Below are 108,978 nucleotides of genomic sequence, written 5' to 3'. Positions count from 1 at the left end.
GCGCAGACGAAGGCCCACCGCGGCGAGCCACTGTCGGAGAACCTGGCCCACCTCGCCGCCGAAGGACCCGCCGCCCAAGAAGCCAGCTCATTGCTGGCCAGATAGGAAGGAGGGCAGATCAATGGCGATCAGCGTCTTCGACCTGTTTTCGATCGGCATAGGCCCCTCCAGCTCCCATACGGTGGGCCCGATGCGCGCCGCGCTGACCTTTGTGGACGGTCTGGCCGCCGACGGTGACCTGACGGCCACGACCCGGGTCCAGAGCGAGCTTTTCGGCTCGCTCGGCGCGACCGGATTCGGGCACGGCAGCGACAAGGCCGTGCTGCTCGGGCTGTCCGGGGAGCGTCCGGAGGAGATCGACACCGACACGGTCCCCGGAAAGATCGCCGACATCCGGGAATCCTGTCTGCTGAAGGTGCGCGGTGAGCACGAGATCGTGTTCACCGAGGACACCGATCTGACGATGCACCGGCGGAAGTCGTTGCCCGCGCATCCGAACGGGATGATCTTCCGCGCGTTCGACGCCGACGGGAAGGTGCTGCGCGAGCGGACCTACTACTCGGTCGGCGGCGGGTTCGTGCGCGATGAGTCCTACGAGACCGACACTGTCGTCGTCGAGGATTCGACTCGGCTAGAATTCCCGTTCCGCACCGGCGCGGATCTGCTGAAGCACTGCGAGGACACCGGGCTGCCGGTCAGCGAGATCATGCTGCGCAACGAACTCTCCTGGCGCACGCGCGAGGAGGTCCGCGAGGGTCTGCTGGAGATCTGGCAGGTCATGGTGGAATGCGTGCGCAACGGCTGCGAGCACGAGGGTGTCCTGCCGGGCGGGCTGAAGGTGCCGCGCCGCGCGAAGGCGTTGCACGAGAAGCTGCTCGCGGAAGACGGCGTCGGCGACCCGCTGTACGCGATGGACTGGGTGAGCCTGTACGCGCTGGCGGTCAACGAGGAGAACGCCGCGGGCGGTCGCGTCGTCACCGCGCCGACCAACGGCGCGGCGGGGATCATCCCGGCTGTCCTGCACTACTACCAGCGGTTCATCCGGGGCTCGTCGGACGACGGCATCGTGACGTTCATGCTCACCGCGGGCGCGATCGGCTCGATCCTCAAACAGACGGGTTCGATCTCGGGTGCCGAGGTCGGCTGTCAGGGCGAGGTCGGCTCGGCCAGCGCCATGGCCGCCGCCGGGCTCACCGAGGTCCTCGGCGGCTCGCCCGCGCAGGTGGAGAACGCCGCCGAGATCGGCGTCGAACACCATCTGGGGCTGACCTGCGACCCGGTCGGCGGGCTGGTGCAGATCCCGTGCATCGAACGCAACGCCGTCGGCGCGTCCAAGGCGATCCACGCCGCGCGGATGGCGATGCGCGGCGACGGTTCGCACGTCGTGACCCTGGACAAGGCGATCAAGACGATGCGTGAGACCGGCGCCGACATGAGCGTCAAGTACAAGGAGACCGCGCGCGGCGGTCTCGCCGTGAACGTCATCGAGTGCTGACCCCCTCTCGCATTTAGTCCTCTGGATGCGGTACTTGCACACGCAAGTACCGCATCCAGAGGACGAATCGCGGGCGGCCTAAACTCGAAGGGTGGAGTCGAGCACGGTCGCGAACGCGGGTGACGCGCTGTTCCGCCCGGTGCGCGCGGGCAACGCCTTCGAGGAGACCGTCGAAAGGCTGCTTCAGGCGATCCGGCTCGGGGTGGTGGGCGCGGGGGAGCGGCTGCCCTCGGAACGTGAGCTCGCCGAGCGGCTCGGGGTCAGCCGGGTGACGCTGCGCGAGGCCATCCGAGCGCTGTCCGACGCGGGCTACGTCGAGTCGCGGCGTGGCCGTTACGGCGGCACGTTCGTCAACGACGTCCTGCCCGACCCGCCCGCCGCCGACGGGCGGAAGGTCGACAACGCCACCCTGGAAGACGCGCTCGGCCTGCGGCACGTCCTCGAAACCGGGGCCGCCGAGATGGCGGCGTCACGTTCCCTCAGCCCGGCCGACCGGCAGCACCTGACCAGCACCCTCGCCGAAGCCGCGGCGGCCGACGTCGGCGACTACCGGCGTAAGGATTCACGGCTGCACCTGGCGATCGCCGAGGTCACCGCGTCCGGCTCGCTGACCACGGCGATGGCCGACGCGCGGATGCGGGTCAACCAGCTGCTCGACATGATCCCGCTGCTGGAGCCGAATCTGGAGCACTCCAATGCCCAGCACGAGGCCATCGTCGACGCGATCCTCGCCGGCGACTCCGAGGCGGCCCGCCGGGCGATGACGGAGCACGTCGAAGGGACGGCTTCACTGCTTCGCGCCTTCCTCGCTTGAGGGTGACGTGCGGTGGTTCGCGATGCCAACTACCGCATTCAGAGGACGAAATGCCGGAGTCCGAAGCACGATCCGGTGATTTTCCCACAACCTTTTCACTCGTTCGGGCGTCTTACCTGGCGTGGAAAACCCGGATGAGGCAGTCGCACCCGAGTCGGAGACCACGGCCATCCCCGAGCCGAAAGGGAAGAAGAGCAGGTGGCGCCGGATCGCCGCCTGGACGCTCGGCCTGCTCATCGGCATCCCGGTGGTCACGTTCGGGATCGCGTACGTCCTGCTCGACGTCCGCAGCCCGGAGGAGGTGCTCGCCGGGCTCGACAAGACCGTCATCCTGCAGCACACGGACGGTTCCGAACTGCTCAAGGTGATCCCGCCCGGCGGCGACCGGCTGTTCGTGCCCTACGACGCCGTCCCCGCGAAGCTGCGCGACGCGATCGTCGCGACCGAGGACCCGACCTTCTGGGACAACGAGGGCTTCGATCTCACCGGCCTCGGCCGCGCGCTGGTGACCGGCGTCGGCGGCGGCTCGGGGATCACCCAGCAGTACATCAAGAAATCCACCGGCAACGAGGACGCCACCCTCACCCGCAAGTTCTCCGAACTGGTGCTCGCCACGAAGATCACCCAGCAGCAGACCAAGAAGGAGATCTTCGAGAGCTACATCAACATCATCTCGTTCGGCCGCGGCACCTACGGCCCGGCGTCGGCGATGAACGCCTACTTCGGCCGCAAACTCGACGACTCGATGACCTGGAGCGAGGCTGCCTTCCTCGCCGGCATGATCCAGTCGCCGTCGGTGCACGACCCGTACGCCTCCACCCACGAGCACGCCATGAAGCGTTGGTCCTACGTGGTGAACAAGCTGGTCGCGCGGGGTTACGTCAGCCAGGCCGAGGCGGTCGGCCTGACCTATCCGGAGGACGCGATCCAGGCGCCGTCGGAGACCCGCGCCGGTCGCGTCACCTACGAGAAGTACCACATCAAACAGCAGGTCCTGGCCGAGCTGGAGCAAGTCGGCTACCCGCTGGACCGGCTCCGCGGCGGTGCGATGAAGGTCGAGACGACCATCGATCCGCGCGCCCAGGCCGAAGCCGAGAAGGCGGTCAAGGAACGGCTGCAGGGGCAGCCGGAGCACTTCCGGGCGTCGCTGGTCGCCGTCGAACCGGGGACCGGCGCCATCCGCGCCTACAACGGTGGCGGCTGGAGCGTGCACGACTACGCGGGCACCCCGTACGGCACCGGCTCGGCCTTCCAGCCGTTCACCCTCGCCGCCGGACTCGAACAGGGTGTCGACGTGGACGAACCGCTGAAGGCGCCCGCGCAGATCGACTTCCTCGGCGAGACCTTCAAGTTCCGAGACCAGTGCGGCGAGACCGGCAAATGCACACTTCGCCAGGCGATGGGCCGGGACGCGCCGGGCCCGTTCGTCGACCTGGCGAAGAAACTCGGTGCGGAAACGGTCCGGAACGGCGCTCGCGCGGCCGGGATCCCCGAGGCCGTCGACGGTGCCGTCACCCTGCGCGAGAAGGACGGGTTCCTGATCGGACCCGGGATCGCGGTCGGCCGGTATCCCTTGCGCCCCGGTGACATCGCCGGCGCCTACGCGACTTTCGCCGCGGACGGCATGCGCGCCGCCCCGCATCTGGTATCGAAGATCCGGGACGAGACCGGGGAAGTCGTCTGGGAACGGCCTTCGGACAAGACGCCCGCGTTCCAGGGCGACGAGGCGCTGAGCCGCCGGATCGCGGGCACGATCAGCCAGGTGCTGGCCACCGGGCTGAAAGACCGGCCGGCGGCGCTGAAGACCGGCGACTTCCAGTACAACGAGACGGACGACAACGCCGGCGGCTGGGCGGTCGGGTACACGCCCCAGCTCGCGACCGCGGTCTGGGTCGGCTCCGACGAACCACGCCGGATGCGGGACGCCGCCGGCGAGAAGCTGACCGGCAGGACGATCCCTGCCGGGATGTGGCAGCGCTTCATGAACGGCTTCCACCAGGGACTGCCGGTGCGGTGGCCCGCCCCCGCCGCGACCACGGCGGCACCCCGCCCGCGCTGACGCAAGGTGGTCGTGAGTGGCGATTCGGGTTCTAACCCGAATAGCCACTCACGACCCCGGTGACCCAGGGTGCCCCCGTTGTCGTGCTGGGTGGCGTGTGAGCGGGGAGGGTTCCGGTCGACGATGTAGGAATCGGGACACTCAACGTCCCGATTCCTCCATCGTCGACACCCGGCACACGCTGAGCGGTCAACCCTCGTGCCGCGTCGGTCGGGTGGGTCGTGAGTGGCGTTCCGGGTTCGGGCGGGCCCTCTCGTAGGTACCTACTGTGTGACCTGCGGGGTTGCAGTACATGAAGGACCCCTTCTTGTACCTAGGCGCAAGGATGGGGGCCTTCATGTACTGGGGAGGGGTGTGGCTAGTGACGCTACTGAGGCTCGAGGTGTCGTTCCGGACCACCCGCAGTAGGTACCTACCCTTGGCCCTAGTCCGAATCGCCACTCACGACCCCCGCGCCGAACCGCGCATACCGGCATCTATCGGACATCCAGCTGCAAGGGGCCGTCCTCTGTGGACACTCAGGACCCTGCAGGTGCCCCCTCCGCGGTCAGGACCACGCCACATCGGCCACCCCATGGTCTCGGCGCCTCCGCTTGACGCGGGACTGAATTCGGCCCGCGAACTCCGACTCAGGGCACTAGCGCACCGGGTGTTCGGCCAATGCCTTCTTGACCGCTTCGAGGAAACCGGGGTCGATGAACGCGAGCTGACCGCCGGCCACACTGCGCTCCACGGCCTCGATGACCACGACGTTCGCGTTCACGAAAGCGTCGACGGCTTCGGCCCGCGACGTCTTCTGGGTGAAGTGCGCCAGCATCGTCAGGTTCGTGAACGCGCCCGACAGATACCGCGAAGACGCCTTCGTGAACGAGTCACCGTAGACCAGGATCTTGTCGTCCACGGTCCCGATCAACGGGCTCGCCGTGCGGTAGACCGGCCGGTCGATGTCGCCGTTCGGCTCGCCCGCGCGCTCGACGACGCCGTCCGGGCGGAGGCTGTACAGCGTGTTCGTCTTCGTGCCCTGCTTGCTGATCAGCGGCGGCAGATCGGCCACGGTGTCGTACTGGCCGACGGGAACGCTGACCCAGGTCTGCGTGACGCCCGGTTTGATCGCGTTCGCGATGGCGCGCGTCATCACCAGCGCGCCCTCGTCGGCCCAGTGCGTGTCGTTCGACGGGTACACCGGCCGCTGCACCCGGCTTTCGGACGCGCGCAGCTCGGGCCGCAGGTCGATCGCGCGCGCGTCCTTGAGCATCCGGTGCCAGGTGGCCGCCTCGGCCGACCGCGAGCAGTCCTTGCCGGGATAGGTGTCGGGCAGGAACTGCGGGACCATCGTCGACTTGTCCGGCGCGACGACGAGCTCGAACCGCCTCCCGGACTGCTCGACCGCGCGCCGCAGCTCGTTGATCTTGGCGATCGTCTCGGTCAGCGGACGGGACGGATCGCATTTCGCGTCCGCGTCGTAGCCGTAGTACAGCCAGCCGTCGCGGCCCTGCACCACGCGGCGGTAGCCGGACGCGACGTTCGGCGTCGGCCCCTGCATGGGCGCGGCCTTGGACGGCGTCGGTGCCGGCGGCGCGGGGATCGGGCCCGCCTGCTGCTGTGGCGGTGGCTGGTCGAGCGGGGCGCCCTCGCCGAAGACGCCGCGGCTGATCGCGTCGGCGGCGGCGATCGCGCCCGGCCGGAACGACAGCTGGTCGATGGCCCAGGTCGGCAGGTCGGTGAAGAACCCCCAGCCCTTGTCCAGGCCGGGGAAACTCGCGAGCTTGTGGTTCTCGATCTCGCCCGGCCGTACGCCGGACACCCAGAGCAGCGCGGGGGTCGTGAAGAACAGGAGCGCGCTGATCAGCGCGGTCAGCTGCCTGCCACCGTGGCGGGGACGGTGCAACGCGTGCTCACGCGGAAGCCACGCCTCGTGGACGGCTGGCAGTTGCTGGGATTCGGACGCCACCCCACCACCGTAATCATCCCGTGTCTCCCGCACGTGAGAACCGCCCCCAAAGCGCGTTTAGCAGGCTGAACGCGACCAGTCCACCCGCCCGCGTCCCCCGCCCCGGATCGCGTTTAGCGGGCTGAACGCGATCCGGCGTCAGTGGAGCATCAGGAGAACCTGCAGCTCACCGACCAGGAAGCCGATGAGCCCGCCGACCGCGATGAGCTTCCACTCGTCCTGCCGGAACGCCGGCCTCAGCAGCCCCTCGAATTCCAGCGGCGTCAGTCCGAGCATCCGTCGCTCGACGATCTTCGCGACGTCCATCGCCTCGGTCAGGTAACCCTCGGCGTGCCGGATCGTCGGCGGCAGCCGCTCCAGCGCCTTCCGCGCGGCCGCCTGTTTGATCTCGCTCAGCCGCTGCCCGCCGACGGCCATCGCGACCATCGGTTTCGCGACGCTCACCTGCTTGTCGACGGCCCGCGACACGAGCCGTTCGACCAGCGCGTACAGCCGGTCCGACCGCGGCCCGCGCAGGACGGCGTCGAGCAGGTTCGGCACGGTGAGGATCTCGTTCGCGATCAGTTCGCCGTACTGATGCGCGACCTCGGCCCGCCGCCGCTGGAACTTGCCCTGCAGGGTCACCCGGCCGACGCGCACCGGCTCGCGCGGTACGAAGATCAGCTTGATCGCCAGCCAGTCGGTGAACAGCCCGATGCAGCCGCCGAAGATCGGCAGCACCCACGGCTCTTTCGTCAGCGCCCAGACGAACGCCTGCACGACGCCGAGCCCGAAGCCGAAGTAGATCCCGGTGCGCGCGATGAACGCCATCTCCGGCCGCGAAGTCTCGCGGATCAGCCGGACGAGCAGCTTCTTGTCCCTGGTGAGCCGCCGCACGGTCATATGCTGGAAGTCGAGCACCTCGTCGAGGTTCGCGGTCAGCTCTTCCATGAACTCGCGCACCAGCCGCGGCGTCGCCGACTGGACCTGCTTGATCAGCAGTTCCTGCGCCATCGTCGGCATGACCTCCCAGAGCCTGGGATGGTGCTTTTCGAGCACTTCGCGGGCGACCTCGTCCACGGCCCGCAGCAGCGGCTGCTCGATTTCGCGCGTGATGATCGCCGGGTCGATCCGGCGAAAGACCTCTTTGACGTCCAGCAGGTTCGACGTCAGCAACTCGGTCGCGACGGCGGCCATCCGCCCGCCGTGTTTGGGCACCACGCCCTGCCAGCCGAGGAACGGCTTGATCCCGACGAACTCCAGCGGTTTGAACATCATCTCGATGGCGACGCGTTTGGTGACGTAGCCGATCAGCGCGGCGACGAACGGGATCGCGGCGTACAGCCACCAGTGCCGCGCGAGGTCGTCGAGGACCGCGTCCATCGGACCTCCTCGCTCGTACTCCGGGGATGGGGAACGGTATCGGGTACCCGTCAGTGAAGCAGCAGAAGCACCTGAAGCTCACCGACGAGCCCGCCGATCACCGCACCGACGGCGATCAGCTTCCACTCGTCCTGCCGGAACGCCGGGCGCAGCAGCTGCTCGAATTCGAGCGGGCTCAGCCGTCGCATTCTGTCCACAATGGTGTTCCGGACGTCGAGCGCGTTGACCGCGTAACTCTCGGCGTACCGGATCGTCTCCGGGATCCGTGCCGCCGCCTTCGCCGCCGCCGTCTGCTTCATCTCCTGGAAGCGCCTGCTCCCGACGGCCATCGCGACGAACGGCTTCACGACACTCGCCTGCGCGTCGATGGTCCGCTGCACCTCGCGGGTGATCATCGTGAACAGCTTGTCCGACTTCGGCCCGCTCAACACGGCTTCGAGCAGGTTCGGGATGGTGATGATCTCGCGCGCGATCATGTCGCCGTAGTCGGCGGCGACCTGGTCCTTGCGTTTCTGGAACACGCCTTGCCAGGTGTAGAAGCCGAAGAACCGTTTCGGCTCACGCGGCAGGAAGATCATCTTCAGGGCGATCCAGTCGGTGAACCAGCCGATGCCGATACCGAACAGCGGCAGCACGATCGGCGACTTCGTGAGCGCCCAGACGAGTAGTTGGACGCAGCCGAGGGAGAACCCGAACACGATCCCCGACCGCGCGATGAACCGCATCTCCGGCCGCGAGATGTCGCGGATCAGCCGGTTGAGCAAGGCCTTGTCACGCGCCAGGTTCGTCACGACCATGTGCTTGAGGTCGAGCACGTCCTCGATGTTCTCCGCGATCTCGCCCATGATCTTCGTGATCGCGCGCGGCGCCTCGGCCTGCACGCGTTTGAGCAGCAGGTGCTGAGCGGAGTTCGGCAGCACTTCCCACAGCCGCGGCTGGTACTGCTCCATGACCTCGCGGGTGACGTCCTCGACGACACGGAGCAGCGGCTGTTCGATCTCCTTCGCCACCTGGGCCGGGTCGAGTCTGGCGAAGATCTCCTTCGGATCGACGAGGTTGCTCGTCAGCATCTCGGTGGCGGTGGCCGCCATCCGCTCGGCGTTCGCCGGCAGCACCCCCTGCCAGCCGAGGAACGGCTTGATCCCGACGAACTCCACCGGTTTGAACATCATCTCGATGGCGACGCGTTTGGTGACGTAACCGATCAGCGCCGCGATGAACGGCATGGTGACGTACACCGGCCAGTGGTCGCCGATGTCGGCGATGACGGCGTCCACTCGAAACCCTCCCGCGTCTCGCTTGAAGGGAACCTAGCCGCCGGTCCTCAATGGAGGAGTAGCAGGACCTGAAGTTCACCCACGAGCCCGCCGATCACCGCGCCGACCGCGATCAGCTTCCATTCGTCCTGCTGGAAGGCGGGGCGGAGGATCCCTTCGAACTCGAGCGGGGTCAGCTGCCGCATCTTCGTGACGATGATGTTGCGGACGTCGAGCGCGTCAGTGGCGTAGCTCTCCACGTGTTTCACCGTTTCGGGGAGATACGCGATCGCCTTCGCCGCCGCCTTCTTCATCTCCTGGTACCGCACGCCGCCGACGGTCAGCGCCACCAGCGGTTTCGCGATGCTCGCCTGCGCGTCGACGGTCCGTTGCACCTCGCGGGTGATCATCGCGAACAGCTTGTCCGACTTGGGCCCGGTGAGCACGGCCTCCATCACGTTCCGCACGGTGAGGACCTCGTCCGCGATCAGCGCGCCGTAGTCCTTGGCGACCGCCTGGCGGCGTTTCTGGAACATGCCCTGCCAGCCGAAGAACAGGAACCGGCGCGGCTCACGCGGATAGAAGATCATCTTCAGGGCCAGCCAGTCCGTGACGAAGCCGGTGACGAAGCCGAAGATCGGCATGATCAACGGCTGCTTCGTCAGCGCCCACGCGACGAACTGGATCAGGCCGATGGCGAAGCCGAACCAGATACCGGACCGGGCGATGAAGCGGAGTTCCGGGGTCGCGACCTCCTTGATCAGGCGGCAGGTCAGCGATTTGTCGCGGACCATCGCGTTGATCAGCATCTCGTCGACGTCGAGGACCTCGTCGATGTTCGTCGACACCTCGCGCATCAGCCGCGCGACGACCTTCGGCGCCTGCGCCCGGACCTGGTCGATCAGCATGCGCTGCGCCCTGGCCGGCAGCAGTTCCCACAGTCTGGGCTGGTACTGCTCCATCACCTCGCGGGTGACGTCCTCGACGGCCTTGAGGAGCGGCTCTTCCAGTTCCTTCACGACCTTGTCCGGATCGAGCCGGGAGAAGATCTCCTGCGGATCGACGAGGTTCTTGGTCAGCAGGTCGACGGCGGTGGTCGCCATCCGGCGCGAGTTGGCGGGAATGACCCCCTGCCAGCCGAGGAAGGGTTTGATCCCGACGAACTCCAGCGGCCGGAACATCATCTCGATGGCGACGCGTTTCGTGATGTAGCCGATGAGCGCGGCGATGAAGGGCATCGTGGCGTAGACGTGCCAGTGCTCACGGATGTCTTCGAGGATCGCCGAGATGTCCAACCGGGCCTCCCCTGCTTACGACCTGTCAACAACGCAGGATGCCATGTGATCGACCTGTCGTACGGCGAGTGCAGCCGTTTGGCGGTACTGCCCGACGGGCCCTCGCTCATTAAGGTGGCCGCCATGGTCGCTCCTGAGAAGACGGCGCCTCAGGCGCCCTCGGCGAAATCGCCCCACTTCGCGGGCTCCGTGCGTGGCTACGACAAGCGTCAGGTCGACGAGCGGCTCGCCGAACTGTCGACCGAACTCAAGCAGCTCTCGCGCAACCGCGACGAGGCCGTGGCGACCGCCGCCGAACTCACCAAGGCGCTCGGCCACGCCCAGAAGGAACTGGACGAGACCAAGGCCGCGCTCGTGCGGATGAGCTCGAGCCCGTCCGGTGCCGGCGCGATGGCCGAACGCGTCCGCATGATGATGCAGCTCGCCGAGGAGGAGATCGCCGACCTCAAGGCCGCCGCGGAAGCCGACGCCAAGTCGACTCGGGCCGAAGCGGACAAGTACGCCCACGAGACGCAGCGCGCGAGCGACAAGGTGGCCAAGGACGCGCAGGCGGAACGCGAGAAGCTGCTCGCGGACGCCAAGGCCGAGATCGAGCGGCTGAACTCCGAGGCGGCGCAGAAGCGCAAGGAGCTGGACCTGGAGAGCGTCCGGACTCGCGCCGCGGCGGACAAGAAGGCCGAGGAGGCTTCGGCGGCTCGTCGCGGGGAGGCGGAGAAGGCGTCCGCGGACAAGATCGCGGAAGCCGACCGGGTGTCGGCGGAGAAGCGTGCCGAAGCTGAGCGGGTCTCGGCGGAGAAGATCAGCAAGGCGGAGAAGTCTTCGGCGGAGGACATCGCCGCGAAGCAGGAGCAGGTGGCGGAGGCCCTCACCGACGCGAAGACCCAGCAGGCCGAGGCTCAGCAGGCTCGGAAGCTGTCACTGGAACTCCGGTCGAAGGTCGCCGAGCGGCTTTCCGCCACGGACGTCGCCGTCCAAGAGGCCATCCGGCTGCTGTCGCCTGCCCCCGACGCCGAAGCCGCCAAACCGGAAGTGACCAAGCCGGAAGCGACCAAGCCGGAGGCCACGCAGAAGCCGGCCCCCACCAAGACCAACGGCCCTGGCCCTGGTCGTGCGACGCCGTAGGACGGTCACCTTGGTCGTGGGGGGGGGGGGGGGGGTGTGTCCCCCCACCCCCCCCCCCCCCCCCCCCCCCCCCCCCCACAGCCCCACGGAGACGGTGGCTTGCCACCGCCCCCACCCCCCCCCCCCCCCCCCCCCCCCCCCCCCCCCCCTCCTCTCGCCCCCCCCCCCCCCCCCCTCCCCCCTCCCTCCCCCCCCCCCCCTCCCCCCCCCCCCCCCCCCCCCCCCCCCCCCCCGACCCGCTGTACCGACGCCTCACCCTTGCCGATGATCCTCGCCGAAGAACGCGCGGCGGTCTGCGAATTCGCCCGCCGGATGACCGCCGACGGACTCGTGGTCGGCACCTCCGGGAACGTCTCCGCGAGGCAGGGCGAGCTGATCGCGGTGACCCCGACAGGCGTCGATTACGCCGGGCTGCGGCCGGAAGACGTGCCGGTGGTCCGCCTCGACGGCGAGATCGTCGACGGCTCGCTCGAACCGACCAGCGAACTCCCGATGCACCTCACCGTGTACCGGCGGGCCGCTGATCCGGACGGCAAACCGGTGTCCGCCGTGGTGCACACGCATTCCGTGCACGCCACGGCCGTCTCCACCCTCGTCGCCGAGGTGCCGCCGATCCACTACCTGCTCGCCGCGATCGGCCCGACGGCCCGCGTCGCGCCTTACGCGACGTACGGTACGGAGGAACTCGCCAAGGCCATGCTGGAAGCCTTGGACGGCCGCCGAGGCTGTCTGCTGGCGAACCACGGCACCACCACCTTCGGCGACAGTCTCGGTTCCGCGTACAGCCGGGCGCAGCAGCTCGAGTGGGTCTGCCAGGTCTGGCTGACCGCACGATCGGCGGGAACGCCGAATCTGCTCCCCCCCGCCGAGATCGAGCAAGTCGTGGAGAAACTCCGCGGCTACGGCCAGCGCTGACGGCACGCAAGCAGGCTCACGCGCCCCTAGGAAGCGGCGGGTTCGGCCTCGAAGTCCGTGACGGCCGTGACGTCTACGGCGTGCACCGCGTCGAGGAGCTCGGCGACCGTCGGGTCGTCGACGGCTTCCTTGATGCACTGCCACAACTGAAGATTCGCCAACGCCCATCGGGAGTAGTTCTCCGCGGCCTTGGGGTTGTAGAAGTAGTAGCCGCTGTCGTGGACGTCGCGTTGTTCGCCGACGATCTTGTGCGCCAGCTCGCGGAGGCTCAACCCGTTCTCCCGCAGATAGCGGTGGGCGAGGACGACGGGCGTCACCGGCAGCGCCTTGAACAGGGTGTCGGCGTCGCTCAACGCCTGTGCCTCGAGCGAGATGTGCCGTCCCCTGGTCGCCATCTCGGCTTCGTCGACGATCTCGTCGACCCATCGGGCCACGGTCTCCTCGACACCGCATTCCCGCAGGATGTCCATCCGAAGGTCTCGCCCGGCGGCCGCGGGGGAGTTGCGGAGCACGATGTAGTTCACATCGTGCACCAGCGCCGCCACCTCGACGACGGTGCGATCCGCCCCGTTGTGCTCGGCGAACCCCGCGGCCTTGGCCCGGACGAAACTCACGTGATGCCAGCCGTGGAACTGCAGTTTGTCCGCATAACGCCAGCACAATCGCCGGACGCGATGCTCGACGGCGTCGATGGTCTGGGAAGGAATCGTGTTCTTTCGCGCGCGCATACACCTCTCCGATCCCGTTTACGGACGGGTGGAGTAAGGGTATGCGCCATCGACGGCGGTGTGTAGTTAGATGCGGTCGGCGAGGTCCCCCAATCGGACCTCAACCGGAACGTGACGATGCCCTATACCGGTCTTCGGGTCATAGGAAAGACTGAACTCGCTTACGGGGCGTGATTTCACCAAAAACGTCATAGTCCCTTCGGTGGCCTCGGGAATCCGATGGAACTCGTCCGCGTACATGACGCCTACCGACCCCGTCTGACACAGCGTGCTACGTCGTAACCGAACCGATGTGATCAATCCGGAAAGTTGGTCGCGCAGGGTCGAATACCGTTCGTGGACATAGTTGCCACGGAGGAGCGTGGTGCAGAAGTGATATCTGTGATTGTGCACGGAATCGGCGTACCCCTCACGCCAGTCCTCCGGCGCCTTGTACTCGTGCAGCCAGACCGAAAACGGGTCGGTCGGGCAATCGAGCAGGCACCAGGCGAAATGGGTGGTGGTCTCCCGCGATCGCGCGAGTACCGCGCTCGCCTCGTCCGGACTCAGCGAAGCCAAGTGCCGCCGGAGATCGTCGCGCAGCTCTGGTCTCGACGTCCAGTCGCGGAAGATCTCGTCGACGATCTGCCAGTGCTGCGCCAGCGGCAGATCAGTGGTTCGGAGCAGCGCGGAGAGCTGGATGAGGGGGGACAAGCGAGTGAGCAACTTCAGCTCCTCAAATCTAGTGCTGCGACGCCGAGCGGTCAGGGGTTCAACTCGGCGAGTGTGGTGAACTCCTTCCGGAAGGCGTGGAATTTCCCTTCCAGTTCGAGGAAGTTCTCTTCGGACAGGGGAGAGCCGGTGATCTTTTCGTACAGGGCGAGGAAATCCGCCCTCGTCGTCGTGGTGGAGATGCGGAAGTGCCGCCCGGACCGGGATTGGGACACGCGCAGGAACTCCGAGCGTTCCTTGTTGTACAGGAAAGAACCTTCGCTGAACCGCAGTGTTCGCGGATAAAGCGTGGTCGCGCCGCGGATATCGCTGTACAAGGTCACCCAAACGCTTTCGTCGAAGACCTCCAGCCGGTCCAGCGGCGGGTCGGCGACGACGGTGATGTCCACCAGTGAGCATCGGCTGCGGGCCAGGAACAGCCCGACCAGGCCGATGCTGATCTCGTCGTTGAGCCGCGTTTGGATCGTCTCGTAGTCCATGCCCGCTTCTTCGCTGCGGAGGAGATAGCGCGCCCTGCCACTGATCGCTCCCTCGTCACGCGGGTCGGCGATGACCACGCGCAGCTCCCTTTCGGTGCGGGACAACAACAATCGGGCCGCCGCGTGCCTGCCGGAGAACCCGCGGAAGAAGTAGTGCCTGGTCACGTCGAGGTCCTCGGTCATGACCCGGTTGAACAACGGATCCGGATCCGTGGTCGCCTCGAAGACGTGGGTGGGGAAGAATTCCTTGTTGAGCGAACGGTATTCGGCGCTGAGCGCTTCCAGCGCGCGGCGGCTCTCCTCGATCACCGGGGTCACCATCGCGCGCTGTGACGCGGTGGCGGTGATCAGGGTCTGGCCGAAGCCGACCACCGCGGAGATCAGGGTGCCGGTGCCCAGCGAAGTGAGCAGCGTCTTGCCGGCGCCGGGATCCATCATGCTGGAGATCCACAGGCTGAGGCCCGCGACGACGACCAGTACGGTGAGCAGCAGGCTTGTCCTGGTCCAGAAGATCTCTTGCAATGGGGCACGGCGGAGCCGGCCGGCTTCCGCGGGCACGAGGGTCACCTCCTTGATCAGCACTCGAACGGACGAACGCATTGCGTATCTGTTCGAGTGCGGGGAGTTACTCTACGCGCCTGGTGACAATGTCGAAATAAGAAATTCGGGGGAAAGACACCAACAGCGAATGTGACGCACGGCGATACCGGTTTCGCATCGGAGGTTTCGCCGGATCGCGGAAAAACCACTCACGGAGCGTGCGGAAGGATTCCTTCGTACCACGCGGGTCCGGGCTTCGCCGACGACAAGGTTTCGACGACGGCCGAAGACGGTGTGGGGTGGACCGTGGGGAAGTCGATCTCGCCCCTGCCGGGGTCCAGTGTCCACGCGAGCCGCTCTTCTTCCAGCAGAAATTGCGCGTCCGCACCATTTTTGTTGCCTCTGGGGTCGAGCCGGATCCACCGGTCCGGACCGGCGAGATACACGCCGTTGAGCCCGTGCAGGACGCCGATCCGCTGATAACAGAACCCGGCCGGGATGCCTTGGCTGCGAAGCAAAGCGGCCAGCAGATGAGCCTTCGCGTAGCAGAGCCCGACCCGCTCGCGCAGAACCTCGGAGGCCATAAGAGTGATCCTGGAATCGGCCGCGTCCACCGTATGGGCGATCTCGTCGCGCACGAAGTGAAACATCGAACGAATCACGTCGACTTCGGTGCCGCCGGTCGGTGACAGCCTGTCAGCCGTTTCGCGGATCAGCGGATGATCGTGATCGACGACCTCGTCGGCGACGAGATAGTCCTCGAGCCGCTCGGATTCGATCTTCAGCGTGATTTTCACGTGGCACCGCCCAGTACTGTGTCGACAGCCTTTTCGAGAAATTTCGGACCGGCTTCGCCGCCGCGCAGCAGCAGCCGGAACCAGATCGCCCCCGCGAGCAGATCCATCACCAGGACCGGATCGACGCCGGCACGCAGTTCCCGTCTCCTGGTGGCGCGTTCGAAGATCGGTTCTTCGCGGGCCATGCGGTCGGCGAAGAAACTCCGTGACACGTCACCGAGTTCCGGACGCCGAGGCCCCGCCGTCAGTGCCGCCGTGACGACCGGCGCGGTGTGCTCCGAAGTCAGCAACCGGTGGATCTGTGTCGCCACGGCGAGGAGGTCGCCGCGGAGGTTGCCGGTGTCGGGTACGTCGACGGCGAACAGTCCCGAATCGCGCAGCGCGGCGGCCAGGAGCGCGTCCTTCGACGGCCACCATCGGTACAGCGTCGTCTTGTTGACGCCGGACCGGGCGGCGACCGCCTCGATGGCGAGCTTGTCGTAACCGTGCTCGGCCAGCAGTTCGAGGGTGGCGGCGAAGATCGCCTCGGCCTTGCGGGGGCCGTTCCGGGTGCGCACCGGAGAAGAATACAACGCACCGTTGCGTTGCATTCTGCTCACCCGTACTTTGCAACGCAACGGTGCGTTGCATTCAGGAGGTACGTCATGGTTCCCCTCGTCTTCGTCCACGGCATCCGGCTCAGCGGGGCCGCCTGGTCCGAACAGCTGGAACGTTCCACGCGTCCCGCGAGAGCGGTCGACCTGCCGGGGCACGGCACCCGCCGGGCCGAGCGGTTCTCCTTGGCCGCGGCGGCGGACGCGGTCGTCGAAGGCATCGACGAACCCGCACTGGTCGTCGGGCATTCCCTCGGTGGTTTCGTCGCGATCGCCGCGGCGGCGAGGCATCCGGAGCGTGTCGCCGGGCTGGTCGTCGCGAGCTCGACCTACCTGCCCGGCCGGACACTGGAGACACCGTTCCGCGTGGCGCACCGCTTGCTCATGCGGCTGCCGGACCAGGGCGAACGGCTGAGCCGTCGGCAGTTCCGGAGCGTGCTGCCGCCGAAACTCGCCGAAGCCGTGATCGACGGCGGCATCGCGACCGAAGTGATCCCGGACGTCGCCGAGGCTCTCGCCGACTTCGACGTGCTCGCGGAACTCAGGACGTATCCGGGGCCGACATGGCTGATCAACGGCTCACGCGACCACTTCCGCCGCCACGAACACCGCTTCCTGGACGCCTGCGCCGACGGCAGGTTGATCAACGTCCCCAAGGCGGGGCACTACCTGCCGATGGTGCGTGGCAAGGAATTCGCTCAGCTGGTGCACGACGCGGCCCGAAGCCTGTCGATCTCCGCCGTCAGCTCGGAACGCGGCGAGCCGCGCTCAGGGCCTGACGAAGCCGCCCAGTTCTCCACCGGATGGAGCCAGACCGGACGCCCGACCAGGTCGGCCGGTTCCCAGTCGTAACGCGGCCAGACGTGCGCGTGCAGGAACGGATCCGTGTTGCCGAGAATCTCTAGATTCACCCTGCGGAAGCCGGAATCCCTTCGCGTGCAGACGTTTTCGACGGCCTCGCCGAGCAACTCCATATCCGCCAGGAACTTCAGCCGTCGTGGTCGCGGCAGATCGGTCAGCCTGCCGACGGCCGGGGAATCGGTCAGCAGGACGCAGTAGCCCGGGAGGAACTGCGTATCACCGATCACCGCGAAGCCCGCGTCGAGCCGCCGCAACACGGTCGGGTTCTCCCCGCGCAGCGCCGAGCCGATCCGGTCCCGCTTCCAGTCGTCGGTCATGAGGCCAAGCTAACCGACCGGGAAGATCGAACCACCCTTGCCGGTGAACTGGGTGGTCAGCCGGACAGGCTCCGGATGCGGAGCCAAGACGATCGAGGCGAACGGGGTCGCGGCGGCCTGCGACCCGTAATTGGTGTGCAGATGCGCGCTGACGTGGACGTTCCGGTCGGCCGGGATCTCGAAGGTGACCGCACCCCAGGAGACCACGAACTGTCTGCCGTCGATGCTCACGAGAGGCACGTACGGCACGGAGGAGGAAGGGAACGGGCGTAGCTCGATGGTGAGCAGCCGGCGAGGGCCGTCGTGGTTGTCGACGTACGGGATCACACCCGGCAGCTTCGCCAGATCGGTCGGTTCGGTCATCCTCGGGCTCCCTCAGAACTGGTAGTAGAGGAACGGGCTGAACGTGCCGGTCGCGATCAGGATGGCCGCGTACACCAGCCCCACGGTCATCACGCCGATCCGCAGGGCGGTGGCCGGACGGCTTCGCGAGGACTCCAGCAGCGGCCCGGTCACCGGATGCGCCGGCAGGAACACGATCGCGAGCGCGCACAGCAGGATCAGCAGCCGCTGGTTGGTCACCGCGCTCTCGACGACGTCGGTGAGGCCCGTGAAGTCCGGCAGCACCATGTGCCCGATCATGCCGAGCGCGTGCGGCAGGTCCTCGGCGCGGAAGAACACCCAGCCGAAGACCACGAGCACGAGCGTCAGCGCGCGGCGGCCGATGCGGGCGGCCTGGGTCTTCGGGGTGACGTCGTAGCCGAAAGCGCGTTCCACGATCAGCAGGGCGCCGTGGTAGATGCCCCAGATCAGGAAGGTCCACTGCGCGCCGTGCCAGAAGCCGGTCAGCACGAACACGACGCACAGGTTCCGGTACGTATGCCCGGCGCCGGTGCGGTTGCCGCCCAGCGGGATGTAGACGTAGTCGCGGAACCAGCGGGACAGCGACATGTGCCACCGCCGCCAGAACTCGGTGATGGTCACCGACGAGTACGGTCTCGCGAAGTTCTCCGGGAGCCGGAAGCCGAGCATGCGGCCGAGCCCGATCGCCATGTCGGAGTACCCGGAGAAGTCGAAGAACAGCTGGAGCGTGTACCCGATCGCGCCGAGCCAGGCGATCGCGAAGGTCATCTGGTCCGCTGGCGTGTCGAAACACGCGTCGACCATCGGGCTGAGCGAGTCCGCGATGATCGTCTTCTTGCACAGTCCGAGCGCGAAACGCGGGAAACCGGCGGCGATGTCGTCGAGGCGGTGCGACCGCTGCTGCGGCAGCTGGTCGGCGATCTCGCGGTACCGCACGATCGGTCCGGCCACCAGCTGCGGGAACATCGCGATGTACGCGGCGAACGACACCGGGTTGCGCAGGGCGCGGCGTTCCCCGCGATAGATGTCCACCACGTACGAGATGTGGTGGAACGTGTAGAACGAGATGCCGATCGGGATGACCAGGTCGGCCACCGGGAAACCGCCGCCGAACCAGTGCGTCACGGCCGCGATCTGCTGCGTCGCGAAACCCGCGTACTTCCAGATCAGCAGCATGCCGACGTTGAGGCCGATGACCCCGAGCAGCAGCCGCTTGCGCCGTTGGTTCTGCAGATCCCACGCGTTCGGCTCCAGCGCGGGCCCGGCCAGGAAGTTGACTACCATGCAGCCGATCAGCACCAGCGTGTACGGCCCGGCGCCGGTGGCGTAGAAGAGCAGGCTGCCGACCGCGACGATGCCGTTCCGCCAGCTGCGCGGGCACACCAGCACGGCGAACAGTACCGCCGGCATGAAGTACCACAGGAACAGCGGTGAAATGAACGACATCGGTGCGGGGTCCCCCAGGGCGGTTACGCGTTATCCGCTGGTGACCTTAGCCTGAGAGCCCCGCCCGGTGTGACGAAGTGCGGGGTCAGACACGTCCCGCGAGACGACGACGGCGCGCCACCTCGGCCAGCAGCACACCGGCCGCGACGGACGCGTTGAGTGACTCGACACCGGCCGCCATCGGGATCGACACGGTCGCGTCGCAGGTTTCGCGCACCAGCCGGGAGAGGCCGCGGCCTTCCGACCCGAGCACGATGACCAGCGGGTCCGACGCGACGTCCAGTTCGTCGATGTCGACCGAGCCGTCCGCGTCGAGGCCGACGACCATCAGTCCGTCGTCCTTCCACGCCTTCAGCTGACGGGTCAGGTTGGTCGCGACGGCGATCGGCAGCTTGGCGGCGGTGCCCGCGGAGGTCCGCCACGCGACCGCGGTCATCCCCGCGCTGCGCCGCTCCGGCAGGAGGACGCCCTGCGCGCCGAACGCGGCGGCCGAGCGGATCACCGCGCCGAGGTTGCGCGGGTCGGTGACGCCGTCGAGCGCGACGAACAGCGGGGTCTGCCCCGAGTCCTTCGCGACCGCCATCAGGTCACGCGGGTCGGCGTACACGAACGGTGGGACCTGCAGGCCGAGGCCCTGGTGCATGGCCCGGTTCGTCTTGCGGTCGAGTTCCTCGCGCGGGATCTCCAAAATCGAGATTCCCTTGTCGCCGGCGAGCCGGACGGCCTCGTTGACGCGGTCGTCGATCTCGATGTTGATCGCGACGTACAGCGCGGTGGCGGGCACGTCGGCGCGCAGCGCCTCGACGACCGGGTTGCGCCCGGCGATCAGTTCCGGCTTGTCGGCCTTCTTCTGCCGCGCCTGGTCCTTGCGGTCACGCGCGTTGGCCATCCGGTACGCCTTGTGCCCTGGCCGGTCCTCGGCCTTGGGCGTCGGGCCCTTGCCTTCGAGGCCCTTCCGGCGCTGGCCGCCGGAGCCGACGACCTGACCCTTCTTCGTGCCGGGCTTGCGAATAGCGCCCTGGCGCCGGGAGTTGCCTGCCATCAGTGAGAATCCTTGAGCTAGAAACCGAGTAAGTGTCAGACGTCCTTGACGGTCCACTGTGGACCGTTCGGGGTGTCTTCCACCACGATGCCCGCCTGTTGGAGGCGGTCACGCGCGGCGTCCGCACGGGCGAAGTCCTTCTCGGCGCGGGCCTGCTGCCGTTCGGCGAGCAGCCCCTCCACGAGTTCGGACAGCGCCTGCCGAGTGGGCGTTTCGTTGCCGCCCGCCTCGGACCAGCGCGCGGAGAGCGGGTCGAGGCCGAGCACGTCGGTCATCGCGCGCACGGAGGCGGCGATTTCGAGTGCCTTGGAATTGTCGGCCGCGTCGAGCGCGGCGTTACCGTCGCGGACCGTGTTGTGCAGCACTGCGAACGCCTGCGGAGTGGCCAGGTCGTCGTCGAGCGCGGCGGCGAACCCGTCCGGGACCTCGCCGAGGTGGACCGCGCCGGCGATACCCGCCGTGCGGCGGAGGAACTGCTCGATCCGCCGGTAGCCCTGCGCGGCTTCGGTGACCGCCCCGTCGGAGTACTCGATCGTCGACCGGTAATGCGGCTGGACCAGGTAATACCGCAGTTCGGGCGCCCGGTAGTCCTCGAGCATCGCCGGGATCGAGACCGTGTTGCCCAGCGACTTGGACATCTTCTCGCCGGACATGGTCACCCAGGCGTTGTGCAGCCAGAACCGCGCGAACCCGTCGCCCGCCGCGTTGGACTGCGCGCGCTCGTTCTCGTGGTGCGGGAACACCAGGTCGACGCCGCCGCCGTGGATGTCGAACTCCGCGCCGAGGTACGCCGTCGCCATCGCCGAGCATTCGAGGTGCCAGCCTGGACGGCCGGAACCCCACGGCGTCGGCCATGACGGCTCGCCCGGCTTCGCGGCCTTCCACAGCGTGAAGTCGCGCGGGTCGCGCTTGCCCTCGCCGAGGCTCTCGCCCTGCTGGACCTCGTCGAGCTTCTGGCCGGAGAGATCGCCGTAACCGTCGAACGCCTTGACCGAGAAGTACACGTCGCCGCCCGAGGCGTAGGCATGCCCGCCGTCGATCAGCCGCCGCATCAGTTCGACCATCTGCGTGACGTGCCCTGTCGCCCGAGGGGCGATCGAAGGCGGCAGGCAGCCCAGCGACTCGTACGCCGATTCGAAGGCGCGCTCATGCGTGGCCGCCCACTCCCACCAGGGACGATCCGCGTCCGCGGCCTTGGTGAGGATCTTGTCGTCGATGTCGGTGACGTTGCGGACCATCAGCACGTCGAGTCCACTGTGGACGAGCCAGCGGCGCAGGACGTCGTAGTTGAGCGCGCCGCGGACGTGACCGATATGGGGAACGCCCTGCACAGTGGCACCACACACGTACATGGACGCCGTTCCGCTACGGGCGGGGTGGAATTCCCGCACGCTCCGGGTCGCGGTGTCATAGAGGTGTAGTGCCACCCTAAAAGGGTACGGGGTCGGCGTGAGCGGTGTCGCAGTGACCGTATTACAGCACGTTATGGGTACGCATGACGTTGAGCAGGGCGTCCGGTCGTTCGGCCGTCGGCAGTGGCTCCACCAGCGCGAACGCGCAGCCGATCTCGCGTGCGGCGCCGTCGGCCTCCTCGCTGTCGCCGACCATGAGCGTTTCCGCCGGGTCGACGCCGAGCCGCTCGACGGCCGCGCGGAAGATCTCCGGCTCCGGCTTCACCGCGCCGACCTCGAACGACAGGATGAACTCGTCGACGTAGGCGTCCCAGCCGCGGCGGCTGAACGCCGGCCGGATGTCGAAGGCGATGTTGCTCAGCACCCCGAGCTTCACACCCTTGCCGGAGACGCCCTTGAGGACGGCTTCGGTGTCCGGGTACGGCGTCCACTGGGTGGGATCGATCAGCCGGGTGTAGAGCGAGACGGCCTGCTCGGCGTGTGGCACCCCGGACTGCTTGAGGACCTCGAGGTACACCTTCCGGTGCAGCACCGGGTCGCGGTCGCGGTGGTTCCAGGCGTGCAGGTGCTCCTCGTCGAGATCGACGACCTGGCCGACCGGCGCGGTCATCCGGCGCATCAGCTCGGTCTGGGCCTCGATGTCGAGCCGTTCCCCCTCGTGGTCGGTGAGGTCGGCGAGCCAGGTCTCGTCCTGTTCGAGGCGGAAGACCGTGCCGGAGAAGTCGAACAACACAGCGCGAAAGGTCACGAACCCCACATTAGCCACGATCGTGGGACCTTCGCCGCTCCCCGCTCGTGAGAGGAACGGTCCGTTCCTTGCGAAATTCGCAAGGAACGGACCGTTCATGGCGCGGGGTCAGGCGGTGTTGCCGGTGATCTTGGCCGGCGTGATCCGGACCAGCACGCGGACGACGTCCGCCGGCTCCTCCGGGTAGTCCTTGCCGAGATACTTGTGCGACAGCTCGTTGATCAGCTCGCGTCCGCCTTCGTCGGTCATCTCCACGGTCCCGCGGATCTCGACGTAGTCGTACGGGTTCTCCTGGTCGAAGACCGAGACGGACACCCGCGGGTCCCTGGCCATGTTCCGCTCCTTGAGACGGCCGCGGACGGTCGCGAAGATCACCGTGTCGCCGTCCCGCTTCGCCCACAGCACGGAAGTCTGCGCGGAGCCGTCGGCGTTGATGGTCGCCAGCACCGGGAAGTTGTTGCCGTCGAGGAGCTTCTTGGTCGCGTCGTTGAAGGTCACACCCATGTCCGAATCCTAAACAGCCTGATCAACGAACGTTCCCGGCGATCCTGTCCACTCGCAGGCGGACGATCACCCGCTCGACCTCCGGGCCCTCCGGGGGCGGATCCTGGCCGAGGTACTTGTGGCTCAACGCCTTCGGGAGTTCCTTGCCGGGGTCCGGCGTGATCGTGACCGTGCCCCGCAGTTGCGTGTGCCGGTACGGGTTCTCCGCGTCTAGGATCGACACGCTCGCGCGCGGATCGCGCCGCAGGTTCCGTACCTTCAACCTGTCTTCGGTGGCGCTGAAGACCAGATCGCCGTCGTCGATGCCCACCCAGATGACCGAGGTCTGCGGGCCGCCGTCGGCGTCCAGCGTGGCCACGGTCGCGAAGTTCTTGCCGTCCACCAGCTCGCGGACCGGTTCGGGAAGTGTGACTGCCATGACAACCCGAACCGGCTCCGGGCGACGGCTATTCCTGCGAGGGCAGGAGTAACGCCGTCGCGAATGCCGCGACGCCCTCGCCGCGCCCGGTCAGGCCGAGTCCGTCGGTCGTCGTCCCGGAGACGCTCACCGGCCCGCCGACGGCCTCGCTCAACACCTTCTGGGCCTCTCCGCGGCGCTTCCCGACGCGCGGCGCGTTGCCCACGATCTGGACGGTCGCGTTGCCGACGGTCCAGCCGCTCGCCTCGACCAGGCGCCGAGCCTCCGCGAGGAACTCGACACCGTGCTTGCCCGCCCACCGCGGATCGCCGGTGCCGAACACCGCGCCGAGATCACCGAGCCCGGCCGCGGACAGCAGCGCGTCACACAACGCGTGTGCCGCGACGTCACCGTCGGAATGTCCCGCGCAGCCGTCGACGCCGGGCCAGAGAAGACCGGCGATCCAGCATTCGCGGCCCGCCTCGACGGGGTGGACGTCGACGCCGTTGCCGATCCTCACAGGGTCTCTCTTTCTCTTCGCCTGTTTGCGCGCGACCGCGATCGCGTCGCCAGGGCGCACGTTAGCGAGTCACGTCCGGATCCGGGGATGGCGCCCCGCCGCCGCGATAGCGGGGCCTGGCGGCCGCCCGCGCGCTCTTCGGCCCACTCGGGTGCCGCGGCGCGAGCAGGTCACAGCGCTGGCTCTTTCTCTTCGCCTGTTTGCGCGCGACCAGATTAGATCCGGCGGTTCATGGAAGGGGTGCGCTCTTCGGGCCGCTCGGGTGCCGCGGCGGGAGCGGATCACAAGGCCCGTTCCCCTCTCCCGGCCACTGCGATCGCCTCGGCCAGTTTCAGTTCGAACGCGTTGGTGACGCGCATCGCGTCGGGATGCCCGGCGACGGTGTGCGCGCCATCGAGAGACGGCTTGTCGGCATACGAGAGAAAAGTCTCACGGGTGAAGCCGAGCGGGGTTTGGGCCGTGCGCAGATATGCGCGGTCTTCGGTGCCTGTGATCACTTTCGCCGTGTCGGTCACCTTCACGGTGTCCGCCATCGGCAGTACGGGAGCCACGAAAGGCGAGCCCGCACGGACCGAGTCCACGACGGCACGGACCGTGTCCGCGGGAGTGAACGCGCGCAACGCGTCGTGCACGAGAAGGACGGGGTTTCCGGCGATTTCGCTTTCGACGATGTCGAAAGCATGCTTGAGCGACGAGCCAGGTACTATCCGGCAACGCTCCTCGAAGCCGCTCAAAGCGGCCGAAAACAAGTCAGCACACCGCTCGGGGGCCGCTACGACCACCAGATCGAGATCCGGCAGCGCGAGCAGCCCCCGCACAGTGTGCGTGAGTAACGCCTCACCATTGACCGGCGCGAGAACGAGCTCCGCGTCGGAGGCATGGTGGTCGACGACAGTGACGAACACGATCGTGCTCATATGGACGGTGCTCATATGTGCGCGATCGTAGAGGTATCCCTCGCAGCCTCACCTGGCGTGGGACACCCGCCGGTTCAGACTGCCGCGGTTTCCAGAACTTCGTCGAGGAGGACTTCAGCCTTGTCCTCGTCGGTGCCCTCCGCGAGCGCCAGCTCGCTGACCAGAATTTGCCGCGCCTTCGCCAGCATGCGCTTCTCGCCGGCTGAAAGTCCGCGGTCCTTCTCTCGCCGCCAGAGGTCGCGCACCACTTCGGCCACCTTGTTCACGTCGCCGGAGGCGAGCTTCTCAAGGTTGGCCTTGTACCGACGAGACCAGTTCGTGGGCTCTTCGGTGTGCGGAGCACGCAGAACGTCGAAAACCTTGTCCAGTCCTTCTTGCCCGACGACATCACGAACACCGACGATCTCGGCGTTGTCAGCGGGCACGCGAACCGTAAGATCCCCTTGCGCGACTTTGAGGACGAGGTACTTCTTCTCCTCGCCCTTGATCACGCGGGTCTCGATGGCTTCGATGAGTGCGGCACCGTGGTGCGGGTAGACGACGGTCTCTCCGACCTTGAAAACCATGTGTCCTCTGCCCCTTTCGCTGAATTCATCTTAGCACGTGCCGCCGAGGCCCACCTAGCGACCCGCGATCGTCGTCGCAGGTCAGCGGCCTGACGGTGGCCCGCCCGGGGGTTGACAAACTCAATTCGCCCATGCTCACGCTGGTGAGAAGCGAACGATTTCCAAATCCTTTGTGGACGGTTGATCTTGGGCACGTCACCGCATTGGTGGCGTGTCAACACGCACCGGGTTCTCCGGTCGCGAAGGCGCCCGGCTAGTCTTCGCGGTGAAGAGGCCGTGAGATGGAAGGACTCCGACGTGAGGCTGCAGAATCGTCGCGTGTTCGGCGCAGGTGTGCTGGCGCTCGGCGCCGCGCTCGTGCTCGCCGGCTGCAGTGCTGGTCAGATCACCCAGACCGACTCGCAGCAGCCCGCGGTCAACGGGACGTACGCGCAGGCGAAGGACTTGGTGCTGCGGAACGCCGCACTCCAGTTCCCCGCCGAAGGCCAGGCGTACCCGGCCGGTGCCGCCGCGCCGCTGACGCTGACCATCGTGAACCAGGGCAAGCAGGACGACGAGCTCGTCTCGGTGTCCTCCGACGCCGCCACGGGCGAGGCCAAGATCACCGGGGCCAAGGTCATCGTTTCGAGCCACGCGCTCGTGATCGGCCCGTCCGACGCGGTCGAGTCGACCAAGGAGGTCGCTCCGACGAGCGCCCCGTCCTCCGCGCCTTCGTCTTCCGGCGCGCCGTCTTCCTCAGGCGCCCCGTCGTCGAGCGTCGCCGGGACGGTCACGCCGTCCGCGGGTCCGGAGACGACCAACGCGCCGGATCAGGTGGGCAAGGCCACGATCGTGCTGCAGGGGCTGAAGCAGCCGGTGTGGGCAGGCCAGACGATCAAGGTCACCTTCGTCTTCAAGAACTCCGGTTCGATCACGCTGGACCTGCCGGTCGCGGCGCCGTCGCACCCGGGCAGCCGGGCACCCGCCCCGGAGAAGCCCGAGGCCGAGGGCGGCGGGCACTAAGTCTCCGTAGTACATGAAGGCCCCCTTCCTTGCGCCTAAGTACAGGAAGGGGGCCTTCATGTACTTGCGTCGTCGCCGGGTTTGCCGGGGTTTGTCGGTGGGGGCCGCTAGCCTCGCGGGGTGGTCAAGAAAGGCAGTACCTACCGCTGCGGTGAATGCGGGTACGAGGCGCCGAAGTGGGTCGGGCGCTGCCCGGAATGTCAGGCGTGGGGAACGCTCGAGGAGCGCGGCGACGCCCGCCCCGCGATAGCCAGGGTCGCGGCAGGCGCGCCCAGTGCCCCGGCGCGCCCGATCGGCGAGGTCGACGTCGAGACCGCGCGCGCCAAGCCCACCGGCGTCTCCGAACTGGACCGCGTGCTCGGCGGCGGATTCGTGCCGGGCGCGGTGATCCTGCTCGCCGGCGAGCCCGGTGTCGGCAAGTCGACCCTCCTGCTGGAGGTCGCCTACCAATGGGCGGCCACCGCGGGCCGCGCGCTGTACGTCACCGGTGAGGAGTCGGCGGGGCAGGTGCGTCTGCGCGCCGAGCGCACCGGCAACGTCCACGACGAGATGTTCCTCGCCGCCGAGAGTGATCTGTCCGCGATCCTCGGCCACGTCGACGCGGTCAAGCCGGGGGTGCTGATCGTCGACTCGGTCCAGACCATGGCCTCGCCGCAGGTGGAGGGCGCGCCGGGCGGGGTCACGCAGGTCCGCGCGGTCACCGCCGGGCTGGTCGCGCTGGCCAAGGAGCGCGGGCTGCCGATCGTGCTGGTCGGCCACGTGACGAAGGACGGCTCGGTCGCCGGGCCGCGCGTGCTGGAGCACCTGGTCGACGTCGTCCTGCAGTTCGAGGGTGACAAGCATTCGACGCTGCGGATGCTGCGCGGGATCAAGAACCGCTTCGGCGCCGCCGACGAGATCGGCTGCTTCGAACTGGTCGAAGAGGGCATCGTGGGCGTGCCCGACCCGTCCGGGCTGTTCCTGAGTCACACCGCCGAGCCGGTCGCCGGCACCGCCGTCACGGTGACGATGGAGGGCAAGCGGCCGTTGCTGGGAGAGGTGCAGGCGCTGGTCTCGGCCACGCAGTCGCCCCAGCCCCGGCGCGCGGTGAGCGGTCTCGATTCGGCGCGGGTCGCGATGGTGCTGGCCGTGGTGGAGAAGCGGGCGGGTATCAAGGTCGGTGACAAGGACGTCTACGTGGCGACGGTCGGCGGTATGAAGATCACCGAGCCGGGGATCGACCTGGCGGTGGTGCTCGCCCTGATCTCGTCGGCGACGGACACCCCGCTCTCGCCCAAACTCGTCGCGATGGGCGAGGTCGGGCTGTCGGGCGAGGTCCGGCGGGTGCCGAGCGTCGGGCGGCGGCTCGCGGAGGCCGCCCGGCTCGGCTTCACCTACGCGCTGGTGCCGCCGGACTCCGGCAAGATCCCGCCGGGCATCCGGGTGCTGGAGGTCTCGGACGTCGGAAGCGCGCTCAACGCCGCCAAGCACGCGCGCTAGCCAGGCGGGGGGCCGCCGTCGTCGGTGATCCCCACCGTGATCGTCGTGTCGAACAAGGTCAGCCGCGGCCAGCCCTCGTCCTGGCCGGTGGACCGGACGGCGCGGTTCCCGGTGACGGACGCCGTGCCCCTGTCGACGACGAACGTGCGCGTCTGGTCCGGCAACGCGACCGTGAAGGACACCGCGGGCCGTCCGCCGGGACCTGCCACGCTTTCCACGGCGATGCCGGGCATTTCCGCGAGCGCTTTGCACAGTGCCACGCGCAGCGCGCCGAAGCCCTGGGAAGACCGGAGGACGTTGAAGGCCATCTCGAACATCTCGGGCGCCGAGTTCGGCTGCACCGGTGAGCGGCCGTCCGGCCAGAGGCCGTCGCGGCGGAGCCGCTCGGACAGCTTGGCCGGTTCGGTGGGCAGTTCCGAAAGGAACTCCGGGGTGGGGTGGGTCCACCCGCTTTTCGACGGCAGCCGATCCCGGGACGGGACGGGCGGCTGGGCCTCGGAGGTGTTCAACGGCGGAGGCGCCGGTGACGTGGTGGTGGTTCGAGGCGGCTTCGCCTCGTCCACGGTGACGTGGGACGACGGGCCCGGAAGCGCTTCGCCGTAGGACATAGCCGTCTGGTAGTCGCCCTTGACCCAGCGGATCTCGCCGGTTCCGGTGAAGCGCGTCTTGATCGGCTTCGAGCCGTGCGGCGGCAGCCAGCGCTCGAGGATTTCGTGGGTTTGGTAGACGAGCCCGGTCTTGGTGACGTGCGTGGTCCAAGTGGATTCGGTGACGAGCCGGTACTGGTCGTCCCCGATCGGGAAGTCGTCGCCGTGGAGGGCTTCGAGCGCGTCTTCGCCCCGGGTGAGGGCCGAGTGGGCCGCGGGGTCCGAGCCGTCGTCGGCGGTGAGGACGTTCGTCGCCACGATCCCGCCGCCGGACACCAGCGCCGCGGCGGCCGCGGCCGCGATCCATCGCCACGAGCCCGGCCGCTTCTTCACCGGCGGCGCGGTCACGGGGAGGAGTTCGTCCTCGACGTCGCCCGCGGCCCGCAGGAGTGCCGCCCTGGCGCGGGACAGTTCGTCCTGCCGGGTTTCCGGTTCGGCGTGGAGGCCGGCCAGCGCCTCGTCGAGTTCGGCCTCGGACCACACCTTCCTGATGCTACCGCCGTGCACTTTTCCCCTCCTCCTCGTGACTCGAATTGTCCTTTGTGGACTCCGGTGCGTTGGCGCGCAGCCATCTCCGGATCCGGTGCAGCCGCGATCTGACCGTCCCGGCGGGAATCCCGAGCGCCTCGGCGACCTCACCGGGTTCCAGTCCCGCCCAGGAGACCAGCAGCAGGGTGTCCCGGTCCGCGACGCTCAATTCGGCCAGCGCGCCAGCCAGCTGGGCGGCGCGGGACTGCGCGTCGACGCGCTCGGCGACACGGCCGTCGTGCCCGGCCGAGACCGTCTGATCGGCGGACGCGAGCCGGGCCGTCGCGGCGAGCGCACGGGTCTCCGTGCGGACGTGGTGCCGCAGCAGGTTCGTCGCGATGCCGTACAGCCACGCCCTCGCCGTCCCGGCCTCGGGGCGGTACGTCTCCCGCCGACGGAGCGCCACGAGGAACGTCTCGGCGACGAGGTCGTGCGCGGTCTCCGTGCCGACGCGGCGCGCGAGGTAGCGCTGCAGCGGGGCGGCGTGGGCGTCGAAGAGCATGCCGAAGACGGGTGCGGGGTCGGGACCACCGAGATCCGGCCTGTCCTGCCCACACGAGCCGGCCTGCTCGTGATCGTCTTTCATCACCTGCACGCTCGCTATTGCCCGATGAGCCCCCGAGCGTTCATTTCATCCTACTTTCGTCGTAGGCCGATCAGGGAAGCCGCAGGTGAGGGCGCAGACAAAAGCCGCTGGACCGGCGATCATGTTCACTATTCACCGATCCGAAGTGAAACTGGGGAAGGATTACCATGCGTCGATTCAGGACCGCGGTCGTCACCGCGCTCGCGGTGTCCGCACTGATCACCGCTCCGGCGGTGGCCGTCGCTCAAGGTGAAAATGTCGTACCCGCGCCCGACTTCGTGAAATCGATGCCCGCGCCCGCCAAGGTCGAAGGGGTCAGGGCGGCCGCGGAACTCAACATCCAGTACCAGGTCCAGCAGACCGGGTACTGGTGCGGTCCGGCCGCCACCCGCATCGCCATCTCGGCGAAGAACGGCAACCCGCCGAGCCAGCAGCAGCTCGCGAACGAGCTCCCGACCAGCACCAACGGCACCGACTGGATCGGGCAGGTCACCCGCGTCCTCAACAACCACGTCGCCGGTGGCTGGTACGAGACCAAGGAGATGCCGAACGACCCGCCGACCCAGGCGCAGCGCGACCTCCTGTGGCGCGACATCGTGCTGGACATCGACAAGGGCTACGCGATCGTCGCGAACATCGTCGCCCCGGCGGACAACCACCCGCCGGGCTACCCGAACTACACGATCTACCACTACTTCACGATCATCGGCTACAACAGCGGCAACATGACGGTGAAGATCGCCGACCCGGCCAACTTCGGCGGCAACCAGATCTACTGGCTCACCTTCAACCAGCTCGCCACCCTGATCCCGCCGAAGGGCTACTCGGCCTGACCCCTGCCGCGTTTCGTCCTCTGAACGCGGTCGTTGCACGCGCAAGCACCGCATTCAGAGGACGAAACGCGCGAGTTTGTACGAATCTTGTACGTAAGGGTTCGAAACTTCCGGGTATGCGCATCAAAACGCTCGGTCTGCTGGCCGCCTCAATGCTGGCCCTCATCGCCGCGCCGGCCCAGGCCGCCGACGGCAACCCCCTTGAGAAGACCAACGGCTTCTACGTCGACCCGAACTCGAACCCGGCGGTCTGGGTGAAGGATCACCCGGGCAGCACCGCCGACAAGATCAAGGCCGCCATCTCCACCAAGGCGGGCGCCCGCTGGTTCGGTAACTGGAGCGGGAACATCAAGACCGCCGTCGACGGCTACACCTACGCCGCCGACGTCGCGGACAAGCTGCCGATCCTGGTCGCCTACAACATCCCCGGCCGCGACTGCGGCGGTCACTCCGGTGGTGGCGCGGGCAGCCCGGAGGCGTACCGCACCTGGATCTCGAACTTCGCCGACGGCATCGGCGGCAAGCCCGCGGTCGTCGTCATCGAGCCGGACGCCCTCGCGCAGGTCGACTGCCTGCCCGCCGGCGAGCGTCAGACCCGCCTCGACCTGCTCAAGTACGCCGCGGAGCAGTTCGCCGCGAAGGCTCCGAACACCTGGGCCTACATGGACGGCGGCAACTCGACCTGGATCCCCGCCGCCACCATGGCCGACCGGCTCAACGCCGTCGGCGTGAAGTCGATCCGCGGCCTCGCGATCAACGTGTCGAACTACAAGACCACCACCGACTCGGCGAACTACGGCAAGGCCGTCAGCGCGGCGCTGTCGAGCAAGTACGGCTACACCAAGCCGTTCGTGATCGACACGAGCCGCAACGGCAACGGCCCGCGGGGTTCCGAATGGTGCAACCCGGCCGGACGCAAGCTCGGGGCGACCTCGCAGGTCGGCGGCGGCGCCGAGATGCTGCTCTGGGTCAAGGTGCCCGGTGACTCCGACGGCAAATGCGGGATCGCGCCGAACGTCGAAGCCGGTAAATTCAGCCCCGATCTGGCCCTGCGCCTGATCAGCGGGACCTGACCTCTCCCTCCAGACCCGTCGCGCCGGCTGTTCGTCTGTGACTTTCGTTCTCCCGAGAAGGCGAAGGCCACGACCCCTTGGACAGCAGCCGGCGCGACACCTCCATTCCCCCGCGAAGGCCCCCTTCACTCGGCCCAGCCGAGTGAAGGGGGCCTTCGCGCGCTTCCGGTAGTACGGTGCGAAGTGACCTGAGTCACAAGATCGACCGAGGAGGCGGCGCCGTGGAGTTCCAGCTGGGGATCGGCACCAGGAAGGGTCTGTTCCTCGCCCGGGGTGCGGACAGGGAGAGCTGGGAACTGTCCGCACCGAAGTTCCCGATGGAGGCCGTGCGGGCGGTGGCGATGACGCCGTCCAGGGTCTACGCCGCCGCGGTCAACGAACACTTCGGCCCCACGATCGCGACGTCCGACGACTTCGGCGAGACCTGGTCCGAACCCGATCACGCCCCGGTGGCCTTCCCCGCGGACACGGAGACCGCGCTCGAAGGCATCTGGCAGATCGTGATCGCCGGTGACGTCGTCTACGCGGGTGTCGAACCGTCGGCGCTGTTCCGGTCCGAAGACGGCGGCGAGACCTTCGAGCTCGTCCGCGGCCTGTGGGACCACGAGCACCGTCCACACTGGACTCCCGGTGGCGGCGGCCAGATGATCCACACGGTCCTGCCGCATCCCTCGGATCCCGGCCGGATCACCGTCGCCATGTCAACGGGCGGGGTCTACCGCACCGCGGACGGCGGCAAGAGCTGGACGGCGGCCAACCGGGGGATCAGCGCGGATTTCCTGCCCGACGAGGAGCCCGAATTCGGGCAGTGCGTGCACAAGGTCGCGATGCATCCGTCGCGTCCCGAGCGCTTCTTCCTGCAGAACCACGGCGGCGTCTACCGCAGCGACGACGACGCGAGGACGTGGAAGTCCATCGCCGACGGCCTGCCGAACGACTTCGGCTTCGCCATGGTCGTGCATCCGTCGGAACCGGACACCGTCTACAACTTCCCTTTGGTGGCCGACGCGCTCCGCTTCCCGCCGGAAGGCCGCTGCCGCGTCTATCGCAGCGAGGACGCGGGCGAGACCTGGACAGGGCTCGGGAACGGCTTGCCGGACAAGGATTTCTACGCGGGTGTGCTGCGGGATGGGATGTGCGTCGACGCTCGGGACGGCATCTACTTCGGCACCCGGTCCGGTGAAGTGTGGGCCAGTCCCGACGAAGGCGACACCTGGCATCAGGTGGCCGCGCATCTGCCGGACGTGCTGTGCGTGCGGGCGCAGGTGGTCTAGGTGGTCCGGGTCCTGCTGCCCGCGATGCTGCGACCTCTCGCGGGCGGCGCGGGAACACTGGAGGCCGACGCACCGACGCTCGACGCGGTCCTGGACTCGCTCGGCGCCGAGTACCCGGCGCTGGAACGCCGTCTGCGCGACGAAACCGGCGCGCTGCGGCGCTACGTGAACTTCTACGTGGACGGCGAGGAGTGCCGCCGTCTCGACGGCGCCAAGACCTCCCTCACCGATGCGAAGGAGGTCCAGATCATCCCGTCCGTCGCCGGTGGCTGAAGGTCAGGAAAGGGTCGTTCAGGACGAAAAATGTCCTGAACGACCCTTTCCTGACACTTGAGCGGGTTACCGGGAGAGCAGGTTCGCGCAGCGGATCAGCCCGATGTGCGAGTACGCCTGCGGGTGGTTGCCCAGTGAGCGTTCCGCGATCGGGTCGAACTGCTCGGGCAGCAGACCGGTCGGGCCCGCGGCGTCGACGATCTGCGTGAACAGCTCCTCGGCCTCGGTACGCCGCCCGGTGAGCAGGTACGCCTCGATGAGCCAGGCCGCGCAGATGTGGAAACCGCCCTCGCCGCCGGGAAGGCCGTCGTCGCGGCGGTAACGGTACACAGTGGACCCACTGCGCAGTTCCGCCTCGATCGCGGTCACCGTGGACTGGAAGCGGGGATCGGCCGGGTCGATCAACCCGGTCAGCCCGACGAACAGCGAAGCGGCGTCGAGGTCCGTTCCGTCGTAAGCGGTGGTGAAGGCCTGGACCTCGTCGTTCCAGCCCTTTTCCAGGACGTCCGCGGCGATCTCGTCACGCAGCGAAGGCCACGCGCCCGGCACCGCCCGGCCGTAGACCTCGCCCAGTTTGATCGCCCTGTCGATGGTCACCCAGCACATCACCCGCGAGTACACCCGGTGGCGCGGCACGTGCCGCTCCTCCCAGATGCCGTGGTCCGGCTCGTTCCAGCGCCGCGTGACGGCCTCGGCCATCGCACGCACCATCTGCCAGTCCTCGTCGCGCAGTTCGCCGCGCGCCTCCGCCAGCGTCTGCACGAGTTCGACGACCGGGCCGAACACGTCCAGCTGCACCTGGTGGTTCGCCAGGTTGCCGACGCGGACCGGCCGCGAACCGGCGTACCCCGGCAGCGATTCGATGACCGCTTCGGCGCCGATGACGCTGCCCGCCAAGGTGTACAGCGGGTGCAGCCGTTCCGGGCCGGCCAAAGTGGACAGCACACCGTGCAGCCAGCGGAGGTAACCTTCGGCCTCTTCGGTCGAGCCGAGGTGTACCAGTTCACGCACGGTCATGGCCGCGTCACGGATCCAGCAGTAGCGGTAGTCCCAGTTGCGGACACCGCCGATCTCTTCCGGCAGCGAAGACGTCGCCGCCGCGAGCACACCGCCGGTGTCGGCGTTGACCAGTCCGCGCAAGGTCAGTGCCGAGCGGCCGACGAGGTCGGTCTGGACGCTGGGCAGTTTGAGCGTCTGCGACCAGGTGCTCCAGTAGTCGCCCGCACGCGAACGTCGCTCCACTTCGGACAGTTCGTGCGCGCCGAGATCCGAGGTTCCGCACCGGAGTTCGAGCACCACCGGGGTCTCCCGGGACGGGGTGACGAGCGCCGTCGCGGTGTCGTTCATCCCGTCGGAGCTGATCTCCCACTCCACACCCGGCGAGCGCAGCGCGAACGGTTCCGAGGTGCCCTGAACCAGGATCCCGTCCTCCTTGGCGACCAGTTTCACCGGCACGCCGCCGAATTCGGGGCGCGGCGCGAAAACGATCTCCGCCGCCGCCTCGCCCGAGATCACCCGGACGAGGTCCGTGCGGTGCGCGGGGCTCTCCGGCTCGAGGTAGTCGGTGACGAGCAACCGCGACCAGCGGGTCTCGACCGTCATCGTGTTCGGCAGGTAACGCTGCCCGAGCGGCAGGCCGTTGCGGTGCGGCTTGATCGAGAAGTGGCCGGCGCCGGCGCCGCCGAGCAGATCCGCGAAGATCGCGGGCGCGTCGGGGCCGGGGTGGCACAGCCAGGTCAGCCGGGCGTCCGGCGTGACGAGCGCCACCGAACGTTCGTTGGCCAGCATGGAAAGCCGCTCGATCGGCGGTGCCTGCTCCCCGTAGAGCCAGTTGCGGCGCTCTTCGAGCAGGAAGGCGAGCGCCATCGCGACGTCGACGGTGTCCGGAACGCGGTACTGCGCGAGGCTTTCCCCGTCACCGACCTTCACGCCGAGATCCGGGCCGGTGATCCGGGCGAACGCCTTCTCGTCGGTGACGTCGTCGCCGAGGAAGACCGCCGCCGTCGCGCCGACCTGGTGACGCAGGGTGTCCAGCGCGCGGCCCTTGTCCGTCTGGACGACCGCGAGCTCGACGACCTCCTTGCCGTCGGTCGTGGACACGCCCTCCCATTGCGCGGGTCCATTGTGGACATCACGCAGGACCTGGCGGCCCGCCTTGTGCTCGGCCCGGCGGACGTGCACGGCGATGCTCGCGGGCTTGACCTCGAGCGAGACGCCCGGCACATCGAGCACCAGGTTCTCCAGTTCGGCCTCAAGCCGCCTGTGGAGCTCGCGGGCCTTGTCGTCGAGCGCGTGGATGAAGCCGATGTCGAACTCGGAGCCGTGGCTGCCGACCAGGTTGACCTCGGCGGGGAGACGGGACAGGGTGGCGAGATCGCGCAGCGCGCGGCCGGAGATGACCGCGGTGGTCGTCTCGTGCAGGCCGGCCAGCGACCTGAGCGCGCCTACCGATTCGGGCAGCGGCCGGGCTTCGTCCGGATTGGCCGTGATCGGAGCGAGCGTGCCGTCGTAGTCGCAGGCGACCAGCAGCCGCGGCGTGCGCGCGACCTGGACAATCGCGCGCCTCAGCTCGGCGGGCAGTGCCTCGGCGGTCAACGAATTCTCCTCAGGGACTATGCGGGGTATGGGGAACTAGTCGGCCGGTTCGGCACCGAGCGCCTGGAGGAACGAGCGCGCCCAGCGGTCGACATCGTGCGTGAGGACTTGGCGACGCATGGCGCGCATACGGCGGCGTCCCTCTGCGGGGTCGAGCGTAATGGCAGTCTCCAAGGCGTTCTTCACCCCATCCAGGTCATGGGGGTTGACCAGGAGAGCACTGGTCAGTTCCGCCGCGGCCCCGGCGAACTCGGACAGCACGAGCGAGCCGCCGAGATCGTGGCGGCAGGCGACGTACTCCTTGCAGACGAGGTTCATCCCGTCACGCAGGGGAGTGACCACCATGACGTCGGCCGCGGAAAAGAACGCGGCCAGCTCCGTCCGGTTCACGGACTGATGCAGATAGTGCACGACCGGGCGGCCCACGCGGGCGAATTCGCCGTTGATTCTTCCGACCATCTGCTCGATGTCGCCACGCATCCGCTGGTAGTGCTCGACGCGCTCGCGGCTCGGCGTGGCCAGCTGGACGAACGTGACGTCCTCCGGGCGGACGCGGCCTTCGTGCAGCAACTCGTGCAGCGCCTGCAACCGCAGGTCGATGCCCTTCGTGTAGTCGAGCCGGTCGACGCCGAGCAGGACCTTCTTCGGATTGCCCAGATCGCGCCGCAGCTGGGCGGCGCGTTCGGCGACGCCCTTGGTCTTGGCGAGTTTGTCGAGGCCGATGGCGTCGATGGAGATCGGGAACGCGCCGACCCGCACCGTGCGGTCGCCGACCTGCATCAGACCGGGGCGGGTGCGGATGCCGACCGCGCCGCGGCTCGATTCGAGCCCGGCGAGCTGCCGTGCCAGCCAGAGGAAGTTCTGCGCGCCCCCCGGCCGGTGGAAGCCGACGAGATCGGCCCCTACCAGGCCGCGGACGATCTCGGTCCGCCACGGCATCTGCATGAACAACTCGACCGGGGGAAACGGGATGTGCAGGAAGAACCCGATCCGCAGGTCGGGTCGCAGTTCGCGGAGCATCGCCGGTACCAGCTGCAACTGGTAGTCCTGGATCCACACGGTCGCGCCCTCGGCGGCGACCTTCGCGCTCGCCTCGGCGAAGCGCCGGTTCACCCGGACGTAGGACTCCCACCAGCTCCGGTCGAATACCGGCCGGGCCACCACGTCGTGGTACAGCGGCCAGAGCGTCGCGTTGGAGAAGCCCTCGTAGTAGTCGCGGACCTCGTCCGACGTCAGGGAGACCGGGTGGAGGACCAGGCCGTCGTCGTCGAACTCCTCGACCTCGACGTCGGGCACGCCGGGCCAGCCGACCCAGGCCCCCTTGCGGGAGCGCAGGAACGGCTCCAGCGCCGACACCAGCCCGCCGGGGCTCGCCGTCCAACGCCTGCTCCCGTCGGCGGTCCGTTCGAGGTCCACCGGCAGCCTGTTCGCCACCACCACGAAATCCGCGGAGGCCGTTCTGCTCGTCTCGGCAATCACTTCGTCCACCAGCCGCTCCCTCGATTCGCGGGTCGCTGCCCTAAGCGGAAACCCTATCGCGCGAGGAGGCCGCCGCCCGTTGCCGAGCGATCACTCCAAGCGTCGTTCGGCGGGTTCCATCGGACCCGCCATCCGTGGCCCGGCGAACTTGCGTTCGAGCCTGCCGAGCCCCGTACGCACCGGTTGTGCGAGGTATTCACCTAGTACCACGCCCGCTGCCAGGGCAAGCCCGATCGCGACCGCGGTCATCAGCGTCGAGATGTTCCCGCCGGGTTCGACGCCCAATTGGTATAGACCACGATAGGTGGAGAGACCGGGGAGGAGGGGGGTGATGCCGGACACAGCCACCACGAGCGGCGTCACCTTGAGCCGCCTTGCGAGCACGCCACCACAGAAGCCGACCAGGGTGGCGGCGACGGCGGACGAACTGACCGCCTGGAAGTCGGTCAGCATCAAGGCGCCGTACACCGCGCCGCCGATGGCGCCCGCCGCACCGGCGACGATCATCGCGCGCATCGTCGAATACGAGGCGAGCGCGAAGCAGGCGGACGCGCCGATGCTGCCGACGACGATGATCGGAAGTTGCTGCGGCGTCGAGGAGACGACCTCGGGCAGCGGCGTCAGCGGCAGGCCGAGCAGCACCGCGATCTTCAGCGCGAGCACCACCCCCGCGATCAGCCCGGCACTCATCAACGCGGTTTCCATCGTGCGCCCGGCCGCCGTGACGTAATAGCCCGTGATGGCGTCCTGCACGGCGGAAACCGTGGAAAGACCGGACAGCAGCACGGTGACGGCCGCCGCGACGACCAGCGTGGGCTTGTCCGTGGTGAGCAGATCGCTGCTGACTATCGCCATCGCGGACAGCGTCGCGACCAGGCCGCCGATCACCTGCTGGAAGAAGAACGGCAGCGCGAAGCGGTTCAGCAGGCGGCCGAGCCGGTCGATGACCGCGCTGATCACCAGCGCGACCAGTGCGACGTCGATGCTGCCACCGAGGATCAGGGTGATGAACGCGGCCAGCCCGCCCCAGGCGGCCGTGGCCACCCAGCGGGGGTACGGATGCGGCGCGGTCGTGATCCGCTGGAGTTCCTGCTGGGCCTCTTCGGCGCCGATGTTCCCGCGGACGATCCTGCGGACCAGTGTCTCCGTCTGGGTGAGCCGCGTGTAGTCGAGGCTGCGCGAACGGACCACGCGCAGCGCCGTCACCGGTGCCAGGTCGGTGCCGCGGTGGCAGGTGACCGTGATCGACGTGAAGATCACGTCGACCTCGCAGTGCGGGAGGCCGAGCGCGGAGGTCAGCGCGATGATGGTCGCGGTGACGTCCGAGGCGCCGGCGCCGCTCGACATCTGGACCTCGCCGATGCGCAGGGCGAGGTCCAGGACGAAGTTGACCGTCGAGTCGTCGGGCGGCTTCGGGCCCATCGCCTCGTCGCTCTCGACGGCGGGCTGCTCGGCCGTCGGCGCTTCGAGGATCTGCCAGGCACGGCGGCGCAGCAGATTCGGCCGGTGCGAGCGGGTCTGGTGGATCGATCGCTCTCCGTCACGCTGGCGCGGCGCTTCCAGCAGCCATTCGCCACGTTCGGGTGTTTCGTCCTGGTTCTTTTCGGCACCGTGTTCGCTGTGTTCGCCGCGCTGGGCTCCCTTGGTGTGCTCGTTGATCTTCATGATCGATCCACCTCCTCACTGTTTCGCCGGTTCATTCCCGAGGAGCATCGGGGGCGGCGGCCCGGCCGTTGCAGGAAACCCGAAGTGGCGTCCACCACGTCTCGGGAAGATCATCTTCACTCGGTCGGTTTGCGGCACACTGCATGCCATGGTGTCCTCTTTGAGCAGGCGATCCGTCCTTCGTGCGGCCGGTTTCACGGCGGCCGGGACGGCGGCGACTTTCACCCTTTCGGGGCCATCCAGCGGGGCGGAGGCCCCGGTTTTCGCGCACGGGGTGGCTTCCGGTGATCCGATGCCCGATTCGGTGCTTCTCTGGACCCGGGTCACGCCCTCGCCCGAGGCCGTTCCGGGATCCGGAAAAGGGGCACGGGTGGACGTCCGGTGGGAGGTGGCGAAGGACGCCGGATTCGCCGACGTCGTCGCTCGCGGTCACGTCCGCACCGGGCCGGAGCGTGACCACACGGTGAAGGTGACGGCGGATGGCCTGTGTGCGTCGACGGTGTACTGGTACCGCTTCACGGCTCAGCGGAAGGTCTCGCAGACCGGGCGGACGCGCACCGCGCCTTCGCACGACGAAGACGTCGCGAGCCTGCGGTTCGGCGTTGTCTCGTGTGCGAACTGGGCTGTCGGTCACTTCGCCCCCTACGGCTATTTGGCCGACCGTGACGACCTGGACGCCTTCATTCACCTGGGTGACTACCTCTACGAGGGGAATCCCAACCCTGCGGGTGATCTTCGGCCCTCGGTACCGCCCAACGAGTTGATCACCCTGTCGGACTACCGGCAACGCCACGCGATGTACAAGACCGACGAGCATCTCCGGCGGCTCCACGCCCGCCACCCGATGATCGCGACCTGGGACGATCACGAGGCCGCCGACAACGCCTGGTCCGGCGGGTCGCCGTCACACGACCCGGTGACCGAGGGTGACTGGGCCGACCGGATGCGGGCCGCGCACCGGGCGTACTTCGAATGGATGCCGGTGCGGCATCGCGGCGACCGGCTGTACCGGCGGCTGAAGTTCGGACGGCTGGCCGACCTCACCATGCTGGACCTGCGGACGTACCGGACCAAGCAACCGGACCCGCGGAGCGGACGGACGGCACGGTCCTCGGCGCCGAGCAGCGGCAGTGGTTCCTGGACGGCCTTTCGCGCGGGACGGCGGCCTGGAACCTGATCGGGAATTCGGTGATGGTCACGCCGATCAAGGTCCCCGCGCTGCCCACCCGCGAACGGCTCGCGCTCGGCGACCTGCTCGACGGCCAGCCCACCACGGTCAACACCGACCAGTGGGACGGCTACACCGAAGATCGCCGCCGGGTCCTCGACACGATCGCCGCGCGGGGCCGGGGCAACACGGTTTTCCTGACCGGCGACGTCCACTCGTCTTGGGCGAACGACGTGCCGCGGGACGGGGTGAGTGTCGCGGTGGAGTTCGTCTGCCCGTCGGTCACCTCGGACAATCTCGACGAGCAGCTCGGCGTCCCGCCGCGGACCGGCTCGCTGCAGGTCGAGGCCGCGATCCGCGCGCTGAACCCGCACGTGCGTTTCGTGGAACTCGACTCGCACGGCCCCGGCGTCCTCGAAGTGACCCCGGACGCCGTCCGGATGAACTGGTACTACGTCGCCGACCGCCGCGACCCGGCGACCACCGTGACGTTCGCGCACGCCTTCCGGACCTTCGCCGGAGAGCCCTGGGTGCGCCCTGCGAAGAGCTGAACGGGCGCCGATATACTGGGTTCGCCCGGGCTGCCCTGGGTGAAGCCGCTATAGCTCAGCTGGTAGAGCATCTGTCTTGTAAACAGAAGGTCAGGGGTTCGAGCCCCCTTGGCGGCTCAAGATCAACATGGCCTTTGACCTGCGAATTTAGCGGTCATACAGGCGTTATTCGCATTCGGCTTGGCCCCATTGGGCTCCGTTTCGTCTCCGTTTTCACTGCCGTGCCGAAAGTTGTGGGTGTGGGTGCCTTCGGGGACAGGGTGGCGATCCAGCACGCGTGATCGCCTCGGTGACATCGCGGCCACCTTTAGTGAGGGTGGTCAAGGCGTCTCGGGGCGGCCTTCGGCGCACGATCCGGGTGGTTCGGGCTCTTCCGCGGCACACGCTGGCGCTAGCAGGGGTCTCTTCGGCGAACGGGTTCGGCGGGGGTTGACTCGGTGTTTGTCGAACGTTTGGATTCGTTGGGAAAGCGACCGCGTTCGGCGATCGCGGTCCGGTCGAGCCCGATCAACGGCTTGAAGGGGCTCGAAGCAGGTAACCGGAGGGTTCTTGGTTCGAGTCCAAGCGGGGGAGCTTAAGCCCAGGTCAGACGACCTGGGCTTCTTCGTTTCGGGGTCTCGGGGCGATTTAGTGTCGATTTTGACGTCTGTCCAGCGTTTCCCCTGATGCGCCGCCTGCCTGGCTGAATCATTGGCGTCGGTCGGGTCACCTGGCGCCGGGTTCCCAGCGAGGCGAGCGAGGCGCGGTTGAGATCGCGGCTACGGCGGCGCTCACCGCGTGGTACTCCGGGGTAGCAGGATGCGACGGTCCGCATCGTTTCAGGGAAGCGAAGTCGTTTTAGGAGAGTTTCCTGAACTGCGAGAACAGCACGCCTGACCCCCTCACTGCCAGTGAGGATCAAGCAAGGCGCTGACCTGCGGTTATCGAGAACCCGCTGGTCGGCTGGAGCAGTTGTGCTCTTATCGATGCGGTTCGGCGTCGTTGGACGCTGTTGTAACCGACGTCGTGCTCCAGGATTGCTCCAGGAAAATTAGTGTGAGAGTTCGAAATAGTCGTTTCGATTGCTGCTGCGGAGCGACGCGTCGTCGCTGGAGTGCAACCTAAGTGAGTTGACAGGACATCCTCGTGACGTTCAGGTGGCCGTTTGAACGGTCGGTGCGGCGGAGATTCAGCAGGCGCGTCGCTCATGCCAATGAGCGGATGTCCACCTCCGCGAACGTCGTCGATCGCGACCGGATCGACCAGCTCGTCGCCGACAACCGCTGCCTCCATTCGCAGGGTGGCAAGGCCGATGATCTGCTCTACGAAGTGCTCCGCCAGTTCATCGGCCGCCGCACCATCGGCACGAGCTTCCTGTCCGCCCGCGTCGCCCCGACGACGGCACCGTCCTCGCCTGCGACGTCGACCCAGCCAGCCGCCGCCGGCGCTGTAACAACAAGTGTTCAGCACCGTGACCGCGCGGCGCGTGTGACCAGGTCAGAGGGTTGCGCGCGGCAAATCCGCGAGGTGCTGCCCCTGTATGCGGGTGGCGGTGGCGACGAGAACGCGCATGACAGCGGCATCGAGACACTAGTGCCGTACCCAGTCCGACGTCAGGTAATGCTGCGGCTGGCCCACGCGACTAGTTAAGTGATCCGACCCGGATGGCTGAGTCGAGGAGACGTCAGTGGAATTGTCTGCACTCAGTACCGACCAGTTACACGCCGTCGCTGCCCATCTGGCACTGGCCGAGGTCATCATCCAGACCCGGCTTCCCGCCGAAATCAAGCCTGAAGAGCGACGTTACCGGCTTCGCGTGGACGGCAAACTGGCGCAAGTAATCTCCCGCCGCTCCGGGGATTGGCAGGTCACAGACGTCCACCGCCCACTCCTGCCAGACACCGACGTGGTGATCTTCGTGGACTTCATACCTGACGACGCCGAGTTCTACCTTGTTCCGGCTGATCTCTTCTGTCAGGGCGTAGCCGAGCGTCACGCGGAATTTATGGCGCGCGTGCACGAGCGGCCCAAGAACCCAGACAGTCGCCATCACCGGGTTCGCACGAGTGACGTGGAGCTATGGCTCGGGCGTTGGGACATACTGCTGAAACCCGCGTCGTGACGGGGACCACCGCGTGATCAGCGAGCACAGCACGAACTTCCACATTCGGCGTGCCGCCCTCGATGACTGCGGCAGCATCCTTGAAGCATGTGAAGCCGACGTGGTCGATTTCGAGACGCGGGATCTCCTGTGCGGCAAGATGCCGTTCCCGATCTTCTTGGCTCTCGATACACGAGAAGTGGTGGTTGGCGCGCTAGAGGAAGACCTCTTCTGCAAGAACGGCGACGGTTGGGCCTGGGTTTTCAACATCGGCGTGGCTGAGCACGCCGGAGTCACGGTGTGGGGACGGCTCTTCTTCGTGCCTTCAGCGAGGCCGCGTTCCAAACTGGGCGCACACACGTTGCTCTGCGGATTCAAGGCGGTGACGGCATGGAAGCCCGTCGCGCGTTCTTCCGCCGATGCGGCCTGAGCAGTCCTGATACCGACGACACCCTTGCAATCAGCGTACTCGCCAGCCTGGAGTGGTAGATCTTCGGCATGTATCCGCGTGCCGGAGCGTCGCGCGTACGGACCTACTTCCTCGGCCTTCAGAATTTGCCTAACCTCCGTGATCGATCGCGGAGACTGACTTTGCTGCAACAGCAAGTGTTCAGCGCTGTGACCTCGCGTCGCGTGCGACCACACGTCGACCTGTACTACTGCACCATCCTGATCCCCACCATCGACACCATCGCCGTCGACGAACGGTTGGGGCCCCGGCTTCAGCCGGGGCCCCACGCCCATCAGCAGCCGGGAACGCCGGTTTGGTTCTCGACCAGCGACGAATGAATGTAGCCAGTGCCGACGGGCGTGGCGGAACGGAACCAGCGGTTGGACGCGTAGTCAGAGGTCGGCGGGGAGACCCACTGGCTGTCGACCCAGCACAACATGGTGACACCTGTACCGTTTCCCAGGTATCCGTACGACCCGCAGCCCGTGTTCGGGCACGAACGGACGTTGGCTCCACCGGAATTCGAGCCGATGTAGCTGCCTGCAGCAGTTGATGCACTGGCTGAGCCGGTGATGGCCAGAGCAAGACCTGCTGCGGTGATGCTGGCGACGACTACTCGACGGACGGCGGTTCGTGTGGGTTCGGACATGGGATGCTCCTCCAGCCGTTGGGTGGGCGACGTGATGTCGCCCGAGTCCATCGTCGCGACATTCGTGTGAACCTCCTTCCAACCTGTGGCCGGATTTGGCGCGTGGAGGTTGTGCCGTTCCGTTCGCACTAGGGGTGGGTGGGCTGAACGGTCGTGGTTCCTTCTCCGCCCCACATCTAGTGTCGAAGCATGGGATGTCCCTTCTGCGGCCATGAGATGACCAAGGTTGTCGACACGCGTATATGTCGTGGCGACCGGGTGCGGAAGCGTCGGTGCGCCGGATGCGGTGGCCGTTTCTCCACTGCTGAACGGATCACCGTGGAGTACATGCGAGTACGTAAGCGCGGAGGCCAGCTGGAGCCTTTTTCCCGCGCTAAACTCCGTGCTGGGCTGGTGAAAGCTGCTATGGGGACTGGTCTGGCCCACGAGGACGTTGACGTCCTCGTGGGCCGGGTGTTGGCGATACTTCAGCCAGAGGCCCCCGATGTCCCCGTTCCCAGCAGGGAGATTGGTGAGCTCGTACTCGATCAGATGCGAAGCGGCCCCTTAGGAACACAGGTGGCTCGGGCGCGTTACGCAATGGCTTTCTTCGGCGGTTCCGGAAAAGCACATGGCTGCCGCGGGCTAGCTGATTTGCTGGACTGGCTGGAACACGAATACGGGTCGCCCCGACTTTCCGCCTTGGGGCCAGCCCCGATGACGGTGGTGAAGCGGGACGAGCGGACCGAGCCGTTTCAGCAAGGCAAGATCACAGCGAGCGTCGTCGCGGCGGCCAAAGGACAGGAGTCAGGCAGCACGATCGACAAACTCGCTTGGCTGGCCAGCTCCGGCACTGTCGAGGGGTTGACGGGACAGTCGATCGTGACCAGCCAGCAGATCGCCGCCGAGGTGTTGAAAGTGTTGCGTTCGCGCAACCCAATTGTGTACTTGCGCTATGCGGCAGCGGTGAAGCGTTATCAATCCGTTGACGATGTCTGGCGAGACGCCCTGGCGGCTCGCGAAGCTCGCTGAGGCAGCCGCGCGGGCCCGACCGGCGACCGGATACCAGCGTGGTTCGCGATCCGGGCAAGAAGCCTCTTGACGTCGAAACGATCGAGCGGCAGGCCGTTCGCCGCGATAATAAGCGGTCCTTCGGCGCGTTTGCCGAGGTACTCCCGTACTGCGCTCGCGGTGTCATCCGTCAAGGTCACCGCTTCCGGTATGCCCCTGTACGCCGTCGCCAACGTGGCAGTTTGTCCGTCGCCGAAGTCGGAAGCCTGCGCTGCGCATAACTGGGATACCGACAGGCGGCTGAACAGCAGGGACAGCACGGCGGCATCCCGCGCGTTCGAGCTGGCTTTCAGCATGCGATCGCGTTGGCGTGAGGTCAGCAGTGTCGCAGTAGATCGCCTGCGGGGTGGGCAGGGACGGCGTTGGTGAACGCCTATCACCGGCGATAGGTCACGTTCGCCGATGTCGACGAGGAAGTCGTAGAAGCGGCGGAACGACGTGATGTACCGCGCGATCGTGTTCAGGCTGTACTGCTGTTCCCGGAGGCTCCCAAGGAACCGGGCAAGGTCTGAGGTGCCGGGTGCAAGCACGTCGACTTCTTCCTGCAGGCACCACAAGAACAGCGACTCCAAATCCCCCCAGTACGCCATCAAGGTCGCGGTCGTGATGCCGGCGTCGGCCAGGTCGTACATGAGCGACTCACGCAGCTCGGCGAACCGCTCGTATTGAACTGGCTGCCCGCCGATGAACGGATGACCGCTCTCCGGGAAGTAGTCGCCGGACTCAGCCATGATCTTCATAGTAGCACGCTTCGCGCTATTGTGCTTATGCTTTCTTGCCCTCTACCTGCACATTTACTGTTCACTCCATGATTGAATCGATGCTTACGCAGCAGGCAGGTACGCCGCTGCGGAACCGGCTCCGGGCGGCGGGCTCGCTGGACAAGGCATCCATGCAGCTCTTTACCGAGGTCGACTTCCTCGCCGAAGGCAGTGCCGACTACTGCCGCGGCCGCGGCGTCACCCCCCTCGCGTTGGAGTTCCGCCGGGTGGTTGTCGACCCCGTCCGTGGGCTGCGTATCGCGGCCGCCTATCTGGAGGCGCCCTCATTTGACGAACGGGCAGTGGCGAGCTTCGAGGCCTTCCGCGATGAGACGCGCCTGCAGTTTGAGTACCTGACGTCCTCGACTATGTTGGGTGGTCTCGGTGTACGGGTCGAGCCAGTCTCTACCGACCCGTACCAGACCTCCGTTTGCATGGCCGAGGAACTGCGTGCACACCGCAAGCTCCGCGTCTACGCCAGCAACGCCTCGGACAACCCGCACCCTCTGCTCACCGACGACGAAAACACGATGTTCCGAGCCGTCCACGACGCCCTGGCTCACGCTGCTATCGGCCGCGGGTTCGATCACCACGGCGAGGAAGCGGCATGGCTTAAACACGCCTCGATGTATTCACCCTTCGCCCGCCGCGCGCTGACTACCGAGACCAGAGGGCAGAACAGTGCCATGATCTTCGGCTACCGCGGTGACAGGTTTCCGGAGCAGAAGGTCGCGCTCCTGCCCAGCCGTTACTCGGACCTCGCCGACGTCACCCTCCTCGACCGCACACCTCACGCGACCTGACGTCGCCAGATGCCTCGTCGTAGCTACGTCTCGGCGTGTGCCCACCAGGGATCCGTGCTCCGTGCCTACTAACATCTGTAGGCGCAGTTAGGCACTCAGTGGGCCGCTAGCGCGCTGTGGCGGGCGTTGCGCCTGGTCCACCCGTCGGCCCCGCCCTCTTTGTCGAGTGGGCTACCTGCGAGGATGCGGAAGCCGTCGCCCTTCGCGTCCTGCGGGCGGCCCTGACCGAACTGCGGGATCGTCGTGGCTTTCTGTCACCGCCAGTCACACTCGCCGGTCTGGTTCAGACATAGAGAATCGCCCACTGAGCGGGACAACGTTGTCGCCGATTGGGCTCTGTTGCCGAAGTAGAGCCTGGTACGACCCGACATGGCCTGACACTCGGATGGGTAGGAGCTCCGCGTTGACCTGCACGAACGGTCAAAATTCGGTATCACGCGACACTCGCTGGCACGGTGGCGGAGGGGACGCTGTCTCCGAGGGAATCTGCAGTTCATCGACGTGGGTGGGTCCGCACGCTGCGGTGTGTGCGGGGAGAACTACCCGGACGTCGAACGGGCTCTGCTGCACGATGCGGACCACACGGCCGAGGCCGTCCTCGGTCGCCAGGTCCGCGACAAGAGCCGCATGCCCCTCGCCCAGCCCGTCGATGACCTCGCGTAGGCGCGTTTCGTCGCGCGCGACGCCGGTGACCGCATAGCCTTCCGCGGCCATTGCGCGGGCTATCGCGCGGCCGATGCCCTCACTCGCCCCGGGGCCCAAAACCGTGCGCCGGACAGCCGGAACGGTCACTTCTGCGCGGCCGGGATCGTGCCGGGGGCTGTCTTGAAGGAGATGGGTTCCATCAGCGGCTTGCGCCGGGTGTTGTGAAAGGCCGCGACGCGCCACTGCCCGTCCGCCTCGCGCACGAACGTGCACGTCTGCACTTTCGACAGCCTCGACGCCCGGGGCGTCGTCGCGCCCTTAACTCGGCCAACCTTTGGGAGAACCACACGGCATCGGCATACTCGGAGAAAACGCAATGACTCGCTCACGAACAGTCAGATTCGGCGATCTCGGTGCGGTAGGAGCTGGCCTGGTCATCGCCACCCATGCACCGGTCCTGGCGACCCTCTCCCTCGCCGTCGTGCTTGGGCTCGTGACCGTGCTGGCGCTCACCGGCGGGCTGGCCGCACGACGCAGCCGGCGCGACGCCGCGTTGCGCGTGCTCGTGGTCCTGCTCTATTTCCTGCGCACCACCGAAGGACGGATGACGCCCACCACGACAGCACCATGCGAACGACGGGTGGCGAAAATTGAGCCGGTCAGACGTCGGCTGCGGATGCCAGAAGGGATCCCCTCACTGCGTAGGCATCTCCTGCTGATACGAGCCAGGGTCGAACGTCTCGGTTACCTTTTCGGGCGCACCCTGTCGGCGACGTTGCTCGTCGCGTTCGGCGTGCTGGCCATCGTCCCGAGCATCGTCACCATCCCGCTGACGTTCGTGCTTTTCGGGCTGGCCTTGACCGCAGTGCTGCGCAACGTGTTCGCCGTCGGCCGCTACGTGCACATCCTGGGCATGACACCGAATCCGGACGGCGAGTGGACTACGCAACGGATCCGCAACCTCGTGATGGATCTCGGTGATCGAGGCGACGACTTCAAGTTTCTCATCCGGGACAGGGCTGGCCAGTTCGCGGCCTCGTTCGATATCGTCCTGGCCGCCGTCGGCATGGAGGCGGTGAAGATTCCTCCGCGTTGCCCGCGGGCGAACTGCTACGCGGAACGGTTTGTGCTCACGGCCAGAACCGAGCTCGCCGACCGTATGTTGATCGTGGGCGAGCGGCATCTGCGCGCCGTGCTCGCCGAGTACATCCGGCACTACAACGGTCGACGGCCGCATCGTTCCCGCGAACTCTGCCCACCACGGCCGACCCACCCCGTGGCAGACCTCAACTCCCAGCGGATCAAACGACAGCAGGTGCTCGGGGGCCTGATCAACGAATACGAACGAGCCGCATAGAGCCACTGGTCAAGACCGGTAACCAACTTATGGAACCCCACACGTCGGCTGGCGGTTTGAAGTGCCGAGCCGCTGCACCGTCATCAAGTGGCTGAACCAGATCGCCGAACTGGCTGGATTGGTCGACGCGGCAAACCAGCCGTTGCAGTGCACGCCCCACGACTTCCGCCGCATGTTCGCGCCCGACGCGGTCAACAACGGGCTCCCGATACACATCGCCGCACGCCTGCTGGGACACAAGCACCTGGACACCACGCAGGTCTACACCGCGGTCTTCGACGAGGAGCTGGTTCGGTCTTATCGGCGCTTTCTCGACGAGCGGGCGAGCGCAGCGCCCGCCCGCCGAATACCGCGAGCCGACCGAGGAGGAGTGGACCGAGTTCCAGCAGCACTTCCAGGCGAGGAAGCTCAGCTTCGGCGAGTGCGGCCGCCCCTACGGCACTCCTTGCCAGCACGAACATGCCTGTTTCTCTGAACTACGAGTTGATCAGCTTGGGGCGGGCGAGATGCGACGCGTTGGGCCATCGTCACGTTTTCCCGAGCTTGAGTGCTCGTGCGCGCTCTCCGGCGTTCTCTGGGCGGATCCGCTCGGCTCGGCAGTGCCGGTGGGTGATGACACTGTGGCTTCCTGGGCCGTCGTTGCTGCGCGCGTCGAGGACGAGGGCATCGCCGCCTGGACTTACCGTGGTCTGTTCACTGCAGAAGTCGCAGGGCCAGGCCAACGATTCCAGATCGGCAGGGCGGATGCTGAGACGCACTGACACCGGGGGATGCCAGCGATGGATCTGCTCAATCACCGCATCAATCTGCGAGCCGATCGGTGGAAAGCGCGTGAGTAGTTCATCATGACTGCTCGTGACTCGGGAGAACTGCTCAATCATGTCGAAGGATTCGCCGACGCGCTGATGGTGCGCGACGCCGGGGATGCGGGCGCGCTGCGTGGGGGCCATGAAGGTGGCATCGTCTGGACTGCTGAGGTTCTCTCTTCGGGCCGGACACTTTGAGCCCGGACAGTTGGCCTGGGTAAGGATGTTCTGGTGTTGAACTCCCCTGGTTGTCCGGAGACCAGGGGCAACGCCAGAGCCGCTACACGCTTCATACCTGTCACTGTTGCTCCTTGTCACCGAGCACGCTCGATGGTGCTCATCGAACGACCTGCCGTCGGGTAGAAGTTGGCTGGCGACTCTCGATCGAGCTGGCTCGACAGGGATCAGTGGCGGCGTTCCCGCCGAGTGGCGTCCGGGGTGGAAGTGGCCCCGGACGCCACTCGTCAGGTCATGATCAGTGGCAGCCGGTCAGGTTGCCTTCGGGCACCCAGCCGTCGACTCCGCCGTTGCCGTGGCCGTAGTACCACCACACACCGTCGGCGTACACGGGGCCGTCCACGATGCGGAAGCCTCCGCCCGCCGGAATCGTGTAGAGAACCTCAGTGCTGTACCCGGGCAGTCTCCGCACCCAGGTGTTCTGGTTGGTGTTGCACAGCGTCTGCACGCTCGCAATGGTCATGGCGCCGACCGGCTCCGCTGACGCCACCGGCGTCGAGACGAGAGCGACGGAACCGGCGAGGGTCAAGGCCGCGAACGCCGTGACGGCGGCGCGGCCCATTGACTTGATCGAGAACAAAACAGTTTCCTTTCGTTGAGATGACTGAGCCGGGTTCACCGGGGGTGGCCGCCGGGTCAGTGAAGGCAGTCGCGCCGAAAGAATGCCCAGGCAATGCCCGCGACGAAGCAGTTGACATGCCACTTCGCCATGCCCCATTGCCGGTCTTTCGTCATGAGTCGGTGGCCGGCGGATTGGCGGTGCCGGAGCCTGTGCCGGTCCGCGCGTTCCATGTCGGCGGTGAATGGTGCCGCGCAGGTGGACTGGCCTCCTCCACGACCGCTGCCGTTGACGGTCGTGGAGGAGGGGCAGCAGAACCATGGTGACGCCGCAGATCGTCAGGGGCGAGCGGGGGAGTTCTCACGGTGCGCTCCGATTGGAAGGGAATGACGAACCGAAATCCACGTGGGAGTGATGCGCATCACCCAAGCGAATAGTAGTCAGTCGCCTGGAGCGGCACAGTAGCCCATTCGAATGGAAAGGCATATGACCCCCGAATGGGCTATCTCAGTCACGGGATTCGCAATGCGAATGGCCTAGTTTCTATGTGGTTTTCAGGTCACTTCTGGGTCGTGGACTGATAACCATGTCGGACACTCCCCCAGTGGCGAGAGCGAGTTCAACGCAGGGGTCGTCGAGCGGTGAGCACCGAAGCCGGATGGGCGCTTGACGAGGCGACTGCGTCGATCCTGGCCACCAAAGGTCCTCAGGTTTGCCGTGACCCCGCGCATGAAGGAAAACAGGCCGACTTCACCCGAATTCTGCGATCTGCTGATCTGATCGACCGTAAAACTACTCGATCGAGTGGCTACAAGGGTTATGAGGCGCGATGAGTGTCCTTGCCTTTCACTGGCGTGGGCTATTGCCGGGTATTCGGTTAAAAGGGGTAGTGGACGGTCGGCAAGTGTAAAGGCGCCCGGCGTCCGCGCGGATGACAACCTTGACCGTCGTGGGCGAACTGGATACGTGCCGCCGACGTCGAGGACGGCAAGCGGCCCGGCGTGACGCAGGATGAGTCCTCTGAGCTACGTGAACTCCGCAAACGCAACTGGCTCCTCGGGCAGGAGAACGAGGTTCTGCGCAAGGCGGCCGCGTATCTCGCGCAGGGCAAACTGCCGGGAAAATAGCCTTCCCGCTCGTCCGTGCCCTGGCCGCGCGGTCGCGCAGATGCTGGCGGATCGCTCGGGACGATGAGCTTCGTCCCGAAGCCGGTCAGGCCGGGTTCGGGACGGCCATGCCCGTTCCTACGGTATACCAACGTAACAACGGTGCTGCTGCGGCGATGGCCACCCACGCCGACGCGAAGACCGGCGAACCGGAGTAGAACGAGGACACGGTGGTCGGCGAGGCATTGCTAAATGTCTTGGTCGCCCGACTGGAGGGCCACGGCAAACCGGTTTTCGGCTCCAACTCCCAGCTACGGGCGCTTTCCGAGGTCTGCTCGGGCCAGAGCGCCCGCGAGCGGTTCGCCGCCGACTTTGTGAAAGCTTGGACCAAGGTCATGGAGCTCGACCGGTTCGACCTCGCCTAAGCGGGCTTCTCGACGGGCCCGGCCGGTCCATGAGCGATCGGCAGGGCCCGCGCGGAGTAAGGCGCTGTCAGCCCGTTTCGGCGCGACGGTCAGAGTTTCAGTGCGACGCCGGATGCCCCGAATTCCGCTTCCAGGATGGCGTCGAGCAGGCGTCGGCTGACATCGCGAACTTGTTCCGGGTGGGTACGGCGCAGGTGATCGCGGATGACGTCGTGCAGACGCACGCCGTCCTCGGCTAGCTCGACAACCAGGGAGTGACGGAAGAACCGGTCGCACTCGCTGGTCATCGTCACCGTGTCCAAGTCCCATAGCGCAGAGAGCAGGCTGTAGAGCACCGGTAGCCGATCGGGAAACGCCATGAGGGTGAGGTATCGCTCCAGCGACGCCTCGCCGAAGGGAGAGGTCGCGGCCAACTCGTTGAGACTCAGCTGGAGGGTCGCGCCGATCTTCGGGCCGCTGTCATTGTCGGTGAGGCTGTCGAGCAGCCCGACCCCGCAGCGGGTCAGCGCGGCATCCAGCTCGTGGAAAGCCTGAGCGACTGGCATTCGTCGACGGACGTGGCCAATCAACACATCGTTGAGCAGTGACAGCGCCAGCGGCCACCGGCCCACTCTGTCCAGCAAGGCCGCCGGCGGCTCGACGGACGAGTCGACGTCCCGGCACAGCAAAGACCCGGCCTCTGCGCCGGTCATAGCCTCGACATCCAGTTCGCGGCCTCGCACGAGTCCCCTGCGTCTGGTTGTCACTAGACGCATGCAATGCGGACCGCCTACCAGGAACGGCTCCAGGTATGCCCGTTCGGACAACCCGTCGACCACGAGCAGCATTCGTCGTTCACCCAGCGCTGCCGCAAAGGCCTCCGTCGCACCTTCGATCGAAGCAGGCCGCTCCCTGTCATGGCCCGTCAGCACAGCCGCTGCGGTACTCAGGAGGTCGATCAGAACCGACTCGTCGGTATCGCTGTTCAGGCGGAACCAGTAGACACCGTCCCGGAAATGCTGCTGCGTCTGTGTGCACACCCACGACGCCAGCGTGGTCTTGCCAAAACCCCCCAGCACCGACCAACCCCACTCCGGTGGCTCCGGCATGGCAACGACGAACCACAGCGCTCCCGCGGCGCAGTCGAGACGCAGGGCCATCGACACGTCCACAGCGCTCGCGGGCTCGACGACGCTCCCATCGGCTAGCCGGCCCGGCCCCAGCTCCAGTCGCTCTCCACGAGCGGAGGTGTCGCGGATCGGCGTCCGCAGGTATCGGTCCCAGGGGCGGTTCCGGTGCTCAACTCCCAGTTCTGCGTGGATGGCATGGATTCTCCCAGGGGTGTGGTGTCAGCGAGGTGGCCGTCCGGCCGAGGCACGACGTCGACTAGCGGGTGGGCCAGGCGCGGATGAACAGATCTTGACCCGTATCACAGAAGGCGAGCATGTCCTCGTCCCGAGGAGCATCGAAGACCAGAAGTCGTGCGAGGATGCCACCTGCCACAAGCGCCGCGTGAATATGTGACATTTCTACCTCGCGGATCCGCCCAAGCCTCACTGTCCGGCGCTCAAGCAGATACTGAAATCCTACGCCAGCAACTTTGCCGCCGATATCGACCGCCAGTGCCGACGAGCGAGCAGCGATCCGGCCATCCGATCGCGAAGGCGGACCGCCGCCTCTCAACGGCTAAGGTAGCGATCTTGGTTCCTGGAGCGACCTACCTGCCATGGCGGAGGAGAAGCTGACCTTGTGGAACCGGACCCGTTCGTTGGCCGAAGCATGGCGAAAGAAGGCACGCCGCAGAACGCGAGAGTGGTGGTTAAGCACCGACCCACCAGGGAGGGCGAGCGAGTTTCGGCACTTCATTGAGAATGGATACCGCCGTCAGAACCTGGCGTGCCGGGCTGTTGCTGATCTGGCGCTGCCTCTTGAGCTGGATCTTGCCAGGTATCGGAAGCATCAACGCTACCTTCTGCGCGAGAAAGTAAGGATCCAGCGGTTCGCACTACTCGGCGCGGCAGCCTTCTTGATGGTACTGATCGCCGTGGAATACCGGATCGTTCGCCATTTCCAAGCACCGGGCCTTATCGGTTGGGCATTGGTGGGAATGGTCGTAACATCTTTTCTCATGCTTCCAGTCGCCTGGGCAATGCACTTGCTGTTGAAATATCTGCCCAGAACGGGGCTCCTCGTTGCTCTTACCTTCTACGTCGCGCTGGAGGCAGCAGCGGGGCTCATCGTGTATGGCGAGATTGTCGACAAGGGGCCGGTGCACATGATCGTCGGACACGTTCGCGAACGAGCCGACCTGTACTTCTTGGTGCATACCGTGCTCATCTACGCCTTCTTCCTGACGGTAGCCCTCATGCTGCCACCGATCAGCGCGTTTGCCAGACGACGACGCACGCTGCGAAACTCAACTGCCACCGCAATAGACGCGCTCGTCCGCTGTATTGAGCTTGCCCACGACGATGAGGAATTCATGCTACCTGATACGAGGCGGCAACTCGTCACCCACACGCGCGAGGTTGCCCGCATCCTCCAGCACGGGATCTGGCGATCGATGCGCGTGCGCAGCCCGCTCGCCTCGTCAGAGCTCAAGAAGCGCTGCGTGCGCGCCGGGCAGTCGATCGAGATCCTGTGCACGTGCCTGGTACTGCCGGAACGGACCACGCGCCAGGAATACCTGGACAAGATGCTCCGGCTCACCGACACACTGTTGTCCGGCAGGCTCGGCGAACTACCGGACGACCCCGAGCAGACAGCGGCCGTGGTCAGGAGCAACCTGGCCCTGGCGGGGCGGTTGGCGGTCGAGATAACGGTCAGCGTCGCGCCCTTGGCGGTCTACCTGCTGCTGCGCCACTTCCACCTGATCCCGGCTAACGCTGAATTTCCCGTGCTAACCCTCTGCGTGGCATGGCTGGCCACCTACGGCCTGAAAGCCCTCGGCCGCCACGACCCGAGCAGCTACTCGCAGCTCCCCAATGTGCTGGGCATATTCGGCAGCACCAAGTGAATCGTCATCGCCAAAGCGCGGATACGGTGCGTCTAGACCGCCGATTTCCTTCCGACGCTACCGGAAGGCTGGCCAGTTTGCTCTGGTGTGCCGATGTGACGCCTGGGTAGGCCTGCTGCTGGTGGCGGGGCTATGAGCTGGCGCGCGGGTCAATGCTTGCCTAGCCAGCTGCTTCGCCGACCTCCATCTGAGTGCGGCGTGCCTGGGTAGCAGTCAGGAGCCCGAGAAATAACGTAGGACCTTCCGAGGTGTTCAGGTAGAGTCGACGGTCTCTCGGCGGTGCCACGCGGGTGGCAACTCCCATCCGCCGGTGATCTACAGGGAGACACCTATGGGCCTACCCGTACCCCAAGGCCGCCAGCGTGACGTCGTCTACTTGGCTGGCCAGGGTCACCAAGTGGTTCTCGGTACCGCAGGCACCGGCAAGACTGTGATGGCAATCCATCGCGCTGCTCATCTGGCCGACGACCGCACCCGGAACTCAGGACCAACGCTCCTGCTGACTTACAACAACTCACTGGTGACGTATCTCCGTCATCTCGGAGACAAACTTCCCGGGGTGACTATCGAAACCTACGGGAAGTTTGCCCGCGGCTACCTTGCATCGCAGAATAAGATGGGCTACAACCAGATCGCAGGGCCTGATCAGCGACGCTTTCACTTGGCTCAAGCCTTAAAATCCACTGCTGCAGTCTACAAGCCCAACAAGTTCTTTGACCGCCCAAACGACTTCTTTCTTGACGAGCTCGAATGGATTGATGGTAACGGGCTAAATACTATTGAGGCGTATCTTGATGCGGACCGCGTCGGCCGCATGGCAGCTCTGCAGCCTGCTCAACGGCGGGCGGTCTGGGCAATCCGTGATGGCTACCTCGCCTCCCGAAAAGCGGGAGGGTACAAGTATGATTGGGCTTCTCTTCCGGCTTCGGTACGTGAGTCACTGGCGACCGATGCTAATCCACGTCGTTACAAGCACGTTGTAGTTGATGAGGCACAGGATCTTTTCCCTGAGGCGATACGGTCGCTAGCAGAGGCACTCCCAGAAGATGGCAGCCTGACTCTATTTGCAGACTACGCTCAGCAGATCTATGGGCAGCGAATATCATGGCGTTCATGCGGCTTGAAAGTAGCCAAGGCTGAGGTTTTTCTGGACAACTATCGTAATAGCCCGGAAGTCGCCCGGCTAGCGATCGCGATGGCTAAAATGCCCCACTTCGCCGATTCTGCGGACCTGGTGGAGCCTCGTGCGTCGCAACGCGCAGCAGGAGCGAAGCCCACTCTGAGCAGGTATTCCTCTCGGGAAGACGAGGTACAGGCGGTGTCGAGTACTGCCGCGCGCGTTGGGCGAACGAGTCGAGTGGGAATACTGGCGCGTACCCGAAGCGAAGCCAGGAAGGCTGTTCAAGGCTTATCCGGAGTCCGGATGCTGCACGATGACATGCGACGCTGGCAGGTTGACCCCGGTATATATGCCGGGACCTATCATTCCGCTAAAGGGCTTGAGTTCGACGTGGTATTTCTACCATTCTGCGGGGCTGACCGCTGCCCGGACAGTGACGCCGTTACTGCTTTTGGTTACGACGAGGCTGCAAGTCGAGAGAGTCGGCTGCTTTATGTTGGAGTCACTCGCGCACGAGCTGAGCTTGTAATTTCCTACACGGGTCAGCTGACGTCGCTGCTTCCGCCTTCCGGTTCTGGTCTGTATCAGGTGGCGCACTGATGATCGCGTATGACAATGCGGTTGTGGTCGAGATATTAACGCATCCGGTAACACGGCTAACACATTTCACGCCCGCCATGAACCTGCCAAACATTGTGAGCGACGGTCGTTTGCGCAGCGTTGCAGATCTTAGCGCAGATGTTAGAGCTTGCTACCGGCCCACGGATCGTCAACGCTTGGATGGCTATCCCGATAAGGTTTGCTGCAGTCTTCAGTATCCAAATGGTTTCTATTTCAACATAGCACGACAGAAGCATGATATTGTTAATTACCCTGATTGGGTCTGCCTGCTACTGGACAAGTCGGTGGCGGCAGTCGAAGGCACCTTATTCTGTCCTCGTAATGCCGCTGCTGCTGGAGGGAAGGCTATTGCCGGTGTTCAGGGCCTCCGGGACTGCTATGCGCATTCGGTTTCTGGACAGGGAGGCTTCACTCGTTCGCGTGGCCCGAGTCATGACCCAGCAAGCCCCACGGATGTACAAGCTGAAGTACTTGTAGTCGCTCCTGTGCCGATCTCGGCGATCCGTGCGATCGTCTTTCCGACAGAAGCTGCGGCTGCAGAGGAGTACGGACGGTTGGAACGGTTTGGGCAACTGCCTCCCGGCCACGTGAGCTGGGTTGTTTCGCCCGGTATGTTCAGTCCGGCAGACATAACCTCTGCTGTCCGATTTAGCCGGTATTTCTCTGAGACGGCCTGGTATCCACCAGCGCGACCCAAGGCGACACCATGACTGGAAATGAAGATGTTTCGCGTGCTGCACAGGGAATGTTCTTGGGGGCGGCCGCCGGTGACGCGTTGGGCTGGCCTCAGGAGATCCGCGGCAACCTGATCGGCGGGCAGAAGGAACGCGATCGAGCTGTGCCACGCCTCGAGTTTCGCGACTGGACTCGCCATGCCGGGCAATACACACGGCGCTACCGTGACCCAGTACGAGCTGGCGAATACAGCGACGACACCCAATTGCTTCTTGCGACGGCTAGGTGCTGCCTGGCCGGCGAATCTTGGTGGATGCGCCTCACGGAGGTTGAGCTCCCGGCTTGGCCTTTCTATCAGCGCGGTGGCGGCGGGGCGGTGTTAACTGCTGCGTCCTCTTGGGCTGATCGAAGGCCGCCGTGGAGAGGTCAAGGTTCAGCACAGGCGTCGAGAGTTGCTACGCGATATCGCAACGCGGGTGCTAACGGCGTAGCTATGCGCATCTCTCCGCACGTACTATTCGCGCACAGTCCGGATGAGCTTATTCGGCGGGTGCTTCTCGATGGGATCGCGACGCATGGACACCCAAGGGCGCTCGTCGGGGCGCTAAGTTACGCATTTGTATTGCGAAGCTGTCTCTTGTCGACAGGAACTCACGGATTCGGGGCAAATGTTCAGGCTGCCGTCGTTGGATTGGTCGATGTCGCGAATATTATCTCGCTTCTTCCTGAAGGTTGGGGTTCTGCGCGCGAAGTTGAACAGTTTGCGTCAACTTGGCGAGAAACAAATCAAGAGATGGAGCAGCTCCTCGGTATAGTTGCAGATTCTCTTGGGCAGGGTGCTATGAGCGACCCTGAGTCGACATTGGAGAAAATCGGATGCACAGATAAGGATATCGGTGGAGCCGGAACGGTCAGCGCTGCTGGAGCTGTATACCTTGCAAGCAGATTTGCTGCGCGTCCGCATGAAGCTCTGCTTTCTGCGGCTTACTTGAATAAAGCAGACACGGATACATTGGCGTCGCTTACTGCGGGAATCCTTGGTGCATTACACGGGCCTGATTGGCTCGGGGTTCTAGCGTCGACAGTGCAAGATGCTAGCTACGTCAGCGATATGGCTGCTCGTTGCGCGACGCAAAGCAAGTCGACTGCATCCTGGCCAACCAAGCGGTCGCGGACGCTGAGTCGCGAGATTAGGGAAGCTCTTTCAAAGCGCGAAGCGGTCGGCGGGGAATTTCCGGATGGACGCTCTTATCGCGTCGACGAGTTTGTGCTTCTTGGTCAAGAAGTATTGCGAGCAAAGCTTAGGCTAGATGACGGACAGACTGCACTGATTGACACTCCGTTGAAGTTGACAAGTGCTACGGATAGGAAATCAGCTGTCCTCGAGGAGGAGACAGTCGCTTCAGGGCGGGTTACCGTAAGTGGTAATACTGCCTCGGCCTCGACGAGCTCCGCTTCTTCCGTTGCCAGGAGTGGGGTGTCAAGGCAGCGTGTCGAAGCGCTTCTTGCCGCGAGAAATCTTGCAAAAACCGCCAGTTTCTATGCTCGGCTTATTGGGCGAGACATACCAGTTTCGGCTGGTATGGCCGAGATAAATTCTCGACTATTGATGTTTGAAGCCCCCGATGATTCCCCTATTGATTCAGACTTGGTCTCCATAAATGTTGCAGTCGACGACTTTTCGTCTATGAAATCGAGGCTTGGGCTTCGCGAGTCGGAACTAGTTGTTCGGGATGGCGTATTTGAAGTGCGAGATCCTGACGGTAGAACTGTTCGAGTTAGACAATCGACTTCTGATATCGCCAAAGGTGGAAATCGGCGAGCCTGATAGGTCTGCAGAGTGCGATTGGGGAAAGGAGTCGACTGTTCCGTGTCGACGGCTACGCGGATCCTAGCGTGGTGAAGTGGCTGATGGGTCGGCCAAGCCGCACCAATCGGAGTACGATATGCAAGTTGCACGATGGCGCGTTGGTAGGCCGGTCTCGTTTCATTGGTGGGCGTCGGCAGGTGACATCGCGGGCAGGGTGTTCCCCTGCAAGGTGCGTCAAGGCTCGCGGACTTGCTGGTGGCACCCGCTGTTTGTCCCTGCGACTTAAGTAGCGGGCCCGGCAGCCTCCTCCTCATTGCCGGGTTTCAGCGGCACTAACGTCCGCCGATCGGGTGCAGTTAAGTGTAAAGAGCGAGGTGGTAAGCCCTGGTGCGCCATCCGACTCTTAGAACTCGGAGTCGCCGAGCGGGAAATGCTCTTTGTCCCAGAGTTGGCGTAGCGAGATCAGAGCGGCGCGATTGATCATCGTGATTTCGTGCGTCGTTCGGGCGATGAGTCCTTGTTGCTCCAGGTAGGTGAGTGATTTGCGGAGCCGGTGGGTGGTGTAGCGGCCGTTGTGTTTTGTTGCCGCGACTTCTGCTGCGAGTGAGTCGCGCAGGTCCGGAGTTCGCTGGTGCCAGAGTTCGAGGAGCCGGGTGCGGTCGCAGGTTGGCTGGGCGTGGTCGGTGATCTCGAGGATGAGGTCGGCGACGTCCACGGTTTCGCCGGTGACGTGTGTGCCTTGGAACTCGATGAGGCCGTTCTTGACGTGGCGGGCGGCTCTGCGGCGGCCGCGTTCGGAGGCGACGGCGTCGGTGAGCCGGTGGCCAGCTTGGTCTGAGGTGGGCCAAGGGAGGAGTTGCAGCCGGGCCCAGAGTGCGGTGTCGGCGAGTGATTCCTCGCCGCTGTGGGTTTGGCGGTGGTCGTCAACAGCGACCGCCAGTGTCAACAGCGAGTGACGCAGGGCCTCCACGACGGTGTCGCGGTGAACTTGGCGCACGCGGTCGAGGGCCAGGGCGAGGTGTTGGTGCAGAACAGTGTTGAAGCGGCTGGAGCGTTCACGCCAGGCGGTGAACTCGCGGTACTGGTTGACGTGCTCGACAGCGGTCATGAGCCCGGCGTCGCGTTGTTTATCGGCGAGCTTGATCTTGTCGCGGCGGAGTGTGGCTGCGTGGTTCGCGTTGGCTTCGATGTTTTTGAGTACGCGGTAAGTCTGGGAGACGCGGTCGTCGGCGAGCAGGGCTTCCCATCTGCCGCGGTGTGTCCGGGTGAGGGCTTCTCGGATGTAGTGCTCGGCGGCTTCGTCGTTCGTCGGGTCGTATGGGAGCGGGTTCGGCACGGTGGTCTCTCACTTGGCGGGCGTTTCACGGTGGCATTCGGCGCAGAGCTGCGCATCCGGCGGCAGGAAGCGTCGACGAGGCCGATGCGTGCGCAGCGGGTCAAGACCGCGGTGTACTCGCCGGCCCGAATCGGCATCGGCTTCTCATCGACCTGGTGCAGGTCATACGGGGCGGTGAAGCCGACACACAGCTGGCCTGGAGCGGCTGCCGCGAGGAGCTGTCTGTCGCCCGGCTCGAACGGCAGGTCCAGGTCGACGAGCGGCCAGATCAGCGCGTCCACGCCGAGCTGTGGATCACGGTGCCGGGGACGCGGGCGCAGCGGGTGCACGGTCGCCAGCACGGCTGTTCCGCCGCGCGCGGGATGGCGGTCCACGGACGCGGCAAAGGCCTCGGTCGGGGTTCGGCTTCTGCGCCCAGGGGGCCGGATCGGGACTCCGTCCGCGACCAGGAAGGCGCGCACGGTCCGAACAGTCATGCCGTAGAGGACCGCGAGTTCTCGCAGGGTGCCGCCAGCCTGGTAACGGGCACTCAGCCCCAAGGGCGGGCGTGCGGCCCGGGGGTTTCGTGATGCTACGGCGTGCGTGGGCCGGTAGCTCGTCACCGGTCATGCCTGACTGGTGGTGTTCTGGTTGAGACGTTCATCAGAGTCGGTGTCCCGGAAGGTGGGGTACCACCTCCTCGCGCGAGGAGGTGGCACACCGAGGTCGCTTGTCAGGCGGCGTTGCCGGTGCGGGCGACGTGGTAGACCCAGTCCCGCAATTCCGGGTCGCTGGTGAAGACGTCGGGCTGGGTTCCGCAGAACCTGGGGTCGGCCGAGCGGCTGGCGGTTCCGACAAGCTGGGGTATGCCGTCGATGGTGGCCAGCGCGGGTGTCCCGGAGTCTCCGTAGCAGCTGCCGTCGGTGCCGGACGGATTGTCGGTGCAGATCTCTCCGGCGGACATGAACGCTGTCGCGCAGCGCGACGAGGCGGTGACACGGGTGTCGAGCTGCTGCAGGTGCCTCGGCAGGACGCTTCGGGTGCTGTCGGGTTCGGTCACGCCCCAGCCGTACACGGCGACTTTGTCGCCACGCCGGGCTGCATCGCGGGCGAGCTGCACGGTCGGCTGCTGCAGGAGGTAGTCGAGCTTGAGCATCGCGGCGTCGAAGGTCCTCTTCTTGGGCGCGTCCTTGCCCCATTGCCAGCCGGGATGGATCACGATCTTGCTCACCGACGCGGTCTCGCCACCGGCGAGCCGATCGAGGCTGCCGACCCGAACGTGGAATTTCTTGTCCGCGGTCGGGATCGGCGCAGGGTCGGCGTTGAACCACTGAACGGCTGTCGCTCGGGCTGCCGCACCGGCGGGCGGGTCGGTGACGCAGTGCGCGGCGGTTAATACCCAGCCGCGGAACACCAGGCCGCCGCCGCAGGTGTGGTAGTCGACGTACTGCTCACCGTGTTCCGGTGCGTCGTACTGCAGCGAGGTGATCCCCGGCGGCGCGGTCGCGGCCGGATTGCCACCGACGATCATCGGTTCGATCGCAGGCGGCGGTGTGTCAGTAACGGCCGTCGCTGCAGGGGCGGTCAGCGCGGAAGTGATGCTGACCGCCACGGCGGCCGCGAACGACCAAGTCTTTCTGTGCAAGGGGCCTGTCTTTCTGTCGATGAAGGGGCGTGAACCGTGCATTGACGAGTTGCTACCTGCGGAGTGGGCGGCCCGCGTCCGGGGTGATCTACACGTGGCGGGGGAAGGCGCACCCAGCTCACTGTTTCGCGGCGCCAGGGAACAGCATGAGCGGAAGTCGTTGTCAGCGGGGCGGCGGCCTTTGCTGCGTTCGCGACTGACAAATTCGGGGTAGGCGGGGAGTCGGCTGGTCGTGATACGCCGTGGTCTGCGGGAGGTCGAGGTCGGTCCTGGGCCACGCCGGGTGAGGTTGCTGATGCTCGGCCGCGATACGGGCGGTGATGCCCGCTACGGAGTCTGGGCGAGCGTTCCAGCGTCGACGCCGTCGGCGGGAGCGGGCTCGCATGGCAAGAACTGCGCCAGCCACCAGCAGGATCGACACGAGGTCCATGGGCAGGGCCGGGTTCATCGCCGGTCCGGTTGCTTTGGAGCATTAGGCACGCATCCAGTCGTGGATCACGGGTTGTTCAATGATGTATCGCGCGGGTGCACACGGGCTCGACCGTTCTGTGCGCGCTCGGGAGATTGAGCGTTACGTAGACCGGCGCGCTAAGAGGGAAAGGTCCTTGGCTGTCGTTCTTCCTAAGAGAATTCGTGGCTAGCAGGTTCCGCGCCCGTGTGCGTTGTGGAGGCGAAGTAACCGTGGTCGGATTGGTCGAAGCCAGGCCAGAACAGGCTCCCGCGCAGGAGATGTAACAGGGGCATCAGTTCTTCGGACAGTCCCGGGCTGACGGCCACGGCGCAACGGGAATGCGCGGAGTGTGGAGTGGCGTCGGAGTCAAGAACGAGAGCTCCGGCCTCACGGGCGATGACGGCGCCGGCTGCGGTGTCCCAGGTGCGGTTGCCGAGCAGAACGCAGGCGTCGAGGGTTCCGTCGGCGACCCATACCAAGTCGAGTGCGGTGGATCCGTACCGGCGGAGTCCCTGCGCGCGTGCGGTGAAGGAGCGATCCAGGGAGGCGCACAGGACGTCACGCAAACCTGCGTCGGTACCGCTGCCGTAGTCGCCGAAACCGATCAAGGCCTTGTCGAGCCTGTCGGTGCTTGAGGGCGTGATCGGGTCGCCGTCACGAAAGGCTCCGCCGCCTTCGGCCGCCGAGTACCGGTGCCCGAGAAAGGGCAGAGCGGTGACCCCGAGCACTGGTTGGCCATTGTGGACCAGGCCGAGTGCGATCGAGCAGAGTGGGTTGCCGTGCTGGTGGTTGATCGTTCCGTCGATGGGATCGAGGACCCAGTAGGTGTCACGATTTCCGATCGGTCCCGTCTCTTCCCCAAGGAAACCGGTGTCGGCATCGTCGTCGGTTGCCAAGCACTGGTGTACGAGCCGCTCGACGGTCTCATCGACATCCGAAACGGGGTCGCGGTCACCTTTGTAGCGGATCTGACGTGGACGGTGGCGAAGTACGTGTTCCACGGCGAGGTCCATTGCGGTGTGAGCTTTGGAGAGTGCCGATGCGAGATCAAGTTGCTGCGCCATATGATTCCTTAGACTTCACGTTGTCGGCGGCATCGCCGTGCGGTGGTCTACTTGCTTGCTGAAAAGGAATTGCCGGTATTAGCGGCCGCGATCGTTCTCCCACAACAGCGTGTGAAGTCGGGGAGATAGGTGCCAGCGGCGCGACAGCACGGGTTCGGCCAGCAGTCGCATCCGTGTCAGCACGGTGGAGCTGTCGGTGCCCTCCGGCATGATCCAGACGGGGTGCAGGTCGTAGGTCCCCACTAGTTCCTGGACCTCGTCCAAGTCGTCGATATCTTGGACTACGAACTTCCAGACGGCCTTCCCTGTGTCGGCGAGGTGGCGCAGCACCGCTGGGCGAATGCGTTGACGTCGGCGCAGCCCAGAATTCGCGAGCTTCGGCGAGACGTTGAATCGTGTCGCCGCCGCAGTGAGCAAGTCCGTGGGCGGGATAGTGCCGGAGGTCTCGATCTCGATATCGGCGACGAGCGAGTGCTCGCGGATCGCGCATAGTAGCCGCTCCAGGACACGCGGCTGCAGCAACGGCTCGCCGCCGGTGATCACGAGCAGGTCGACCGGAGTGGCGGCGAGCCAGGACAGGATGTCGTCGATCGAGAGAATTCGCTGCTCGGCGGTGAGGTCGTACCGGTTTGGGTCATGGGTTTGCGGTGTGTCGCACCACGTGCACGACAGGTGGCACCCGAATAGGCGGATGAAGTGCGCGTACCGGCCAGTGCTTGGTCCCTCGCCTTGAAAGGTGGGGCCGAAGGTTTCGTTGACCACCAGGTCGCGGCCAGGGTCGGACACAGTGGGTGGCTTCACAGCGCGTCCGCCGGGCCGAAGGTCGCTGTGTTGAGGTGCGTTTCACGAACGAGCACCCGACCGACCGAGGCCGTAGGAGCACAGGGCAGCGCGACCAGTACGGCCTGGCTCACTCGTCGCAGCAGCACCGCTACTGCTTCGACAGTCGGCCAGGGCAAGTCGGAGGCCAATCGTTCCTCATCGCCGACCGCTTCCCGATCGTCCGTGCCGAAGCGAAAGACTTTGGATCCCGCGCTGTAAAGGTGCAGCGTGAGCGGATCCCGGATGCCGAGCATGGTTCCGTGATCGAGGTGGGTGTCTATCCAATGCCGGACTCCGGCCTTAAGGGCGCCGAACTCCACGACTGTCCCGTCGCTGCTCAGAGCGGGAGCGAACACGGGTACCGTGACCCTCCAGGAATGTCCATGCAGGCTGGTGCACTTGCCCTGCAACTGCGGTAGCCGATGGGCGGTTTCGAAAGTGTGCTCGATGCTGATCTGGTGCACCATCGGCGCGACAGTGGCCACCGCGAGCTTCCCCTGGTCGGGACTGATCTGCCCGTTTGCCTCCGTGTCGTGCATCGTGAGAGTCGAATCCTTTCACCGCGAGTGCGGGGGTCACACGCCTCGTCAAGCGGAAGATGGCTGTGGTGGGGGGGGGGGGGGGGGGGGGGGGGGGGGGGGTTTCCTCCCCCCCCCCCCCCCCCCCCCCCCCCACGACAGTCAACGACGGATAGCCAGCGGCATCCAGAGCGCCAATGAGGCGTCGATGAGGCGCGGACAGTGCGTCGCCCACCCTGAGCAGGGAAGCGCGGCGAAGCCAAGGGGCATATCCACTAGCCCGTGTTCACCAGGTCGGGTTCGTGCGATGTGCAGGTCGGGCACGGGGTCAACTTTCGTAGCCGAACGAGTACGTCCTGTCTCCGATGTGTACACAGCCAGGTCGCGGACCTTCTTGCCGGCGGATCGCCGCCAGAGCCTCGGCGAGCAGCGTCTCTAACTGGGCTACGGTTCGCCGTTCTTGCAGCAATACCAGGTGCGTCCGAGGCGGCTTCGCCTCACCGTCCCCGATCGAGTCGTCGACTGCGGCCTGGATCCGGGCACAGTCCTCGAGTCCATGCTGTCGGCGGCTCCAGCGCGGCGGAAGCTCCGCATCCGCCGCGAAGGGCACGGTGAACACGTGACCGCGTGAACATGCGAACTGGGCGGTCAATCGGGCAGCGGGCTCGACGCCTTGATCAGATTCCACGCTGGCGCCGCCCCAGCGGTAACCGCGCAACACAGCTTGTGGCATCTACCTGGTGCCGTTCTGGCGAGTCGCGCGCTCAGTGCGACGCGTGGGCGAGGGAGTGAATGGGCGGCCGCCGCGCGCACGCAGCTGTACGCCGGATTCATGCAAGAGCCGGTGGATGAAGCCGTAGGAGCGGCCAGTCTGCTCGGCCAGGGTGCGGATGCTGGAACCGCGTTCGTACATTTTCTTCAGTTCCGAGCCCATGCTGGACCTTGCGGCACCCGTGACCTTCTTCCCTTTTGCGAACTTCGAGGCCGATGTCATGGCCGCCAGCTCCATACGTGACAAACGGTCGTTCTCGATCGCGCTGATTGCCCGCCGTGCAACGTGGCGAGTGTTGATGCAGATGTCCACGCGTCACGAGAGCGGCTATAAGTGGCGGCGGTGGCAAGGCGGGCTACGCTACCGTGCCGCGCTTCCGAAACGAGTACGTGCATCGAATTCATTCCCTTCATGTTTGTTTTGACACCTGCCCGTTGAATTAGGCGAGGTTTCTCGCTTCCTGAAACGGGCAGGTGAAGAAATCGCTCCTGCGAGAATTAGGTCGCGATATGAGCCAGAGGAACCGTGGGCTGCCAGTCTCACTTCCGCATATACATTGGCGTGCGCCAGTAGATCGCCCCGTCGCCGTGGGGCACCAGAGCGCGCAGGGAGCGATCGTAGGGCGCGAATGCGGCGTTGAGTGCCATAAGCTGCGTCGTTGAATTTGGGGTAGCGTGATAGATGCGCACGATGCGGTGACGAGTTGGCGATCCCTCGACCAGCCTCTCGGAGTGTGGTAGTCCGAACGGGTGCAGCTCGCCGAGGGGGTACTCGGCCTTGATCAATAGCCGGTTATCGTGGCAGGTGACCGGCGAGACAAGGTGACGTTCATGGGTGTTCAGCGAAAGGCCTTCGCGGCTCGGCGCGAGGCGCTCGGCTTCACCCAGGAGACCTTCGCTCAGCAGCTCAAGGTGGAACTCTCGACGGTCGGGCGCTGGGAGCGCGGAACACTGACGCCGCACCCCTGGAGACGTCCCCGCATAGCCGAGTTACTTCGCGTCTCTCTCGACGAACTCGAGATCCTCCTCAATCCCCCAGCGCCTGCTCCTGCTATGGCGGCCCCGTCGAACCGGCGCGAGGTCACGCTGGATGACGCCCTTCTCGCCGGCATTGCGGCCACCCAACGTGGTGGCAAACGCGGCGAGGAGTCGCAGCGTCGCCGGATCGACCCGACCGGACTGTCAGCGCGGGTTGCGGATCTTCATCGGAGATATCAGGCCGCTCGATATGCCGATGTCGCCCAGCGACTGCCGTCGGTCAGGGAAGCTGTCAACGGCCTGATCGGCAATGGGCCAGCGCAGAAGCGGCGGGACACACTAAGGCTGCAGTGCAGTCTGGAGATCGTCGCGGCCAAGCTGGCGACGAAAATGGGTGACGGTGAGGCGGGTCTGGCGGCCGCCGAGCTTGCGCGCATCGCGGCCGAAGACGCTGAGGACACCTTCGGCCTTGCCGCGGCGGCGTACCAACGAAGCTGTGCGCTGCTGCGCACCAGTAGCGCAGAGAGTTCCGAACAGATCAGGGATGCCGAGGAGCTAGCGGTCTCTGCCGCTGCCGCTCTGCGAGACCAGGACGCGCAAAGCTTGACCTGGCGGGGCGCGTTGACCCTGATCGGTTCGGTGATCGCCGCGCGCCGCGCGGACCATGTCGAAGCGGGCGAACGGCTCAAGCACGCTGATGAACTAGCTAGGCGACTCGGCGTTGACGGCAACATCGGGTGGACCGCGTTCGGTCCGTCGAACGTGCTGATCCATCGCACGTCAGTGGCGGTCGCTCTAAGCGATCCCCATCGGGCGCTGGCGACAGCGGAGCAATTGGACATCACTGGGTTACCGGCCGGCTTGAACGGTCGCCAGGCGCAGTTCCACCTGGACAGCGCATGGGCGCACACACAGCTCGCTGAAGACCCACAGGCAGTGATCCATCTGCTGGAGACCGAGCGTGTGGCTCCTGATCTGGTTCGGGCCAACTCGAACGCGCGATCGCTGATCGCGGATTTGCTGGCCCGTGAGCGCCGCATAGAGGTGCCGGCGTTGCGAGGTCTCGCGGTGCGAGCAGGGGTCGCGGTGTGACCCCTGCTCGACAGTGTCTCTATCTGGTGGCAGCGGCAGCGCCGCCAGTGTTGCGGCTCGAGGAATTCATTCCCCGGCTGTCGGCCGACGGCTGGACGGTGTGCGTAATCGCGTCACCGACGGCCGCCTCGTGGGTTGACCTCGACGCTTTGGCTGCGGCGACAGGATGTGTGACGCGGGTGCGTCCGCGGCCGCCTCGCCAGAAGGAGAAGTCACTTCCGCGAGCTGACGCTGTTCTCGTCGCGCCACTGACGTTCAACTCGGTGAACAAGTGGGCGGCAGGTATCAGCGACACGTTCGCGTTGGGCGTGCTCAACGAGATGCTTGGCAGCGGAGTCCCTATCGTTGCGGCTCCGTGTGTCAAACCGGCACTTCGTCGGCACCCCGCTTACGCAGACAGCGTCGCCCGACTCACGAAGGCCGGGGTGACGCTGCTCGACCCGGACACGATCACCACCCGAGCCGAGGACGGCTTGGCCACCTTCGACTGGTCGTACGTCATCTCCGCCCTTCGCGTTGCGATCACGTCCGATACGGATAGATGAAACGGCCCGCTGCGCGATGTGGTTCAGCAGGTCACAGGGCAGGGGCTGCTGGGAGGCGTCCGAGTACGGGCAGCGGCACGAAGTTCTCCGCGTGGGTGACACCGATGCGACTTCCCCAGAGGCGTGCGAGTGTCTCGGCCATCGGCCCGAAGTGGTCGGTGATCGGCTGGGAGGCGTGCGCCGCGAGGGCACGTTGTTTTTGTTCGTAGGTATCGGTGATGTCAATGATGGTGTGCGCGGGAATGGGACCGTCGAGGGTGAGGCTGTTGTAGGAGTCGGCGGTGTAGACCCGGTGTGGGTGGCCGGTGGCGATGACGACGTCGGGCAGGGCCGCGACGAGTGTGTCGGCGACCGCGCGGTGGTCGGAATGGACGTCGCGAAGCGGGTGGGTGATGACGACCTCAGGCCGGACAGCGAGCAGTAGTTCGCGCAGCGACGCCACGGTGGGCCGGTCGTATTGGTACAGCGTGGCCCCCAGGATCGCCGCGCCTGCCGCGGCTTCGGTGTCCCGTCCTGGTTCGTTGTGGTGTGGGACGGCGATGGTGACGGTGGTCCCGGAGGCGGAGCAGCGTGCGAGGGTTCCGCCGGCCCAGAGTTCGGCGTCGTCGGGGTGGGCCATCACGGTCAGCACGGACGCTGGGGCGGTGAACGGCACGCCGTTCACCAGAGTCCGAGTTTCTCGATGACGTCGGCGGGTCTGGGTAGTTCTCGCGTGGGAATGCTGGTCGGGTGGTGTGGGAGTGTGAGGTTGGTGCGCATCCGGATGAGCTCGCGCCAGGCGAGTACATGTTCCCAGGTCTCCGTGACCTTGGCGTTCCTCGCGCCGGTTAGCCGTCCGGAGTCCGGGAGCTGGTCGAGGTGCAGCCCGCCTGTCAGGAGCGTGGCCGCGGTGCCTTCGCCGATCCCTTTCACGCCGGGGATGTTGTCGGCGGGGTCGCCTTTGAGGGCGCAGAAGTCGGGCCACTGTGCGGGGGTGACGTTGTAGCGTTCGGTGACCTCGGCGGGGCCGATGTGCCGTCGGCCGCGTTTCATGACGGTGTTGAGCGCGCGGACGTGCTCGTCGACGAGTTGGTAGAAGTCGCGGTCGCCGGACATGATCCAGACCCGGCGGCCGGGTTCGCGTTCGCGGGTGGTGGTGGCGAGGGTGGCGATGACGTCGTCGGCTTCGGCGGTGTCGATCTCGATCCAGTGGATGCCGTAGCCGGTCAGGGCTTGCTGGACGTGCGGGATCGCGCGCAGGGGTTTGAGGGCGGCCTCGTCGAGGACGCGGTTGGCTTTGTAGTCGGCGTCGCTGTCCTTGCGGTCGGCGGTGCCGTGCTCGCCGTCGAACACGACGAGGACCTCCGGTGGTTCCGGCATCTCCTCGCGGATCGCGACGCGGAGCAGGGCGAAGAAACCGAACTCGGCGGTGAGATCGCGGGTTTTGTCGCGGGAGAGGATCGCGGCGGGGAACCCGAACGCCGCGCGCCAGAGCAGGTTGTGACCGTCTACGAGGAGCAAAGGGACGCCAGCAGGCATCACCGCACCGCCTTTACGAATGTCTCGGCGACTGTGGTGGGCAGATAGTCCCGCGAGCGGTAGTACGCAGCCCTGGATAGGTGTGCGTAGCGTACTGGATCTGCGAGGAGCTGCTCGGCGGCGCGCCAGAGACCGTACTCGCCCCACGAACGAGGGACGATCACTCCGCCCGCGCCGTCGCCGGTGCCGACCAAGGTGGGCAGGTTGCCCACGTCGAACGCGACGACCGGGGTCCCGACGCTCATAGCCTCCAGCGCGACCAGCCCGAAGGTCTCCTGTAGCGAGGGCACGATCACCACCGCGGCTTGTGCGAGCCAGGATGGCACCCGGTCCCAGCCGAGGCCGCCGTCGTGAATGGTGCCGAGGGCGAGGTGGGCCGCCGAGTAGCGGCATCGGTCCAGCTCGGCCGCCTGGCCACCGCCGGTGGCCTCGAAGCCGGCCTCGCCGACGATCACCTCGATCGTGCGGCCGACCAGGCGTCCGGCGTCCAGCAAAGCCCGGACGTTCTTCTCCGGCCCGAGCCGGGCCAGGATCCGGATCGGGCCGTGCTGTCGCAGTGCTTCCCGTCGCGAGTCGGGTGGTGGCGTGGGGTCGTGCAGCAGGGCGTTGGGCACGACCTGCCAGCCGCCGGTGTCGTAGCCGCGATCGCGCGCTTGGTCGAGCACCGTCTGGGACGGTGCGATGACCAGGTTGGCGCGGTCCAGGGCGGGCTCGAGGTCCTGGTCGTGCCCGATGACGTGCATGGCCAGGACCGTGCGGGCCCGGCTGATCGGTGCGGCTCTGCCGAGGCCCCATAGGCCGTCGGTGTAGACGGCGACGTCGACCCGGTGCTCGCGGTAGATCTCGCACAGTTCGGCGGCGAGCAGGGCGTCTTGGCCGTGGGTGCTGATCGCGTCGCGCAGTTCGCCGTCGTCGCAGGGGAAGGTGACGCCCACCGAGCACAGCCGCGTCACGGTGTCGTCCCGGGTGTCGATCGGGGCGGCGGTCAGGATGAGGGCGCGGTGGCCGAGTTGGCGCAGGCCGTGCGCGAGGGCGGCGGTGGCGCGTTCGATCCCGGCCGGCGCGTTCGGGGTGTAGGAGGCCAGGACGAACGCGACGGTCAGCGGGGGCGGGTTAGGCATGGCGGAAGACCTTTTTCGGCGGTGGCAGCGGTGTGGTGTCCTGGTCGGCGGGTGGCTGTTCCCAGGGGAAGATGACCCAGTCGGAGACCGTCCAGATCGAGTAGTCCGGCAGCGTGGTGGCCCCGGTGTTGAGGCACAGGACCGCGGTCAGGAGCTGGGCGTCCGGGGCGAGCAAGGGCGTGAGGTCGTCGCGGACGCGGCGGAGGGTGGCGCCGCTGCCGCAGATGTCGTCCACCACCAGCACACGGCCCTTGAGCCGTTGGCCGTTGAGGGCGCGGGTCAGCGGGGCGAGATCGAGGGACACGTTGCCCGTTGCCTGCTGGTAGGTGTCGTCGCTGGTGTTGTGGCGGGCGCGGACGATGCGAGCGTTCATCCCCGCCGTGGTGGCGATGAGGTGGGCGGGCGAGACACCACCGTTGGCGAGGCCGATGACGCGCTCGACCGACGGGTGATCACGCAGGATCGCGCCGGTTAAAAGCGTGGTGGCGTCGCGGAGAGTCTCCGGGGTCACGCGCCAGATCCGGTGGTGCTTGAAGTCGCGGTGTGCTGTGGTCATTCGCGGGTCTATTCCTTACAGAGCGGGGGATATCGCGTCGGCGAGTTGGGTGTTCGGGTTGTGGGCGGTACGGAGTTCACGCAGGGCTTGCACGAGGTCGTACACGGTGGTTCCGGCGATACCGGCCATCGCGGACAGCGCGTTGGCGTCGAGCTCGTCGACCAGGGCCCGTTCTGCCGGGGATTGCTGGGCACGGACCTGCGCCCAGCGCCGGAGGGGTCGCAGCCGGGGATCGGTGGTGTGTGCGAGGCCGAGGAGGTCGACCGTGATGCGAGTGCCGTAGTGGCCGCTGAACGCGAGGGTGGTCGCGCGGCGAAGTAGCTCGTCTGGTTGCTTGTTCAGCACGGCGCATACTTCGATCAACCGCTCGACGGACATCCGGCGCTTACCGAGTTCATAGCTGGCGAGCGTTTGCAAGGAAAGGTCATCGTCGCCTGCGCACATCGCGGCGCGCATCTGCTTGCGGGTCCAGCCGCGTTCTCTCCGCGCGGACCGCAGCAATTCGCCCAGGGCGCGCGCGAACTGGTCGAGCTGTTCGCTCGTCGGCGGGTTCATGGTCTGTCCTCCGTATGCGGCGCCTGCTTACGAGCTGGGCTAATTTCGACGTCCGCGGAGCCGTTCACGCCGATCCGTCCCGTGTGGTCAGTGCGAGATCGCTGGTTGTGAGCAGGGGGCGGAGAGAGCTGATGGCGTGTGCGCCGGGCTGGTTGCGCCAGATCTGGCCGTCGGCGCGGATCACCGTGAAGCCCCCGGCCGCCTCCCGGGTACGCAGACGTACGGGTACGGCCGCGGTGGTGCTCAGTTCGGCGAGGAGAGCAAGGGCCTCGTCATCGGACAGCTGCTCGGCGTCGGCCAGGGCGGCGCCTTCTCCGATGGGGAGCATCTGCAGGAAGGTCACCCCGCTCACTCCCAGGGTGGCGGCCAGGTCGGCCATCGCTCGGATGCTGGCCCGTGCCGTGGAGCGCAGGAGCACGGCCTGAATCTGGGTGGGGATGCCCTGGGCGATCGCCGCCCGGATTCCGGTGATGGCGTGATCGAAACTGCCTGCACCGCGCCACTGGTCGTGGCGTACGGCGTCCGGGCCATCCAGGCTCACCCGTACGGCGTCCACACAGGTGGCCAGGACTTCGGCGCGGCGGGCTAGGTGTGTTCCGTTGGTCGTCACGCTGACCGCGCAGCCACCGGCGACGAGCACGTCGATCAACTCGGGCAGGTCGCGCAGCAGCAGCGGTTCGCCGCCGGAGATGTCCACACCCAGGACCGCGGACTCGGCGAGCAGGTTCGCGATGCGGTAGCGCTCGGCCTGGCCCAGTTCGAGGACGGACTTGTCGTCCAGGCAGTACGGACAGGCCAGGTTGCAGCGCACCAGAGGCGACCAGCACACGCTGATCGGCACGTCCGCGTGCACGGCCGCTGGGTGGACTTCCGGCCAGGAGGCGACGTCGGTGCCGGACAACCGGACACGCCCGGAGTCGAGCGCGATTCCGGCGCGGTGGGTCAGTCCGGTGAGCGGATCATGGACGACACTCGCGTTGCCGTGCTTGCGCGCGGTAAAGGTACGCATCGTGGTCGTCATCGCTGGGCTTGATGGGGTCATCGCAGTACCTCGCAGGAGTGCAGCAGCTCGGTCATGTCGGCCATGAATGCTTGGGAGCGGCTGGTGGGGGCGGGCCGCCGCATGAGGTCCCAGTAGCGGGCGAGGGTGTCGGGCCAGCTGGCGAGTTTGCGTTGCCATTGCCGCTCGGCGTCTGGGGGATCGAGGTGGAACCCGACGGCCTGCCGAAGCGGGATGATCAGCAGCCCGGCCGCGATCAGGCACGCGCCGAGGTAGGTGTCTTCCATGCCCCAGCCGATCCGCCCGAATTCGGGGTCGAACCCTCCGACGTTGAGGACGGCGGTGCGGGGAACGGCGACCAGGGCGGTGACGACCATGCGGGGTAAGTCCCAGTCGACATAGCGCCGGCCGTAGCCGAGGTCGAGGAAGTCTCGGGTGTGATCCAGCGGGCGGCCGTCGATGGGCTTGTCCAGGGTGATGCCGGTGTAGAGCAGCGGTCGGCCGACCGGTGGCCGCCAGACGACCCGGTGGTCGGCGGCGAGGTGCGGGTGCTCGGCGAGCACTCCGCGCCCGCCCTGGTGCAGGTCGTAGGGGAGGTTGTGGCGGAACCCGACGAGCACCGTGGTGTCGGTCGCGCGGGCGGCGATGTCGGTAATCACGTGCGGGGGCAGCACCATGTCGCCGTCGAGATAGAGGACGGTTTGCCCGCGGGCGAGCGCGGTGCCGAGGTTGCGCGCGGTGGCCGCGCCCGCGCGTTCCGGGATCCGCAGGACGGTGGTGACGATCGGATGCACGGCGGCGATGGCGGCTGTGGTGTCGGTACTGGCGTCGTCGACGACGACAACCTCGAACCTGTACCGGTGGTGCTGGCCTTCCAAGGCATCAAGCACGGAGGAAAGGCAATAGCCGACGTTGTGGGCCGGGATGACGACCGAGAGGGTACGCACGGCGGCCAGCGGAAGAGCTGACGGCGTGGGCTCGTGCCAGCCGATCCCCGACACGGCCTCCCAGCTTCGGGTACTGCTGGTGTGAAAGTTGTTGCGGTGCAGTAATTCCTCGTGCAGCGTGGTCACGCCCACCCCCAGTCCCGAAGGTGCGGCAGTACGTCGTGCCATGCCCTCGGATCCGGGATGATCGTGATCTGCCCGAATCGGGCGGGATGGTCGACCACGCGTTGGAGAGCGTGCAGATACAGCGGCTCGACCAGGATCAGCACGTGCCGCAGCGACGGTGTCTCGGCGAGCTCGGCGTCCAGTTGCGCGGCGACCGTCCGCTCGTGCAGGCGCGCGGCAGCGGCCCGCGTCGTGAGCCGGTGGTCGTAAGTGCTGATCGGGGTCTCAGGTCGCAGCAGGCCATGGGCGCCGGACAGGATCCGGATCCGCGCTCGGCGAGCGGGATCAGCGGCGAAATGTTCTCGCGCGCTCGGGACGCACCCGCCCTGGTAGAGGTCGAGCGCCGCGACCGGCGCGGCGGTGACAAGCTTCCGCCGTGAACAGTTGAGGATGATCAGCCCTTGGCTGGGTGTGAGGACGCGAGTAGGGGGTGGCTGGAGAGTCATAGCTCGCGCACCACCCGCATGCCGATGCCACGCGAGCGCAATTCAGCGGGGGCGGCGTTGAGGAACGTGCATTGCGCATACAGAGGTGGCGAGGCGTAGGAACCACCTCGGATGACGACGCCGTCGCTCATCGCGGTGCTGGAGGTCCATTCCCACACGTTGCCCGCGACATCGAGCATGCCCTCGGGTGTGGCCCCGGCGGGATGTGTGTCGACCGGGGTGACCGTGTCGTGCAGAGAGTCACGCAGGTTCGCGAACGCTGGTTGCCAGGGTGCGGCGCCCCACGGCCAGCGACGGCGGCCGGGTCCGGCAGCCATCCACTCCCATTCCGCCGAGCGCGGCAACCGGCCGCCCAAGCGACTGGCGATCTGGGTCGCCTCGCCGTGGCTGATCTCGGTGACGGGGTACCGCGGCCCGAGACCAGGGCGGTCGCTCGGCAGGTGTCCGTAGGCGACCGGGGTGCGTGTCCACAACAGGGTCGGGACCTTGACGGGACGTCCGGCATCCCCGTACGCGCAGACTCCGCCGGCGATTTTGATCCATTCCAGGTGCATGCCTCAGCCGCCGATCAGGAACAGGTCTTCGACGTTGGCGTCGTTCCGGATGCGGCTCTTGCGCTCGTTGGGACGTAGCCGAAGCCGCAAGAGCGCGTCGCTGATGGTGTCGAAGGCCCCGTGTGCTTCCTCGCGGTCCGGGGCGAAGGCGGCATAGTTGTCGGCGAAGCGGACGACCCGAAGCTGCGGAAGTTGTGTGTCCACTTGGGACAAGCGAAGGTTGATCAGCAAGGGTGCCAGGCCTGAGCCCGCCGCGATCGGGCTCGGCATCGCGGAGAGCGCCGTACGCAGAAGAGCCAGGAAAGTGCCGTCGTGGATGTGCTCGGCATGCCAGTCGATGACCTCGTCGATCGTCGCGCCCTCGGACACCGACGCGACGTCGAGATCGGCGATCCACCGGAATCCGGCCTGATAATGCATTGCAGCCTGTCGCAACGAGGTGATGCGATTTCGGCGTGGGCGGAATCCCGAGACCCAGTCGTGGAAGGCGCTCGCTTCCAGCACTGGCTCCAGCGCATTGCGCAGCGCGCGGTGCACCAGGCGGTCCCGCACGGTGGGGATGAAGGTGTGCATCTGTTTGCCGGTATAGGTGGGCAGCTGCACCTCCCGGACCGGTCCGGGTCGCCAGGTGCCCTCGGCGAGTTCGAGGGCCAGTTGCGGCAGCAGCACGTGGGCCTCGCTGCGTAGCCGCCCCCAGGTCATGCCGTCGGCACCGGGGGTGGAGGCCCGCCTGCCGCACTGGCGCAACGCGCGGCGCAGACGCGGCTCGGACAGAAGCGGCATCAGTGAGTGCGATTGCGGTCCGGAGGCCGGGGACGCTGGCGCGGTTGCGTCCGGGTGCGCTACCGTGCTGGGTGCTTGGGCGGCAGGAACGATCCCCTCGCCACGCTGTACCGGCTCGCTACCCGACACGCGCGAGCTGTGGCGCTGGGAACGACGGCCCCGCCCAGGCCCTGCCGGTGATCCGAACTCCGCGTCCGCCATCGTCATCTCCTCACGCGCTGCCGTAGTTGGTGGGGTCGGGGATGCCGTTCTGCTGGAACGCTTCCTTGCGTTCGGTGCAGGTCCCGCACGTGCCGCAGTGCGTCGTCCCGCCCCGGTAGCACGACCACGTTTTCTCGAACGGCACGCGGAATGCCGCGCCGAGACGGACGATGTCGGTCTTGCTTTGGGTGATGAACGGGGCGAGGATCTCGAAATCGTCGTCCAGAAGTCCCTCGTTGGCGACGCGGGCCGACCAGGCGTACCGCTCGACGAACTCCGGGCGGCAGTCCGGGTAGATGGCGTGGTCACCCGCGTGGGCGCCGAACGCGACCACGTCGGCCTTGCGGACAACGGCTAGCGAGACCGCGATGTCGAGCATGATCGCGTTGCGGTTAGGGACGATCGTCGCCCGCATCGACTCGTTGGTGTAGTGGCCGTCAGGCACCGGCACGTCGGCGTCGGTCAGGGCGGAACCAGCCAGCAGCTGGCCAAGTACCGCCAGGTTAACGATCTCGTGTGGACAGTCAAGCAGCCGCGCGATCTCAGCCGCGTGCTCCAGTTCGACCCGGTGCCGTTGGCCATAGTCGAAGGACAGGAGCGAGAGCTCTGCCCCGCGCGCGGCTAGCCAGTACGCCAGTACAGTGGAGTCCAGCCCGCCGGAGGCGATCACAATGGCGTGTCGCGGGTGCCGGTGAGCAGGCGAGCTGATCGGCACGCTCACCACGTCTCGCACGGCGAGGACGCCCAGCGGGCAGCGTCGGCCACTGTGGTCCACGGCGGAAGGGTCATGTGCGGCTGTGGCCGCTCAAGCCACCGGACGCCCTCCTTCACGTTGTCCGAGGCGGGAAGCAGAACAGTGTCGCCGTTCCGTTTCCACCCGATCTGAGTGCGCACCAAATCACCCCACGACGACATGCGCATGGTCGTGCGCGGCTGGGTAAGGAAAATCCAGTCGCTGGGATCCCCTGGAACCACGATGATGGGCACACGCAACATGTGCCGCGTAAGGAAGTTGTTGACCTCCGCGCCGGACCCGGCGCGCATAATGAGCGCGTCGACGGTGGTACCGAGCTGGAGGTAGACGTCGCCGGAGACGCTGTCGATGGTGGTTGGCCACGCGAATACGTCGAGGTAGTTCCGCACCCGTTGGCCTGGTTGCTGCTCGAGCTGGGCGGGTGGGGCGTCGATGACGGCGGTCATGATTCGTTCCTCCTCGAGAGAGTTGGGCGTTGGGCGCGGCCGAACGGGAGGCGTCGTGGTAACCGCTCCCGCCCGGCCGCAGTCGGTGTCGCGGACGTGCTCAGCCGATAAGGCGCCATGGGAAAGCCAGCCTGACCCGCGTGGTCGGGCTAGACAGCTCCTGCCCGGTGCGACGGTTGATCCGCGAGCAGGACGTCGCGCAGTGCCGCACGGAGCTGCCCGGCCTCGACGTTGGTCAACCGGGCGAGTCGCCCGCCCGGCAGCTCGATCTCGACGTCCGCGGAAGTACGCCGCCGTAGGTGCAGCGCGGACCGATGGCCGTCGCCGTCGCGGCAGTCGACCCTGCGGTGCTGCCAACCCAGCCGACGAAGCAAGGCGGCGGCGGGCACGGTGTGACATGGCCGCCTCATGGGCCTTCGGCCTTCCTGATCAAGCCGAGGCCGTGGGTCCCGGCGGTCGCGATCGCGTACCGCAGGACTCGGTTGGGGGGCTGGCGCGGTGCGCGGCGGTGCGAACCTGCGTAGGCGGACTCGGCTTGCTGCCGTCGCCGCCACGCCATCCGCAGCAGGCAACAGATAAACGTCAGCGCGGCACTGGCCGTGATGCTCAAGGGGATCATGCGCCCTCACCTCTGGCGGCGGGGATCGCGGCGGGACCAGATATCGGGGTCGTGGTCCCGCCGCGACATGGTGACAGAGCAGGGCGGTCCTCGGCGGTTGGGGGAAGACTGCCAGGGTTCTGCTCCGCCGTGCTCGTCGTGTCCGTCGTCGTGACGGCGCCAGGTAGGGCTGGCGCGGGTGTGGCCGCCACCTCGGCGGCATTCATAACGGCAGAGCGGGACTTCGCGGCGGCCCCGTAGTCGAAGATCGCGCTCTCTTCTGGGGATGCCACGATCACGACTTCCGAGTCGGGCACGGCCACACACAGCGTCCGTTCACAGCCGGTCACGTCACGGCACGCGATGGACCAGGGTCCGGTGTTCGTCATGCGGCACCACCTCGTGCGGAGTCCCTACTCCATTCCCGTCGACACACCGGCTGCACGAACAAACACGGCACAGCGAGCTGAGTCTTTGGGTATCGTGACGCGCGTTGCGCCACGAATCGCTGGAAGAGCATAATTACTCCAATAGTCAGCGAGTCCCTATGTGATTTATTGCGTCGGATTGTGTCCGCGCAGGTTGTCAAAGCGTTCTCGTAAGCCTCACGGTGGCCAGTCGGTCCTGGTCCGGTGTAGCAGCGGTCCGTAGGCGTCAATTAGCTAAACGTCTGCAACAGGTCCCGGTCCAGAGCGGCTATGTGGCGTGGATGCGGCGTTCATAGATCGTTGCCAACGCTGACCTGCCCAAATTTCGAAGCGCTGCTGTGCTTGGCGGACGAAAACCAGCACCGGCGCGCTTGTCGCCCATCTCAGTGCGTCCCCCGTAGGAGGCGCGGTTTGTCAAAGCGCTGATAATAGATTTCGAGATAGAGACGTTCGTCGGACTCGATATACAGCCGACCTTGCTGGTCGAGCTCAAGGCTCCATATCGCCACGTCGGCTTGGGCCGGCGCGGCGAACCACGCGGCAGCGGCGGTGAACACGTCGGCATAGTCGATGCCGCTGACGGTGTGAAGCTGAGCCGTAGTGACGGCATCGTGCGGGTCGGGCATGGAATCGACTCCTCTGCACAGGTTGGGTGGGTGCTGGTGCTTACCGATTCCGGCTCGTCGAACACGCAGGCCACCGTGGGGCGTCCCTGCTTGGGCTGCTCGGCGCGCAAAGTCCTCATCCGCAGACCAACGGCTGTGTTGTGTCCACCCTGTGCGGCGGGCGCTCGTCCGGATCGGAGCGAAGCCAGTCAACGCTCGGTGATCAACAACAGCCAGAGCGTCAACGAGGCGATCATGAGGCGGCTATGAGGCGCCCATGAGGCGTCACTGGGTCTGACCTGCGCAAACGCCTCTTCGGGGTTCGTAGTCCGAACGGGTGCAGCTTATCTAAAGGGTGATCAGCCTTGACCGATAGCTGGCTATCGTGGCAGGTGACCAACGGGCGAGGTGATGTTCATGGGTGACCGGCGAGATGCCTTCGCCGACCGGCGCGAGCAGATGGGCTACACCCAGGAAAGCTTCGGGTTGGCGGTGGGAGTGGAGTTCTCCACCGTCGGACGCTGGGAACGGGGCGACCTGACCCCACATCCTTACCGCCGCTCACGTATCGCCAAGGCGCTCAACGTGAGCCTCGCCGAGTTGGGGGCCTTGCTCACGCCGCCCCGGCAGGCTCCTACCGTGGATGTCGTCCACCCCCACCCTGCGGAGGCCGACGACATGAAGCGTCGAGACCTGCTGCGCTTGTTCAGCGTGACGGGCGCGTTGCTCGCGCTGCCTGCTGACGAGGCAGTTGCCGGCGATGTCGACCGACTTACCGTAGCGGCATACACCGGCAGGGTGGACGCCGCCAGTGCCGCGGAGTTCGCCCAATTCAACTCTTACCTGTGGCGTGTGTTCGCGCTGTCACCGACCAAGGCGCAGGTACTGCCACTGGTTCGAACCCAGCTTGACGTGCTTACCGACTCTCTACGTCGACCACAAACACCAGGAGTTCGACGGCAGCTGTGCGAACTGACCGCGGACTTGTACCAACTGGCTGGAGAGATCTCCTTTGACGGCGACAGGTACACCGAAGCCGCCCACTGCTACACCCTGGCGGCGACAGCGGGCAGGGAAGCCACCACGTGCGACCTCTGGGCCTGCGCGTTAACCAGACACGCCTTCATCGCGGTATACGAGCGACGGTTCGCCGAGGCCATACCGCTGCTCGAGCTGGCCTCCAACCTGGCCCGCCGCGGCGACCCTGCCCTCTCGACCCGACAATGGATCGCCGCAGTGCAAGCAGAGACTTTGGCCGGTCTCGGTGACCTCGATGCCTGCCAACGTGCACTCGATACGGCCGCCGAGGTCCAGCACATGAAGGGCCCGGTCCACAACGGTGGTTGGCTCCGATTCGACGGCTCCCGCCTGGCCGAGGAACGCGGCACCTGCTACGTCACCTTGGGCCGCTACGACCTAGCCGAGGCCGCCCTGACCGATGCGCTGGCCGGTGACCTGACCGCCCGCCGCAAAGCCGGCGTTCTCACCGACCTGGCGATGATCGGAGTACACCGGCGCGATCCTGACCGGGTCGCTACCTACGTCAACGCCGCCCTGGCTACCGCCCGCCACACCGGCTCCGGAGTCATTGCCCGCAAGCTACGCGGCCTTCAGCTGAATCTGGCTCCCTTGCTCACCCACCAGCAGATCCAGCAACTCGACGTCGAGATCACCGAACTCGTTGGCAATCGCGCCACATGATGGAGGACAACAGGATGCAGCAGAATGACCGTGGCCGTGTGTTCCGTGAGGCCTGGATCGCCGGAGTCACCAAGCACTATCCCGGCGAACCCAAGCCCGGCTACATCACCCCGTGGGACGAGACACCGGACTGGGAACGCGACGCCGCGACCGCCGTGTACGACCAAGTCCTCGCCTTCATCGAGGCCACCGGCGGCGCCACCGCCAAACTCACCCCGGACCAGAAAGGGCGCTTCGTCGCACTGTGCTGGATCGGCCAGATTTACAAGCACTTCCCCAACCCGAAGCCGTCCTACGTAGCGGACTGGGGCGACCTGCCCGACTGGCAGAAGGCAACGGATATCGAGATCTTTGAACGCATCGAACAACACGCTTGAGCATTTGACAGCATGGGCAGACATTCGGCGTGGCTTACTCGCCAACCAGGCTGGTGGCTGAATCAGGCAGCGAGGTAGGCAGTATGGGTTCCAACCGGGAGGCGTTTGCGGCTCGACGTGAGGCGATGGGCTTTACTCAGGAGAGCTTCGGTGAGGCGGCCGGAGTGGAGTTCTCCACCGTTGGGCGGTGGGAACGGGGCGTAATGACGCCTCAGTCGTGGCGGCGTCCGCGAATCGCGAAAGCGCTGGCTGTCTCGCTTGACGAGCTGAACGCACTTCTTGGGCAAGCTCCAGCTCACGGTTCGCAGGACCTTGTTGCAGCCGGTCGCAGGGCAGGTGGACAGGGGCGAGTCCAAGAGTCCTCGCCAATGGCGAGTTCGCATACCTCTGCTACTTCAGTCGCGTATGACCACGCTGGAAGCCTCAACATAAGTTCGGCGCCCACAGAGTTCCTCAAGTCGCTCACCTTGACAGTGAAGCCGCCGCGGCAGATCGGATGGACCGACGTCGAGCAGGTCAAGTTAATGACCAGCAGCCTGGCCGCCAGCGAGAACCTCTATGGCGGCGGCATGGCCGGTGAGGCTGGAGCCGCTCATCTGCGATGGGCCGGCAACCTGTTGAGCGCACGCGCCAGCCGAGCCGTCGAAGCGGGCATGCTCGAGGCCGTCGGGAACCTTGCAGGAGTGGTGGCGTTCTCGGCTTTCGACGTCGGAGACCACGACGCAGCGGCTCGATGCTTTCGCTTCGGTCTATGGTGCGCCGAACAGGGCGGCTCGTGGGAATTACGTGCCGCGACTCTCGCCGACATGGCACGCCAAGCCATGTATCTCGACAACCTGGACGAAGCATTGTCCTTGATCGAGTTCGCTCACGTGCGAACTGATCGGTTGACCGCTACAGCACGTGCCATGATCGGCGTAGTCCGGGCCCGGTTGTTGGCGCTGCTGGGCCGCCACCTCGAAGCGCGAGCTGACGTGGACCGCGCGGACTCGTTCCTTGAGCAACGGCAGCCGGAGTCCGATCCGCCTTGGCTGGTCTACTACGACGAAGCCGAACACGCGGGCAGCACCGCGCGAGCACTTACACCGCTCGCCATGGCGGAAGAGCAGCCGGGGGACGCCGCCGAACGACTTGCCTCTGCGATTGGACTGCACAGCGACGCCTATCCACGCTCGCGAGCGTTCTCCAGGGCGCGCCTGGCTACCTTGCACATGGCCGTCGGAGATCCCCGCGAAGCCGTCCTCGTCGGTCGACAAGCCTTCGACGACGCCACGATGTTGCATTCTCGCCGGATGGACGCGGAACTAGTCAAACTGGCCCGGGCATGCAAACGGCATCATGCGCTACCCGACGTGGTCGACCTTTCAGAACTCATAGCATCCGGTTCTTCTGATGTCTGATGCGCCCAAGCGCCGGCTTCTGTCAACGCGAAACTCGCGGACTATTCTGAAGGTGGCCGGTGAACGAGCAGGCGTGGCGACGGCCGGAGCAACTCTGATCCGTGACGGAACGAACGTCCTCTACCGACTGGCTGGCGGTGTCGTCGCCCGGATCGGGCCGCCTGGCTCCCAACTTGTCGCGGAACGTCAGATCCAAGCTTCGCGCTGGCTTGCCGAAGCTGGCATTACCGTTGTCTGCACCGTTGACAACATCGAACAGCCCACTGTCGTTGGAGATCGACCTGTCACGTGGTGGGTCGAACTACCGGAGCACCGCCACGCCACCCCAGCCGAACTCGGCTCAACACTGAAGCAGCTCCACAACTTGGCCGTACCTGAGGAGCTGTCTCTTCCCACCGTGGATCCACTCGACAGTCTGGGTGCCTCCATTGACGATGGATTCGTTTTGCTGGACGAAGATCGAGCGTGGCTTAAAGGCCTGGTCGAACAACTAAGCTTGGATTATCGGGAGCTGGCACCGAGCGTTCCTCTCACGGTCATACACGGGGACGCCTGGCAGGGCAACGTCGTCGTCCCTATGGCAGGTGGGGACCCGGTGTTGCTGGATCTCGACCAACTAGGAGTCGGGCCTCGCGAATGGGACCTTGTCTCTCTGGCAGTCGACTACACGGACTTCGCGCGGATCGCCGAGGCTGATTACCACGCTTTCGTCGCTGCTTACGGTGGCTATGATATGACAGTCTGGACAGGATATCGCACTCTCGCTACAATTAGAGAATTGCGCTGGACTGCTTTTGTTCTGGGGAAAGCCAGCGCGAGCTCAAGAGCTGCTGAGCAAGCGCGTTATCGAGTATCTTGTCTGATGGGTAAAATTGATCGCCCATGGACATGGTCGGCATTTTGAAAAGTTGTCGCAGTGTTTGAATCCCTTCGATTAAATGATCGGATGCTTGGCATGGCTAGGAAATGTTCGAGAGGTGGAACCGTACCTCCGGGACCCGTGGGACTTCGCTGCTGAGCATCGAGCCGCAGCGGCGCTGCTCGAACAGGATGTGGAGCAATGCGCTCACTGTGGCACGATGGCGGCCGAAGCCGCTGCGGTCGCCGACTCGAAGCGCTCACATCACATCGTTCGCGACTTGCTCAGCCAGCCTGAAGGGGCGCCGGCAGCTGCGACCTGTGCGCGAGTTGACCGACACGGTGGCCCCGCTCCTACCAAGTGAGGCACCTTGAGGCATGAGCAGCCAAACCACTGCGGTGATCACGCAGTCTTCGGGCGTGACTTGCAGGCCGAAGGCGACCCGGAGATCGAGTTCAACCCCGGTATTGCGGGGCGTCTGCCTCGAAAGAATGTGGCCGCAGGCGTGCTCATTCGTGACGATGCGGGACGTGTGCTCTTCATCTCGCCGACCTACAAGCCATTCCTCGATATTCCCGGGGGTCTGACCGAGGATGAGGAATCGCCGCGAGCCGCTTGCTATCGCGAGGTTCGTGAAGAACTCGGAATTAATCTGCAGATCGGCGGACTACTGCTCATCGACTGGATGCCGACTCATGGAGTCTGGCGTGACAGCATCCAGCTCATCTTCGACGGTGGCGTCCTGAGCGATGAACAAATTCTGGCGATTCGGCCAGCGGCCGACGAGGTTGGCCACTTTGAGTTCCTTTACGCTGATGCCGCCAAGCAACGTCTTCGTCCGTCGATGGTTCGCCGAGTTGAAGTAGCGCATCGAGCGCTTGTAAACGGTTCAGCGCAATACGCTGAATTTGGTCGAACTGTGTAAGGCTTCGGGTGCTACGGCAAAGGTAGACTGTTTTTGGTTGGGTTCCCTATTTCATCGTTGGAACGCCGTGTATCAGTATTTCCTGACGCTGACTCAAGGAGTCGAGGTTGGTCGTCGGGTCGCCCTCGACGATCAGGATGTCAGCGCTGTGGCCTGCTGCGAGCTGACCGACACGGTTTAGGCCGAGGGCCTGCGCGCTGGTTGTAGTGGCCATTTCGATGACCTGGTCTGCTGTGTAGCCGACGTGAGTGTAGAGCTTGAGTGCCTCGGCGAAGTCGGTGAAGCCTGAGCGAGGTAGGCCTGCGTCGGTCCCGGGGATGAGGGGTATGCCAACTCGGGCCATCCATTGGAACCTGTTGACGACCATGTCGGCTCTTTCAGCTCCTAGTCGCGCCATGAAACCTTGCCAGTCGGGAGGCCATGCAACGCAGGCGTAGATGCCGCGCTCGGCCATCGTGCGTGCCACAGCGTCCTGGGTGTCGTAGCCGCCTCCGCCGTCCTGTAGCCACGTGCAGTGCTCGATCGTGGCGACGCCAGCGTTGACCGCTGCCTGGATCGCGTGAGTGCCGTGTGCGTGTGCGGCGACGGGGAGCCCGAGGCGACTGGATTGGTCGACGACGATCTGCAGGTCGTTCTCTGTGAACTGGGTTTGCCACATCGGCGGCGAGTTCGGGGTGATCTGCCCGCCAGAGGCCATGACTTTGATGACGTCGGCACCCATGTCGGCGTTGTGCTGCACTCGTTGCCGCAGCTGTTGTTCGCCTTCGGCTTCGCCGCCGAGAAACCAGCAATGACCTCGTGGTGGTGTGATCGGCGGGCCGGCGGCAACGATTCGTGGGCCGATCTCTTCGCCGCGGTTCACTCTGTTGCGGAGGTGGATGGCCAGCCCGTCGCGGTCGCCGAGGTCCCGGACGGTGGTCACGCCGGAGTAGAGCAGTTGTCTTGCCCGCTTGGCCATTCCGTCGAGTAAGACATCGTCGGGCGTCTCACGTACTGTGCTGACGAGGTCAGGGCCGCCGTCGAAGGCCAGGTGGACGTGGCAATTGATCAATCCCGGCAGCACCGTGCAACCGGGATAGTCGAAGTGGACCGCGGTGGGCTGGGCCTGCTGCTCAACAGCGCGACGGGTGCCGACCACCACAATGGTGCCTGCCTCGACGAGAACGGCACCATCACTGATTTGTTCACCGCGAGGGCCACGAAGTACCTGGGACGCGGTGATCAGCAGCTGCCGACCGTCACCAGCCTGTTCCATGGGGGTCACGGGGTGCGCGGCTTGAGCCGGAACACGGCGATGTTGCCGAGGTGCCGGTGGATCTCCTCGGGGCTGGCGGCGCTCGGGAAGGGCCACATCGTCGAAGGCTTCCCGAGTTTCGCAAGGTAGGCATGGACGGCACCTGCTGCAGCCTCGTCGTCGACGAGGTCGGCCTGGTGCCGTGGTTCGGGGTCGCCCTCGAGGTCACAGTGCTTGGCTGCGATGAGGTTCTGGACCCAGTCGCGCCCGCGGTCGGGCGCGCAGATGTAGCGTGTTCCGTCGAGTTGTACAACGGCTATGGGAACTGTTCGAGGGTGTCCACTTGAGCGGCCTGGAATGGTCAGTGCTCGCAGGACATAGGTCTTCTCCTCGTATGGTTTCGGTTCGCCGGCGCGGATCTTGCTGAGTGCTGAAGAGTTGCGGTCGCGGATCTCGGTCTTCGGTGGGGTGGTCACGGACTACCTTTCTGGGCCAGGGCCTGTGAGAGTCGGACGAGCTGGTTCACATCATCGTTTATGTTGGTGGTACTGGGTTCTGCGACAGTGAGGGCTGTCCTGGCCCGGGGCGCCGTTCCCGCCCGCTGTCGTTCGACCGCTCTTCGGATCATGTCTGCTTGCTGCTCGGCCGGGCGCCCTGCGTCGTAGCCGAGGTCGACCAGGTGGGGGCTGATCTGGAGGAGACCGTCGCGAATCTCGATGACGCGTCGCCAATATTTGTGGCCGATGTGCCATGGGCTGATGCGGTCGAACCATCGGTGGGTGGGAGCGCGGTCGAGCTGGCCCTCGGGGAACGCTGTGTGGAGCGGTTCCCACAGCGGCCGTAGCTCGTGGTAGGTCCGCCGGTGTCGCAGCCAGACACGGAGGGCGGACAGTCGTGCGGCGAGCCCGACGTACAGCACGCCGGCCAAGAAGAGGAAGGTCCCGATGGGGACCAGCCGGTTGGTGACGGCCATGAGGTCGCTGCCGTAGCCGGGATGACCGGTCCAGCGCACGATCGTGACAACGGTGCGTGCCGCTGTCGCCGTTGCGGCGAACCCGAGGCCTGCTGCAGCGATACGGAGGCCGAGCCGGGCGCGGTGCTGGGATTCGTTGGCGTAACGCAGGGCCCAGCGGGCGGTCTGGATCGTGGCGTAGATCGTGTAGGCGCCGCCGATGAGATAGAAGGGGGCGACGCCGGGGGCGGACATCGTGTGGGGGAGCGAGCCGCTGGTCGGGTAGGCCTTGTCTCGTAGTCCCGGCGGCAGGACGAGAACGGCAGTGGTCATCGCGGCGCACACGACGACGAGCACCGCGCCTTCGATCTGCGCGCGCCGTCGGGTTCCGCCCGCGGACAGCAGGAAGAACAGCATCAGCGCGTACCGCGAGATGTTCAGGGCGAGGTTCATGACGAGCTTGACGGTGCTGGAGGCCGGCAGTTCGCCGAAGAGCACCCGCAAATAGACGATGCCGGTGGTGGACCCCAGCAGGTGGAAGGCGATACATGCGACCACAGCCCACAACGCCGGGTTGCGCGGCGACTTCGCCAGCCGATACAGGAACCAGGCCAGCACGAGGATCAGGAACTGGGTCAAGTTCATAGCAGATCGATCGGGTCACCCAGCGCCGTCTGTGCCCGGCGAGCACGAGGCGAGTAGCCGGGAAGAGTGACCGATTGCGCCTTCGCCGTGGCCTCGAGCAGCACGGTGGCGAGAGTTTCGGCTTCCTCCTCGAACCTGTTGTCGTAGGTAGTGCGCCCCAGCGCACCACGGATCATCTCGATGGGAATGTCGGGCATGAGCTCCCGCCACACCGAGTCGTCACCGGTATCTGTCGGATGACCCGCGAGAAGATGCCCGAGCTCGTGGGCGATGATGTGCTCGCGGTGTAACCACGTGGTACCGACTCTCTGCACCACGATGAAGTCCGCGGCGGCTGTGCTCAACCACAGCCCGAACGGACCGGGCACATCCATGGGCATCAACATCAACCGGATCGGCTTGTCGCGCAACCGACCGAGGCGCTCGCACACCTCGGTCATGGGCGTCGGCCCCTCGATCTTCGCTGCGGCCAGCTGCCTACGAAGATCTCGCCGCAAGCGCATCACCCGCCACTCGCGACGGACAACTGAAGGAAGGTTCCTCACGACGGCCCTCCCAGTCCGTTGTTGATCACCCGACCGCATCCTCGCAGAAAGACCAGGTCACATCGGGGAAGCGACTTCGACGTCACCCAGACGTGTTACCTGAGTCGTCCTTTCGGCTGGTCTGGAACTCAATGAAGTCCAATACGCTCCGCAGCTGGTCGCCCGAGAGCTCGCTTGCGCGGAACGCGACTTCTTGTACGCCGTCGTGTGAAAGCTTCTCCAGCAGCGTGTACTGGTTTTGCAGGGCGCGTGCTCGTGTTCCCTTCCCGAAGTACTCCAGCTCCACGCCGAAGTAGTCGGCAAGGGTCTGGGTGACCTCCAGGCTTGGTTCACTGGTGCCGTTGACCAGCCCGTACAAATGACTCTTGGAGATCCGCTTCTGATCGCGGTTGAGGTCCTTGTCCACGTCAGCGACGGTGTACGGTCTGCCGTCCGGGAGCTTCCTCAGACCGATCAAGCGCCGCAGCAGCACGGCGAACGGCTCGCCAGCAGCCTCATTCCCCGATGCGCTGTGCATGTCGTGGCCAGGTTCGGACACCGTGCGCCCCTCCGTGCGGCCAGTCCGGAATATCGGATCTCATGCCGCCCTTGTCCGAAATGGTTGACTCGCGGTCCACTCTTACGTACTCTCGACCTTGATCACTCCACTATATCGGAACGAGCTCGTGCGGGGAACGTGCCTCGCGGGCACATCGTCCGAACGTATCAACGGCATCGTGGCAACACAGGCCGACTCCCGGGTCCCCGCCCAGTAATACGCGCCCGCCTCGCTCGATTGTGGGGGCGGCAGGCAGTGAAGCGCGGGGAGGCGCCTTGAGGAATATCAACAGTTTTGCGGCGGCGGTCGAGAGATGGCGCCGCGAGCGGGGAGTGACGCTCGGCCAGCTGGCCGGTATGACGAGCTACAGCGCCAGCTACCTGTCGAAGATGCTCCACGGCTGGCGTCCGTTGCTGCCGGTGGCGGTGAGCGAGATCGACCGTGCCCTCAGCGCCGGGGGTGAGCTTGAGTGGTTGGCAAAGCAGCAGAGGGTCGGCGAAAACGCTCCGATTCGCCCCATGCAGTTGCCTGCCACGGTTCCAGACTTCGTAGGGCGTGCTGAGCAGCTGCGGCGAATCGACGTGGCTGTCGGGAAGCGTGGTGGGGCCGTCCTGGTCGCGATCGAGGGCGAGTACTGGGTCGGCAAGACGGCCCTGGCAGTCCAGTGGGCCGCGAGCGCAGTCCACGGCTATCCCGGAGGCTGCCTTTTCGCTGACCTGCGGGGGCTAGCTCCGGGGCGACCTCTCACATCGAAGTCGGCGTTGGACGGCTTTCTTCGCACTCTGGGCGCCGATGCTGCACAGCTGGAAGCGCCGTTGCCGGATAAAGCCGCGTACTATCGATCACTGCTCTCGCGGCGCCCGGCCATCGTGGTACTCGACAACATCGGCAGCTACGAGCAGGTCAAAGACCTTTTGCCAGGCGCAGGAAGCGTCGTTCTGACCACAAGCCGGGAACACCAAGACGCCCTGCTGATGAAGACCGGTGGACTTCGCCTCGTCGTGCCGCCGCTGAACAAACAAGAATCGCTGACCCTGCTCCGGAAACGAACCAGTGACGCCCGCGTGGACGCGGATCCTGTTTCCGCAGACCTGGTCGTCGAGACCTGCGGTGGCCTCCCGATGGCTATCTCCATCGCAGCGGAGCAACTCGCGCGGCCACGCACGTCCACGCTTCAACGTCTGGCCGCAGAACTCACCGACGAAAATCGCGTACTCGACGTTTTCGCATCGTCGGATCGAGAAGTCAACATCCATGGCACCATCGATCTCTCGTACCTCGCACTGCCGCCCCGGTCCGCGCGACTGTTCAGGCTCCTGGGTATCAGTCCTGTACGCGACATCGCTCCCGCCGGTATCGCCGCGCTCGCCGCGGTAGACGAAGAGACGGCCAGTGACGCACTCTCGGCGCTGCGGCGTGCCCATCTGATCGAGGAGACGCCAGCGGGCCGGATCAGGATGAGCCCGCTGACTCGGGCATACGCCTACCTGCACGGGCTCGTCGACGAACCACTATCCGAAGTTGAACGCGCCCGTGACCGTGTCATCCGCTGGTACGCCAGCTCCGCGGCTGCGGCCAGTGCGGCGCTCATGCCAGGATGGCTCGGCCGGCAGGCGCCCTCGCGTGAGAACTTCGGTGTCCGGCCAGCTACTTTTACCGGCGACTATGACGCCGCGATAAGCTGGTGCGCGACCGAAGCCGCTACCGTGATCAACCTCGTCCGTTCTGCTCGCAGTGTCTCGGCGGGAGACGCGCTGTGGCAGCTAGCCACTGCCTTCCTGCCTTACTTCCATCTATCGAAAGACTGGACCGCGTGGCTCACGCTTGCCACCGCCGGACTGGATGCCGCCCGCGCCGCGGAAAACCCCGCTGGGGTCGTACGCTGCCTGCAAAATCTCGGCTGGGCTCTGCATGAACTCGGTCGCGATCACGAAGCATTGGACCGCTTCGAGCAGGCCGCCCAAGCGCACTGCGACGACACAGACGACGGATGTCGCGCCTGGACCACCTTGGGCACCGCTTCAGCATTCGCGGCGCTCAATCGCCTGGAGGAGGCGCGGGACACGTTCGCCCGGGCGGAACAGCTATTCTTGTCGGCCGACTGCACTTTCGGAGCCGTCCTCGCCCTGAGTATGGCGGCCCCGGTTCATCAGCGACTGAGCGACACCACGAGAGCGGACATCAGCGCTGCGGCCGCACTTGCTCTGGCGCGCGAACTTGCCTCAAAACCTCTGCTGGGATCTGTGCACCACCATCGCGGTCTCATGCTTCGCCAGCGGCATGCCCTCAGGCCCGCGCTGGCAGAATTTGACGCCGCCCTTGCCCTCCGGCCCACGGGTCGCGACTGTTGGGCTCAAGCGCAAACTCATGTTGCCCGCGCTGAAACATTCACCGAACTCGGAGAAATAGCTGCGGCTCGGGATGCCTACAGTCAAGCAGCGCACATCCTCGACGGCCTTCGCGACCCCCAGGGAACTGACGTCCGCGCCCGTATCGCCTTGCTGGCGCAGCAAAAAGCTCTTCCCTGAAGCGAGTTTCGTGACAGTTGACACGAGCCCAGCCCGGCATTGACCTGGCTGGGCTCGTCTGTTTAACACCGCGCAATGCGCTCGGTTACCTATCTTGCCCCAGTCGTGCCGACGCACTTAATGAACATCATTTCGGCCATGACAAACAGAGGACAAGATTGGCACAAAACGAGCACAACTTTGTGCTCGCCGGAAGGTTTCCAGTCGACTCGCCGCAGTGGATAGTAGTTAGCAGAACCACTCGAACGTTCCTCTCAGGTTGCATTAGACCCTTTGATTCTTCCAGAAGAGCTCGCCGTTCGAATGACCATCGAATTTGAGGATTGAAAACATGACTGCTATTTTGCGAACTCGGACAATTCGATATGGCCTTGCCGGAGCTGTGGCCGCGCTCGCCGTCGCAGGAGCGGGCACGACGGCAAACGCCGTCACAGCAAGAGAATCAGCCTCTCGTGGCCCTGTCACCGTCAGCGAGGGATGCGGGTATCTCGGCTGGGGAAAGTACCGGCACTGCGACGGCGGGACGGGTTCCACCGTGATGTTGGACGTCGAGGATATCTGGGGCAGTATCTTCCACTACTGCGTCGGCCCCGGGACCACCAACCTCCAACCGGTCATCAAATGGCGGGTGATCGGAGCCTGGTGGAACGGAGGCACCCGCTGCATTCCGGGCTATTCCGGCCCGGCGTGATCAAACTCGTCAGAGCCGTCATCGCCGACCCTGAACTTGCTGATCGGCGGCGATAGCTCTGACGCTCCGGGGAGCTGGCCCCCGGACGCGGCGTGGCGGGAGACCAGGCTCGCCGCCCAGCTTGGCCCGTCACGCCACTCCAACTAGCCGCTCAACCATAGGCACTTCCGTCGATTTCGTCGGGGACCGGCGGAAGTACTGCCGGGGTGGCGCCCCTCCTCTCAAGCGCCACCCCGGCAACCCCACCGCGAACACGCCAACCGGTAGACCTCACCTGCCACGAGGGTCATCAGGAAGGAGGGAGAACGATGGCACACCAGACACCCACGCAGCGACCGGACCTGGCGAGGGGCGTTCTATCCGCTTGTCAACACCATGACCAACGCGCCCGCCAGGAGACACGGCCCGAACGGCGCCACTGTGGCGCCGTCGCCATCACGGCTTCGGACGCCGAGCGCAGCGACCATGACCAACGCGAGCAGCGAGGCCGTCAGCAGCGCTCCGACGACCTGGGCCCAGCCGATCCACCCCGTCACCAGACCGACTACCGCGGCGGCGCTGACGTCGCCGGCACCGACACCCCCGCCGCTGGCCACGGCGAGTGTCAGGAACAGCCCACCCGCTGCGACGAGTGCGGCAAGCGCTCGAACACCCGAGGCCGGGTCGTGACGGACCAAAGACAGCACCGCGAACCCCAGCATGGCACCGGCAAGCTGCGGCCACATCAATACTCTGGGCAGCCGATGTTCGCACCAGTCGATTACCGCCAAGGGGACCGCCAGCACAGCCACGAACCCGTAGACGGCAAGTTCTCCGCGCGCTCCCACACGCCAGCCCAGCAACCCCAGGGCGGCGGCCGTGAGCACCGCGCCGAACCACCATGCCTCGGCCAGTGTCCGCTCACGTCGAAGGAACCGGCGCGTGAGCCCGCTCGCCGCCGCACCGAGCACCAGGCCGACGGCAGCGCTACCACTCCACCACCACCAGATGCTCGCCGTCAGCTGCACGACTCCTCCGGATCTTGCGTGATCACCCTGTACGCCATCCTGCCCGCCAGGACTCCAACCCGACCCGCTCTCAAACCAATGGGTGAACTTCGCGCGAGGGCAGCCGTCTGGAGCGTCAGCACCGCGAAAGTCGGTCCTGAGCCAACCTCCACGCCGGTGAGCGTCACGGTGTGGCTCGCCCACACTGACCTGCGATCGTCGATGAACCGGGGGACCGTAATGACGTACCACCACCGCACCCTCCTCGCCCTGGTCGCCGCGACCGGACTCGGCTTGAGCATGAGCGCCTGCAGCTCGGACAACGGTGCACTCCCGATCTCTTCGACGCTGGCACCGCCACCCGCCCCCAGCGTCACGGCCACCCCGTCCGCCGACATCGCCAAGCAGAAGTCCATTGCCGCCTACCTCGGTATGTGGGAGGACGTCGCCGCTGTGGCAACCACGTCCGATTGGCAGTCACCCCGCCTGGCCGACCACGCCACCGGCGACGCGCTGTCGGTGCTGTCGCGCCAGATGTACGCCGACCACTACAACGGCCTGATCACCAAGGGAAAGCCGGTCCACCTCCCCGTCGTTCAGTCCGTCGAACCCCAGGACACGCCGAAAACCGTCATGATCCGCGACTGCTCGGACGCCAGTAACTGGTTGAAGTACCGCGCGGACAACGGCCAGCCCGCCGATAACGAGCCCGGCGGCAAACACCTGATCAACGCCGAGGTGAAGCTGGCCGTCGACGGCTCCTGGCGGGTGACCCGGTTCGCTGTGGAAGGGACCGGAACATGCTGACAGCCAGACAACTGGGCACCCTGGCCATCCTGACCTCCGCTGCGACTTTCGCGAGCGTCGCGCCCGCCCTGGCAGGCGACTGGTATGGCGAGGTCGACTGCGGCCGAAGCTCATACGCCGGATGCGAGCTCGCCGCGGGACAACGTGGTCGCAGCGCGCCCACACCGAATCCGGCACCGCGGCCCGGCGGGCCGAAATCACAAGGTGGTAAACCCGGCACTCCAGCCCATCCACCTGGCGACCGGATCGTGGGTGGTGAGGACAACCAAGCCGATTGCTCGTACGTGCGCAGTAACTACCAACCACCGGCGAACGGTGTGCAGACGATCCGCTTCAACCGACACCGCGGGGGCCCTGGTGGGGTGCAGTTCGTGTCGCTGGCCCGTCCGCGGCTCCAAGATGTGGTGTCGGCGCAGGCGCCGGGTCCGGGCGGCGCGTGGTACGTCTATCAGTGTTCCGGTCAGGGGCAGCGGGACGCGCTCTACCGGGCGCCGGTGTGGATTCCCGATGGTCAGGCGTCGGGTGCCGCGCCGCTGCCCTCGCCAGAAGAGTTGGCCGAGCAGGCGCGGTCGCAGCTGCGGTTGCCGGATCCGGTGATCGCGTCGAGCCCGGCCGGAACCCAGCTGGTGCGGCTGCCGACGTGGCTGTGGTTGGACCGTGGGATGTGGCGGCCGCAGTCGGCGACGGCTTCGGTTCCGGGGGTGTCGGTCACCGCGACCGCGACCCCGATCTCGGCGTCCTGGGCGATGGGCGATGGCGGCACCGTGTCCTGCGCTGGACCGGGCACACCGTTCCCCGCTTACGGGGATCCGCGGGCGGCGTCCCCCGATTGCGGTCACACCTATCAGCGTTCGTCGGCCGGTGCGCTGGGCGAGCGGTTTCCTGCCGTGGCGACGGTGTCGTGGCGGATCACGTGGTCGGGTGCCGGGGCGTCGGGCACGTTCCCGGACCTGACCACCAGTGCGGCGGCGTCCTTCCGGGTCGCCGAAGCTCAAGCCTTGGGCACCGGATAACCCGGACAACGTTCCCAACTGAATCACCAGTTTCTCTCTTTCCTTTTCCTGACCGTGTATTCGCGGCGGCCTTTCTGACCGGGTGAATACACGGTGCGGGCGAGCTATGCCTGGAGGGGTTTCTCGTGACCAGTACTGACAGTCCCGCGCGCGGCCACAGCGCGACCGGCGAAGCCCGGCCGGGGTCGTGGCTGGATTCCTCGGGTTCGCCGTCGAGGTCGGCTGCGCGCCGGGGGCGGCGCCGGTTGCCGCATCTGGTGGCGGGGGTGCTGCTGGTGGTGCTGTGTGTCGGTGGCGCGGTGTGGTGGACGACCAGCACCCAGGACCGGGTTCCGGTGCTGGCGCTGGCGAAGCCGGTCCCGCTCGGGCATGTGCTGACCCCAGGCGACCTGCGCAGCATCGACGTGTCCGCTGCGCCGGGCGTGGCGTTGATTCCGGCGGATCGGGCGGCGAGCGTGCTGGGGCGGCCGATGGCGACCAGTCTCGGCGCGGGAACGCTGCTGACGCCGGATGCGGTGGGCGCTGCCGCGCTCCCCGCGGTGGGCCGGGCGGTGGTCGCGGTCGTGGTGAAGCCGGGGCAAGCCCCGCCCGAGCTGGCCGCCGGTACCCCGGTGACCGTCGTCGTGACCGCCGCCACCGCGGCAGGAAGCTCGGCCACCGGACAAACACCAGGAACGTCCTGGCGTGCCACGGTCGTCGGGGTCACCCCAGCAGGCACGGATCAGACCACCGTGGTGTCGCTGGAAATCGACACCACCGGGGCGTCACAGCTAGCTCAGGTCCCGGCCGGGCAGCTGGCGTTGGTGATGCAACCGGCGGGCGGTGAGCGGTGATGCTGATTGCCTTGTGCTCGGTGAAAGGTTCGCCGGGCGTGACGACCCTGGCTGTCGCGCTGGCCATGACCTGGCCGCATGCCAAGAGCACGCGCCGTCTGGTCGCCGAGGTCGACCCGTCCGGAGGCGATCTGGCGATGCGGTTCGGCCTGCCGGCCACCCCAGGACTGGTGAGCCTCGCCGCCGCAGGACGCCGCACCCGTGATCCCGCGGTGGTGTGGGACCACACCCAGGCCCTTCCCGGCGGCGCCCGCGCGCTGGTGGCCCCGCCGGGCGGTACGCACGCGCATGCCGCGCTGTCGACCCTGGCCACGGCCCCGGACGGACCGCTGCTACCCGTCGTAGCCCGCGACCCGAGTGTGGTGGTGTTCGCGGATTGCGGGCGGGTGGATCCTGGATCACCTGCCGAGGCGATCGCGCGCCGCGCCGATGTTCTGGTGCTGGTGACGGGCACTCAGGGCGACGACCTCGCCCATGCCGCGGTGCGGCTGGGGGAGCTGGCGCGCTGGACGCCACGTCCCGGCTTGCTGCTGACCGGTGATGGTTATCCGACCACCGATGTGGAGCGTGAGCTGGGGGTGCCCGCGATCGGGCGTCTCCCGTATGACCCGGTCGCTGCCGCGACCGTGACCGGTCACCGGCCGCCACCGGCCCGCCGGCGCGGCAACAGCGGTGGCCTTGCCTGCCACGCGGCCGCTCTTGCCCGCACCCTGGCCGAACCTGCCGCCCCAGCCGGGCCACCGTTTGCGAGCACTCCAGCCGGTGTGCCAGGAGTGCCTGCCCAGCAGGTGCGCCAGCCCAGCGGCGTCATCATCGCGCCCGGACACGGACCTCACTCGTCGTTCCCGGCGCCCACGCCACCGCAGGTGAGTGATCCGCGGCGCAACGGCCATCAGCCCAGCACAGCCAGGAAGGAACCACTCGCATGACTCAGACCGATCACCCCGCAGCGCCTCCCGCCGCGACCGGCCCGGAGGATGCCGAGCAGCGGTTACGCGCCCGGCTCCGGCAGGCGCTGACCACGGACCTGCCCGGCCGGGTCGAGACCGTGTCCCGCGCAAGCGACGGTGCGTTGAGCGTGGCCCGGCGCCGCGAGATCGGCCGCGAGATCCTCGACACCGCTGTCGCCGGGCACAGCGAGACCGAACTTCTCGCCGGGCGCGCTCTCGTGGACTCCGCGGTCGAGCAGCGAGTCGTCGACCAGGTTTTGGACGAGGTGTTCGGCCTGGGTGGGCTGCAGCCTCTGCTGGCGGATCGGTCGGTGGAGACGATCGCGGTCAACCGCTTCGACCGGGTGTTCGTGCAGTACAACGACGGCCGCCGCGCCCAGGTAGCTCCGGTGGCGGCGTCGAACCTCGAACTCACTGACCTGATCCGCACCCTCGCCGCGCGGGCATCGTCGGAGGAGCGCAGATTCGATCGTGGCAGTCCGGCGCTGAACCTGCAGCTTCCCGGCGGCGAGCGGCTCTTCGCGGTCCTGGGCCTGACGGCGGGTGGCGTGACGGCGTGCACGATCCGCCGGCACGGCTACCTCACCGCCACGCTCCCGCAGTTACGTCGCCGCGGCACCCTCGACATCGGTCTGGAACGGTTCTTGCGCGCGATGGTGCGGACGCGGAAGAACGTGCTGATCACCGGCGGCACCGGAGCCGGGAAGACCACGCTGCTGCGGGGCCTGGCCGCGGAGATGGACCCGCTGGAGCGGATCGTCACGGTCGAGGACGCCTTCGAACTTGGTCTCGACCGGGATCCCGAGCGGCACGCCGATGTCACCGCCCTGCAGGCCCGTGAACCCAACGTCGAGGGCGAGGGCGCCATCGACCAGGCGGAGCTGGTCCGCTGGGGCCTGCGCATGTCCCCGGACCGGGTCATCGTCGGGGAGATCCGCGGGCCTGAGGTCATTCCGATGTGCAACGCGATGTCGCAGGGCAACGACGGCTCCATGGCCACCCTCCACGCGTCCAGTTCAAAGATCGCGTTCACCCGCCTCGCCTCCTACGCCGCCCAAGGACCGGAGCGGCTTCCGTTGGAGGCCACCGCGCTGCTCGTGGCGAGCGCGGTGCATTTCGTGGTGCACCTGGACCGGGCCGCCGACCGGACGACACGGGTGATCGCCTCGATCCGGGAGGTGATCGACGCCGAGGACGGGGCGGTGATCTCGAACGAGGTCTACCGCCGCGGCCCGGACCGCCGCGCCGTCCCGGTTGCCGGCGCCCTGCGCGCCGACACCCTCGACGCCTTAGCCGCCGCTGGATTCGACCCTGACCTGCTGTCCCGGTCTGAGGGGTGGTGGACGCCATGACCATCGACACCACCACCATGATCGCCGCCGCGCTCGGCTTGGGAACCGCTGTCGGCCTGTTGCTGATCGTGGCCGCCTGGCGCCGGCCCGCGACGGTGGCGCCACCCTCGCGCCCCCGCACGCTGCTGCGGGCGGCACGCGACCAGGCCGGAGACCGGAGGGTGCTGCTGCGCCTGGCCGTGGCGGTCGGCGTGGGCGGGCTGACCGGTGCCGCGACCGGGTGGGTGGTCGGCGCGGTGCTGGCCGCCGCTGGAGCGTGGTTCCTGCCCCGGCTGGTCGGTCCGGACCGCGCCCACGCCCGCCGGGTCGCGCGGATCGAGGCGATCGCGTCCTGGACCGAGATGCTGCGCGATGTCCTGTCCGCCGCAGCGGGGCTCGAGCAAGCCATCCTCGCCGCCGCCCCGCTCGCTCCCGCGGCCATCCGCGGCGAGGTCGCCACCCTCACCGCGAGGCTGGAAAGCGGGCAGCGCCTGGCGCCCGCGTTACGTGCTCTCGCGCGCGAGCTGGACGACCCGACCGCGGACCTCGTCCTCGCCGCCCTCGTCCTCGCGGCCGAGCACCAGGCCCGCCAACTCGGCGACCTGCTCGGCTCCCTGGCCACCACCGCCCGCGAGCAGGCCGCGATGCGCATGCGCGTGGAGACCGGCCGCGCCCGGACCCGGACTTCGGTACGGGTCATCGTCGCCACCACCCTCGCCTTCGCCGCCGGGGTCGTGCTGTTCAACCGCGCCTACCTCGACGTCTACAACACCGCCACCGGCCAGATCGTCCTGCTGCTCATCGGGAGCTTGTTCGCCGCCGGGTTCGCCTGGCTCGCCCGGATCGCGACCGGCGGACGGCAACCACGGGTGCTCGCCCTGGACACCCCGGACGCCACCGGTACGCGAGACAGCGAAGCGACCGACGGTGGAGGTGAGCGCTCATGATCCCCGCCCTCGTGTTCGGCACGGGCGCTGGCGCCGGCCTGTGGCTGTTGCTGGCCTGGGCCGTGCCACCTCGCCCGGCGCTGAGCGACCAGCTCGCCAAGGTCAGCGCCGGGCGGCCGGCTACACCGATCGTCCTCGTTGGCGACGCCGCGTGGGTGCGCGCCTGGGGCCGTCTTTTGTTGCCCGGCCTGCGGATGCTCGGGCTCCCCGGTACGACGATCGAGGCCGATCTGCGGGTCACCGGCCGCGGCGCCGACACCCACCTGGCATCCAAAGCCATGCTCGCCATCTCAGGGCTGCTGGCGCCGTGGCTCTTGCAAGCCTTGCTGGTACTGGGCGGACTGTCGCTGGGTGTCGAGGTGCCACTGCTGGCCGGGCTCGCGCTCGCCGCGCTCGGCTTCCTGGCTCCAGACCTCGAGGTCCGCGCCAAAGCCACCCGGTCGCGGCGCGAGTTCCGCGCCGCGCTCTCGGCCTTCCTCGACCTCGTCTGGATCACCCTCGCCGGGGGAGCCGGGGTCGAGGCCGCTCTCGGCGACGCCGCAGCCGTCGGGACAGGGCCGGCGTTCGACAAGATCCGCCGCGCACTGCACGCCGCCCAGCTGACCCGCACCACCCCCTGGGCCACGCTGCGCCGGCTCGGCGAGGAACTCGACATCGCCGAACTCGCCGAACTCGCCGCGTCGATCTCCCTGGCCGGGACCGAAGGTGCTCGCGTCCGAGCGTCACTGGCGGCGAAAGCCCAAGCACTGCGGACCCATCAGGTCACCGACGCCGAAACCGACGCCCAGGCCGCCACCGAGCGCATGGCACTGCCGGTGACGTTGCTGTTCCTCGGCTTCTTGGGATTCATCGCCTATCCCGCTGTCATTCAGGTCCTCAACGGGCTTTAGCCCGCGTGGAGTCGCAACGAGAAGCCTTGCACGGAAACGAAAGAAGGAGCCATGAAGCAATACGTCCGTACGATATGGACAGTCGTGGCGGCGAGGATCGCCGTGCTGCGAGCCGAACCCGAGCGCGGTGAGATCACCACCACCGTCATCGTCACCGCGCTGATGGCCATCGCCGCGATCGCCATCATCGCGATCATCGTGGCGAAACTGACCGAAAAGGCGAACTCGATCAACCTCGGGCTCGGCTGACCATGCCGGCCCGAAGCCGCTCACCGCGGCGTTCGCGCGGCCCGCTGGCTCACCGTGTCCGGCACGCGCTGTCCGGGGACCGGGGCGAGGTCACCGTCGAGCTGGTCATCGCGACACCGTTGCTGCTGCTGGCGTTGCTGGCGATTATCCAGTTCGCCGTGTGGTCCCACGCGACCCACGTCGCCCAGACCGCCGCCTCGCAAGCCCTTGCCGCGGCCCGCGTCCAGCACGGCACCGCCGGCTCCGGACACGCCGCGGGACAGCGGCTGCTCGACGACCTCGCCGCCGGCCCACTACGCGAGCCCCAGCTCACCGTGACTCGTGACGCGGCCTCAGTGTCGGTGAGTATCCGTGGCGAGGCTGCCACGGTCCTGCCCGGCGTGCAGCTGCACGTGCACGCCGACATCTCCGGCGAGGTCGAGCGCTTCGTGCCCGACACGGGCACCACACCCTGACTTTTCCTTATCCAGAGACAGCTTCTGGTGCGAGACCGACAGGAGTCTCCTGATGGGCAACCTCAGTCATTCGCCGGTGCTCGACGGCGTGTTCCCGGACGGGCCGGACACCGTGCTGCTCCATCCCGCCCTCATCCCGCGCCACTGGCGGCGCCGGCGGCCTTGAACGCACCCTTGGCCTTCTCGATTTCGCCGGGGTCACCCGAGGCCATTAGGTAGCGCAGGCCGCCGATGGTGATGAACACGACCGCGACCCCGGCCAAGATCCCCATGATCCACTTGCGGATGTTGTTGAGGACCTGATCGACGGTCGCCGCGAGCGCGACATAGTGGACGGCCTCCGCCCGCGCGGCCGACGATGTCAGCAGGACCCCGGCGGCGACCAGCCACCCCAGCAGCAGCACTAGTCGACGACGGGGCACACAGTGACGAAGCCGGGGCCGCGTCGTGGCAGAACGGGCACGGTGGCATGGCCGGTCGGGGGCGGGCATCGTCCGAGGACGCGCCTCGCCTGGGCACACGGCGGTGGCCTGGATTTCCCGGCGGCGGGATGCGATGCGGCGAACCGGGAGGCGGACGGAGCGGGACAGGTGGCGTGGTGTCAGTCGCATGAGTTCACCTCCCGGCCGGTCTGCGCGAGCGCAGCGGAGCCAATACGGCTGGTGCGGAAACGGGGGTCCGCAGGCAGCTGGGTTCCGCGCGAAGCGAGGTCCGATCGCGAACCGGTTCGCGGCACAGGAGCATCGGCAAGTCGTGGAAGACAGCGGAGCCAGGCAGGGATCAATAGCTGTACCTGGCGGACGCGCGGCACCGATCCAGCAGGGTTTTCCTCGTGTCTGGTCAGGTCGGAAACCAGCCGCTGTTCAGCGCGGCTGCGTACCTTCCGGATCGCCCACCCGTCACGGCCGAGAGGCCCTCCGGCGTCCTCGATCGGCACGTCGCCGAAGCGGGTGTCCCAGATCAGGGCAGCCTCATCGAGGGTGATGACACCATCGCGGACGGCGGCCATCAGCAAGTCCTCGGGATGCCCGCCCGGTCGCTGAGGCGGTGCCGAGCGGAAACGAGCGGATCTCGCCGCGAGTTCGTCCAATTCCTCGGTCAGCAGCGGGGCGTCGAGAGCCTCGCGCAAGGCGAGATAGCCGTGGCGGAAAGCCGCCCACCGCAGACGCGCGAGGATCGCCGGCCGGTCCAGATCGACCTCGTTCAGCCACTGCAGGAACCCGGTTAAGACGTCGGCGTGGATGTCGTGCTTGTCGCCGCGGAACCATTTGGTCAAGGCCGTCGCGATGGGCAGCAGTACGGGCAGCGCCAGCCCGACGCACGCGACGGTCCACGTGCCGCGCTCGGTTCGCGCGCGGGTGATCAGATAGGTCCACGCCGCGTCCCGCACGGCCTGCGTGCATTCCTCGGCCACCAGCATCGCACCCAGCTCATCCAGCGGCACCGGCCGGGCGGGCAGGCCCGCGATCTCGGCGCCGTTCACACACACCGGACGCGGGCCGGTCACCAGCCACTCAAAGCTGACAGACGCGACATCGAACACCCCGCCCGCTATGCCTGTGCCACGGCCCGGACGGACAGAGAAAGAGTCTGGTTCGGGCTCGACGTTCGATAACGATGAGTCCATGTCGGCCACGCTCCCTAAAAGGCGAAATAAGGACGCCTCGAAGAAAGCCATAATCGGCGCCTCAAAACCGCCTCAAGACCGCTTCGTGGGCGCCTCAAAAGTGCCTCAATACTCGGAGTCGCGAGCGATGGTCAGCGTGCTGCCTGGCGCGAGAATCCCATCGCGAGGCGCTGACTTCGACGGAGAACAAGGGCTTTGAGCTGCACATGTGAGCTGTTCGGTTCAGGGTTTCGCGCGGCGGCGCCTCAAGCTTCCGGCTCGGCAGGTGCGCGGTCGGGCGGCGCAATGAACCCTTAGCGCACAATCAGATTCTGAAGGCGTTGACGCATTCGGCGCGCCGCGAACCGGGTTAGCAAATTAATTTGAAAATTTTCGATACCACATGTCCAAAATCGACGTTTTTTTCGGAGTTAGGGGGTGACAGCGCCACACACCCGCATACGTGGTGGCAACTCGTGCTCGGAGGTCCTGATGTCCCCTCGTCCGCAGTCGCCGGATGGCCGCCCCGGTCGCCGCACAGACTCAACTCGCCCGCCGCGTACCCGGCGCGGTGGCGACCGCGCTCCCTACCCCGGAGCCCGCGTTCACAGCACCACGGCAGGTGCCGGTGGGACAGACAACACCTCGCGTCCCGAGGGCACGCCGACCTCGTCGCGCCGGCGCACGGCGCCGTCGTCGACAGCGCCGACTCCGGCGACGGTGTGGACGTGCGGTCCGGACCCGATCGACGCCCACGCGGTATGGCCGGTACCGATCGTGGAGTCCATCACGGCGGCGTTCACCGACCCCGGTGCGCACGTCGTCCTGGTAGACCCCGACCCCGCACCGACCACCGGCACGCGCTTCGATGCGGACGGCTCGGCGACGACCGGCGAGGCGTCGTTGGTGGCGGTGCGGGAGGCGGTGCGCGCGCTCGGCCGCACCGCCGACACGGTCACCTTCCACATCGGCGGCGGCTCCGCCGCGTCGTCGCGCCCGTTCTGGGCTGACCTCGTCACCGAGGCGACCGACCCGTCCGCGGTGCTGGCCGGAACACCGTCGGCCCCGGCGCGCACCGGTGTCCCCGGCAGCGCGGAAGGACCGGAGCCCGAGCGCGGCGCGCGTGCGGATCTCGTGATCGTGTCACTGCCCGCCCACGCCGCCGAGTCGGTGTCGCTGGACAGGCTCGCGCTACAGGCGGCGAACCGTCTGCGCCAGGGCGGCATCCTCGCGGTGTACACGCACAGCGACTGGACGCGGGGTCGGCTGGTCGACCCGACCGGCGCGATCGTCGCCGCTGCGCAGCACGCCGATCTGCTCTACCTGCAGCACATCGTCACGTTGCACGCTCCCGTGGAGAAGGGACGTCTGCGGGCCGCGCCGAGCGCCGCGGTGGCCGCCGAGTACGACCGCGCCCGGCATCGCGCGACGGTGCGCGGACTGCCCGCGCCGCACCTGCGCGCGCATGGCGATGTCCTCGCGTTCGCGCAACCGGCCGATCCCGGCGCACCACCGCCTGGGACCGGTCCGGCGCCTGCCTCGCCCGGCGCTGGAGGTGGCCAGTGATTCTGCCCCCGCCGCGCCTGACCGGGCCTTCCCCGGCTACTCCCGCACCTGCGAAAGGCAGCGCCCTCATGTCTCACCAGCACCCCGCGACATCGACCAACCACGGCAGTGATGACCCGACCGTGCCGATCTCCCGCGCGCTCATCGACGCCCTCGACACCAGCCCCACGCCGACGGACACCGCGACCGGACACGACCCGGTCAGCCCGAGCGGTAAGACCGGCGGGTTCGATGTCGGCGACTTGCCGTTGTCGGTGTGGGCGACGGCGCAGACCTCCCCGGCTACCCAGCGCAAAGGCCGGTATGTGCCCGAGTCGACCGCGCACCCGGCGAAGATGCTCCCGGCCGTCGCGGCGCACGCCATCCGTGCCTACACCCGTCCCGGGGAGCTGGTGTTCGATCCGATGGCTGGATCCGGCACCACGCTCGTGGAGGCGATCGACGCCGGGCGCCGGGCAGTCGGTGTGGAGTACGAGCCGCACTGGGTCAGCGTCGCCCAGGCGAACCTCGACCTGGCCCGGGAACGCGGCCACGAGCACGACGGCGAGATCGTGCACGGCGACGCCCGGCAGCTGCCGTTCTTACTGCCCGAGCGGTACCGGGGTCAGGTCGCGCTCGTGATCACCTCCCCGCCTTACGGGCCGTCCACGCACGGGCAGGTCGTCACCGCCAGCACCGCCTCGCCTGACGGGAAGGTGCACAAGTACCACCACCGCTACGGCTCCACATTGGATCGCGGGAACCTTGCCAACGTCGGCCACCACCGGCTGCTGGCCGGCTTCACCCGCATCCTCACCGGCTGCGCGGCCGTGCTGCGCCCCGGCGGGCACATCGCGATCACCGTGCGCCCGTGGCGCGAGCATTCGGAGCTCATTGATCTGCCCTCGCAGATCATCGCCTGTGGCCAGGCCGCCGGGCTGGTCCCGGTCGAACGCTGCGTCGCCTTGCTCGCCCGCGTCGCCGACCACGAGCTGATCGCCCGCGGGAGCTTCTTCCAGCGCGACTTCATCCGCAAACAGCGCGAGCAGGGCCTGCCCTTGCATCTGATCGCGCACGAGGACGTCATCCTCCTGGCCAAACCCCTCACATCCAGCGGCACGTCGGCCCCGGCCTTGTCGGGCGATGGTCTCGCCGCTGCGAGCGACGGGGACGCGAGTCGTGGGCGGTGGGCGTCGTGAGCACGCGGGTGCACTGCCGGGACTGCGGCTGGGACGCGCAGTTCCGGCATCCCGCCACAGCCCGGCGCGCCGCCACCCGGCACCGCTGCCCGCCGCCGAGGGACGACTCGGACCGGCGACCCGTGGAGCGGGAGGCACACCATGCCTGAGCGCCACACCGACGCTGTGGATCCGCTGCAGTTCGTCGCGACTGAAGGCCCGGTGATCGGGTCGCTGTGCACCGGGCTGGCCGGTCTCGACCTCGGCGTCGCGGCCGTGCTCGGCGGGCGGATCGCCTGGTACTGCGAGGTTGATCCGCACGCGGCCGCGATCCTTGCCGCGCGCCTGCCCGGCGTGCCGAACCGGGGCGATCTGCGCGCGGTCGACTTCGCCTCCGTCGCGCCGGTCGAGGTGCTCACGGCGGGCTTCCCCTGTCAGGACATTTCCGCCGCCGGTCGGCGCGCGGGCATCGAGAAAGGCGCTCGCAGTGGACTGTGGCACACCATCCTGGACGCCATTCGCGTACTACGACCGAGCCTCGTCGTCGTGGAGAACGTCGCCGCCCTCCGCTGGAAAAACGGCGGCCTCGACCGTGTACTCGCGGGGCTGGCCGAAGCGGGGTATGACGCGGTCTGGCGTTGCGTACGAGCCGCCGACATCGGCGCCGCCCACCGCCGCGAACGCGTGTTCCTGTGTGCCGTCCCCGCCCCGGGACGGGATGCGGATGATGCCAACCCCACAGGCCCGCGACGGCGAACCCCGCGGCCCGGTCGACCCGGCACAGCGGCGCGCGGGCGGGCATCAGGTCAACCTCAACGACGCGGTCGACTCAGTCGTCAGGCCGGCACATCTGTTGCCGACTCCGGCGGCGGCGGACTCGCGGTCGTCGGCGATCCAGACCGTGCGCAAACCGGGCCGCCCGATCCCGGCCGGGTGCGTGACGCTGACCGACCCGGTGCGGCTGCTACCGACCCCGACCGCCTCCGACGCAAAGAACTGCACCCACGACACGCACGACGGCGGGCCGTCTCTTCCTGACCGCGCCCGCGCCCTGAGCACACCGACGCCGCCGACGGACGGACCGTGGTGCGCCGCGGCCCACAGCGAAGGCATCGATAGCTGCGTTTCCCCCGGTGCGTGGGGCCCTCCCGCCGGCCTCGACCGCGCACGGGCCGTGCGCCCACCTAAATCTCCGCGACGCCCATGACAAGGAGGCCTAGCCCTCATGGATACTCCACGACTTCTGCCGACCCCGCGAGCGACCGACGGCACCAAAGGCTGCCCCGCGCAGCGCGGCTCGAAGGGCGATCTGATGCTGCCCTCGGTCGTCATCGCCGTCACCACACCCGCACCGAAGTCCCGAGCGCGCAAGGAGGTGAAGGACCGTGACGACCACCCGCGCACCGCGCGCCCGCCGCACAGCACGCGGTGAACCCGGGCCGGTGGACTGGGGCGAGTACGCCGCCGCCGTGCACCGATGGGAACTCATCACCGGCCGCGCGGCTCCGTACCCGACCCAGCCCGGCCGGCACGGACGCCCCGTCCTCGCACCGCCCTTCGTCGAGTGGCTCATGGGCTTGCCCCCAGGCTGGGTCACCGCCGAACACCTCGACCTGCCCCGCACCGCGCAACTACGTGCCCTGGGCAACGGGGTCATGCCCCAGCAAGCCGCGCGCGCTCTACGCCACCTGTTGGACGACCTGGCCGCACTCGCCCACATCCCGGCCAGGTGCCACTGGGCCGCGCCAGACCACCCGCGCGATCGCCGCACCACCAATTCGGCTCGGCGCGAGCAGGGCACGAGTAACGCCCTGCCCGCCACCACCCACTCCTCGGGCCGCGCGCGCCCGGCCCGCTCGGCACCAGCACTCACCACGACCCGCTGAACAGGTCCGCGAGGCACCCCGGCTTCCAGCGGCCCCGAGGGCCGGGGTGCCTCGCACCTTCCACCACATCGAGAGCAGGTAACCGCCATGCCCACCAACCGCCCCAACAGGCTGCTCCAGCATCTTCGACGCTGGCTGGGCACCCGGCACGGCCAGAACGTGCCACGCGCCCTGCCCGCGCCACCCGAGCGCCCGCTGCCGGAAGCCTCGTCCGAGGTGGACGTCACTGCCGAGCACCCTGTGCTGCGCCGGGCGAGCGAGGCGACCGCGGCGCTGGTCCGCCAAGGCTGGAACGTGCACCGCGCGCCCTACGGCTACCGCGCCATGGACGTCACCGGGACCCGCTCGGGCAGCGGCAGGCCCCGGACCCGGCTCACCCCTGACCCGCTGCGCGCCCCGGTCGTGCAGCACATCTTCTACTGGCGCGCGGTCACCGGCCTCGACGTCGACCAGATCACCCAGCGGCTGAACAATAATCCCGACCGCTACCCACCACCGGGCGCCACCGGCACCTGGCACGACAAGGCCGTCACCAGAATCCTGACGAACCTCAAATACACCGGCTATCAGGCTTTGCGCACCCGCGACGAGAGCAACCGCCTCCGTCCCGCCGAGCAGTGGGTGCTCTCCGACCAGCCGGCTCACCGCGCCCTGATCACCACAGCCCTGTTCTGGGCCGCGCAGAACCCCACCACCGACACCCGGCGCGCGCTGCGGCACCGCCTGCTCGCCCAGCCGCGCGACCTCTCCGTCTGACCACCCTTGGGAGCAACTCGCCATGACCACCACCCGACCTGACCCAGAACGTCCCAGGCAGTCCCGAGCACCCCGCGCGTCGACATCCGCCCGCAGCGCCGCCCAGCCCCACCCAGCGACTCGCCCTCCCCGCCCCAACGCTCGACGCACGAACGGGTCCCGTCGCGAGCGGTACCCGGGCCAGCCACGCGGCCGTTACCTGAGCCTCGGCGCAGGCGTGCAAAGCCTGACCGTGTTCCTGCTCGCCTGCGAAGGACGAATCCCGCGGTTCGACGCGGCCTTGTTCGCCGACACCGGCTGGGAACCCAAGCAGGTCTACAGGCAGCTCGACACCGCGCGCCGGATCGGCGCCGGGGCAGGGATCCCGGTGTTGACCGTGTCCAACGGCAACATCCGCCACGACACGCTGAACCCGAACGCGCGCTTCGTGACGATGCCCTTGTTCGTCAAAAACCCTGACGGCTCTAGAGGAATGGCGCGCAGGCAATGTACTGGCGACTATAAAATCCGGCCCCTCAAGAAAGCGGTCCGCGAGATCCTTGGCTACCCGCACCCGCTGCGCGTGCCGCGCGGGGTGTTCGTCGACCAGGCCATCGGGATCTCCACTGACGAGTTCCACCGCGCCAAGGACTCTGACGTCAACTACACGCGCAACATCTTCCCGCTCCTCGACCTCGGGCTATCGCGCACGGACTGCCAGGCATACCTGAGCGGACGCGGCCTGGGCGCCGTGGTGAAGAGCGCCTGCATCGGATGCCCGTACTCCGGAAACTCCCGGCTCCGGTTCATCCGCGACACCGACCCCGACGCGTGGGCCGACCTCGTCGACTTCGACAAAGCTATCCGGCATGGCAGTCCCCGTGCCATCGCCGACGGCAAACCCCTGCGCGGCCAGTTCTACATCCACCGCTCCCTGATTCCGCTGGACCAGGTCAACCTCGACACCACTCGAGACGCCGGCAGGGCCGAGGACGACGACCCCGATGGCTGCTCCCCGTTCTCCTGCCGTTCCGGCACCGCCGTCACCGATCTGGAGACGGCGTGACCACCGAGGGCGTCCCTCGCCCGGTATCCGGGGGCCAGGTCACGCACCACGACGCGCTGGAGGTCGAGGGGCAACTGGTGTACACGCCTGCGCAGGCCGCCCGGCGACTGACCATCAAGGAATCCTGGCTGCGTCGTAAGGCCGGTCTCCGGCTAATCCCCTGCACCTTTCTTGGGAAGCACCTGCGCTTTTCCGACGCGGACCTCCGCGCGATCGCCGACAGCGGCGGCACGGCCACGCCACGTCGACGGCCAAGCCATCGCCGTCACCGCTGAACGCGACACCGCCGCCGCCCAGGCGGCACAGAAGGTTCTTTGCCGTCTGGGGTGGCTCTCTGTCCACACCAGAGCGTCCATGGATGTCACCCATCGCCGTGACCCCCACACCAGAGCAAAGGAGTTCACATGCCCTGGCCCGAGCAATCCGGGGACGACAGCTGGCGCGTTCGCTACCGACGCGACGACGGAACCATCGGCTCCATCCCCGGCTTCCCCGACGAACCCTCCGCGAACAACTACATCGCGGATATGAACACAGACAAGCGCCGAGGAAAGTGGATCGACCCCTCAGGCGGCCAGACCACTGTCACCGCCTGGACCTACGACGACTGGATCGACTCCCTTGACGTCGACCAGCGCACCGAAGAAAACTACCGCAGCTTCCTCAAAGTCCACATCATCCCCCAATGGGGCGCCACCACGCTGGCCGACCTCACCAACACCAAGGTCCGAGCCTGGGAGAAAAAGCTGCGCAAATCCGGACTCGCGAATAGCACCGTCGACAGTATCCTGAAATGCTTCACCCTAATCCTGTCCGACGCCGTCGACGAAAAACTGATCGACGCCAACCCCATCCAGAACCGCCGCCGCGGCCGCCGACGCCGCACCGAACGCCGACCCCGCCAGATCTGGGCCGAACCAGCCGAAGCGCTCGCGGTCGCCGACCAAGCCGCCCTCTGCTACGGCCCCGGCGGGGCCGTTCTCGTCACCACAGCGGGCTGGACCGGGGCACGCTGGGGAGAACTCGGCGGCCTCCAGCGCCACAACCTCCACCTCTACGACGACAACACAGGAAAAATCGTTGTCGACCCCGACATAGGCGCACTCCACGAACCCACCACAGGCGGCCTCTACCTCGGCCCGCCCAAAACCGAGGCCTCAGCCCGCGACATCACCCTGCCACCCTTCCTCGTCATCCTCCTCAGAGAACACCTGACAACACACGACCACCCCCACGTCTTCGTCACACCCCACGCCGACCTGCTCCGCCGAAGCAACTTCGCACGCCGCGCGTTCAGACCAGCAGCGGACGGCAACACACACAAAAACAACCCAGCCATCCGCCTCCACGCTGCCAAACCGGGCCTGAAATTCCACGGACTTAGGCACAGCCACAAAACCTGGATGATCGACGACGGCATCCCCGAAATCGCCCAAGCACTCCGCCTCGGCCACGTACTCCAAGACAAAGTCCAGGAAACCTACTCCCACGTCGCCGCAGCCGTCGAACAACGCCTACTCGACGCGCTACAGACACGGTGGGAGAAGGCAATCGCAAGCAGCGTCACTCCAGCAGATCAGGCAGTCTGGCGAGCTACTGCGGCTTAGCCCCGAAGCCGTCGAGACTGTAAAACGTTCGGTGGTGGGGGGGGGGGGGGGGGGGGGGGGGGGGGGGGGGGGGGGGGGGGGGGGGGGGAGGGGCCGGTGGGGGCGCGT

General features: G+C 66.7%; 117 protein-coding genes, 1 tRNA gene and 4 pseudogenes. 60 read left to right on the top strand and 62 right to left on the bottom strand.

The annotated features are described in order from the left end of the window. The 4 genes and pseudogenes from ACZ6DT_RS37935 to ACZ6DT_RS37920 all read left to right on the top strand — a co-directional run. A pseudogene (locus tag ACZ6DT_RS37935) lies at positions 1–105 on the top strand (lipoate synthase); the annotation flags it as partial. 16 nt (positions 106–121) lie between these two features. Continuing rightward, the gene (locus ACZ6DT_RS37930; protein ID WP_465604245.1) at positions 122–1,495 is read left to right on the top strand and encodes an L-serine ammonia-lyase; all 1,374 of its coding nucleotides are present in this window, start codon (positions 122–124) and stop codon (positions 1,493–1,495) included. A gap of 91 nt (positions 1,496–1,586) precedes the next feature. After that, a complete protein-coding gene (locus ACZ6DT_RS37925; RefSeq protein WP_016336365.1) occupies positions 1,587–2,309 on the top strand; it encodes a FadR/GntR family transcriptional regulator in 723 nt (240 codons plus the stop codon). Positions 2,310–2,430: 121 nt separating this feature from the next. Next, the gene (locus ACZ6DT_RS37920; protein WP_465604243.1) at positions 2,431–4,368 is read left to right on the top strand and encodes a transglycosylase domain-containing protein; all 1,938 of its coding nucleotides are present in this window, start codon (positions 2,431–2,433) and stop codon (positions 4,366–4,368) included. Between the two features lie 637 nt (positions 4,369–5,005). Here ACZ6DT_RS37920 and ACZ6DT_RS37915 read toward each other — a convergent pair. From ACZ6DT_RS37915 to ACZ6DT_RS37900, 4 genes are all read right to left on the bottom strand, one after another. Next, positions 5,006–6,319, bottom strand: a complete 1,314-nt coding sequence (locus tag ACZ6DT_RS37915) for an alginate O-acetyltransferase AlgX-related protein (protein WP_465604242.1) — start codon at positions 6,317–6,319, stop codon at positions 5,006–5,008. A 138-nt stretch (positions 6,320–6,457) separates the two neighbouring features. Then, entirely contained in the window at positions 6,458–7,681 is a 1,224-nt protein-coding gene (locus tag ACZ6DT_RS37910) for a DUF445 domain-containing protein (protein WP_465604241.1), read from the bottom strand. Positions 7,682–7,731: 50 nt separating this feature from the next. Continuing rightward, entirely contained in the window at positions 7,732–8,958 is a 1,227-nt protein-coding gene (locus ACZ6DT_RS37905; RefSeq protein WP_465604239.1) for a DUF445 domain-containing protein, read from the bottom strand. A 47-nt stretch (positions 8,959–9,005) separates the two neighbouring features. Then, positions 9,006–10,232 (bottom strand): DUF445 domain-containing protein, encoded by a 1,227-nt coding sequence (locus ACZ6DT_RS37900; RefSeq protein WP_465604237.1) that lies wholly within the window; start codon positions 10,230–10,232, stop codon positions 9,006–9,008. A gap of 123 nt (positions 10,233–10,355) precedes the next feature. Between ACZ6DT_RS37900 and ACZ6DT_RS37895 the strand changes: the two genes are divergently transcribed. Both ACZ6DT_RS37895 and ACZ6DT_RS37890 read left to right on the top strand, forming a co-directional pair. After that, positions 10,356–11,354 carry a coiled-coil domain-containing protein gene (locus tag ACZ6DT_RS37895; RefSeq protein ID WP_465604236.1) on the top strand — a complete coding sequence of 333 codons (999 nt, stop codon included), beginning with the start codon at positions 10,356–10,358 and terminating at the stop codon, positions 11,352–11,354. A gap of 264 nt (positions 11,355–11,618) precedes the next feature. Beyond that, the gene (locus ACZ6DT_RS37890) at positions 11,619–12,269 is read left to right on the top strand and encodes a class II aldolase/adducin family protein (protein WP_465604234.1); all 651 of its coding nucleotides are present in this window, start codon (positions 11,619–11,621) and stop codon (positions 12,267–12,269) included. A 26-nt stretch (positions 12,270–12,295) separates the two neighbouring features. Here the strand turns inward: ACZ6DT_RS37890 and ACZ6DT_RS37885 are convergent, their stop codons facing one another. The 5 genes from ACZ6DT_RS37885 to ACZ6DT_RS37865 form a co-directional block, all read right to left on the bottom strand. Next, entirely contained in the window at positions 12,296–12,997 is a 702-nt protein-coding gene (locus ACZ6DT_RS37885; protein ID WP_465604232.1) for an HD domain-containing protein, read from the bottom strand. Between the two features lie 66 nt (positions 12,998–13,063). Then, positions 13,064–13,702 (bottom strand): hypothetical protein, encoded by a 639-nt coding sequence (locus ACZ6DT_RS37880; RefSeq protein WP_465604230.1) that lies wholly within the window; start codon positions 13,700–13,702, stop codon positions 13,064–13,066. A 38-nt stretch (positions 13,703–13,740) separates the two neighbouring features. Then, positions 13,741–14,787: a hypothetical protein gene (locus ACZ6DT_RS37875; RefSeq protein WP_465604228.1), complete on the bottom strand. Its 1,047-nt coding sequence runs from the start codon at positions 14,785–14,787 to the stop codon at positions 13,741–13,743. Between the two features lie 149 nt (positions 14,788–14,936). Then, a complete protein-coding gene (locus ACZ6DT_RS37870; RefSeq protein WP_465604226.1) occupies positions 14,937–15,524 on the bottom strand; it encodes a transglutaminase-like domain-containing protein in 588 nt (195 codons plus the stop codon). After that, positions 15,521–16,081 (bottom strand): TetR/AcrR family transcriptional regulator, encoded by a 561-nt coding sequence (locus tag ACZ6DT_RS37865; protein WP_465604224.1) that lies wholly within the window; start codon positions 16,079–16,081, stop codon positions 15,521–15,523. The genes ACZ6DT_RS37870 and ACZ6DT_RS37865 overlap by 4 nt, the downstream gene beginning before the upstream one ends. 87 nt (positions 16,082–16,168) lie before the next feature. On the opposite strand from ACZ6DT_RS37865, the gene ACZ6DT_RS37860 reads away from it, so the two are divergent. Beyond that, positions 16,169–16,969, top strand: coding sequence for an alpha/beta fold hydrolase (locus ACZ6DT_RS37860; protein WP_465604223.1), 801 nt, complete (start codon positions 16,169–16,171; stop codon positions 16,967–16,969). 335 nt (positions 16,970–17,304) lie between these two features. Here ACZ6DT_RS37860 and ACZ6DT_RS37855 read toward each other — a convergent pair whose 3' ends face one another. The 10 genes from ACZ6DT_RS37855 to ACZ6DT_RS37810 form a co-directional block, all read right to left on the bottom strand. After that, on the bottom strand, positions 17,305–17,658 hold the full coding sequence (locus ACZ6DT_RS37855) for a hypothetical protein (protein ID WP_465604221.1): 354 nt from the start codon (positions 17,656–17,658) through the stop codon (positions 17,305–17,307). Between the two features lie 12 nt (positions 17,659–17,670). Beyond that, on the bottom strand, positions 17,671–19,104 hold the full coding sequence (locus ACZ6DT_RS37850) for an MBOAT family O-acyltransferase (RefSeq protein ID WP_465604220.1): 1,434 nt from the start codon (positions 19,102–19,104) through the stop codon (positions 17,671–17,673). A gap of 85 nt (positions 19,105–19,189) precedes the next feature. Next, complete coding sequence (rlmB, locus tag ACZ6DT_RS37845) at positions 19,190–20,146, bottom strand: 23S rRNA (guanosine(2251)-2'-O)-methyltransferase RlmB (protein ID WP_465604218.1); 957 nt, start codon at positions 20,144–20,146, stop codon at positions 19,190–19,192. Between the two features lie 35 nt (positions 20,147–20,181). Further along, positions 20,182–21,573, bottom strand: coding sequence for a cysteine--tRNA ligase (gene cysS, locus ACZ6DT_RS37840; RefSeq protein ID WP_465604216.1), 1,392 nt, complete (start codon positions 21,571–21,573; stop codon positions 20,182–20,184). A 46-nt stretch (positions 21,574–21,619) separates the two neighbouring features. Continuing rightward, on the bottom strand, positions 21,620–22,306 hold the full coding sequence (locus ACZ6DT_RS37835; RefSeq protein ID WP_465604214.1) for an HAD family hydrolase: 687 nt from the start codon (positions 22,304–22,306) through the stop codon (positions 21,620–21,622). Between the two features lie 108 nt (positions 22,307–22,414). Continuing rightward, a complete protein-coding gene (locus ACZ6DT_RS37830; protein WP_465604212.1) occupies positions 22,415–22,810 on the bottom strand; it encodes a PPOX class F420-dependent oxidoreductase in 396 nt (131 codons plus the stop codon). 22 nt (positions 22,811–22,832) lie between these two features. Continuing rightward, positions 22,833–23,228 (bottom strand): PPOX class F420-dependent oxidoreductase, encoded by a 396-nt coding sequence (locus tag ACZ6DT_RS37825; protein ID WP_465604210.1) that lies wholly within the window; start codon positions 23,226–23,228, stop codon positions 22,833–22,835. Between the two features lie 28 nt (positions 23,229–23,256). Next, positions 23,257–23,727 carry a 2-C-methyl-D-erythritol 2,4-cyclodiphosphate synthase gene (gene ispF / locus ACZ6DT_RS37820; protein ID WP_465604208.1) on the bottom strand — a complete coding sequence of 157 codons (471 nt, stop codon included), beginning with the start codon at positions 23,725–23,727 and terminating at the stop codon, positions 23,257–23,259. 281 nt (positions 23,728–24,008) lie between these two features. Continuing rightward, positions 24,009–24,659 carry an IspD/TarI family cytidylyltransferase gene (locus ACZ6DT_RS37815; protein ID WP_465604206.1) on the bottom strand — a complete coding sequence of 217 codons (651 nt, stop codon included), beginning with the start codon at positions 24,657–24,659 and terminating at the stop codon, positions 24,009–24,011. Positions 24,660–24,718: 59 nt separating this feature from the next. Beyond that, a complete protein-coding gene (locus tag ACZ6DT_RS37810; RefSeq protein WP_005165253.1) occupies positions 24,719–25,210 on the bottom strand; it encodes a CarD family transcriptional regulator in 492 nt (163 codons plus the stop codon). Positions 25,211–25,507: 297 nt separating this feature from the next. Between ACZ6DT_RS37810 and ACZ6DT_RS37805 the strand changes: the two genes are divergently transcribed. Both ACZ6DT_RS37805 and radA read left to right on the top strand, forming a co-directional pair. Beyond that, the gene (locus ACZ6DT_RS37805; protein ID WP_465604204.1) at positions 25,508–26,212 is read left to right on the top strand and encodes a copper chaperone PCu(A)C domain-containing protein; all 705 of its coding nucleotides are present in this window, start codon (positions 25,508–25,510) and stop codon (positions 26,210–26,212) included. A gap of 120 nt (positions 26,213–26,332) precedes the next feature. Beyond that, positions 26,333–27,691 (top strand): DNA repair protein RadA, encoded by a 1,359-nt coding sequence (gene radA / locus ACZ6DT_RS37800; RefSeq protein WP_465604202.1) that lies wholly within the window; start codon positions 26,333–26,335, stop codon positions 27,689–27,691. Here radA and ACZ6DT_RS37795 read toward each other — a convergent pair. Beyond that, positions 27,688–28,845 carry a CU044_5270 family protein gene (locus ACZ6DT_RS37795; protein WP_465604200.1) on the bottom strand — a complete coding sequence of 386 codons (1,158 nt, stop codon included), beginning with the start codon at positions 28,843–28,845 and terminating at the stop codon, positions 27,688–27,690. The genes radA and ACZ6DT_RS37795 overlap by 4 nt on opposite strands. Then, positions 28,832–29,461, bottom strand: coding sequence for an RNA polymerase sigma factor (locus tag ACZ6DT_RS37790; RefSeq protein WP_465604198.1), 630 nt, complete (start codon positions 29,459–29,461; stop codon positions 28,832–28,834). Before ACZ6DT_RS37790 ends, ACZ6DT_RS37795 begins: the two co-directional genes overlap by 14 nt. A 158-nt stretch (positions 29,462–29,619) precedes the next feature. Here ACZ6DT_RS37790 and ACZ6DT_RS37785 point away from each other — a divergent pair, with 158 nt between their 5' ends. The 4 genes from ACZ6DT_RS37785 to ACZ6DT_RS37770 all read left to right on the top strand — a co-directional run bounded on the left by ACZ6DT_RS37785 (position 29,620) and on the right by ACZ6DT_RS37770 (position 32,905). Beyond that, positions 29,620–30,285: a C39 family peptidase gene (locus ACZ6DT_RS37785; protein WP_465604196.1), complete on the top strand. Its 666-nt coding sequence runs from the start codon at positions 29,620–29,622 to the stop codon at positions 30,283–30,285. A 116-nt stretch (positions 30,286–30,401) separates the two neighbouring features. Next, positions 30,402–31,358, top strand: coding sequence for a glycoside hydrolase family 6 protein (locus tag ACZ6DT_RS37780; RefSeq protein WP_465604194.1), 957 nt, complete (start codon positions 30,402–30,404; stop codon positions 31,356–31,358). 221 nt (positions 31,359–31,579) lie between these two features. Next, complete coding sequence (locus ACZ6DT_RS37775) at positions 31,580–32,632, top strand: WD40/YVTN/BNR-like repeat-containing protein (protein WP_465604192.1); 1,053 nt, start codon at positions 31,580–31,582, stop codon at positions 32,630–32,632. Continuing rightward, positions 32,633–32,905 carry a MoaD/ThiS family protein gene (locus ACZ6DT_RS37770; RefSeq protein WP_465604191.1) on the top strand — a complete coding sequence of 91 codons (273 nt, stop codon included), beginning with the start codon at positions 32,633–32,635 and terminating at the stop codon, positions 32,903–32,905. Positions 32,906–32,971: 66 nt separating this feature from the next. On the opposite strand, the gene otsB is transcribed toward ACZ6DT_RS37770, so the two are convergent. The 3 genes from otsB to ACZ6DT_RS37755 form a co-directional block, all read right to left on the bottom strand. Further along, a complete protein-coding gene (gene otsB / locus ACZ6DT_RS37765; protein WP_465604189.1) occupies positions 32,972–35,500 on the bottom strand; it encodes a trehalose-phosphatase in 2,529 nt (842 codons plus the stop codon). A 36-nt stretch (positions 35,501–35,536) separates the two neighbouring features. Then, on the bottom strand, positions 35,537–36,988 hold the full coding sequence (locus ACZ6DT_RS37760) for an alpha,alpha-trehalose-phosphate synthase (UDP-forming) (protein ID WP_465604187.1): 1,452 nt from the start codon (positions 36,986–36,988) through the stop codon (positions 35,537–35,539). Between the two features lie 81 nt (positions 36,989–37,069). Beyond that, a complete protein-coding gene (locus tag ACZ6DT_RS37755) occupies positions 37,070–38,644 on the bottom strand; it encodes a threonine/serine exporter family protein (RefSeq protein ID WP_465604185.1) in 1,575 nt (524 codons plus the stop codon). On the opposite strand from ACZ6DT_RS37755, the pseudogene ACZ6DT_RS37750 reads away from it, so the two are divergent. The 5 genes and pseudogenes from ACZ6DT_RS37750 (at position 38,643) to ACZ6DT_RS37730 (ending at position 42,873) form a co-directional block, all read left to right on the top strand. After that, positions 38,643–40,363: pseudogene (locus tag ACZ6DT_RS37750) on the top strand (alkaline phosphatase D family protein). The gene ACZ6DT_RS37755 and the pseudogene ACZ6DT_RS37750 overlap by 2 nt on opposite strands. A gap of 44 nt (positions 40,364–40,407) precedes the next feature. Continuing rightward, positions 40,408–40,480 (top strand) — tRNA-Thr (locus tag ACZ6DT_RS37745). 1,083 nt (positions 40,481–41,563) lie between these two features. Then, complete coding sequence (locus ACZ6DT_RS37740) at positions 41,564–41,992, top strand: hypothetical protein (RefSeq protein WP_465604183.1); 429 nt, start codon at positions 41,564–41,566, stop codon at positions 41,990–41,992. A 37-nt stretch (positions 41,993–42,029) separates the two neighbouring features. Continuing rightward, the gene (locus ACZ6DT_RS37735) at positions 42,030–42,464 is read left to right on the top strand and encodes a hypothetical protein (protein WP_465604181.1); all 435 of its coding nucleotides are present in this window, start codon (positions 42,030–42,032) and stop codon (positions 42,462–42,464) included. A 13-nt stretch (positions 42,465–42,477) separates the two neighbouring features. Further along, positions 42,478–42,873, top strand: coding sequence for a hypothetical protein (locus tag ACZ6DT_RS37730; protein WP_465604179.1), 396 nt, complete (start codon positions 42,478–42,480; stop codon positions 42,871–42,873). Positions 42,874–43,186: 313 nt separating this feature from the next. Here the strand turns inward: ACZ6DT_RS37730 and ACZ6DT_RS37725 are convergent, their stop codons facing one another. Then, on the bottom strand, positions 43,187–43,543 hold the full coding sequence (locus ACZ6DT_RS37725) for a hypothetical protein (RefSeq protein ID WP_465604177.1): 357 nt from the start codon (positions 43,541–43,543) through the stop codon (positions 43,187–43,189). 189 nt (positions 43,544–43,732) lie between these two features. Here ACZ6DT_RS37725 and ACZ6DT_RS37720 point away from each other — a divergent pair. Further along, positions 43,733–44,077: pseudogene (locus ACZ6DT_RS37720) on the top strand (NrdR family transcriptional regulator); the annotation flags it as partial. Positions 44,078–44,122: 45 nt separating this feature from the next. Next, a complete protein-coding gene (locus tag ACZ6DT_RS37715; protein ID WP_465604249.1) occupies positions 44,123–44,554 on the top strand; it encodes an ATP cone domain-containing protein in 432 nt (143 codons plus the stop codon). Here the strand turns inward: ACZ6DT_RS37715 and ACZ6DT_RS37710 are convergent. Beyond that, complete coding sequence (locus tag ACZ6DT_RS37710) at positions 44,500–45,324, bottom strand: tyrosine-type recombinase/integrase (RefSeq protein WP_465604176.1); 825 nt, start codon at positions 45,322–45,324, stop codon at positions 44,500–44,502. The genes ACZ6DT_RS37715 and ACZ6DT_RS37710 overlap by 55 nt on opposite strands. A gap of 77 nt (positions 45,325–45,401) precedes the next feature. Here ACZ6DT_RS37710 and ACZ6DT_RS37705 point away from each other — a divergent pair, with 77 nt between their 5' ends. Beyond that, positions 45,402–46,157, top strand: a complete 756-nt coding sequence (locus ACZ6DT_RS37705; RefSeq protein ID WP_465604174.1) for a hypothetical protein — start codon at positions 45,402–45,404, stop codon at positions 46,155–46,157. Between the two features lie 420 nt (positions 46,158–46,577). On the opposite strand, the gene ACZ6DT_RS37700 is transcribed toward ACZ6DT_RS37705, so the two are convergent. Continuing rightward, a complete protein-coding gene (locus tag ACZ6DT_RS37700) occupies positions 46,578–46,871 on the bottom strand; it encodes a hypothetical protein (protein WP_465604172.1) in 294 nt (97 codons plus the stop codon). A gap of 74 nt (positions 46,872–46,945) precedes the next feature. Beyond that, complete coding sequence (locus tag ACZ6DT_RS37695) at positions 46,946–47,083, bottom strand: hypothetical protein (protein WP_465604171.1); 138 nt, start codon at positions 47,081–47,083, stop codon at positions 46,946–46,948. 200 nt (positions 47,084–47,283) lie between these two features. Between ACZ6DT_RS37695 and ACZ6DT_RS37690 the strand changes: the two genes are divergently transcribed. Next, on the top strand, positions 47,284–48,159 hold the full coding sequence (locus ACZ6DT_RS37690; protein WP_465604169.1) for an integrase core domain-containing protein: 876 nt from the start codon (positions 47,284–47,286) through the stop codon (positions 48,157–48,159). Between the two features lie 61 nt (positions 48,160–48,220). After that, positions 48,221–48,634 carry a tyrosine-type recombinase/integrase gene (locus ACZ6DT_RS37685; RefSeq protein ID WP_465604167.1) on the top strand — a complete coding sequence of 138 codons (414 nt, stop codon included), beginning with the start codon at positions 48,221–48,223 and terminating at the stop codon, positions 48,632–48,634. 52 nt (positions 48,635–48,686) lie between these two features. Here the strand turns inward: ACZ6DT_RS37685 and ACZ6DT_RS37680 are convergent, their stop codons facing one another. Together ACZ6DT_RS37680 and ACZ6DT_RS37675 are read right to left on the bottom strand one after the other, a co-directional pair. Then, positions 48,687–49,109 carry a hypothetical protein gene (locus ACZ6DT_RS37680; RefSeq protein ID WP_465604166.1) on the bottom strand — a complete coding sequence of 141 codons (423 nt, stop codon included), beginning with the start codon at positions 49,107–49,109 and terminating at the stop codon, positions 48,687–48,689. Between the two features lie 331 nt (positions 49,110–49,440). Beyond that, positions 49,441–49,782, bottom strand: a complete 342-nt coding sequence (locus ACZ6DT_RS37675) for a hypothetical protein (protein ID WP_465604164.1) — start codon at positions 49,780–49,782, stop codon at positions 49,441–49,443. A gap of 620 nt (positions 49,783–50,402) precedes the next feature. Here ACZ6DT_RS37675 and ACZ6DT_RS37670 point away from each other — a divergent pair. The 3 genes from ACZ6DT_RS37670 (at position 50,403) to ACZ6DT_RS37660 (ending at position 51,292) form a co-directional block, all read left to right on the top strand. After that, positions 50,403–50,594 (top strand): hypothetical protein, encoded by a 192-nt coding sequence (locus ACZ6DT_RS37670; protein WP_465604163.1) that lies wholly within the window; start codon positions 50,403–50,405, stop codon positions 50,592–50,594. A gap of 168 nt (positions 50,595–50,762) precedes the next feature. After that, positions 50,763–50,888: a hypothetical protein gene (locus ACZ6DT_RS37665; RefSeq protein ID WP_465604161.1), complete on the top strand. Its 126-nt coding sequence runs from the start codon at positions 50,763–50,765 to the stop codon at positions 50,886–50,888. A gap of 209 nt (positions 50,889–51,097) precedes the next feature. Next, a complete protein-coding gene (locus ACZ6DT_RS37660) occupies positions 51,098–51,292 on the top strand; it encodes a hypothetical protein (protein ID WP_465604253.1) in 195 nt (64 codons plus the stop codon). 89 nt (positions 51,293–51,381) lie between these two features. Here ACZ6DT_RS37660 and ACZ6DT_RS37655 read toward each other — a convergent pair whose 3' ends face one another. Then, entirely contained in the window at positions 51,382–52,431 is a 1,050-nt protein-coding gene (locus ACZ6DT_RS37655; protein ID WP_465604159.1) for an NB-ARC domain-containing protein, read from the bottom strand. Positions 52,432–52,997: 566 nt separating this feature from the next. Here ACZ6DT_RS37655 and ACZ6DT_RS37650 point away from each other — a divergent pair. From ACZ6DT_RS37650 to ACZ6DT_RS37635, 4 genes are all read left to right on the top strand, one after another. After that, complete coding sequence (locus tag ACZ6DT_RS37650) at positions 52,998–54,287, top strand: hypothetical protein (RefSeq protein WP_465604157.1); 1,290 nt, start codon at positions 52,998–53,000, stop codon at positions 54,285–54,287. A gap of 331 nt (positions 54,288–54,618) precedes the next feature. Continuing rightward, a complete protein-coding gene (locus tag ACZ6DT_RS37645) occupies positions 54,619–56,007 on the top strand; it encodes a 3'-5' exonuclease (protein WP_465604156.1) in 1,389 nt (462 codons plus the stop codon). Continuing rightward, a complete protein-coding gene (locus tag ACZ6DT_RS37640; protein WP_465604155.1) occupies positions 56,007–56,738 on the top strand; it encodes a DarT ssDNA thymidine ADP-ribosyltransferase family protein in 732 nt (243 codons plus the stop codon). The genes ACZ6DT_RS37645 and ACZ6DT_RS37640 overlap by 1 nt, the downstream gene beginning before the upstream one ends. After that, positions 56,735–58,531: an ADP-ribosylglycohydrolase family protein gene (locus ACZ6DT_RS37635; RefSeq protein WP_465604153.1), complete on the top strand. Its 1,797-nt coding sequence runs from the start codon at positions 56,735–56,737 to the stop codon at positions 58,529–58,531. Before ACZ6DT_RS37640 ends, ACZ6DT_RS37635 begins: the two co-directional genes overlap by 4 nt. Before the next feature lie 385 nt (positions 58,532–58,916). Here the strand turns inward: ACZ6DT_RS37635 and ACZ6DT_RS37630 are convergent, their stop codons facing one another. Further along, positions 58,917–59,849, bottom strand: coding sequence for a hypothetical protein (locus tag ACZ6DT_RS37630; protein WP_465604152.1), 933 nt, complete (start codon positions 59,847–59,849; stop codon positions 58,917–58,919). Between the two features lie 155 nt (positions 59,850–60,004). Here ACZ6DT_RS37630 and ACZ6DT_RS37625 point away from each other — a divergent pair, with 155 nt between their 5' ends. Beyond that, the gene (locus ACZ6DT_RS37625) at positions 60,005–60,418 is read left to right on the top strand and encodes a hypothetical protein (RefSeq protein WP_465604150.1); all 414 of its coding nucleotides are present in this window, start codon (positions 60,005–60,007) and stop codon (positions 60,416–60,418) included. A gap of 143 nt (positions 60,419–60,561) precedes the next feature. On the opposite strand, the gene ACZ6DT_RS37620 is transcribed toward ACZ6DT_RS37625, so the two are convergent. The 6 genes from ACZ6DT_RS37620 to ACZ6DT_RS37595 form a co-directional block, all read right to left on the bottom strand. Next, positions 60,562–61,359 (bottom strand): S1 family peptidase, encoded by a 798-nt coding sequence (locus ACZ6DT_RS37620; RefSeq protein WP_465604148.1) that lies wholly within the window; start codon positions 61,357–61,359, stop codon positions 60,562–60,564. A gap of 735 nt (positions 61,360–62,094) precedes the next feature. Then, positions 62,095–62,937, bottom strand: a complete 843-nt coding sequence (locus ACZ6DT_RS37615; protein WP_465604248.1) for an inositol monophosphatase family protein — start codon at positions 62,935–62,937, stop codon at positions 62,095–62,097. Between the two features lie 129 nt (positions 62,938–63,066). Then, complete coding sequence (locus tag ACZ6DT_RS37610; RefSeq protein ID WP_465604147.1) at positions 63,067–63,774, bottom strand: 7-carboxy-7-deazaguanine synthase QueE; 708 nt, start codon at positions 63,772–63,774, stop codon at positions 63,067–63,069. Between the two features lie 11 nt (positions 63,775–63,785). Continuing rightward, a complete protein-coding gene (locus tag ACZ6DT_RS37605; protein WP_465604145.1) occupies positions 63,786–64,349 on the bottom strand; it encodes a 6-pyruvoyl trahydropterin synthase family protein in 564 nt (187 codons plus the stop codon). Between the two features lie 307 nt (positions 64,350–64,656). Beyond that, positions 64,657–65,061, bottom strand: a complete 405-nt coding sequence (locus ACZ6DT_RS37600; RefSeq protein ID WP_465604143.1) for an RNA polymerase-binding protein RbpA — start codon at positions 65,059–65,061, stop codon at positions 64,657–64,659. Next, positions 65,062–65,322 carry a helix-turn-helix domain-containing protein gene (locus tag ACZ6DT_RS37595; protein ID WP_465604247.1) on the bottom strand — a complete coding sequence of 87 codons (261 nt, stop codon included), beginning with the start codon at positions 65,320–65,322 and terminating at the stop codon, positions 65,062–65,064. A 608-nt stretch (positions 65,323–65,930) separates the two neighbouring features. Between ACZ6DT_RS37595 and ACZ6DT_RS37590 the strand changes: the two genes are divergently transcribed. Together ACZ6DT_RS37590 and ACZ6DT_RS37585 are read left to right on the top strand one after the other, a co-directional pair. Continuing rightward, positions 65,931–67,169, top strand: coding sequence for a helix-turn-helix domain-containing protein (locus tag ACZ6DT_RS37590; protein WP_465604141.1), 1,239 nt, complete (start codon positions 65,931–65,933; stop codon positions 67,167–67,169). Between the two features lie 26 nt (positions 67,170–67,195). Further along, positions 67,196–67,714 carry a flavoprotein gene (locus ACZ6DT_RS37585; RefSeq protein WP_465604140.1) on the top strand — a complete coding sequence of 173 codons (519 nt, stop codon included), beginning with the start codon at positions 67,196–67,198 and terminating at the stop codon, positions 67,712–67,714. Between the two features lie 31 nt (positions 67,715–67,745). On the opposite strand, the gene ACZ6DT_RS37580 is transcribed toward ACZ6DT_RS37585, so the two are convergent. The 15 genes from ACZ6DT_RS37580 to ACZ6DT_RS37510 form a co-directional block, all read right to left on the bottom strand. Beyond that, complete coding sequence (locus ACZ6DT_RS37580) at positions 67,746–68,369, bottom strand: PIG-L deacetylase family protein (RefSeq protein ID WP_465604138.1); 624 nt, start codon at positions 68,367–68,369, stop codon at positions 67,746–67,748. A 5-nt stretch (positions 68,370–68,374) separates the two neighbouring features. Further along, complete coding sequence (locus tag ACZ6DT_RS37575) at positions 68,375–69,232, bottom strand: 5'-3' exonuclease (RefSeq protein ID WP_465604137.1); 858 nt, start codon at positions 69,230–69,232, stop codon at positions 68,375–68,377. Next, a complete protein-coding gene (locus ACZ6DT_RS37570) occupies positions 69,232–70,353 on the bottom strand; it encodes a glycosyltransferase family 4 protein (RefSeq protein ID WP_465604136.1) in 1,122 nt (373 codons plus the stop codon). Before ACZ6DT_RS37570 ends, ACZ6DT_RS37575 begins: the two co-directional genes overlap by 1 nt. Beyond that, entirely contained in the window at positions 70,346–70,909 is a 564-nt protein-coding gene (locus tag ACZ6DT_RS37565; protein ID WP_465604134.1) for a phosphoribosyltransferase, read from the bottom strand. Before ACZ6DT_RS37565 ends, ACZ6DT_RS37570 begins: the two co-directional genes overlap by 8 nt. A 15-nt stretch (positions 70,910–70,924) precedes the next feature. Next, positions 70,925–71,464, bottom strand: a complete 540-nt coding sequence (locus ACZ6DT_RS37560; RefSeq protein ID WP_465604132.1) for a helix-turn-helix domain-containing protein — start codon at positions 71,462–71,464, stop codon at positions 70,925–70,927. Between the two features lie 64 nt (positions 71,465–71,528). Continuing rightward, on the bottom strand, positions 71,529–72,473 hold the full coding sequence (locus tag ACZ6DT_RS37555; RefSeq protein ID WP_465604131.1) for a radical SAM protein: 945 nt from the start codon (positions 72,471–72,473) through the stop codon (positions 71,529–71,531). A gap of 29 nt (positions 72,474–72,502) precedes the next feature. Beyond that, the gene (locus ACZ6DT_RS37550; RefSeq protein ID WP_465604130.1) at positions 72,503–73,537 is read right to left on the bottom strand and encodes a glycosyltransferase family 2 protein; all 1,035 of its coding nucleotides are present in this window, start codon (positions 73,535–73,537) and stop codon (positions 72,503–72,505) included. Continuing rightward, positions 73,534–74,022 (bottom strand): DUF6884 domain-containing protein, encoded by a 489-nt coding sequence (locus ACZ6DT_RS37545; protein WP_465604128.1) that lies wholly within the window; start codon positions 74,020–74,022, stop codon positions 73,534–73,536. The genes ACZ6DT_RS37550 and ACZ6DT_RS37545 overlap by 4 nt, the downstream gene beginning before the upstream one ends. Next, positions 74,019–74,576, bottom strand: coding sequence for a formylglycine-generating enzyme family protein (locus ACZ6DT_RS37540; protein ID WP_465604126.1), 558 nt, complete (start codon positions 74,574–74,576; stop codon positions 74,019–74,021). Before ACZ6DT_RS37540 ends, ACZ6DT_RS37545 begins: the two co-directional genes overlap by 4 nt. 3 nt (positions 74,577–74,579) lie before the next feature. After that, the gene (locus tag ACZ6DT_RS37535) at positions 74,580–75,359 is read right to left on the bottom strand and encodes a reverse transcriptase domain-containing protein (RefSeq protein WP_465604125.1); all 780 of its coding nucleotides are present in this window, start codon (positions 75,357–75,359) and stop codon (positions 74,580–74,582) included. Between the two features lie 211 nt (positions 75,360–75,570). Next, entirely contained in the window at positions 75,571–76,335 is a 765-nt protein-coding gene (queC, locus tag ACZ6DT_RS37530) for a 7-cyano-7-deazaguanine synthase QueC (RefSeq protein ID WP_465604123.1), read from the bottom strand. Then, positions 76,278–76,760 carry a hypothetical protein gene (locus ACZ6DT_RS37525; RefSeq protein ID WP_465604121.1) on the bottom strand — a complete coding sequence of 161 codons (483 nt, stop codon included), beginning with the start codon at positions 76,758–76,760 and terminating at the stop codon, positions 76,278–76,280. Before ACZ6DT_RS37525 ends, queC begins: the two co-directional genes overlap by 58 nt. Positions 76,761–76,909: 149 nt before the next feature. After that, positions 76,910–77,170: a hypothetical protein gene (locus ACZ6DT_RS37520; RefSeq protein WP_465604119.1), complete on the bottom strand. Its 261-nt coding sequence runs from the start codon at positions 77,168–77,170 to the stop codon at positions 76,910–76,912. Then, the gene (locus ACZ6DT_RS37515; RefSeq protein WP_076155736.1) at positions 77,167–77,379 is read right to left on the bottom strand and encodes a hypothetical protein; all 213 of its coding nucleotides are present in this window, start codon (positions 77,377–77,379) and stop codon (positions 77,167–77,169) included. The genes ACZ6DT_RS37520 and ACZ6DT_RS37515 overlap by 4 nt, the downstream gene beginning before the upstream one ends. Positions 77,380–78,169: 790 nt before the next feature. Further along, positions 78,170–78,412, bottom strand: a complete 243-nt coding sequence (locus tag ACZ6DT_RS37510) for a hypothetical protein (RefSeq protein WP_465604117.1) — start codon at positions 78,410–78,412, stop codon at positions 78,170–78,172. A gap of 396 nt (positions 78,413–78,808) precedes the next feature. Between ACZ6DT_RS37510 and ACZ6DT_RS37505 the strand changes: the two genes are divergently transcribed. From ACZ6DT_RS37505 to ACZ6DT_RS37480, 6 genes and pseudogenes are all read left to right on the top strand, one after another. Beyond that, positions 78,809–80,092 carry a helix-turn-helix domain-containing protein gene (locus tag ACZ6DT_RS37505; RefSeq protein ID WP_465604115.1) on the top strand — a complete coding sequence of 428 codons (1,284 nt, stop codon included), beginning with the start codon at positions 78,809–78,811 and terminating at the stop codon, positions 80,090–80,092. Positions 80,093–80,106: 14 nt separating this feature from the next. Continuing rightward, positions 80,107–80,469, top strand: a complete 363-nt coding sequence (locus ACZ6DT_RS37500; RefSeq protein ID WP_465604114.1) for a hypothetical protein — start codon at positions 80,107–80,109, stop codon at positions 80,467–80,469. A gap of 83 nt (positions 80,470–80,552) precedes the next feature. Beyond that, positions 80,553–80,726 (top strand): annotated as a pseudogene (locus ACZ6DT_RS37495) (helix-turn-helix domain-containing protein); the annotation flags it as partial. A 210-nt stretch (positions 80,727–80,936) separates the two neighbouring features. After that, entirely contained in the window at positions 80,937–81,869 is a 933-nt protein-coding gene (locus ACZ6DT_RS37490; protein WP_465604251.1) for an XRE family transcriptional regulator, read from the top strand. Between the two features lie 73 nt (positions 81,870–81,942). Beyond that, positions 81,943–82,773, top strand: a complete 831-nt coding sequence (locus tag ACZ6DT_RS37485) for a phosphotransferase (RefSeq protein WP_465604112.1) — start codon at positions 81,943–81,945, stop codon at positions 82,771–82,773. A 325-nt stretch (positions 82,774–83,098) separates the two neighbouring features. Further along, positions 83,099–83,653 (top strand): NUDIX domain-containing protein, encoded by a 555-nt coding sequence (locus ACZ6DT_RS37480; protein WP_465604110.1) that lies wholly within the window; start codon positions 83,099–83,101, stop codon positions 83,651–83,653. Between the two features lie 46 nt (positions 83,654–83,699). Here the strand turns inward: ACZ6DT_RS37480 and ACZ6DT_RS37475 are convergent, their stop codons facing one another. From ACZ6DT_RS37475 to ACZ6DT_RS37455, 5 genes are all read right to left on the bottom strand, one after another. Next, positions 83,700–84,908, bottom strand: coding sequence for an amidohydrolase family protein (locus ACZ6DT_RS37475; protein WP_465604108.1), 1,209 nt, complete (start codon positions 84,906–84,908; stop codon positions 83,700–83,702). Between the two features lie 5 nt (positions 84,909–84,913). Next, positions 84,914–85,363: a nitroreductase family deazaflavin-dependent oxidoreductase gene (locus ACZ6DT_RS37470; protein WP_465604106.1), complete on the bottom strand. Its 450-nt coding sequence runs from the start codon at positions 85,361–85,363 to the stop codon at positions 84,914–84,916. Next, a complete protein-coding gene (locus ACZ6DT_RS37465) occupies positions 85,360–86,484 on the bottom strand; it encodes an MAB_1171c family putative transporter (RefSeq protein ID WP_465604104.1) in 1,125 nt (374 codons plus the stop codon). The genes ACZ6DT_RS37470 and ACZ6DT_RS37465 overlap by 4 nt, the downstream gene beginning before the upstream one ends. Further along, positions 86,481–86,924 (bottom strand): hypothetical protein, encoded by a 444-nt coding sequence (locus ACZ6DT_RS37460; RefSeq protein ID WP_465604102.1) that lies wholly within the window; start codon positions 86,922–86,924, stop codon positions 86,481–86,483. The genes ACZ6DT_RS37465 and ACZ6DT_RS37460 overlap by 4 nt, the downstream gene beginning before the upstream one ends. A gap of 187 nt (positions 86,925–87,111) precedes the next feature. Next, positions 87,112–87,567: a helix-turn-helix domain-containing protein gene (locus ACZ6DT_RS37455; RefSeq protein ID WP_465604101.1), complete on the bottom strand. Its 456-nt coding sequence runs from the start codon at positions 87,565–87,567 to the stop codon at positions 87,112–87,114. A 275-nt stretch (positions 87,568–87,842) separates the two neighbouring features. Between ACZ6DT_RS37455 and ACZ6DT_RS37450 the strand changes: the two genes are divergently transcribed. After that, complete coding sequence (locus ACZ6DT_RS37450; protein WP_465604099.1) at positions 87,843–90,095, top strand: transcriptional regulator; 2,253 nt, start codon at positions 87,843–87,845, stop codon at positions 90,093–90,095. A gap of 331 nt (positions 90,096–90,426) precedes the next feature. Beyond that, on the top strand, positions 90,427–90,786 hold the full coding sequence (locus ACZ6DT_RS37445; RefSeq protein WP_465604097.1) for a DUF6355 family natural product biosynthesis protein: 360 nt from the start codon (positions 90,427–90,429) through the stop codon (positions 90,784–90,786). A gap of 356 nt (positions 90,787–91,142) precedes the next feature. Here the strand turns inward: ACZ6DT_RS37445 and ACZ6DT_RS37440 are convergent, their stop codons facing one another. Further along, positions 91,143–91,793: a prepilin peptidase gene (locus ACZ6DT_RS37440; RefSeq protein ID WP_465604096.1), complete on the bottom strand. Its 651-nt coding sequence runs from the start codon at positions 91,791–91,793 to the stop codon at positions 91,143–91,145. A gap of 219 nt (positions 91,794–92,012) precedes the next feature. Here ACZ6DT_RS37440 and ACZ6DT_RS37435 point away from each other — a divergent pair, with 219 nt between their 5' ends. From ACZ6DT_RS37435 to ACZ6DT_RS37395, 9 genes are all read left to right on the top strand, one after another. Then, a complete protein-coding gene (locus ACZ6DT_RS37435) occupies positions 92,013–92,579 on the top strand; it encodes a hypothetical protein (RefSeq protein WP_465604094.1) in 567 nt (188 codons plus the stop codon). After that, positions 92,573–93,592, top strand: coding sequence for a hypothetical protein (locus ACZ6DT_RS37430; protein ID WP_465604092.1), 1,020 nt, complete (start codon positions 92,573–92,575; stop codon positions 93,590–93,592). Before ACZ6DT_RS37435 ends, ACZ6DT_RS37430 begins: the two co-directional genes overlap by 7 nt. Positions 93,593–93,717: 125 nt before the next feature. Then, on the top strand, positions 93,718–94,425 hold the full coding sequence (locus tag ACZ6DT_RS37425) for an SAF domain-containing protein (RefSeq protein ID WP_465604090.1): 708 nt from the start codon (positions 93,718–93,720) through the stop codon (positions 94,423–94,425). A gap of 38 nt (positions 94,426–94,463) precedes the next feature. Next, positions 94,464–95,354: a MinD/ParA family ATP-binding protein gene (locus ACZ6DT_RS37420; protein WP_465604088.1), complete on the top strand. Its 891-nt coding sequence runs from the start codon at positions 94,464–94,466 to the stop codon at positions 95,352–95,354. Next, positions 95,351–96,727, top strand: a complete 1,377-nt coding sequence (locus ACZ6DT_RS37415) for a CpaF family protein (RefSeq protein WP_465604086.1) — start codon at positions 95,351–95,353, stop codon at positions 96,725–96,727. Before ACZ6DT_RS37420 ends, ACZ6DT_RS37415 begins: the two co-directional genes overlap by 4 nt. Beyond that, the gene (locus ACZ6DT_RS37410) at positions 96,724–97,653 is read left to right on the top strand and encodes a type II secretion system F family protein (RefSeq protein ID WP_465604085.1); all 930 of its coding nucleotides are present in this window, start codon (positions 96,724–96,726) and stop codon (positions 97,651–97,653) included. Before ACZ6DT_RS37415 ends, ACZ6DT_RS37410 begins: the two co-directional genes overlap by 4 nt. Further along, positions 97,650–98,543: a type II secretion system F family protein gene (locus ACZ6DT_RS37405; RefSeq protein WP_465604083.1), complete on the top strand. Its 894-nt coding sequence runs from the start codon at positions 97,650–97,652 to the stop codon at positions 98,541–98,543. The genes ACZ6DT_RS37410 and ACZ6DT_RS37405 overlap by 4 nt, the downstream gene beginning before the upstream one ends. Before the next feature lie 51 nt (positions 98,544–98,594). Continuing rightward, a complete protein-coding gene (locus tag ACZ6DT_RS37400) occupies positions 98,595–98,792 on the top strand; it encodes a hypothetical protein (RefSeq protein WP_465604081.1) in 198 nt (65 codons plus the stop codon). Positions 98,793–98,794: 2 nt separating this feature from the next. Next, a complete protein-coding gene (locus tag ACZ6DT_RS37395) occupies positions 98,795–99,247 on the top strand; it encodes a TadE/TadG family type IV pilus assembly protein (protein ID WP_465604079.1) in 453 nt (150 codons plus the stop codon). A gap of 131 nt (positions 99,248–99,378) precedes the next feature. Here ACZ6DT_RS37395 and ACZ6DT_RS37390 read toward each other — a convergent pair whose 3' ends face one another. The 3 genes from ACZ6DT_RS37390 to ACZ6DT_RS37380 all read right to left on the bottom strand — a co-directional run bounded on the left by ACZ6DT_RS37390 (position 99,379) and on the right by ACZ6DT_RS37380 (position 101,641). Next, positions 99,379–99,651 (bottom strand): hypothetical protein, encoded by a 273-nt coding sequence (locus tag ACZ6DT_RS37390; RefSeq protein WP_465604077.1) that lies wholly within the window; start codon positions 99,649–99,651, stop codon positions 99,379–99,381. 197 nt (positions 99,652–99,848) lie between these two features. Then, the gene (locus tag ACZ6DT_RS37385; RefSeq protein ID WP_465604075.1) at positions 99,849–100,925 is read right to left on the bottom strand and encodes a sigma-70 family RNA polymerase sigma factor; all 1,077 of its coding nucleotides are present in this window, start codon (positions 100,923–100,925) and stop codon (positions 99,849–99,851) included. A gap of 533 nt (positions 100,926–101,458) precedes the next feature. Next, complete coding sequence (locus ACZ6DT_RS37380; RefSeq protein ID WP_465604074.1) at positions 101,459–101,641, bottom strand: hypothetical protein; 183 nt, start codon at positions 101,639–101,641, stop codon at positions 101,459–101,461. Between ACZ6DT_RS37380 and ACZ6DT_RS37375 the strand changes: the two genes are divergently transcribed. The 10 genes from ACZ6DT_RS37375 to ACZ6DT_RS37330 all read left to right on the top strand — a co-directional run bounded on the left by ACZ6DT_RS37375 (position 101,631) and on the right by ACZ6DT_RS37330 (position 108,870). Continuing rightward, complete coding sequence (locus tag ACZ6DT_RS37375; RefSeq protein WP_465604072.1) at positions 101,631–102,419, top strand: hypothetical protein; 789 nt, start codon at positions 101,631–101,633, stop codon at positions 102,417–102,419. The two genes, ACZ6DT_RS37380 and ACZ6DT_RS37375, sit on opposite strands and share 11 nt — an antisense overlap. Positions 102,420–102,487: 68 nt before the next feature. Further along, positions 102,488–103,597 (top strand): TRM11 family SAM-dependent methyltransferase, encoded by a 1,110-nt coding sequence (locus ACZ6DT_RS37370; RefSeq protein WP_465604070.1) that lies wholly within the window; start codon positions 102,488–102,490, stop codon positions 103,595–103,597. Further along, entirely contained in the window at positions 103,594–103,746 is a 153-nt protein-coding gene (locus ACZ6DT_RS37365) for a hypothetical protein (RefSeq protein WP_465604068.1), read from the top strand. Before ACZ6DT_RS37370 ends, ACZ6DT_RS37365 begins: the two co-directional genes overlap by 4 nt. Before the next feature lie 16 nt (positions 103,747–103,762). Further along, complete coding sequence (locus ACZ6DT_RS37360; RefSeq protein ID WP_465604066.1) at positions 103,763–104,614, top strand: DNA cytosine methyltransferase; 852 nt, start codon at positions 103,763–103,765, stop codon at positions 104,612–104,614. Positions 104,615–104,801: 187 nt separating this feature from the next. Then, positions 104,802–105,008, top strand: coding sequence for a hypothetical protein (locus ACZ6DT_RS37355; RefSeq protein WP_465604065.1), 207 nt, complete (start codon positions 104,802–104,804; stop codon positions 105,006–105,008). Then, positions 104,962–105,462 carry a hypothetical protein gene (locus tag ACZ6DT_RS37350; protein ID WP_465604063.1) on the top strand — a complete coding sequence of 167 codons (501 nt, stop codon included), beginning with the start codon at positions 104,962–104,964 and terminating at the stop codon, positions 105,460–105,462. The genes ACZ6DT_RS37355 and ACZ6DT_RS37350 overlap by 47 nt, the downstream gene beginning before the upstream one ends. An 87-nt stretch (positions 105,463–105,549) precedes the next feature. Next, positions 105,550–106,218: a recombinase family protein gene (locus ACZ6DT_RS37345; RefSeq protein ID WP_465604061.1), complete on the top strand. Its 669-nt coding sequence runs from the start codon at positions 105,550–105,552 to the stop codon at positions 106,216–106,218. Between the two features lie 232 nt (positions 106,219–106,450). Further along, positions 106,451–107,263, top strand: a complete 813-nt coding sequence (locus tag ACZ6DT_RS37340) for a hypothetical protein (RefSeq protein WP_465604059.1) — start codon at positions 106,451–106,453, stop codon at positions 107,261–107,263. Next, on the top strand, positions 107,260–107,538 hold the full coding sequence (locus tag ACZ6DT_RS37335; protein WP_465604057.1) for a hypothetical protein: 279 nt from the start codon (positions 107,260–107,262) through the stop codon (positions 107,536–107,538). Before ACZ6DT_RS37340 ends, ACZ6DT_RS37335 begins: the two co-directional genes overlap by 4 nt. Positions 107,539–107,667: 129 nt before the next feature. Continuing rightward, entirely contained in the window at positions 107,668–108,870 is a 1,203-nt protein-coding gene (locus ACZ6DT_RS37330) for a tyrosine-type recombinase/integrase (protein ID WP_465604055.1), read from the top strand. Positions 108,871–108,978: the final 108 nt, after the last annotated feature.

It is taken from the genome of Amycolatopsis sp. NPDC041971 (assembly GCF_055588925.1).
The sequence above is the reverse complement of the archived record's forward strand: the minus strand, read 5'-3'. Positions and strand labels throughout refer to the sequence as shown.

Coding starts and splice junctions, on each gene's coding strand:
- ACZ6DT_RS37930 (WP_465604245.1), top strand. CDS start 122: ATGGCGATCAGCGTCTTCGACCTGTTTTCGATCGGCATAGGCCCCTCC.
- ACZ6DT_RS37910 (WP_465604241.1), bottom strand. CDS start 7,681: ATGGACGCGGTCCTCGACGACCTCGCGCGGCACTGGTGGCTGTACGCC.
- ACZ6DT_RS37895 (WP_465604236.1), top strand. CDS start 10,356: ATGGTCGCTCCTGAGAAGACGGCGCCTCAGGCGCCCTCGGCGAAATCG.
- ACZ6DT_RS37890 (WP_465604234.1), top strand. CDS start 11,619: ATGATCCTCGCCGAAGAACGCGCGGCGGTCTGCGAATTCGCCCGCCGG.
- ACZ6DT_RS37885 (WP_465604232.1), bottom strand. CDS start 12,997: ATGCGCGCGCGAAAGAACACGATTCCTTCCCAGACCATCGACGCCGTC.
- ACZ6DT_RS37875 (WP_465604228.1), bottom strand. CDS start 14,787: ATGCGTTCGTCCGTTCGAGTGCTGATCAAGGAGGTGACCCTCGTGCCC.
- ACZ6DT_RS37860 (WP_465604223.1), top strand. CDS start 16,169: ATGGTTCCCCTCGTCTTCGTCCACGGCATCCGGCTCAGCGGGGCCGCC.
- ACZ6DT_RS37855 (WP_465604221.1), bottom strand. CDS start 17,658: ATGACCGAACCGACCGATCTGGCGAAGCTGCCGGGTGTGATCCCGTAC.
- ACZ6DT_RS37850 (WP_465604220.1), bottom strand. CDS start 19,104: ATGTCGTTCATTTCACCGCTGTTCCTGTGGTACTTCATGCCGGCGGTA.
- rlmB (WP_465604218.1), bottom strand. CDS start 20,146: ATGGCAGGCAACTCCCGGCGCCAGGGCGCTATTCGCAAGCCCGGCACG.
- ACZ6DT_RS37830 (WP_465604212.1), bottom strand. CDS start 22,810: ATGGGTGTGACCTTCAACGACGCGACCAAGAAGCTCCTCGACGGCAAC.
- ACZ6DT_RS37825 (WP_465604210.1), bottom strand. CDS start 23,228: ATGGCAGTCACACTTCCCGAACCGGTCCGCGAGCTGGTGGACGGCAAG.
- ACZ6DT_RS37815 (WP_465604206.1), bottom strand. CDS start 24,659: ATGAGCACCGTCCATATGAGCACGATCGTGTTCGTCACTGTCGTCGAC.
- ACZ6DT_RS37810 (WP_005165253.1), bottom strand. CDS start 25,210: ATGGTTTTCAAGGTCGGAGAGACCGTCGTCTACCCGCACCACGGTGCC.
- ACZ6DT_RS37785 (WP_465604196.1), top strand. CDS start 29,620: ATGCGTCGATTCAGGACCGCGGTCGTCACCGCGCTCGCGGTGTCCGCA.
- ACZ6DT_RS37780 (WP_465604194.1), top strand. CDS start 30,402: ATGCGCATCAAAACGCTCGGTCTGCTGGCCGCCTCAATGCTGGCCCTC.
- ACZ6DT_RS37755 (WP_465604185.1), bottom strand. CDS start 38,644: ATGAAGATCAACGAGCACACCAAGGGAGCCCAGCGCGGCGAACACAGC.
- ACZ6DT_RS37740 (WP_465604183.1), top strand. CDS start 41,564: ATGTCCACCTCCGCGAACGTCGTCGATCGCGACCGGATCGACCAGCTC.
- ACZ6DT_RS37725 (WP_465604177.1), bottom strand. CDS start 43,543: ATGTCCGAACCCACACGAACCGCCGTCCGTCGAGTAGTCGTCGCCAGC.
- ACZ6DT_RS37715 (WP_465604249.1), top strand. CDS start 44,123: ATGGCTTTCTTCGGCGGTTCCGGAAAAGCACATGGCTGCCGCGGGCTA.
- ACZ6DT_RS37710 (WP_465604176.1), bottom strand. CDS start 45,324: ATGGCTGAGTCCGGCGACTACTTCCCGGAGAGCGGTCATCCGTTCATC.
- ACZ6DT_RS37705 (WP_465604174.1), top strand. CDS start 45,402: ATGATTGAATCGATGCTTACGCAGCAGGCAGGTACGCCGCTGCGGAAC.
- ACZ6DT_RS37700 (WP_465604172.1), bottom strand. CDS start 46,871: ATGGCCGCGGAAGGCTATGCGGTCACCGGCGTCGCGCGCGACGAAACG.
- ACZ6DT_RS37680 (WP_465604166.1), bottom strand. CDS start 49,109: ATGGCCCCCACGCAGCGCGCCCGCATCCCCGGCGTCGCGCACCATCAG.
- ACZ6DT_RS37655 (WP_465604159.1), bottom strand. CDS start 52,431: ATGGCCCTGCGTCTCGACTGCGCCGCGGGAGCGCTGTGGTTCGTCGTT.
- ACZ6DT_RS37650 (WP_465604157.1), top strand. CDS start 52,998: ATGGCGGAGGAGAAGCTGACCTTGTGGAACCGGACCCGTTCGTTGGCC.
- ACZ6DT_RS37645 (WP_465604156.1), top strand. CDS start 54,619: ATGGGCCTACCCGTACCCCAAGGCCGCCAGCGTGACGTCGTCTACTTG.
- ACZ6DT_RS37640 (WP_465604155.1), top strand. CDS start 56,007: ATGATCGCGTATGACAATGCGGTTGTGGTCGAGATATTAACGCATCCG.
- ACZ6DT_RS37635 (WP_465604153.1), top strand. CDS start 56,735: ATGACTGGAAATGAAGATGTTTCGCGTGCTGCACAGGGAATGTTCTTG.
- ACZ6DT_RS37620 (WP_465604148.1), bottom strand. CDS start 61,359: ATGATCGTCGGTGGCAATCCGGCCGCGACCGCGCCGCCGGGGATCACC.
- ACZ6DT_RS37615 (WP_465604248.1), bottom strand. CDS start 62,937: ATGGACCTCGCCGTGGAACACGTACTTCGCCACCGTCCACGTCAGATC.
- ACZ6DT_RS37605 (WP_465604145.1), bottom strand. CDS start 64,349: ATGCACGACACGGAGGCAAACGGGCAGATCAGTCCCGACCAGGGGAAG.
- ACZ6DT_RS37600 (WP_465604143.1), bottom strand. CDS start 65,061: ATGCCACAAGCTGTGTTGCGCGGTTACCGCTGGGGCGGCGCCAGCGTG.
- ACZ6DT_RS37595 (WP_465604247.1), bottom strand. CDS start 65,322: ATGACATCGGCCTCGAAGTTCGCAAAAGGGAAGAAGGTCACGGGTGCC.
- ACZ6DT_RS37590 (WP_465604141.1), top strand. CDS start 65,931: ATGGGTGTTCAGCGAAAGGCCTTCGCGGCTCGGCGCGAGGCGCTCGGC.
- ACZ6DT_RS37575 (WP_465604137.1), bottom strand. CDS start 69,232: ATGCCTGCTGGCGTCCCTTTGCTCCTCGTAGACGGTCACAACCTGCTC.
- ACZ6DT_RS37570 (WP_465604136.1), bottom strand. CDS start 70,353: ATGCCTAACCCGCCCCCGCTGACCGTCGCGTTCGTCCTGGCCTCCTAC.
- ACZ6DT_RS37565 (WP_465604134.1), bottom strand. CDS start 70,909: ATGACCACAGCACACCGCGACTTCAAGCACCACCGGATCTGGCGCGTG.
- ACZ6DT_RS37560 (WP_465604132.1), bottom strand. CDS start 71,464: ATGAACCCGCCGACGAGCGAACAGCTCGACCAGTTCGCGCGCGCCCTG.
- ACZ6DT_RS37555 (WP_465604131.1), bottom strand. CDS start 72,473: ATGCGTACCTTTACCGCGCGCAAGCACGGCAACGCGAGTGTCGTCCAT.
- ACZ6DT_RS37545 (WP_465604128.1), bottom strand. CDS start 74,022: ATGACTCTCCAGCCACCCCCTACTCGCGTCCTCACACCCAGCCAAGGG.
- ACZ6DT_RS37540 (WP_465604126.1), bottom strand. CDS start 74,576: ATGCACCTGGAATGGATCAAAATCGCCGGCGGAGTCTGCGCGTACGGG.
- ACZ6DT_RS37535 (WP_465604125.1), bottom strand. CDS start 75,359: ATGCCGCTTCTGTCCGAGCCGCGTCTGCGCCGCGCGTTGCGCCAGTGC.
- ACZ6DT_RS37525 (WP_465604121.1), bottom strand. CDS start 76,760: ATGACCGCCGTCATCGACGCCCCACCCGCCCAGCTCGAGCAGCAACCA.
- ACZ6DT_RS37520 (WP_465604119.1), bottom strand. CDS start 77,170: ATGAGGCGGCCATGTCACACCGTGCCCGCCGCCGCCTTGCTTCGTCGG.
- ACZ6DT_RS37515 (WP_076155736.1), bottom strand. CDS start 77,379: ATGATCCCCTTGAGCATCACGGCCAGTGCCGCGCTGACGTTTATCTGT.
- ACZ6DT_RS37510 (WP_465604117.1), bottom strand. CDS start 78,412: ATGCCCGACCCGCACGATGCCGTCACTACGGCTCAGCTTCACACCGTC.
- ACZ6DT_RS37505 (WP_465604115.1), top strand. CDS start 78,809: ATGGGTGACCGGCGAGATGCCTTCGCCGACCGGCGCGAGCAGATGGGC.
- ACZ6DT_RS37500 (WP_465604114.1), top strand. CDS start 80,107: ATGCAGCAGAATGACCGTGGCCGTGTGTTCCGTGAGGCCTGGATCGCC.
- ACZ6DT_RS37475 (WP_465604108.1), bottom strand. CDS start 84,908: ATGGAACAGGCTGGTGACGGTCGGCAGCTGCTGATCACCGCGTCCCAG.
- ACZ6DT_RS37465 (WP_465604104.1), bottom strand. CDS start 86,484: ATGAACTTGACCCAGTTCCTGATCCTCGTGCTGGCCTGGTTCCTGTAT.
- ACZ6DT_RS37460 (WP_465604102.1), bottom strand. CDS start 86,924: ATGACCGAGGTGTGCGAGCGCCTCGGTCGGTTGCGCGACAAGCCGATC.
- ACZ6DT_RS37445 (WP_465604097.1), top strand. CDS start 90,427: ATGACTGCTATTTTGCGAACTCGGACAATTCGATATGGCCTTGCCGGA.
- ACZ6DT_RS37435 (WP_465604094.1), top strand. CDS start 92,013: ATGACGTACCACCACCGCACCCTCCTCGCCCTGGTCGCCGCGACCGGA.
- ACZ6DT_RS37430 (WP_465604092.1), top strand. CDS start 92,573: ATGCTGACAGCCAGACAACTGGGCACCCTGGCCATCCTGACCTCCGCT.
- ACZ6DT_RS37415 (WP_465604086.1), top strand. CDS start 95,351: ATGACTCAGACCGATCACCCCGCAGCGCCTCCCGCCGCGACCGGCCCG.
- ACZ6DT_RS37410 (WP_465604085.1), top strand. CDS start 96,724: ATGACCATCGACACCACCACCATGATCGCCGCCGCGCTCGGCTTGGGA.
- ACZ6DT_RS37405 (WP_465604083.1), top strand. CDS start 97,650: ATGATCCCCGCCCTCGTGTTCGGCACGGGCGCTGGCGCCGGCCTGTGG.
- ACZ6DT_RS37400 (WP_465604081.1), top strand. CDS start 98,595: ATGAAGCAATACGTCCGTACGATATGGACAGTCGTGGCGGCGAGGATC.
- ACZ6DT_RS37395 (WP_465604079.1), top strand. CDS start 98,795: ATGCCGGCCCGAAGCCGCTCACCGCGGCGTTCGCGCGGCCCGCTGGCT.
- ACZ6DT_RS37385 (WP_465604075.1), bottom strand. CDS start 100,925: ATGGCTTTCTTCGAGGCGTCCTTATTTCGCCTTTTAGGGAGCGTGGCC.
- ACZ6DT_RS37380 (WP_465604074.1), bottom strand. CDS start 101,641: ATGGACTCCACGATCGGTACCGGCCATACCGCGTGGGCGTCGATCGGG.
- ACZ6DT_RS37370 (WP_465604070.1), top strand. CDS start 102,488: ATGTCTCACCAGCACCCCGCGACATCGACCAACCACGGCAGTGATGAC.
- ACZ6DT_RS37355 (WP_465604065.1), top strand. CDS start 104,802: ATGGATACTCCACGACTTCTGCCGACCCCGCGAGCGACCGACGGCACC.
- ACZ6DT_RS37345 (WP_465604061.1), top strand. CDS start 105,550: ATGCCCACCAACCGCCCCAACAGGCTGCTCCAGCATCTTCGACGCTGG.
- ACZ6DT_RS37330 (WP_465604055.1), top strand. CDS start 107,668: ATGCCCTGGCCCGAGCAATCCGGGGACGACAGCTGGCGCGTTCGCTAC.